This window comes from Rothia gullae, from assembly GCF_024294905.1.
Lineage (GTDB): Bacteria > Actinomycetota > Actinomycetes > Actinomycetales > Micrococcaceae > Rothia.
Genome location: NZ_JANCOC010000001.1, coordinates 69,223 through 183,699, shown reverse-complemented (window position 1 = coordinate 183,699; position 114,477 = coordinate 69,223). Strand labels below are relative to the sequence as shown.

General features: G+C 59.0%; 111 protein-coding genes and 1 pseudogene (1 of these 112 only partly in view). 28 read left to right on the top strand and 84 right to left on the bottom strand.

Annotated features, from left to right (window positions below; genetic code table 11):
• The 3 genes from NML54_RS00855 to dapE all read right to left on the bottom strand — a co-directional run.
• A protein-coding gene (locus NML54_RS00855) for a hypothetical protein (RefSeq protein WP_254755391.1) crosses the window boundary here: on the bottom strand, nt 1-190 show its start. The gene continues 1,166 nt to the left of window position 1, outside the view; 190 of the gene's 1,356 nt are visible here — the first part of the coding sequence; its start codon is at nt 188-190; the stop codon falls past the left edge of the window.
• A 5-nt stretch (nt 191-195) separates the two neighbouring features.
• Nucleotides 196-594 carry a taurine ABC transporter substrate-binding protein gene (locus tag NML54_RS00850; RefSeq protein ID WP_254755390.1) on the bottom strand — a complete coding sequence of 133 codons (399 nt, stop codon included), beginning with the start codon at nt 592-594 and terminating at the stop codon, nt 196-198.
• Nucleotides 595-683: 89 nt separating this feature from the next.
• Nucleotides 684-1,862, bottom strand: a complete 1,179-nt coding sequence (gene dapE / locus NML54_RS00845; protein ID WP_254755389.1) for a succinyl-diaminopimelate desuccinylase — start codon at nt 1,860-1,862, stop codon at nt 684-686.
• Between the two features lie 101 nt (nt 1,863-1,963).
• Between dapE and dapD the strand changes: the two genes are divergently transcribed.
• The 3 genes from dapD (at nt 1,964) to galE (ending at nt 5,379) form a co-directional block, all read left to right on the top strand.
• Nucleotides 1,964-2,929, top strand: a complete 966-nt coding sequence (gene dapD / locus NML54_RS00840; protein ID WP_254755388.1) for a 2,3,4,5-tetrahydropyridine-2,6-dicarboxylate N-succinyltransferase — start codon at nt 1,964-1,966, stop codon at nt 2,927-2,929.
• Between the two features lie 326 nt (nt 2,930-3,255).
• Nucleotides 3,256-4,140 carry a DUF4253 domain-containing protein gene (locus tag NML54_RS00835; protein ID WP_254755387.1) on the top strand — a complete coding sequence of 295 codons (885 nt, stop codon included), beginning with the start codon at nt 3,256-3,258 and terminating at the stop codon, nt 4,138-4,140.
• Nucleotides 4,141-4,365: 225 nt separating this feature from the next.
• Nucleotides 4,366-5,379: a UDP-glucose 4-epimerase GalE gene (gene galE / locus NML54_RS00830; protein ID WP_254755386.1), complete on the top strand. Its 1,014-nt coding sequence runs from the start codon at nt 4,366-4,368 to the stop codon at nt 5,377-5,379.
• A 172-nt stretch (nt 5,380-5,551) separates the two neighbouring features.
• Here the strand turns inward: galE and dapC are convergent, their stop codons facing one another.
• The 5 genes from dapC to NML54_RS00805 all read right to left on the bottom strand — a co-directional run bounded on the left by dapC (nt 5,552) and on the right by NML54_RS00805 (nt 12,479).
• Nucleotides 5,552-6,691, bottom strand: coding sequence for a succinyldiaminopimelate transaminase (gene dapC, locus NML54_RS00825; RefSeq protein WP_254755643.1), 1,140 nt, complete (start codon nt 6,689-6,691; stop codon nt 5,552-5,554).
• A gap of 194 nt (nt 6,692-6,885) precedes the next feature.
• Nucleotides 6,886-7,206: a ferredoxin gene (gene fdxA / locus NML54_RS00820; RefSeq protein WP_049354209.1), complete on the bottom strand. Its 321-nt coding sequence runs from the start codon at nt 7,204-7,206 to the stop codon at nt 6,886-6,888.
• 484 nt (nt 7,207-7,690) lie between these two features.
• Entirely contained in the window at nt 7,691-9,040 is a 1,350-nt protein-coding gene (locus tag NML54_RS00815) for a PIG-L family deacetylase (RefSeq protein ID WP_254755385.1), read from the bottom strand.
• 387 nt (nt 9,041-9,427) lie between these two features.
• Nucleotides 9,428-11,338, bottom strand: a complete 1,911-nt coding sequence (typA, locus tag NML54_RS00810) for a translational GTPase TypA (protein ID WP_254755384.1) — start codon at nt 11,336-11,338, stop codon at nt 9,428-9,430.
• A gap of 208 nt (nt 11,339-11,546) precedes the next feature.
• Entirely contained in the window at nt 11,547-12,479 is a 933-nt protein-coding gene (locus tag NML54_RS00805) for an NAD(+) diphosphatase (protein WP_254755383.1), read from the bottom strand.
• A gap of 129 nt (nt 12,480-12,608) precedes the next feature.
• On the opposite strand from NML54_RS00805, the gene pgi reads away from it, so the two are divergent.
• Nucleotides 12,609-14,285 carry a glucose-6-phosphate isomerase gene (pgi, locus tag NML54_RS00800; protein WP_254755382.1) on the top strand — a complete coding sequence of 559 codons (1,677 nt, stop codon included), beginning with the start codon at nt 12,609-12,611 and terminating at the stop codon, nt 14,283-14,285.
• A gap of 128 nt (nt 14,286-14,413) precedes the next feature.
• Here the strand turns inward: pgi and NML54_RS00795 are convergent, their stop codons facing one another.
• The 5 genes from NML54_RS00795 to NML54_RS00775 all read right to left on the bottom strand — a co-directional run bounded on the left by NML54_RS00795 (nt 14,414) and on the right by NML54_RS00775 (nt 18,907).
• Nucleotides 14,414-15,118 (bottom strand): pyroglutamyl-peptidase I, encoded by a 705-nt coding sequence (locus NML54_RS00795; protein WP_254755381.1) that lies wholly within the window; start codon nt 15,116-15,118, stop codon nt 14,414-14,416.
• Nucleotides 15,119-15,125: 7 nt separating this feature from the next.
• Nucleotides 15,126-15,731 (bottom strand): LOG family protein, encoded by a 606-nt coding sequence (locus tag NML54_RS00790; protein WP_254755380.1) that lies wholly within the window; start codon nt 15,729-15,731, stop codon nt 15,126-15,128.
• Nucleotides 15,732-15,869: 138 nt separating this feature from the next.
• A complete protein-coding gene (locus tag NML54_RS00785; protein WP_254755379.1) occupies nt 15,870-16,394 on the bottom strand; it encodes an NUDIX hydrolase in 525 nt (174 codons plus the stop codon).
• Nucleotides 16,395-16,577: 183 nt separating this feature from the next.
• A complete protein-coding gene (locus tag NML54_RS00780; RefSeq protein WP_254755378.1) occupies nt 16,578-18,071 on the bottom strand; it encodes an amino acid permease in 1,494 nt (497 codons plus the stop codon).
• 308 nt (nt 18,072-18,379) lie between these two features.
• The gene (locus NML54_RS00775) at nt 18,380-18,907 is read right to left on the bottom strand and encodes an OsmC family protein (protein WP_254755377.1); all 528 of its coding nucleotides are present in this window, start codon (nt 18,905-18,907) and stop codon (nt 18,380-18,382) included.
• A 223-nt stretch (nt 18,908-19,130) separates the two neighbouring features.
• On the opposite strand from NML54_RS00775, the gene NML54_RS00770 reads away from it, so the two are divergent.
• From NML54_RS00770 to NML54_RS00760, 3 genes are all read left to right on the top strand, one after another.
• A complete protein-coding gene (locus tag NML54_RS00770; protein WP_254755376.1) occupies nt 19,131-19,922 on the top strand; it encodes an AzlC family ABC transporter permease in 792 nt (263 codons plus the stop codon).
• A 527-nt stretch (nt 19,923-20,449) separates the two neighbouring features.
• Nucleotides 20,450-20,785 (top strand): branched-chain amino acid transporter permease, encoded by a 336-nt coding sequence (locus NML54_RS00765; RefSeq protein WP_254755375.1) that lies wholly within the window; start codon nt 20,450-20,452, stop codon nt 20,783-20,785.
• Between the two features lie 9 nt (nt 20,786-20,794).
• Nucleotides 20,795-21,754, top strand: a complete 960-nt coding sequence (locus tag NML54_RS00760) for an AzlC family ABC transporter permease (RefSeq protein ID WP_254755374.1) — start codon at nt 20,795-20,797, stop codon at nt 21,752-21,754.
• 214 nt (nt 21,755-21,968) lie between these two features.
• Here the strand turns inward: NML54_RS00760 and tpx are convergent, their stop codons facing one another.
• Nucleotides 21,969-22,469: a thiol peroxidase gene (gene tpx / locus NML54_RS00755; protein WP_254755373.1), complete on the bottom strand. Its 501-nt coding sequence runs from the start codon at nt 22,467-22,469 to the stop codon at nt 21,969-21,971.
• 116 nt (nt 22,470-22,585) lie between these two features.
• Between tpx and NML54_RS00750 the strand changes: the two genes are divergently transcribed.
• The 4 genes from NML54_RS00750 (at nt 22,586) to NML54_RS00735 (ending at nt 25,126) form a co-directional block, all read left to right on the top strand.
• Nucleotides 22,586-22,870, top strand: coding sequence for a hypothetical protein (locus NML54_RS00750; RefSeq protein WP_254755372.1), 285 nt, complete (start codon nt 22,586-22,588; stop codon nt 22,868-22,870).
• 190 nt (nt 22,871-23,060) lie between these two features.
• Nucleotides 23,061-23,822, top strand: a complete 762-nt coding sequence (locus tag NML54_RS00745; RefSeq protein WP_254755371.1) for an LppP/LprE family lipoprotein — start codon at nt 23,061-23,063, stop codon at nt 23,820-23,822.
• A gap of 455 nt (nt 23,823-24,277) precedes the next feature.
• Complete coding sequence (locus NML54_RS00740; RefSeq protein WP_254755370.1) at nt 24,278-24,670, top strand: DoxX family protein; 393 nt, start codon at nt 24,278-24,280, stop codon at nt 24,668-24,670.
• A gap of 198 nt (nt 24,671-24,868) precedes the next feature.
• On the top strand, nt 24,869-25,126 hold the full coding sequence (locus tag NML54_RS00735; protein WP_044150247.1) for a GlsB/YeaQ/YmgE family stress response membrane protein: 258 nt from the start codon (nt 24,869-24,871) through the stop codon (nt 25,124-25,126).
• A 136-nt stretch (nt 25,127-25,262) separates the two neighbouring features.
• Here NML54_RS00735 and NML54_RS00730 read toward each other — a convergent pair whose 3' ends face one another.
• A complete protein-coding gene (locus NML54_RS00730; RefSeq protein ID WP_254755369.1) occupies nt 25,263-25,631 on the bottom strand; it encodes a zinc ribbon domain-containing protein YjdM in 369 nt (122 codons plus the stop codon).
• A 357-nt stretch (nt 25,632-25,988) separates the two neighbouring features.
• On the opposite strand from NML54_RS00730, the gene NML54_RS00725 reads away from it, so the two are divergent.
• Nucleotides 25,989-26,201, top strand: a complete 213-nt coding sequence (locus NML54_RS00725) for a TOBE domain-containing protein (protein WP_005505155.1) — start codon at nt 25,989-25,991, stop codon at nt 26,199-26,201.
• Nucleotides 26,202-26,320: 119 nt separating this feature from the next.
• Here NML54_RS00725 and NML54_RS00720 read toward each other — a convergent pair whose 3' ends face one another.
• The 15 genes from NML54_RS00720 to NML54_RS00650 form a co-directional block, all read right to left on the bottom strand.
• Nucleotides 26,321-26,677 (bottom strand): transcriptional regulator, encoded by a 357-nt coding sequence (locus NML54_RS00720; RefSeq protein ID WP_254755368.1) that lies wholly within the window; start codon nt 26,675-26,677, stop codon nt 26,321-26,323.
• Nucleotides 26,667-27,221 (bottom strand): Asp23/Gls24 family envelope stress response protein, encoded by a 555-nt coding sequence (locus NML54_RS00715; RefSeq protein ID WP_371925772.1) that lies wholly within the window; start codon nt 27,219-27,221, stop codon nt 26,667-26,669. Before NML54_RS00715 ends, NML54_RS00720 begins: the two co-directional genes overlap by 11 nt.
• Nucleotides 27,212-27,868: an RNA polymerase sigma factor gene (locus NML54_RS00710; RefSeq protein ID WP_254755366.1), complete on the bottom strand. Its 657-nt coding sequence runs from the start codon at nt 27,866-27,868 to the stop codon at nt 27,212-27,214. Before NML54_RS00710 ends, NML54_RS00715 begins: the two co-directional genes overlap by 10 nt.
• Nucleotides 27,858-28,337, bottom strand: coding sequence for a hypothetical protein (locus tag NML54_RS00705; protein WP_254755365.1), 480 nt, complete (start codon nt 28,335-28,337; stop codon nt 27,858-27,860). Before NML54_RS00705 ends, NML54_RS00710 begins: the two co-directional genes overlap by 11 nt.
• 187 nt (nt 28,338-28,524) lie before the next feature.
• Nucleotides 28,525-29,073: a DUF6286 domain-containing protein gene (locus NML54_RS00700; protein WP_254755364.1), complete on the bottom strand. Its 549-nt coding sequence runs from the start codon at nt 29,071-29,073 to the stop codon at nt 28,525-28,527.
• Entirely contained in the window at nt 29,070-29,486 is a 417-nt protein-coding gene (locus NML54_RS00695; RefSeq protein ID WP_254755363.1) for an Asp23/Gls24 family envelope stress response protein, read from the bottom strand. Before NML54_RS00695 ends, NML54_RS00700 begins: the two co-directional genes overlap by 4 nt.
• A 212-nt stretch (nt 29,487-29,698) precedes the next feature.
• Nucleotides 29,699-30,178 (bottom strand): Asp23/Gls24 family envelope stress response protein, encoded by a 480-nt coding sequence (locus NML54_RS00690; RefSeq protein WP_254755362.1) that lies wholly within the window; start codon nt 30,176-30,178, stop codon nt 29,699-29,701.
• A gap of 477 nt (nt 30,179-30,655) precedes the next feature.
• On the bottom strand, nt 30,656-31,741 hold the full coding sequence (gene ychF / locus NML54_RS00685; protein WP_254755361.1) for a redox-regulated ATPase YchF: 1,086 nt from the start codon (nt 31,739-31,741) through the stop codon (nt 30,656-30,658).
• 296 nt (nt 31,742-32,037) lie between these two features.
• Entirely contained in the window at nt 32,038-32,670 is a 633-nt protein-coding gene (locus NML54_RS00680; RefSeq protein WP_254755360.1) for a response regulator transcription factor, read from the bottom strand.
• A 139-nt stretch (nt 32,671-32,809) separates the two neighbouring features.
• Nucleotides 32,810-34,093 carry a sensor histidine kinase gene (locus NML54_RS00675; RefSeq protein WP_254755359.1) on the bottom strand — a complete coding sequence of 428 codons (1,284 nt, stop codon included), beginning with the start codon at nt 34,091-34,093 and terminating at the stop codon, nt 32,810-32,812.
• A 144-nt stretch (nt 34,094-34,237) separates the two neighbouring features.
• Nucleotides 34,238-34,999: an ABC transporter permease gene (locus NML54_RS00670; RefSeq protein ID WP_254755358.1), complete on the bottom strand. Its 762-nt coding sequence runs from the start codon at nt 34,997-34,999 to the stop codon at nt 34,238-34,240.
• 71 nt (nt 35,000-35,070) lie between these two features.
• A complete protein-coding gene (locus NML54_RS00665) occupies nt 35,071-36,024 on the bottom strand; it encodes an ABC transporter ATP-binding protein (RefSeq protein ID WP_254755357.1) in 954 nt (317 codons plus the stop codon).
• A gap of 563 nt (nt 36,025-36,587) precedes the next feature.
• Entirely contained in the window at nt 36,588-37,580 is a 993-nt protein-coding gene (locus tag NML54_RS00660) for a low temperature requirement protein A (RefSeq protein ID WP_371925777.1), read from the bottom strand.
• A gap of 186 nt (nt 37,581-37,766) precedes the next feature.
• A complete protein-coding gene (locus NML54_RS00655; RefSeq protein WP_060824470.1) occupies nt 37,767-38,852 on the bottom strand; it encodes a 4-hydroxy-3-methylbut-2-enyl diphosphate reductase in 1,086 nt (361 codons plus the stop codon).
• Nucleotides 38,853-38,879: 27 nt separating this feature from the next.
• Entirely contained in the window at nt 38,880-40,103 is a 1,224-nt protein-coding gene (locus NML54_RS00650) for a dehydrogenase (protein ID WP_254755355.1), read from the bottom strand.
• A 155-nt stretch (nt 40,104-40,258) separates the two neighbouring features.
• Between NML54_RS00650 and xseA the strand changes: the two genes are divergently transcribed.
• Nucleotides 40,259-41,560 carry an exodeoxyribonuclease VII large subunit gene (gene xseA, locus NML54_RS00645; RefSeq protein ID WP_254755354.1) on the top strand — a complete coding sequence of 434 codons (1,302 nt, stop codon included), beginning with the start codon at nt 40,259-40,261 and terminating at the stop codon, nt 41,558-41,560.
• Nucleotides 41,561-41,613: 53 nt separating this feature from the next.
• Nucleotides 41,614-41,883 carry an exodeoxyribonuclease VII small subunit gene (locus NML54_RS00640; protein WP_254755353.1) on the top strand — a complete coding sequence of 90 codons (270 nt, stop codon included), beginning with the start codon at nt 41,614-41,616 and terminating at the stop codon, nt 41,881-41,883.
• A 350-nt stretch (nt 41,884-42,233) separates the two neighbouring features.
• Here NML54_RS00640 and NML54_RS00635 read toward each other — a convergent pair whose 3' ends face one another.
• The 7 genes from NML54_RS00635 to galU form a co-directional block, all read right to left on the bottom strand.
• Nucleotides 42,234-43,457, bottom strand: a complete 1,224-nt coding sequence (locus tag NML54_RS00635) for a pyridoxal phosphate-dependent aminotransferase (protein ID WP_254755352.1) — start codon at nt 43,455-43,457, stop codon at nt 42,234-42,236.
• Between the two features lie 6 nt (nt 43,458-43,463).
• On the bottom strand, nt 43,464-44,639 hold the full coding sequence (locus NML54_RS00630; protein WP_254755351.1) for a glycine betaine ABC transporter substrate-binding protein: 1,176 nt from the start codon (nt 44,637-44,639) through the stop codon (nt 43,464-43,466).
• Entirely contained in the window at nt 44,639-45,148 is a 510-nt protein-coding gene (locus NML54_RS00625; protein ID WP_254755350.1) for an NUDIX domain-containing protein, read from the bottom strand. Before NML54_RS00625 ends, NML54_RS00630 begins: the two co-directional genes overlap by 1 nt.
• A gap of 26 nt (nt 45,149-45,174) precedes the next feature.
• Nucleotides 45,175-46,425 (bottom strand): LysR substrate-binding domain-containing protein, encoded by a 1,251-nt coding sequence (locus NML54_RS00620; RefSeq protein WP_254755349.1) that lies wholly within the window; start codon nt 46,423-46,425, stop codon nt 45,175-45,177.
• A 96-nt stretch (nt 46,426-46,521) separates the two neighbouring features.
• Nucleotides 46,522-47,022, bottom strand: a complete 501-nt coding sequence (locus tag NML54_RS00615) for a DedA family protein (protein ID WP_254755348.1) — start codon at nt 47,020-47,022, stop codon at nt 46,522-46,524.
• Between the two features lie 439 nt (nt 47,023-47,461).
• Nucleotides 47,462-49,030 (bottom strand): hypothetical protein, encoded by a 1,569-nt coding sequence (locus NML54_RS00610; RefSeq protein ID WP_254755347.1) that lies wholly within the window; start codon nt 49,028-49,030, stop codon nt 47,462-47,464.
• A 314-nt stretch (nt 49,031-49,344) separates the two neighbouring features.
• On the bottom strand, nt 49,345-50,247 hold the full coding sequence (gene galU / locus NML54_RS00605) for a UTP--glucose-1-phosphate uridylyltransferase GalU (protein ID WP_254755346.1): 903 nt from the start codon (nt 50,245-50,247) through the stop codon (nt 49,345-49,347).
• Nucleotides 50,248-50,576: 329 nt separating this feature from the next.
• On the opposite strand from galU, the gene NML54_RS00600 reads away from it, so the two are divergent.
• Complete coding sequence (locus NML54_RS00600; RefSeq protein ID WP_254755345.1) at nt 50,577-51,245, top strand: 5-formyltetrahydrofolate cyclo-ligase; 669 nt, start codon at nt 50,577-50,579, stop codon at nt 51,243-51,245.
• Nucleotides 51,246-51,474: 229 nt separating this feature from the next.
• Nucleotides 51,475-51,660, top strand: coding sequence for an FmdB family zinc ribbon protein (locus tag NML54_RS00595; protein ID WP_254755344.1), 186 nt, complete (start codon nt 51,475-51,477; stop codon nt 51,658-51,660).
• Between the two features lie 287 nt (nt 51,661-51,947).
• On the opposite strand, the gene NML54_RS00590 is transcribed toward NML54_RS00595, so the two are convergent.
• The 5 genes from NML54_RS00590 to NML54_RS00570 all read right to left on the bottom strand — a co-directional run bounded on the left by NML54_RS00590 (nt 51,948) and on the right by NML54_RS00570 (nt 59,604).
• Entirely contained in the window at nt 51,948-52,262 is a 315-nt protein-coding gene (locus NML54_RS00590) for a hypothetical protein (protein WP_254755343.1), read from the bottom strand.
• Nucleotides 52,255-56,256, bottom strand: coding sequence for a DEAD/DEAH box helicase (locus NML54_RS00585; RefSeq protein WP_254755342.1), 4,002 nt, complete (start codon nt 56,254-56,256; stop codon nt 52,255-52,257). The genes NML54_RS00590 and NML54_RS00585 overlap by 8 nt, the downstream gene beginning before the upstream one ends.
• Nucleotides 56,257-56,369: 113 nt before the next feature.
• Nucleotides 56,370-56,828: a cell shape determination protein CcmA gene (locus tag NML54_RS00580; RefSeq protein WP_254755341.1), complete on the bottom strand. Its 459-nt coding sequence runs from the start codon at nt 56,826-56,828 to the stop codon at nt 56,370-56,372.
• 87 nt (nt 56,829-56,915) lie between these two features.
• Nucleotides 56,916-57,716 (bottom strand): MurR/RpiR family transcriptional regulator, encoded by an 801-nt coding sequence (locus tag NML54_RS08930; RefSeq protein ID WP_371925776.1) that lies wholly within the window; start codon nt 57,714-57,716, stop codon nt 56,916-56,918.
• 253 nt (nt 57,717-57,969) lie between these two features.
• A complete protein-coding gene (locus tag NML54_RS00570) occupies nt 57,970-59,604 on the bottom strand; it encodes an alpha-glucoside-specific PTS transporter subunit IIBC (RefSeq protein WP_305882348.1) in 1,635 nt (544 codons plus the stop codon).
• 421 nt (nt 59,605-60,025) lie between these two features.
• Between NML54_RS00570 and NML54_RS00565 the strand changes: the two genes are divergently transcribed.
• The 3 genes from NML54_RS00565 (at nt 60,026) to NML54_RS00555 (ending at nt 64,725) form a co-directional block, all read left to right on the top strand.
• Nucleotides 60,026-60,904, top strand: coding sequence for an endonuclease/exonuclease/phosphatase family protein (locus NML54_RS00565; RefSeq protein WP_254755338.1), 879 nt, complete (start codon nt 60,026-60,028; stop codon nt 60,902-60,904).
• A gap of 71 nt (nt 60,905-60,975) precedes the next feature.
• Nucleotides 60,976-62,790, top strand: a complete 1,815-nt coding sequence (locus NML54_RS00560) for an alpha-glucosidase (protein WP_254755337.1) — start codon at nt 60,976-60,978, stop codon at nt 62,788-62,790.
• 129 nt (nt 62,791-62,919) lie between these two features.
• Nucleotides 62,920-64,725 carry a glycoside hydrolase family 13 protein gene (locus NML54_RS00555; protein ID WP_254755336.1) on the top strand — a complete coding sequence of 602 codons (1,806 nt, stop codon included), beginning with the start codon at nt 62,920-62,922 and terminating at the stop codon, nt 64,723-64,725.
• A gap of 144 nt (nt 64,726-64,869) precedes the next feature.
• On the opposite strand, the gene NML54_RS00550 is transcribed toward NML54_RS00555, so the two are convergent.
• Nucleotides 64,870-65,874, bottom strand: a complete 1,005-nt coding sequence (locus tag NML54_RS00550) for an AEC family transporter (protein WP_254755335.1) — start codon at nt 65,872-65,874, stop codon at nt 64,870-64,872.
• Nucleotides 65,875-66,179: 305 nt separating this feature from the next.
• Between NML54_RS00550 and NML54_RS00545 the strand changes: the two genes are divergently transcribed.
• Entirely contained in the window at nt 66,180-66,650 is a 471-nt protein-coding gene (locus NML54_RS00545; protein ID WP_254755334.1) for a hypothetical protein, read from the top strand.
• Between the two features lie 194 nt (nt 66,651-66,844).
• Here NML54_RS00545 and NML54_RS00540 read toward each other — a convergent pair whose 3' ends face one another.
• From NML54_RS00540 to groES, 8 genes and pseudogenes are all read right to left on the bottom strand, one after another.
• Nucleotides 66,845-67,267: a type II toxin-antitoxin system VapC family toxin gene (locus NML54_RS00540; protein WP_256500109.1), complete on the bottom strand. Its 423-nt coding sequence runs from the start codon at nt 67,265-67,267 to the stop codon at nt 66,845-66,847.
• Nucleotides 67,268-67,276: 9 nt separating this feature from the next.
• On the bottom strand, nt 67,277-67,432 hold the full coding sequence (locus NML54_RS08925) for a hypothetical protein (RefSeq protein ID WP_254755646.1): 156 nt from the start codon (nt 67,430-67,432) through the stop codon (nt 67,277-67,279).
• Nucleotides 67,433-67,456: 24 nt separating this feature from the next.
• Nucleotides 67,457-67,534, bottom strand: a pseudogene (locus NML54_RS08920) (type II toxin-antitoxin system Phd/YefM family antitoxin); the annotation flags it as partial.
• 227 nt (nt 67,535-67,761) lie between these two features.
• Nucleotides 67,762-69,354 (bottom strand): glutamine-hydrolyzing GMP synthase, encoded by a 1,593-nt coding sequence (guaA, locus tag NML54_RS00525; protein ID WP_005505071.1) that lies wholly within the window; start codon nt 69,352-69,354, stop codon nt 67,762-67,764.
• A 220-nt stretch (nt 69,355-69,574) separates the two neighbouring features.
• Complete coding sequence (locus NML54_RS00520; RefSeq protein ID WP_254755332.1) at nt 69,575-70,705, bottom strand: GuaB3 family IMP dehydrogenase-related protein; 1,131 nt, start codon at nt 70,703-70,705, stop codon at nt 69,575-69,577.
• A gap of 145 nt (nt 70,706-70,850) precedes the next feature.
• Nucleotides 70,851-72,368, bottom strand: a complete 1,518-nt coding sequence (gene guaB / locus NML54_RS00515; protein ID WP_254755331.1) for an IMP dehydrogenase — start codon at nt 72,366-72,368, stop codon at nt 70,851-70,853.
• Nucleotides 72,369-72,677: 309 nt separating this feature from the next.
• Nucleotides 72,678-74,264: a chaperonin GroEL gene (groL, locus tag NML54_RS00510; protein WP_254755330.1), complete on the bottom strand. Its 1,587-nt coding sequence runs from the start codon at nt 74,262-74,264 to the stop codon at nt 72,678-72,680.
• Nucleotides 74,265-74,370: 106 nt separating this feature from the next.
• Entirely contained in the window at nt 74,371-74,658 is a 288-nt protein-coding gene (groES, locus tag NML54_RS00505) for a co-chaperone GroES (RefSeq protein ID WP_005505066.1), read from the bottom strand.
• 226 nt (nt 74,659-74,884) lie between these two features.
• On the opposite strand from groES, the gene NML54_RS00500 reads away from it, so the two are divergent.
• Entirely contained in the window at nt 74,885-76,333 is a 1,449-nt protein-coding gene (locus NML54_RS00500; protein ID WP_371925771.1) for a class I SAM-dependent methyltransferase, read from the top strand.
• Between the two features lie 329 nt (nt 76,334-76,662).
• The gene (locus tag NML54_RS00495; RefSeq protein WP_254755328.1) at nt 76,663-77,811 is read left to right on the top strand and encodes a glutamate--cysteine ligase; all 1,149 of its coding nucleotides are present in this window, start codon (nt 76,663-76,665) and stop codon (nt 77,809-77,811) included.
• 161 nt (nt 77,812-77,972) lie between these two features.
• Here the strand turns inward: NML54_RS00495 and tsaD are convergent, their stop codons facing one another.
• From tsaD to alr, 5 genes are all read right to left on the bottom strand, one after another.
• Entirely contained in the window at nt 77,973-79,073 is a 1,101-nt protein-coding gene (gene tsaD, locus NML54_RS00490; RefSeq protein ID WP_005508428.1) for a tRNA (adenosine(37)-N6)-threonylcarbamoyltransferase complex transferase subunit TsaD, read from the bottom strand.
• Nucleotides 79,074-79,232: 159 nt separating this feature from the next.
• Nucleotides 79,233-79,757 (bottom strand): ribosomal protein S18-alanine N-acetyltransferase, encoded by a 525-nt coding sequence (gene rimI, locus NML54_RS00485; protein ID WP_254755327.1) that lies wholly within the window; start codon nt 79,755-79,757, stop codon nt 79,233-79,235.
• Entirely contained in the window at nt 79,758-80,621 is an 864-nt protein-coding gene (gene tsaB, locus NML54_RS00480) for a tRNA (adenosine(37)-N6)-threonylcarbamoyltransferase complex dimerization subunit type 1 TsaB (RefSeq protein WP_254755326.1), read from the bottom strand. It abuts the gene before it with no gap.
• Nucleotides 80,622-80,644: 23 nt separating this feature from the next.
• The gene (gene tsaE, locus NML54_RS00475) at nt 80,645-81,250 is read right to left on the bottom strand and encodes a tRNA (adenosine(37)-N6)-threonylcarbamoyltransferase complex ATPase subunit type 1 TsaE (RefSeq protein WP_254755325.1); all 606 of its coding nucleotides are present in this window, start codon (nt 81,248-81,250) and stop codon (nt 80,645-80,647) included.
• Nucleotides 81,250-82,563: an alanine racemase gene (gene alr, locus NML54_RS00470; RefSeq protein WP_254755324.1), complete on the bottom strand. Its 1,314-nt coding sequence runs from the start codon at nt 82,561-82,563 to the stop codon at nt 81,250-81,252. Before alr ends, tsaE begins: the two co-directional genes overlap by 1 nt.
• Before the next feature lie 144 nt (nt 82,564-82,707).
• Between alr and NML54_RS00465 the strand changes: the two genes are divergently transcribed.
• From NML54_RS00465 to NML54_RS00455, 3 genes are all read left to right on the top strand, one after another.
• Nucleotides 82,708-83,970: a glycosyltransferase gene (locus NML54_RS00465; RefSeq protein ID WP_254755323.1), complete on the top strand. Its 1,263-nt coding sequence runs from the start codon at nt 82,708-82,710 to the stop codon at nt 83,968-83,970.
• Between the two features lie 28 nt (nt 83,971-83,998).
• Nucleotides 83,999-84,781, top strand: a complete 783-nt coding sequence (locus NML54_RS00460; protein WP_254755322.1) for a phosphatase — start codon at nt 83,999-84,001, stop codon at nt 84,779-84,781.
• Nucleotides 84,782-85,287: 506 nt separating this feature from the next.
• On the top strand, nt 85,288-86,769 hold the full coding sequence (locus NML54_RS00455; protein WP_254755321.1) for a sugar transferase: 1,482 nt from the start codon (nt 85,288-85,290) through the stop codon (nt 86,767-86,769).
• Nucleotides 86,770-86,988: 219 nt separating this feature from the next.
• On the opposite strand, the gene NML54_RS00450 is transcribed toward NML54_RS00455, so the two are convergent.
• The 3 genes from NML54_RS00450 to glmS all read right to left on the bottom strand — a co-directional run bounded on the left by NML54_RS00450 (nt 86,989) and on the right by glmS (nt 91,231).
• Nucleotides 86,989-88,575, bottom strand: a complete 1,587-nt coding sequence (locus NML54_RS00450; protein ID WP_254755320.1) for a bifunctional ADP-dependent NAD(P)H-hydrate dehydratase/NAD(P)H-hydrate epimerase — start codon at nt 88,573-88,575, stop codon at nt 86,989-86,991.
• A 69-nt stretch (nt 88,576-88,644) separates the two neighbouring features.
• The gene (locus tag NML54_RS00445) at nt 88,645-89,082 is read right to left on the bottom strand and encodes a holo-ACP synthase (protein ID WP_254755319.1); all 438 of its coding nucleotides are present in this window, start codon (nt 89,080-89,082) and stop codon (nt 88,645-88,647) included.
• Nucleotides 89,083-89,347: 265 nt separating this feature from the next.
• Nucleotides 89,348-91,231 (bottom strand): glutamine--fructose-6-phosphate transaminase (isomerizing), encoded by a 1,884-nt coding sequence (glmS, locus tag NML54_RS00440; RefSeq protein WP_254755318.1) that lies wholly within the window; start codon nt 91,229-91,231, stop codon nt 89,348-89,350.
• Between the two features lie 185 nt (nt 91,232-91,416).
• Here glmS and coaA point away from each other — a divergent pair, with 185 nt between their 5' ends.
• The 3 genes from coaA (at nt 91,417) to mscL (ending at nt 94,126) form a co-directional block, all read left to right on the top strand.
• A complete protein-coding gene (coaA, locus tag NML54_RS00435) occupies nt 91,417-92,373 on the top strand; it encodes a type I pantothenate kinase (protein WP_254755317.1) in 957 nt (318 codons plus the stop codon).
• Between the two features lie 151 nt (nt 92,374-92,524).
• Nucleotides 92,525-93,451, top strand: a complete 927-nt coding sequence (locus NML54_RS00430) for a M15 family metallopeptidase (protein WP_254755316.1) — start codon at nt 92,525-92,527, stop codon at nt 93,449-93,451.
• Nucleotides 93,452-93,751: 300 nt separating this feature from the next.
• Nucleotides 93,752-94,126: a large conductance mechanosensitive channel protein MscL gene (gene mscL / locus NML54_RS00425; protein ID WP_254755315.1), complete on the top strand. Its 375-nt coding sequence runs from the start codon at nt 93,752-93,754 to the stop codon at nt 94,124-94,126.
• Nucleotides 94,127-94,279: 153 nt separating this feature from the next.
• Here the strand turns inward: mscL and glmM are convergent, their stop codons facing one another.
• From glmM to NML54_RS00300, 25 genes are all read right to left on the bottom strand, one after another.
• The gene (gene glmM, locus NML54_RS00420) at nt 94,280-95,638 is read right to left on the bottom strand and encodes a phosphoglucosamine mutase (RefSeq protein ID WP_254755314.1); all 1,359 of its coding nucleotides are present in this window, start codon (nt 95,636-95,638) and stop codon (nt 94,280-94,282) included.
• A 244-nt stretch (nt 95,639-95,882) separates the two neighbouring features.
• A complete protein-coding gene (ppk2, locus tag NML54_RS00415; protein WP_254755313.1) occupies nt 95,883-96,950 on the bottom strand; it encodes a polyphosphate kinase 2 in 1,068 nt (355 codons plus the stop codon).
• 180 nt (nt 96,951-97,130) lie between these two features.
• Nucleotides 97,131-97,622: a 30S ribosomal protein S9 gene (gene rpsI, locus NML54_RS00410; RefSeq protein WP_005505036.1), complete on the bottom strand. Its 492-nt coding sequence runs from the start codon at nt 97,620-97,622 to the stop codon at nt 97,131-97,133.
• A 32-nt stretch (nt 97,623-97,654) separates the two neighbouring features.
• The gene (rplM, locus tag NML54_RS00405) at nt 97,655-98,098 is read right to left on the bottom strand and encodes a 50S ribosomal protein L13 (protein WP_005505035.1); all 444 of its coding nucleotides are present in this window, start codon (nt 98,096-98,098) and stop codon (nt 97,655-97,657) included.
• A gap of 364 nt (nt 98,099-98,462) precedes the next feature.
• Nucleotides 98,463-99,428 carry a tRNA pseudouridine(38-40) synthase TruA gene (gene truA / locus NML54_RS00400; RefSeq protein ID WP_254755312.1) on the bottom strand — a complete coding sequence of 322 codons (966 nt, stop codon included), beginning with the start codon at nt 99,426-99,428 and terminating at the stop codon, nt 98,463-98,465.
• A gap of 174 nt (nt 99,429-99,602) precedes the next feature.
• Entirely contained in the window at nt 99,603-100,256 is a 654-nt protein-coding gene (gene rplQ / locus NML54_RS00395; RefSeq protein ID WP_005505032.1) for a 50S ribosomal protein L17, read from the bottom strand.
• A 105-nt stretch (nt 100,257-100,361) separates the two neighbouring features.
• Entirely contained in the window at nt 100,362-101,354 is a 993-nt protein-coding gene (locus NML54_RS00390) for a DNA-directed RNA polymerase subunit alpha (RefSeq protein WP_005505031.1), read from the bottom strand.
• 138 nt (nt 101,355-101,492) lie between these two features.
• On the bottom strand, nt 101,493-101,900 hold the full coding sequence (rpsK, locus tag NML54_RS00385) for a 30S ribosomal protein S11 (protein WP_005505028.1): 408 nt from the start codon (nt 101,898-101,900) through the stop codon (nt 101,493-101,495).
• A 68-nt stretch (nt 101,901-101,968) separates the two neighbouring features.
• Nucleotides 101,969-102,337 carry a 30S ribosomal protein S13 gene (rpsM, locus tag NML54_RS00380; RefSeq protein ID WP_005505026.1) on the bottom strand — a complete coding sequence of 123 codons (369 nt, stop codon included), beginning with the start codon at nt 102,335-102,337 and terminating at the stop codon, nt 101,969-101,971.
• A gap of 179 nt (nt 102,338-102,516) precedes the next feature.
• Complete coding sequence (rpmJ, locus tag NML54_RS00375) at nt 102,517-102,630, bottom strand: 50S ribosomal protein L36 (RefSeq protein WP_004005257.1); 114 nt, start codon at nt 102,628-102,630, stop codon at nt 102,517-102,519.
• A gap of 124 nt (nt 102,631-102,754) precedes the next feature.
• Nucleotides 102,755-102,976, bottom strand: a complete 222-nt coding sequence (infA, locus tag NML54_RS00370) for a translation initiation factor IF-1 (RefSeq protein WP_005505018.1) — start codon at nt 102,974-102,976, stop codon at nt 102,755-102,757.
• A 285-nt stretch (nt 102,977-103,261) separates the two neighbouring features.
• Entirely contained in the window at nt 103,262-104,476 is a 1,215-nt protein-coding gene (rlmN, locus tag NML54_RS00365; RefSeq protein ID WP_254755311.1) for a dual-specificity RNA methyltransferase RlmN, read from the bottom strand.
• A 126-nt stretch (nt 104,477-104,602) separates the two neighbouring features.
• Nucleotides 104,603-105,442 (bottom strand): type I methionyl aminopeptidase, encoded by an 840-nt coding sequence (gene map / locus NML54_RS00360; protein WP_254755310.1) that lies wholly within the window; start codon nt 105,440-105,442, stop codon nt 104,603-104,605.
• A 120-nt stretch (nt 105,443-105,562) separates the two neighbouring features.
• Nucleotides 105,563-106,126: an adenylate kinase gene (locus NML54_RS00355; protein WP_005505015.1), complete on the bottom strand. Its 564-nt coding sequence runs from the start codon at nt 106,124-106,126 to the stop codon at nt 105,563-105,565.
• Nucleotides 106,123-107,430, bottom strand: coding sequence for a preprotein translocase subunit SecY (secY, locus tag NML54_RS00350; RefSeq protein WP_254755309.1), 1,308 nt, complete (start codon nt 107,428-107,430; stop codon nt 106,123-106,125). Before secY ends, NML54_RS00355 begins: the two co-directional genes overlap by 4 nt.
• A gap of 280 nt (nt 107,431-107,710) precedes the next feature.
• Nucleotides 107,711-108,157, bottom strand: a complete 447-nt coding sequence (rplO, locus tag NML54_RS00345) for a 50S ribosomal protein L15 (protein WP_005505008.1) — start codon at nt 108,155-108,157, stop codon at nt 107,711-107,713.
• A gap of 2 nt (nt 108,158-108,159) precedes the next feature.
• On the bottom strand, nt 108,160-108,366 hold the full coding sequence (gene rpmD / locus NML54_RS00340; RefSeq protein WP_004005265.1) for a 50S ribosomal protein L30: 207 nt from the start codon (nt 108,364-108,366) through the stop codon (nt 108,160-108,162).
• Nucleotides 108,367-108,368: 2 nt separating this feature from the next.
• Nucleotides 108,369-109,013 (bottom strand): 30S ribosomal protein S5, encoded by a 645-nt coding sequence (gene rpsE, locus NML54_RS00335; RefSeq protein ID WP_171840195.1) that lies wholly within the window; start codon nt 109,011-109,013, stop codon nt 108,369-108,371.
• A 29-nt stretch (nt 109,014-109,042) separates the two neighbouring features.
• Nucleotides 109,043-109,402 (bottom strand): 50S ribosomal protein L18, encoded by a 360-nt coding sequence (rplR, locus tag NML54_RS00330; protein ID WP_005505006.1) that lies wholly within the window; start codon nt 109,400-109,402, stop codon nt 109,043-109,045.
• A gap of 2 nt (nt 109,403-109,404) precedes the next feature.
• Complete coding sequence (rplF, locus tag NML54_RS00325; RefSeq protein WP_005505004.1) at nt 109,405-109,941, bottom strand: 50S ribosomal protein L6; 537 nt, start codon at nt 109,939-109,941, stop codon at nt 109,405-109,407.
• A gap of 27 nt (nt 109,942-109,968) precedes the next feature.
• The gene (rpsH, locus tag NML54_RS00320) at nt 109,969-110,367 is read right to left on the bottom strand and encodes a 30S ribosomal protein S8 (RefSeq protein WP_005505003.1); all 399 of its coding nucleotides are present in this window, start codon (nt 110,365-110,367) and stop codon (nt 109,969-109,971) included.
• A gap of 73 nt (nt 110,368-110,440) precedes the next feature.
• Nucleotides 110,441-111,001 (bottom strand): 50S ribosomal protein L5, encoded by a 561-nt coding sequence (rplE, locus tag NML54_RS00315; RefSeq protein ID WP_005505001.1) that lies wholly within the window; start codon nt 110,999-111,001, stop codon nt 110,441-110,443.
• Nucleotides 111,001-111,336: a 50S ribosomal protein L24 gene (gene rplX, locus NML54_RS00310; protein ID WP_254755308.1), complete on the bottom strand. Its 336-nt coding sequence runs from the start codon at nt 111,334-111,336 to the stop codon at nt 111,001-111,003. Before rplX ends, rplE begins: the two co-directional genes overlap by 1 nt.
• A gap of 3 nt (nt 111,337-111,339) precedes the next feature.
• Nucleotides 111,340-111,711 (bottom strand): 50S ribosomal protein L14, encoded by a 372-nt coding sequence (gene rplN, locus NML54_RS00305; protein ID WP_005504986.1) that lies wholly within the window; start codon nt 111,709-111,711, stop codon nt 111,340-111,342.
• A 662-nt stretch (nt 111,712-112,373) separates the two neighbouring features.
• Nucleotides 112,374-113,468, bottom strand: coding sequence for a YncE family protein (locus tag NML54_RS00300; RefSeq protein WP_254755307.1), 1,095 nt, complete (start codon nt 113,466-113,468; stop codon nt 112,374-112,376).
• Nucleotides 113,469-114,477 lie beyond the last annotated feature (1,009 nt).

Below are 114,477 nucleotides of genomic sequence, written 5' to 3'. Positions count from 1 at the left end.
GTACCGACAGCCACGCGGGCAGGATACGCAGACGCTCCCCCACCCGGTGCAGGCGCTCACCGGCGGCGGTGTACGCCCAGGTCAGTAGCTCATCAAAAGACTCACCCTGCTCCTTCGTGGAGGCGGTGCGAGTGGCAGAGTCAGCGCGGGCAGGCGGAACAGGACTAGTGTGCTGAGAAGGAACACTCACCGGCGCTAGCTCCCCTCAGCCGCCGAAGGCGCACCCTCAGCCTGCGGGTTCTTTCGCTTCTCCCCAAAGTCATGCGCACTCAAAGTGCTCTCCCCATCATCAGCCAGCGGAACCGCGCCGCGACGCACGAGCTTCTGCCCAACAACATCCTCAGTGGATTCTGCGGGTGCTTCAGCTGAAGCGTTACCGGATGCCAGTTCAAGCTCCTTTTCGTCCTCGGGATTGCCGAAGAAACGAACCGAAGTACTCAAATCCTCCACACGGTCAAAGGTGCCCAGACCGTCACGGCCCACGCCGATAAAGAACGCGGCACCGGGCACGGCACGCTCACCGGAGAGCGCCACAACGGAGAGCACCGCAATGCCCGAAATCAGCAGGGCAAGCAGAATCAGAAGAAAGTTCATGTCAATCTCATATCATGCAGGACCGTCAACCCCTGACGGTCGCCTAAATTCCAATAGTAGCGCCAGCACCGGCAGAATCAGCGCCGCGGCTAGTCCTCGTCACGGTCGCTGAGCAGCCAGGCACGCAAATCCGCGTGGCAGCGGGTCAGCTGACTAAAGCTCACGTGCTCGTTATCGGTGTGAGCCAGCAGAGCGTCACCGGGACCAAAGTTCACCGCGGGAATACCGATCTCGCTCAGGCGCGCTACATCCGTCCAACCGTACTTCGGCTGAGGCTCCTGCCCCACCGCCTCAATCAGGGAAGCCGCCAGCGGGGTGTTCAGTCCGGGGCGTGCTGCCGGGGAAAGATCCACAAAGTCCAGCTCGTATCCGGCGAAGACCTCACGCACGTGGGCGACCGCCTCATCCAGGGTCTTGTCCGGGGCGAACCGGTAGTTCACGTGCATTGCCGCCGCATCAGGAATCACGTTACCGGCAACGCCACCAGAAATCTGCACCGCGTTCAGGCCCTCGCGGTAGTCCAGACCCTCCACGGCAATGGTCTTCGGCTCGTAGGAGGCGAGCGCCGCCAACGCCGGTGCCAGTGCGTGAATCGCGTTCTCGCCGCGCCATGCGCGGCCTGAGTGGGCAGCAAGGCCGCGGGTGCGCACGAAGAAACGCATGGTGCCGTTGCAGCCGCCTTCAATGGTGCCGTTGGTCGGTTCAAGCAGCACACCGAAGTCTGCGTCGGTGATGAGCTCGCCGTGATTGCGGATCAGACGCGCCAGGCCGGAAAGTTCGCTGGCGACCTCTTCATGGTCGTAGAAGATGTAGGTTAGGTTATAGTCTGTATCCTGCGCGGTCAGTTCGGCGGCGAGCTTCAACTGAACCGCGACGCCGCCCTTCATATCGGTGGCACCGCGGCCGTACAGCACGCTGGGCCCGTCCTCTTCACGCACCGTGGACGGCACGGTACCCAGCGAGCCCTCAACGGTGGGCAGGGGCACGGTATCCAGGTGACCGGCAAGAATAATGCGGGTGCGTTCCCCCTCAGCGCCGGGCAGCGGCGGGAATTCGGTGCGGGCAATGATGGCGTCCCCGTCACGGGTTAGCTGCAGGTGCGGGCAGAACGACAGCGCCGTGTGCACGGCGTCGGCAATCGTTCGTTCGTTGCCAGAAACCGATTCGTAATCCAGCAGGGCACGCGTCAGCTCGGGCATGGACACGTCCAAGTTCAGGGGCGGCTGCGGTACAGGGTGACGCTCAGAAATATTCGGGGAAACGCTCATCCTTCCACCTTACAGGTTCCCCGGTACACGCGCCCGCGCCCACAACGCCCATATCGAGCATATGAGACGGTCTTGAATGTGTACCAAGCCCCAAAACTATAATGGGAGGCATGTCTGAAAACACTCCCCGTTACGCCTCCGGTGTTGCACTGGTCAATGTTGTTGTCTCTGGCGAGCACGCCGGCACCGTCCTGGATGCATGGTTCCCCGCCCCCTCCCTCACCCAGACCCCCGACCTGTCCATCGCGGACGAGCTGGAGGACCTGGTCGCTGAGCACCCTGCGCGCAACGCCCGCACCGAGGTGCGTACCGCATCCATCAACCTGGATGAGGCACCCGAAGACGCGGTCGACGCGTACCTGCGTCTGCACCTGCTCTCCCACACTCTGGTTCGCCCCAACGAGCTGAACCTGGACGGTCTGTTCGGTACCCTGGCGAATGTTGCGTGGACCAACCACGGCCCGGTGCTTGCCGCCGAGTTCCAGAAGCTGGCGATTGGTCTGCGCAAGCTGGGCCACCTGAGCGTGAGCCACATTGATAAGTTCCCGCGCTTGGTGGATTACGTAGTTCCCGCCGGCGTGCGCATTGGTGACGGTGACCGTCTGCGCCTGGGTGCGCACCTGGCGTCTGGCACGACCGTGATGCATGAGGGCTTCGTGAACTTCAACGCCGGTACCCTGGGCACTTCCATGGTTGAGGGCCGTATTTCTCAGGGCGTTGTGGTGGGCGACGGCTCGGATGTGGGCGGCGGCGCCTCCACAATGGGTACTCTTTCCGGCGGCGGCACTCAGCGCGTGTCTATTGGTGAGCGTTCTCTGCTGGGCGCGGAGTCCGGTATCGGTATTGCCCTGGGTGATGACTGCGTGGTTGAGGCTGGCCTGTACGTGACCGCCGGTTCGCGCGTGAGCGTTCTGTTGCCCGGTCAGGAGGCGCGCGTGGTGAAGGCTGCGGAGCTGTCCGGCGTGTCGAACCTGCTGTTCCGCCGCAATTCGATCAGCGGCGCGATTGAGGTTCTGCCGCGTGCGAAGAACACCGTGGAGCTGAACGAGGCACTGCATCTGAACTAGTTTGTACCTGAACTAGTCTGTACCTGAACTAGTCTGTACCTGAACTAGTCTGTACCTGGGGTAGCGCTGGTTGCCCTTGCGAACGTTGGGGGTCGGCCCGCGAACTTTAGGGATCGGCTTTAGGGGTCGGGATACGTAAAGCATCCCGGCCCCTTTTCTGTGTCCTGTGTTCTCTCTTCGCCGCTCTCACAAGGCTGGACGCGCATCCGCGGCGACTACGATGACCGTTTTCAGGGCGGGCGGTTTGGGCTTTCGCTATGCTGGTAGTACCGGGTATAGCGCACCCGCCATGACTGACCACCTGTACAGTTCAGAGAGAAATTCAGATGTCCGAATCAACTAAGTCAGAGTCGACGATGAGCGAAACCTACCGGCACTTTACGCGCCTCTTCCCCTACCCGCACGAGCGTATTCCAATGGGCGCTCCTGCCGCTGATGCCATGGCTCGTTACGATGAGCTGGCTAAGCTGGGGCGCGCGGAGGGGTTCGTCCCCTTCTTCCTGAACCTGAACGATATGGTGCTTGAAAGCATGGTCATTGCGGTGTCCCTTGAGCACGACATCATTGACGATGTTGAGACTCTAACCCCCGAGCAGGTGAGCGCCTACACTCGTGCCGTCCTGCAGCGTTACCGTACCGCCCGAGGTGGCGCCTCCGCCGAAGAGTACGGTAGCGCCGCCATTGCTCAGCAGTTGCGCCGGGTTATGGACGATGGCGAAGATACTAGCGAGGACGACCCGGATGACTTCAACCTCAACGAGCTTGTCGACGAGTTTATGAGCTCCGATTTTCTGCCCGATGAGGAACCCGAAGATGACGCCCCGACTCTTTCCGCTCTGCTCTGCTACGAGCTTGTGGATGAGGAGGATCAAGGCGAGATGCTCCTGCTGCAGATTCCGACCGATGACCCCGCCGATATTCCCGCGCACCTGCCCTTTGGCGGCTGGAATGACTGCCCGAACGCCGAAACGCAGCTGGCGTTCACCCACTATTGGCGTGAAAAGTACGGCGCTATCCCGGCGGCTCTTGACAATGCTGATTGTCTAGAATTTCTGGTCGAGCGCCCCGTCACCGACCCGCTGGAGGCGAAGAATCTGGCGGTCGAGCAGTTCGCATTTTGTTCTGATCTTCCGTTCCAGGTGTTTGAGGATTTTGAGCAGCTGACGGAGTTTATTCACCAGAGCCGCCAGTGGTATTTCCGGTGGGATTAGAGGTCGGCTCAGAAATCAGCTGAGAGGCGGATTCAGGCGCTGGGCGAAGGCGAGTGGCGAGACACCTAAATAACGCCTCCCACGTGCTCACGCCAGAGTGCACAAGCGCACAGTCTCCGAAGGTACTTACACCCCGTGCACGGCTGTACCATTAGATACAGCTCAACAGCTTTTGTCCCCCATCCGGAGCACTTTTTCCGGATATATAAAGCCCGAAAGGACATCATGAAGGTACTCGTTACCGGCGGCGCCGGCTACATCGGCTCCCATACTGTACTTGAACTGCTCAAGGCAGGCCACGACGTCGTCGTCATGGATAACCTCGCGAACTCTTCCGAGGAGTCCCTCAAGCGCGTCGCTGAACTCGCTGGCCGCGCCCCCGAGTTCCACAAGGTTGATCTGCTCGACCTCGAAGGTATGAAGGCTCTCTTCAAGCAGGTTCACCCCGACGCTGTGATTCACTTTGCGGGCCTGAAGGCTGTGGGCGAGTCCGCTGAGAAGCCGCTGTGGTACTACCAGACTAACGTGGCTGGCACCCTGAACCTGCTGTACGCAATGGACGAGGCTGACTGCCACTCCATCGTGTTCTCCTCCTCCGCTACCGTGTACGGTGAGCCCGAGTCCATGCCTCTGATCGAGAAGATGAACATGGATGCGCAGTCCTGCTACGGCCGCACCAAGGAGCACATTGAGGACATGCTGGTTGATCTGGCTGCTTCCGACTCCAAGTGGAACATTGCTCTGCTGCGTTACTTCAACCCCGTTGGTGCACACGAGTCCGGCCGTATCGGTGAGGACCCGGCGGGCATCCCGAACAACCTAGTGCCCTTCATCGCGCAGGTTGCTGTGGGTCGCCGCGAGCACCTGAACGTCTTCGGTAACGACTACCCGACCGTTGACGGTACCGGCGTGCGCGACTACATCCACGTGGTTGACCTGGCTGACGGTCACCTGAAGGCGCTGAACTACATTGCTGAGCACGGCGGCTTGCACACCTGGAACCTGGGTACCGGTAACGGCTACTCGGTTCTGCAGGTTCTGCACGCGTTCGAGGAGGCGTGTGGTAAGGAGCTGCCGTACAAGATTGTGGATCGTCGCCCCGGTGACGTTGCGGTCTCTTACGCTGATCCTTCCTCTGCTCTGGCGGATCTGGGTTGGAGCGCTAGCCGCGACATTAAGACCATGGTTCGCGACCACTGGAACTGGCAGAAGAACAACCCCAACGGTTACGAAGCCTAAGCTGTTTTAGCCCCGTGTGAGGAGTGTTGAAGAGTGCCCGATAGGTGTTATCTCACCTATCGTCCGGGTACTCCGGCCAACGATGATCAGCGGATACGGCAAAGCCCCCGCACTCCCCTTTCGGGAGGGTGCGGGGGCTTTCTGCTATAGGGGCTAGTTAGACCTGTCGGGACTACTTAAATGCAGATGCCTTCAGACGCTCAGCAGCCTTCGCCACCGCCTCATCAGAAGCTGTCAGAGCGATGCGCACGTAGCCTTCGCCGTCCTCGCCGTAGAACACGCCGGGACCAGCAATAATACCCAGCTCCGCCAGGCGACCAATCGAATCCCAAGTGGACTCACCGAAGGTGGTCCACAGGTACAGGCCAGCCTCAGAATTCTCAATGCGGCCACCGGCGGCGGCAATCGCCTCCTCCAGTACCTCGCGGCGGGCACGGTACAGATCCTTCTGCGCCGCCACGTGCGCCTCATCAGCCAGCGCCACCATCATGGCAGTCTGCACGGGGGCGGGCACAATCATGCCGGCGTGCTTGCGGCTATTAATCAGGTTCGGCATCAGCTCGGGGGCACCGGCAATGAACGCGGCACGGTAACCGGCAAGGTTCGACTGCTTCGACAGCGAGTACACGGCAAACAAGCCGGTGAAGTCACCATCACACACTCGATGATCCAGGATGGACGGCACCGGCTGACCGCCGCGCGCCTCATCCCAGGCACCCCAACCGAGCTCCGCGTAGCACTCATCGGACGCCACCACGGCACCGATTTCACGCGCCTGCACCACAATCTCACGCAGCTGCTCCACGGTACGCACCACACCGTTCGGGTTCGCCGGAGAGTTCACCCAAATCAGCTTCACACGGCTGCGGGTGTCAGCGTCCAGCTCATCGAGGCTGTCGGCGGGTACGGACTCGGCGCGGGCAAAGCGGGCACCCATATCGTAGGTGGGGTACGCAACGCGCGGGTACACGACCACATCGCCCGGGCCCAGACCCAGCAGGAACGGCAACCACGCCACGAGTTCCTTCGAACCGACCGTGGGCATAATCGCCTCCGGGCTCAGACCGGTCACACCGCGGCGGCGCGCAAACCACTCGGCAATAGCCTCACGCAGGGCGGGGGTGCCATGGGTGGTCGGGTAGCCGGGTGCGTCGGAGGCGGCCGCCAGCGCCTCACGAATGTTCTGCGGGGTCGGGTCGACTGGGGTGCCGATGGACAGGTCCACCGGACCGTCCGGGTGGGCGGCCGCGGTTGCGCGGTAGGGGGCGAGCGCCTCCCAGGGGTATTCGGGCAGGTTCAGGCCGTAAGTCATTGTGTCACCTGGTTGCTTGGGAATAGTTTTCGTCATTTTAGTCTAGCGCCCGCACGCTGGCGTGCCTATAGCAAGAGCCTCCATTCCAGCGCCTAGACGGTGCGTGGGCACCGGGTTCTGTGATGGAGGCTCTTGGCACCCATTAGCGGGTGCGGTCAGTCTATGGGGTTGTAGCTATTATTCGCCGCAGGCTACTACTCACCACGAGGGGGCAGTGCCGCGATGAAGGGCACGTCCTTGCCGGTGGGGCCGAGCTTTGCTGCGCCGCCGGGGGAACCCAGGTCATCGAAGAAGTCTGCGTTGGCGCTGACGTATTCGGTCCACTCTTCGGGGACGTCGTCTTCGTAGTAGATTGCTTCTACGGGGCAGACGGGCTCGCAGGCGCCGCAGTCCACGCATTCATCCGGGTGGATGTAGAGGGTACGTTCACCTTCGTAGATGCAGTCGACGGGGCATTCTTCAACGCATGCGCGGTCTTTGACATCCACGCAGGGAAGCGCGATTACGTAGGTCATTGGTGTGCCTTTCTACAAGCTGTTCGCCCCGTGCCCGCTGTTCTGCGGGTCGTCTGCTGCAGGGCAGAATCTACAGAGTAAAACCGCCGAGTAGTTGGTGCCCGGCGGGGAAGTCTGTGTATAGTCTATCGCGCACCGGCTGTTTAACCGTATTTTCGTGGTGTATCAGACAGTAGGCTCATGGGTTTGTGGGGGTATTTTTTAGGCTAGGCTGACCTGGTATTTCTCAGCGTTATGGCTAGTCGGTAGGCTTTTAAACATAGATTAAGCCAAAAATGAAATCTTCATCACATGAATTTTTTAATGAAGTCACCACTATTTCCACCCCGCAAAATTCACCGAATAACGCATACATTTTCTTTCCTATTCTCCTCTATCCGGCGGGTTTAGAAGACAGCAGCGGCGTAGCACCCAAAAACAGCAGGGGGCGTCCCGGCTAACCGGAACACCCCCCTTAGGTTATGACATAGTAATAGCCTTCAGGCTACTTCTTAGCGCGCGCACGCTGATGCGCCGCACGGGGCGAGAAATACTGCGCGTCCTTCACACGAGCACGCGTGTACACAAGCATGCCCAGCATCGCCGCAACCGGGGCACCAAACCACCACAGGGCACCGTACAGGCCAATCGCCGAATGGCCCGGGTTCACCAAAACAAACGGCGAATCGGGGCGACCGTAACCAAGCACGTACACGGTCACGAACACTGCAACAGCCACGATAGCCGCCGCGTAGCCGCGACGCAACGACAGGGCACACCACAGGGCGGTAAAGAAAACCGTCAGGTACGCCACCAGCAGGCCCAGCGGCAGGGCGGTATCCCCCGCGTACACGACCCAGGCATGGTAAATCGACCCGGCAATACCGGCAAAAATACCCAGAATCGAGCCGGTCAGCAGGCTCGACACCAGACCCGCTTCCTGCGGCTTCGGGTGAACGGTCGCGGTCGGGTCACCGTCGAGCACGCGGAAAGTCTCCACGGCAGAAATCTTCTGCGGCACCTTATTCGAGTACTCAAAAGTCTTCTCGTCCACCACCGTAATCTGGGTGCGGTGCGCCTCCATTGCCTTGCGCTTAGCGGTTCCATCACCGTAAATAGCAGCCTGCAGACGCTGATCCGCCGTATCGAACTCACCCTCAATGCCCCAGGTGAGAATCGGACGGTCCTCGTCATCTTCAAGGATCTGCAGGGCACGGTACACGATCTCGTACACGCGCACGTGGTCGGGGTGGCCGTAGCCGCCGTCCGAATCGTAGGTGACCAGAACATCCGGGGTGAGGGCACGAATAGCGGCGACCAGCGCCTGAGCCTGCGGTTCCAGCGGCTGCGCGGTCAACGAATCCTCCGCCGCCACCGGGTTGGCGACGGGCTTACCCTCCGGGCCCCACGCCATACCGGAGTCACGGTACAGAGGCAGCGCACCCTCCGCGACGGCGGGTTCCTGGCCCAGAAAGAACTGCTTCTTCACGCCCAGCGCCTTAATAGCGCCGGCAAGCTCACCGGTGCGATACTCGCCCAGCGCCTCACCATTATCACGGCAGCCGGGCTTACCGACCTCCAGGTGGTGCAGTTCCTCGGGGATGACCTCGCCCAACTCACCGCGGGTAGCGGTCAGCAGGTACACCTCCGCGCCCTTCTGCGCATAATACGCCATGGTCGCGCCGGTCGAGGAAGTTTCGTCGTCCGGGTGTGCATGCACAAACAGGATGCGCGCCTTCTTCGCATCGTAGTTATTCGGCAGCAGGTCACGGCGCGATCCGGGGGCGATGCGCTCACCCTGCGTGGGGTAGTTGGGGGTCGCAGAATCAGGCTGAGTGTTCTCGGTTTCAGACACAGGCTTTCCCTCTCATACGCAGGATTGGGTTTCTTAGACGGTCAAAGCGCGCCAGCAATTTACATCATTGATCAGCAGACGTTGAGTTGCGGACGGGTGCCGCCACCGTGCAGGCGCATTATTTTATCTTACACACTCGCATGTACAGCGCGGGGTGTTAAGGCTTTTCGAAAGCGGTTTTCGGCAGAAAGCAGAACGCACTGTTCCCCATCCCCCTTCTCTCCCGCCGCCCCTCCAATATTTCCCTAACGAATCGGGGCGGTTAAACAGAACCGCCGCTACCTCCTCTTCAGAAGGTAGCGGCGGCTCTTGAACAACGACAGCGCTCGGGCAACGACAGCCGCTACAGCAGGTTAGTCGCTAACGATAACAGTCATTCGCGCTGTACTAGTTCGCGCGGGCGCGGCGGCGGAACTCGCGGACACGCTCGTTGGAATCCAGGATGACCTTACGGATACGAATCGCCTCGGGGGTCACCTCAACGCACTCGTCTTCGCGAGCGAACTCCAGGCTCTCTTCCAGGGTCAGCTTCTTCGGCGGGGTGAGGTTTTCGAAGTTGTCCGCAGTCGAAGAACGCATATTGGTCAGCTTCTTTTCCTTGGTGATGTTAACTTCCATGTCGTCTGCACGGGAGTTCATACCAACAATCATGCCCTCGTACACCTCAGAGGTGGGCTCCACGAAGAAGGTGCCACGCTCCTGCAGGTTAATCATCGCGTAGGGGGTCACCACACCGGCGCGGTCAGCAATCAGCGAACCGTTAGTGCGGTACTCAATCTCGCCAGCCCACGGCTCGTGCTCAATCGAGTAGGAGGAAGAAATACCGGCACCGCGAGTCTCAGTCAGGAACTGAGTACGGAAACCAATCAGACCACGTGCGGGAACAGCGAACTCCATACGGACCCAACCGGTACCGTGGTTCGACATGTTCTCCATGCGGCCCTTACGTGCAGCCATCAGTTGGGTGACAGCACCCAGGTGCTCCTCGGGCACGTCAATGATCATGTGCTCCATGGGCTCGTAGACCTTACCGTCGATGGTCTTGGTAACCACCTGGGGCTTACCCACGGTCAGCTCGAAGCCTTCGCGGCGCATCTGCTCCACGAGGATAGCCAGGGCGAGCTCGCCACGGCCCTGAACTTCCCACGCGTCCGGACGCTGGGTGGGCAGAACCTTGATGGACACGTTACCGATCAGCTCGCGGTCCAGGCGGTCCTTCACCTGACGTGCGGTGACCTTTGCGCCCTTGACGCGGCCAGCCAGCGGGGAGGTGTTAATACCGATGGTCATAGAGATCGCGGGATCGTCCACCTTGATCAGCGGCAGGGGCTTGGGGTTCTCAGCGTCGGTGAGGGTTTCACCAATGGTGATGTCCTCGATACCAGCCACTGCGACGATCTCGCCGGGGCCAGCGGACTCTGCGGGAACACGCTCGAGCGCCTTGGTAGCCAGCAGCTCGGAAATACGGACGTTCTTGATTTCGCCGTCGTGACGTGCCCATGCAACGGTCTGGCCCTTCTTCAGGGTGCCGTTGAAGATACGGACCAGTGCCAGACGACCCAGGAACGGGGAGGAGTCCAGGTTGGTCACGTGTGCCTGCAGAACCTCGTTGGGATCGTAGGTGGGGGCGGGCACGTGCTCGATGATTGTCTTGAACAGCGGCTCAAGGTCGTCGTTGTCAGGCAGCTGGCCGTCTACGGGCTGATTCAGGGATGCAGCGCCAGCCTTACCGGATGCGTACACCACCGGAACGTTCAGCACAGCGTCCAGGTCCAGATCGGGAACCTCGTCCGCCAGGTCGGATGCCAGGCCGAGCAGCAGGTCCATGGACTCGCCAACAACCTCGTCGATACGGGAGTCGGGGCGGTCAACCTTGTTCACCACGAGAATCACGGGCAGCTTAGCAGCCAGTGCCTTACGTAGCACGAAGCGGGTCTGAGGTAGCGGACCTTCGGATGCGTCCACGAGCAGCACAACGCCGTCAACCATGGACAGGCCGCGCTCCACCTCGCCACCGAAGTCGGCGTGGCCGGGGGTGTCAATAACGTTAATGGTGATGGTCTCACCGTTGGCGGAAGGGCCGCTGTAGAACACGGTGGTGTTCTTCGCCAGAATGGTGATGCCCTTTTCCTTTTCGAGGTCACCGGAGTCCATGACTCGGTCTTCAACATCTGCGTGGGCAGAGAAGGCGTTGGTCTGCTGCAGCATCGCGTCGACGATGGTGGTCTTGCCGTGGTCAACGTGTGCCACGATGGCCACATTGCGAAGGTCGGGGCGCGAAGCGGTATTTTCAGACATGCGTTAAGTTTCTCGCTTAAATCTAGGGGATAGTCTTGCCAACGGGTGCGCTCTAGACGGCGCGGGGGTCACAGGGCAGTACCTTCAGATAGGTTATCTGGGGTGTTGCCGGTTGGAGTGTATGCCGGTGGACCCGCTCTGCGATGAGAACGTTTCCGGGCACGCCAAAACCGACCCCCCTCCGTTGGGCTTAGCTACCAGTGTATCACTAGGGCTTTTCTGCGAGCCACTCATCAATCATGCGACGGGCGACAGCGTTCGTGCCGGGCAACTCCAGCTTGGCGGGGTCATCCTCGTCGCTGTTGCCGCGCTCCTCCGAAATAGCAATCGCCTCACGCAGCTCAGCGGCGCTAAACCAGCGGGCGGCCCGAATCTCACCGTCGTGGTGAATGATGGTTTCGTTCTCATCCACGCGCACCCGGTAGCAAATCATGAGCGAACGCGGGAAAGGCCACACATCACTCATGCGGTACTCGGTGCTCAGGGTGTGCAGACCGGTTTCTTCGTAGACTTCGCGGGCAATCGCCTCTTCAAGGTTTTCGCCGGGGTCAACGAAACCGGCGATGAGGGCGAAGCGGTTGGGGTGCCACTGGCGGTTATTCGCCAGCAGCACGCGCTCGCCGTCGCGACTGGTCACCAGCGCCATCACGGCGGGCTCAATGCGGGGGAACACCATCTCGCCGGAGGCGGTGCGGCGGATGCCCTTGGAGCCGAAAGGCGCCTCCTCGCCACTGTAGGCGGAGTAGCGCATGTCGATGAGGTAGTCGCGGCGTGCCAGGGCGGTGGCATAGTGGGCGCGGCCTTCCGGGTCATCATGCACCGGGTAGTAGCGGAAACCACTGGCGGAGGCGCGCACCCGAGGGTTGTTCAGGTCAGCGGCGACCTGCACGAGGGTTTCATCCTCACAGTAGAGCACGTGCACCGCTGCCTCACTATTCTTCTGGGCATCGGCGCCGTAGGCAGCGGGGCGAATCACGCTGCGCGCAAGGATAGCGTCTTCGGTCAGCGACTCGGCAGTATCGTTACCGGTCAGGTAGTGCAGGGTTCCGTCATCGTTGAGGAGGGTTTCCCCTTCTCGGGAGATGAGCAGGTAGCGCGGTGTGTGAGTGTCGGCGGGTGTGTGTTCGGGTGAAGAAGTCATAGGTTTTACTCTACATCTTGATGTTGCAAGGCCCACAATAGCGTGCCAGGTTTCGATTTTTTCGCTGTATCGTCCCGTATCACTCTCGAAAGAGGTGACATAGACACCCGAAAATAAGAGAATGGAAACATGACTACTTCTATTGACCCTACGACCACCTCCGCGTGGTCTGCTCTGTCCGCTCACCACAAGTCCCTCACTCCGGACCTGCGCGAATGGTTTGCTGCTGACCCGGAACGCGCGCAGAAGCTCAGCTTCACCGCCGACGAACTGCACGTCGATCTGTCCAAGAACCTGATTACCCCCGAAACCGTCGAGCTGCTGGTCAAGCTCGCTGAAGAGGTCAAGCTGGAGCAGGCTCGCGAGGCAATGTTCTCCGGCGAGCACATTAACGTCACCGAGAACCGCGCTGTACTGCACACCGCACTGCGCCGCCCCGAGGGTTACACCCCCGCACTGACCGTTGACGGCCAGGACGTAGACGCAGACGTTCACGACGTACTGAAGAAGATCTACGCATTCGCTGAGCGCGTGCGCAACGGCGAGTGGACCGGCATCACCGGCAAGCGCATCGAGACCGTTGTGAACATCGGTATCGGTGGCTCCGATCTGGGCCCGGTCATGGTGTACGAGGCTCTCAAGCCCTACGCTGATGCGGGCATCACCGCACGTTTCATCTCCAACATTGACCCCACCGACGTGGCTGAGAAGGTCTCCGGCCTGGACCCCGAGACAACCCTGTTCATCGTCGCGTCCAAGACTTTCGGCACCCTCGAAACCCTCACCAACGCGCGCGTGGCACGCGAGTGGTTGCTGTCCGCACTGGCTGAGGCTGGCGCTCTGGAAGGTAAGGAAGCATCCGAGGCCGTGGCTAAGCACTTCGTGGCTGTCTCCACCGCACTGGATAAGGTTGCAACATTCGGCATTGACCCCGAGAACGCTTTCGGCTTCTGGGACTGGGTTGGCGGCCGCTACTCTGTAGACTCCGCAATCGGCACCTCCCTGGCTATCGTTTTCGGCCCGAAGGTTTTCGCTGAATTCCTCGCCGGCTTCCACGCAATGGATGAGCACTTCCGCACCGCTCCCCTGGCTCAGAACGTACCCGTTCTGATGGGTCTGCTGAACATCTGGAACGTGAACTTCCTGGGTGCTGAGACCCACGCGGTTCTGCCTTACGACCAGTACCTGCACCGTTTCCCCGCCTACCTGCAGCAGCTGACCATGGAGTCCAACGGCAAGTCCGTTCGCGCGGACGGATCCTTCGTCAACTACGCAACCGGTGAAGTGTTCTGGGGCGAGCCCGGCACCAACGGCCAGCACGCTTTCTACCAGCTGATCCACCAGGGCACCCGCCTGATTCCCGCGGACTTCCTGGCATTCGCTAACCCGGTCCACCCGACCAAGGACGGCGAGCAGGACGTTCACGAGCTGTTCCTGGCTAACTTCTTCGCGCAGTCTCAGGCTCTGGCATTCGGCAAGACCGAGGAAGAGGTTCGTGCAGAGGGCACCGCAGAGAACGTGGTCAACGCACGTATCTTCAGCGGTAACCGCCCCTCCACCTCCATCATGGCGCCGCGCCTGACCCCGCGCGTTCTGGGTTCTCTGATTGCCCTGTACGAGCACATCACTTTCGTTCAGGGTGTTGTTTGGGGTATTGACTCCTTCGACCAGTGGGGTGTTGAGCTCGGTAAGAAGCTGGCGCTGGACCTGGTTCCCGCTATTGAGGGCGACCGCGAGGTTCTGGCTCGTCAGGATTCTTCGACTGCTTCGCTGATTGACTACTACCTGAAGAACCGCACCAAGTAGTAGCTCAAACATAGCCCCGAGGGTTTTATGGCCTGCGGGTATAGGATGCACAAACCGCCGGATAGGCTCCCCGTTAGGGAGGCTATCCGGCGGTTTTGTTATACGGGTTTTAGCTCTATACCGTGCTGCTAGTTCATGGCAGGTAGGGTGTCGGAGGCGACCTCAGCAATAATGCGCACCACGGTGGATTCGGGCAGCTGCGGGATGCCCTGCTCGTCACGCACCACGCCACCGGCGTCACGGTGGGCGATCATGCCGGTGCCTTCGGTGGCCTCTTCGCCGTCGGCGCACGTTGCGGGCACGTGTACGAACCCGGCGGGGATACTCAGGCCCAGTTCACGACTGATGCGCTGGCCCTCGTAGAACACGTGGTTGCACACGTAGGTTCCGGCGGTGTACGAAATCTCGACCGGCTCCCCCGCCGCATGCAGGCGCTCAAAGCTGGCGCGCACCGGCAGGGAGGAGAAGTACGCCTCCTGACCGCCAGGGGCGATCGGCTCATCGCAGCGCTGGTCGCCGTCGTTATCTTCAATACCGGCGGAGTCCAGGTTGATAGCGATCTGTTCGAGGCTGACCACGTCGCGGCCAACCGCCACGCCCAGGCTGATGAGCGCATCGGGCTGCACATCCTGCAGTGCGGTACGCAGGGCGGCACTGGAACCGTCGTAGCTGACGGGCAGCTCGCGGGTGATGACGTTCAAATCCGGACGCATCTGAGTCAGCAGACGCTGAGCGCCTTCGGCGAGCGCTACGGTGGGGTTCACGGGCACGCCGGGAAACGGGCCAAAGAAGGTCATCAGCAGGGTACGTGCCTGGGTAGGGGCGGTAGTCATAGTCGCTCTAGCTTTCTGCGCGGTCTGAATCAGCCGTGTTCTTTTCGGCGGCGCGGCGCTCCAGGTCCTTGGCGAGCACCTCCAGCAGCTCTTCGGGGGTGGTGGCGATGATGAGCTCGTCCAGGTAGCGTTCGTTGAGCAGGCCGGTGGACGCCATGTAGTGCATTGCGTCGATGAGCTTGTCCCAGTAGCCGTTGACGTTCAGCAGCGCGACAGGCTTGGAGTGAATATCGAGGAACTGCCAGCTGAAAACTTCAAAGAACTCTTCGAGGGTGCCCGGGCCACCGGGCATGGCGACAAACGCGTCAGCTTTGTCAATCATGGCGATTTTGCGCTGGTGCATGGTGTCCACAATTTCGAGGGTGGTCTGGCCGGGGTACACGCCCTCCAGGTCGACCAGCTTGTGGGTGACCACGCCGTAGACCACGCCGCCGGCGTCCAGGGTTGCGCCCGCGACGGTGCCCATGAGGCCGGTGCGGCCGCCTCCGTACACCACGCCAATATTTTTCTGGGCGCAGAGGGTGCCGAGCTCCTGGGCTCGGGTGGTGAAGAGCGGGTCGTTGCCGGAGCGTGCACCGCAGTAGACGGCGAGGTTGTAGTCGGTCTTCTTCATGGTTCTCCTTGGGGTGTGTGGGGGTTTCCGGGGTGGAGCGCCTCTATGCGTTCTACCCGCGATAGATGTTGCTATGTTGAGGGTACCGGATGCACCTGTGTACCTCATGTGTGCCGCCCGCCGGTTCAGGGTGGCACGTCAGGGGCGGGGGTACGGTAGCGGGGTGCGTGCCAGCAGCGGGAAGATCTGCTCGGTATTCAGTGGTGCCTGCGATGCAGAATCGAAAGAGCTGCTCATGGCGGGGTCAACCCAGCGCAGCTCAGCGATTTCTGCCTGCGGCACCAGGGTAGCCAGCTGTTCGTGTTGCTCGTCGGTGGGTGCGTATTCGTAGGTTTCGGCGCGTACCGTAAAGCCTGCCTCGTTCAGTGCCGCCGCTTCCAGGAGTCCGTGGTGGTGCATCCGGGTGGGGTCGGGGGTGAGCCCGATTTCTTCGCGCACTTCGCGGCAGGCGGTTTGTAGCGGGGTCTCCCCCGGTTCGGGTTTACCGCCGGGCATCATGAACCCGTCACTGCCCTGCTTGCGTACGGTGAGTACGAGCCCGTCCCGGTTACGGATTGCTACAGCGCACACGTTCACGACGCGGTGCGTGCTGTCGATGGCGCTGTGCTCGAGATTAGTCAGTCGTTCGGGGTGTTGAGCGGGGATACTCGGGTTTGTCTGCATGTTCTCCACCCTAACACCTGGATGTTTTTGCTCCGAACATTTGTTACTTGCGCTTTGTTTTATGGGCACAAGCTCCTTGGATGTGAAGACTTAGCGTGAAGAGCCGCCGGCACCCCTCAATCAGGGGGAACCGGCGGCTCTTCACGTATCAGCTAATTCAATCAGCTGGCGCAATCGTTCACGTTACTTCGAAGCCTTAACATCAATGCCGCTCACGTCAATCTGCTCCAGCGGAATGATGCGGTCACGAGTGACCACGCGGTGCACCAGCCAGACCGCAATAATCACGGGCAGACCAATGTAGGAGCTGAGCACGCCAACCCAGTCACCGCTCAGGAACGCCTCGTAGTTCTGGCCACCAATAACGACCAGGCACATGAGGAAGGCGATAATCGGGCCTGCTGGGAAGAACGGCGCCACGTAGGGCAGGTCCTTCAGGCTGTTGCCCTGCTTCAGGTACGCGCGGCGGAAACGGTAGTGAGCCACGGCGATACCCACCCAGGTGATGAAGCCAGCCAGACCGGACACGTTCACCAGCCACAGGTACGCACCGTCCGGCGAGAGCAGTGCGGCGATGAAGCCGACCGCGCCGATAGCTGCGGTAGCCAGCAGCGCGTTCATGGGCACACCGCCGGAGTTGATGCGGGCGAACATCTTCGGCGCCTTACCCTCCTGGGCGAGCGCGAAGAGCATACGAGCCGAAACGTACAGGCCCGAGTTACCTGCAGAAAGCACTGCGGAGAGGATCACGGCGTTCATGATGGCTGCCGCGAAGGCGATGCCCGCACGCTCGAAGATGAGGGTGAACGGGGAGATGTTGATGTTGCCGTCCGCTGCGGTAAGCAGGTTCGGGTCGGAGTAAGGAATCAGGAAGCCGATGACAATCATCGCACCGATGTAGAAGAGCATGATGCGCCAGAACACGCTGGTCAGTGCGCGGGGCACGTCGCGGCGGGGGTTCTCAGATTCACCGGCAGCCACACCAATCATTTCGGTGCCCTGGAAGGAGAAGCCTGCCACCATGAAGATGGCGAGTACGGCGGGTGCGCCGCCGACGAAGGGTGCCTCACCGACGGTCCAGTTGGAGACGCCCGGGGAGCTACCACCCAGGATGCCGAAGATCATGGCGATACCTGCGATGAGGAAGACGACCACGGTGACGACCTTGATGGTGGCGAGCCAGAATTCGCTTTCACCGTAGGAGCGTGCCGAGAGGGCGTTGATGCCGGTCAGTAGCACGAGGAATCCTGCCGCCCACACCCAGGATGGGACGTCTGGGAACCAGTACCTCATCACCTCGCCGACGGCGACGAGTTCGGCGGCGACGGTAATCGCCCAGTTGAACCAGTAGTTCCAACCCATGGCGAAGCCGAAGGACGGGGACACGTAGCGTGCCGCGTAGGTCTGGAATGCGCCGGGGACGGGCAGGTGCGCAGCCATCTCGCCGAGGGACTGCATGAGGAAGAGCACCATGATGCCGATGAGGGCGTAGGCGAGGATTGCGCCGCCGGGGCCTGCGGTGGAGATGGTCTTACCGGAGGCGACGAAGAGGCCGGTGCCGATTGCGCCGCCGATTGCGATCATCTGCATGTGGCGGGCGGAGAGGCCTCGCTTCAGTTCACCCTCTGCGGGGGTGGCTTCCGATGCAGCGCCGGAAGTCTCTGTAGGCTGTGCCATGTCAGGTCTTCTTTCTGATGCTATTGCTTCGTGCGTTTGCTAGCGGTCTAGTCTGGTGTCCAGTCTAGTCTTGCTGCGGGTGGTGCCGCCGAAGGTTTGTGCCTGGGTCAAGAAATTCTTCAATCATAAGAATTTCTTACGTACCATAAGTTTTCCTAATCTGAGGGTCAATCCTACTCGCTTTTCAGGCTCTTTTCCACCCCAAACCACAAGAACACAGAAAAACCCTCCCGTACCGCTCATGTATGAGCGGTACAGGAGGGATCTATATCAGGCTAATTCACCCGATTCATTTAGCTCACTCGGCTTTAGTCAGCCAGGTTGTGGAACGAAACGTTCGTGGTGTGCTCCACGGTACGAGAAACGGTGCAGTCCTTCTGCTCGCTGAGCTGAATCAGACGGTCCACCATCTTCTGCGCCTTGGTGCCCTGCTCATCCTCGGGGAATCGCACATCAAAGTCCACCTCAACGTCGTCGAGGCGCACCGCGCCGTCTTCGGTCTGCTTCAGCGCCGAGGCGAGCACCTCGAACACCTCGGGGGTAGAGCGGCGGGAGGTGCCCGCGTCCACGTCCACGGAGGAGCAGCCAGCAATCGCGGCGAGCAGCAGCTCAACGGGGGTCAGCAGGCCCTCGCCCACACCGAAGTCGAGGGTTGCACCGTTGGCACCGTAGGCGCGGTAGCGCAGGCGATCGATGCGCTCGATCTTGGTCTGGCGGTAGTTGTCGAGTTGGCGGCGTTCCTGCTGGCGCTTGTGCACCTTCTTCTGCTCTTCTGCAGTCTGCACGGTATTGTTCTGCTCAGCGTTGTTCTGCTCAGCGTTGTTCTGTTCAGCCATTGAGGTTCCTTTCGGGTTGCCTGCTCGGTCGCTAGGTTATTCAGCGCCGCGTTGTTTAGAGTCATTCACTATAAGCGTGTTTCTCATTATTTTATTCCCGGACTCTTTTTCTCGTCGGTCAACCGACCGCTCCTATACACTGGAAAACCACGGTGGAGCTTCGAAGTCCCTCACGCACACAGTAGATTTTTTGAAGAGCACAACATACACAAGGAACTCTTTTATGGCACAGACCCCCGGCACTGAGCGTACGAGCACGCAGAATGATTTCCGCTTGGCTGTTGCGGATTCTTCCGTGGTGATGCTCGGTATCGCTGTGCTAGGTTTGGGTCTGGGTATTATCCTCAACGCGCACGGCCTGCCGATCTGGACTGCGCCACTGCTATCTGCCCTAGTTTTTGCCGGTTCGGTGGAGTTTTTGATGGTGGGCATGGTCAGTGGTGGGGCGCCCCTAGCGTCAATTGCGTTGACGGTGTTCCTGGTGAATGCACGCCATCTGGTGTACGGTCTTTCCTACCCGTTGCACAATGTGAAGGGTTTCTGGGCTAAGGCTCTGGCGATTCACACTCTTTGCGATGAGGCGTTCGCGCTCAACTCCGGTCCCGATCGTAATGAGCGTTCGGGGGCGCGCATTCTGTGGGTGAACGTGCTGATTTACGTTTCGTGGGTTCTGAGCGTAGTCCTCGGGTATGTGCTGGGCGCGAGCTTCCTCAGTGATCTGAAGGGCGTGGACTTCGTGATGGTGGCTATCTTCACGGTTCTTGCGATGGACGGCTACCGCGCCAACCCGGATCGTGTGACGGCGCTCTTTGTGGCGGTTTCAGCGGCGGTTGCGCTGATTTTTGCACCGTCCTCGTTCCTGATGGTGGCGTTGGGTTCGTATGTGGCGGTGCTGCTGGCGCGTTTCCCTGTGGCGAAGCGCCGCGGTACTCTGCCGCATCGTGCTGTGCATGAGGTAGCGGCTGAGACTGAAACCGCCGCTACCGCTGAGGCTCCCGCTTCCACACAGCGATAAGAACGTTACATACGTGGTCGAAACCGGTTAGGATAGATGAGTGGAGCTTCGCTCTCCCCTCTTTCTATTTCTAGGATTACTAGATGCCTCCCGCGCGAACCTGCACGGAGGCTCCCAGAGGTGAAGGTACGCCATGACTCAGATGAAAGACACCGCTAAGGAAACTAGCGACGCAGAACGCTGTGCCGCCCCGGAGTAACACCGCACCGGGAGCGGCATCACCCGAGGTCACGCACGAGAACTACTGCCGCGCGCAACTACCCGCGCAGAACTATCTGCACAGAACTACCTGCGCAGAAACTCGTGTAGGAGGAACGGCCCTCCGCCTCCATGTTTCGCGGCTTTCATCAACTCACGTACCTACCGCACTACTTAGCACCCAACCCCTTCTTCGGTTGGGCTCTCCCTACCCTTTTCGCGGATGCTTTCACGGCTTCACCCGCGTGCCTCTTTCAGGGCCCTTCCGCTCTTTTCGGGGCACTCTTTCGGGGTCTTTCGCTGAGTATGTGCAGAAAGAGAAAATCTTCATGAACAGTGAAGTGACCACCGGCTATATTCTTGCCGCAATTCTTGTGGCCGCAGGTATTACGTTCCTGCTTCGTTTGCTTCCCTTCGGTTTGAAGAAGGCTCTGGCTGGCTCCGAACTTTTGGACGCGCTCAGCCACTGGATTCCGCTCGGCGCGGTTGCGTTGCTTGCCGTCTATGCGGTGGCAAAGATTGATTATTCTTCCGTTGAAACGGCGGCACCGTACCTGGCGGGTCTGGTGGTAACCGTGGGTGCGCACCTGTGGCGCAAGAATATGGTGCTGAGCATGGTGGCGGGTACCGTCACCTGTGTTGTGTTGGCTAACTGGGTTTTCTAGGGGGTCACGATGAGCATCTCTAAGAACTCTGTTTCTTCCGCTACTGTTTCCCCCGCTGTTTCTGCTAATCAGCCTGCACCGCAGCAGGCGAGCCAGGCGGTGCTTCAGCAGGCGAGCCCCGAACAGATTGAGCAGGTTATTGCTTCGGTCGGTTTGGATACCACCAGCATCCCCGTTGTTGGTGCGCACGATAATGCTGCCGCACAGCCCGGTGAGAGTGGATTCGCGGAGGCGATGCGCGTTGCCGGTGTAATCATGCTGGGCCTGTTCTTTGTCGGCATTGGTCTGGGCGTGCTGGTACACAGTTACGGTCTGCCGTTCTGGGTGGCTCCCCTGTTGCCGGTCCTGGTTTTTGCCGGTTCGGTGGAATTCGTGCTGATCGATATGATGTCGAGTCATGCGTCGCTGTTCTCTATCGCGGTGATGACTCTGCTCATTAATTCCCGCCACCTCATGTACGGCCTGTCCTACCCGATTGAGCGGGTGCGTGGCGGCTTGGCGAAGTTCTACACCGTGTACACCCTCATCGATGAGGCGTACGCGCTGAACACCGGACCGAACCGTCATAAGCTGCGTGGTTCCCGCATCCTGTGGATTCACGCGGGTCTGCACCTGAGCGTTCTGGCAAGCGCTACGCTCGGCTACGTGTTGGGTGCAAGTTTCTTGAGTGAGCTCAAGGGCGTGGATTTTGTGATGACGGCACTTTTTGCGGTGCTCGCTATTGATGCTTACCAGGCGTCGAAGGATCATGTGATTGGCGTGATGGCGACAGTGTCTGCGGCGGTTGGTTTGCTGGTGGCGCCGCAGTCAATGCTACTGATTTCGATGGTGGTGTACATTCTGCTACTGGTGTCGCGTTTTGTGGTGGCTAAGCGCCGCGGCACCCTGCCGGAGCATATGCTGGTCGCGGACGAGGAGCCCGCCGAAGCCTCCGAAGCTCCCGGCAATCCCGGAGCCTCTGCACACTAAGTCTGAATCGCGCACTAAGTCTGGATATAGTAAAGCGCCCCGCCCACCCGAAATACCGGGTGGGCGGGGCGTTATGCTGTCGCCAGCCGCATGTGTGGGTGAACCCTAGATCATGCGCTGTATACGCTCAAGCATCTGCTGTGCTGTGTACCGCGGGGATAACCCAACGGAAGTAGTGTTCGGGAACTGATTACGTCCAGATCCCGTACTAAGCTTACTTGATAGCGGCCAGGGCTGCTTCGTAGTTGGGCTCGTTGGTGGTTTCGGAAACCAGCTCGGTGTAGACAACCTCACCGGCGGGGTTCACGACAACCACGGAGCGTGCCAGCAGACCAGCCAGGGGGCCGTCCACGAGCTTCACGCCGAAGTCCTCGCCGAAGGAGGAGCGGAAAGCGGAGGAGGTCACGACGTTCTCAATGCCCTCGGCTGCGCAGAAGCGGCCGATTGCGAAGGGCAGGTCGTTGGAGACGCACAGCACGACGGTGTTCTCCAGGCCTGCAGCCTGCTTGTTGAAGGTGCGGACGCTGTTTGCGCAGACACCGGTGTCGACGGAGGGGAAGATGTTCAGCACCAGGTTCTTACCTGCGAAATCTGCGGAGGAAATCTCGGAGAGATCAGCCGCGAGAACCGAGAATTCGGGCAGCTTTGCGCCGACTGCGGGCAGGTCGCCGTTGGTGTGGATTACGAGTTCGTTATGTAGAGTTACTTCAGCCATGCTTTCATTGTCCCTTGGATACGGCGGGTGTGCAAGGGGACACAGGCTCTAGTGGGTGGAGTTTCCGCATAGCTGATTTTCTGCGGTGCCGCTGGGCGTACCGCAAGAACCTGCGGATGAGTGCCCGCTGGGTTCTGCTCTGTTTCGGTCCGGGCTGGGTGCTGGGTACGGTGTTGATGTCGCTGATGTTCCCGTCGATTTTCCTGTCGGATGCGCTCGCCCGCCTTCTCAACCCCGGCGTGGATCCGTACGATGTTGCGTTCCGGTCGCTGCTGTTTTCGCTGATTTTGTGGGCTCAGGGCGCGATTAGCCTGTCGGTTTTTCCGCGGATTACGGCGCGTATTGCGACCGCGAGGCGCGCCTGGCTAGTGCATAATCTGACGGACGATAAGGTCTGTTAGCCGGTTTTTTGTTGAGGGGGTTGCCGCTGGGCAGCTACTCACGCATGCCACGGTAACGAACGACACTGGTAACGAACGGCACTGACCGCGCGCACCACGTGCCCGCCTCTTTTTCCCTATACTGGACGAGTTCACTATTCACTTCTTGACCAGCACTGATGCGCGCTGCCGCGTATCTTCAGGAGTATCCATGTCTTCTAATCGCCGCCGTTTCACCGACCGTACCGCTTTGGCTCTACCCGCATTGGGCGCCGCTCTAGCTCTTGTTGTCACTTCCTGCTCGGCAAGCACCGATTCTGCTGTTTCGGGTACCGTGGTGTCTTCTTCTAGCAGCGCTTCTGCCTCCGCTAGCGCGACCTCCACTCAGGTACTGTTCCCGACCCCGTCGGCGAGCCCGAGGGCATCCGCGAGCGCTACCCCGGGTGCTTCGTCGCCTGCTCCGGTGCCGTCGGTGGTAACGATTACGGTTCATGCTGAGCCGACCGCATCCGAGTCGAAGACCTCTAAGTCTGAGTCGAAGAAGGATTCCACCTGCGCATCTGATTCTGCATCGACCGTGGTGTCTAAGGCTCTACGCGAGCTGAAGAATAAGAGCAAGTGGGATCAGTGGACGAACGTTTCGCGCACGTACGAGGGTTACGACCCCTGTGCTGAGCTGTCGTGGATTGACGCGATTCCGGGCTCTTCCCCGTCTGATTGCTGCATCTCCTCGATGGCGCACCACATTCTGCTGTTCCACCGCGGCAAGTTCATTGGTACCGCAACCTATGAGCCGTACTCATTCTCCCCGGTGATTACCCGTACCTCGGACAGCTCGATTAGCGTGATCTACCGCTACGTGAAGGGCGACGAGAGCTCCGCCAGTGCGAGCGGTCGTACGACTGCTGAGTTCAGCTGGAGCTCTTCGCAGAACAAGGTAGTGATGACCGGTGAGGTTCCGCCGAGCGAATAACCGATTCACCTTATAGGCTACGTGTTTGAAGCCCAGGAGGTTGGGCATACGAGACACCCGCCGTCTCGCATATGGTACATATGTGAGACGGCGGGTTTTCCGTTGCTTAAGGATATGTAGAGTGCCCGAGGGCTAGCTATTTAGGCAACGAACTTCTTGTAACCGAAGTATGCGGCGCCTGCAAGGATAGCGATGCACAGAATCTTCTTCACGGTATAACTCCTTTGATTGTTCCGGTAGGCACCCGGTGTTTTACTCCGTCTGGCGACTCACCTGAAGGTGAGGGCAGGCGGGGCGTCATCCGTACGTGGTGCCGTTGTCCCCTATCTTACCTGCTGTTGAACAACGTTTTTCTATTTGGGGTGCTGAGTCCGCATTTTAGATAGTCAAACACGCAGCGGTTCAGCGCATCGTTGAGGCAGGGAATATGCCTCTGACTGGCGCATAATGGGAGCATGAGTATTTTTAAGAAGAAAGAGTACAGCGCTGAGCGCTCGGCTACTCGTATGGCTCGCGCCCTCGCTGTGATGGGTGCGCTGCACTTCATCATCCCCGATCCCTTTGACTCGATTGTGCCGAAGTACCTGCCGGGTCCTTCCCACGCGTACACTCACGGTTCGGGTGTAGCTGAGCTGGGCACCGCTGCCCTGCTGGCTAATCATAAGACCCGCCGTGCCGGTGGCCTGCTTGCTGCTTTGCTGTTTGTTGCGGTGTTCCCCGCGAACATTCAAATGGCTCTGGATGCACGTAACCAGTCCACTCAGCGTAAGGCTATTGCGTACGGTCGCCTGCCCCTGCAGCTGCCGCTGATTTGTAGCGCTCTGAAGATTTGGCGCAAGTCCAAGTAGTCGGTACATTCACCATTCGATACATTCGACACTCATCTCATTGATGAGAAAAGCACCTTAGTGTTTTAGAGATAAAACACTAAGGTGCTTTTAGCTTAATAAAAACTCTTATAAGCTCTTCTTACATCATATTTATGTATAATTGAAAACAGCACACTATCTGCCACAGTGGCAGATATATAAACCCAAGGAGATTAAATGGGTACTTTTATTGGCACCATTATTACCGGCGCAATTATTGGCGCACTTGCACGCTTCTTTATGCGAGGACGCCAGAACATTTCGATTCTTTGGACCATTATCTGCGGTGCTGTCGGCGCAGCTATCGGTACCTGGGCAGCAACCCAGCTGGGTGTTGCAGACACTAGCGGCATTGACTGGATTCGCTGGATTATCTCAATTATTGCTGCAATGCTGACCATTTCCCTGTACATGGGATTGACCGGTAAAAAGTAAAGAGATATTTACAATTTCTTTTAAAACCTACGCAATTTTTATAAAGCATAAGGCGGCACCTCCCCTAGCGTGAGCTAGTGCGGGAGGTGCCGCCTTTTCTGCGCCTCACAGGAGGCGTTTTTTATAACGCCTTCGCTTATGCCTTCTTGACGACGGAGGACTTCAGGTACATCTGGCCTGCGCCGGGGACCTTCGCCTCAATGTCGTGGCCGTTGACGGGGGATTCGAGCAGGCGGATGCCGCGCACCTTGGTGCCTGCCTTGATGTCTGCGCCGCCCTTGACCTTCAGGCCCTTGACGATGGTGACAGAGTCGCCGTCGACGAGCTCGTTACCGACGGAGTCGAGAACCTTGGAGCCTGCTTCTTCTCCGGTTTCGCCTGCTGCGGTGCGTTCCCATTCGTGGCCGCACATGGGGCATGCCCAGAGTTCACCCATTTCGTAGGTGTAGTTTTCGTTGCATTCGGGGCAGGCGGGTGCTTCGATTTCGTTGAGGTTTTCGCTCATGGTTCCTTCTTCTGTCTGTGTGGATTCTGTCGGTGCGGATGCGCCGCTCCCCTGCTGTGTGTGGCTGCGGCGTGTGGGCGCGCGTCAGCCAGGCAGGGGGTGCGACGGCGGAGGGTGCGAGGGTTCTCGCGTTCGTGCTGACTATACCATTTGGTGGGTCTCAAGCCTACTTTTCTGTATGTCATTTGCGGCTCAGCTGGAACCGATGAGGAGGCTGGGGAGGGGACCAGGGAAGCCAAGAACATAAAATTTGCGTAATATTTGCGCAATTTCGGGTTTTTGCTCATCGTGCAGAAGATAGGGCGTGTAAAGTACATAGAGCATTTATAGGTTTTTATGAACGAAAGGCACGGCTTCATGAAGCTTTCTGCACGTAACCAGTTCGCTGGCAAGGTTGTTGAGATTACCGAGGGTGCAACTAACGGCATCGTTAAGATTGAGATCGCTCCCGAGGTTGTTATCTCTGCTTCCATCACCAACGAGTCCATCAAGGAGCTGGGTCTGAAGGTTGGCGAGACTGCTTACGCAGTTATCAAGGCGTCCAACGTGATGGTTGGTGCTGACCACTAATCCCGGTCAATAAGATTTAAACCCGGGCGACTGTATTATTCGGCGCGCGAGGGTTATTAGCGCGGAGCCCCGCACTGTGTGTACAGTGCGGGGCTCCGTTGCTTTCTGAGGTAGAACCCCTACAGGAGGGACTGGACCCTCACCCTAACCTGCGGGGTATTGTCGTCATCGCTACTGGTTGAGTCTAAGGTTTGAGAGTTTGAATGTTCTTCATCGTGTTGCTGCGCTTGAGACAGCGAACGAATGACAGTCTCTTGGATATCTCGTACGATATCTTTAACCGGCCTGGATTCGTCAATGCCGACCTCAATAGTAGCTTGACGCGAGCCTGATTCAACGATTAGGCCAAATCGGGCCTGCGGCATGCGGCTACCGATTACTTTCAGGGTGCTACCCAGCCCAGGTTCGATTCCTCGTACTCCGGGAATGGCAGTGACCAGCCGAAGTAGCTCGGAGGCAGAGAAGTTAGTCGTCATGATGAATATCCTCGATATGTACATTGACTGTCGGGGAGAATCCCAGGTTCTTATCACAGGCTTCGCGGACGGCATCGCGGACTTGCTGGGCCAGTTGCGGTAGGCTTTCAACGGCACCGTGAGCCGAGATTCGGCAGGATACAACCTCCGAAACCCCCAGACCACGATGCTCTCCGTTTGAAGGTGCGTGTTCGAAAGAAGAACGCAAGGAACGTGCACCGGGTACTGAGTCCACAGTGCGGCGAATAAGAGCCCTCAACGAAAACTCAGACATGCTGTAGGGGCCTAAATCCGTTGCTGGCATCTCCACTTGCTTACCGTGTCGGGTTTCAGCAAGAATAGCTTCCATTAGAGGGCGACGGGGCAGAACCGAGTCATTCCCCTCAGATTCCAGGCGGTCCCATTCTTCGTGCAGGGAAGCAATAAAACGTAGGTACTCGCGGGTGTCTGCATCATCACGCTCATGGGATTGTACGATTGACCTCACCGACGCTGCTGAGTGTCGGACCTTATTTGAGAGGTTTTTGGTGTTACTCAAGCCCACTCCTTCATCAGGCGTATGACGAGAGAACGGGCTCGTGCCAGCCTCCCACGGACGGTCGAAACTGTCAGGTTCAGTGTCTTGGCAATCTCTTCGTATGACATCTCATCGATTTCTCGAAGAATCCATACTATACGCAGTTCAGGTTCCACGGATGCCAAAAGATCGGCAAGGGCCTGAATCTGCGCATTAACTTCACTGGAATCAGCCGGGTCAGCGGTACTGCTCGACGTCATCTCAGCCGCAGCGCTCACACCTTCGAGCCCTTCGGCATCATAAGGATCCGTGGCACGACGCTGACGCTTACGCACCATACTAGTAGCTTTATTAGTGCAAATCTGCATAATCCAGCCACGAAAAGCTGCCGGTTCTCGAACTAGGTGAAGGCTACGCCAAGCCTGGACGAGGGTATCCTGAACAATATCCTCACTGTCCTGACGGTTCCGAACAATCATATATGCAGAGCGGAAGAGACGCCCTTGATAACGCTCAACAAGCTTCTCAAAGGCGTCAATATCTCCGTCCTGAGCACGCAGAACAAGGTATCGGTCCTCGTTCTGCGTTGCTTCAGACAAGGCGCTCCACTGCGCGGTGGGGTACTGATGGGATTGAGGTTCCAGCGCCACCTCACTCTGAGGGTTATGCGCCAATACTCTCTCCCGTGATTTCGGGTGCATGATGGCCAGTTACAGATTCGGAGACATTACGCGACTTCGAAGAACGCTCCAGCCGTACTAGAACGTCAATCTGCTTGGGGCTCGCGCCGAAAGATACTGCCACATCATTATTAAGTCGATTCTTGAGTTCAGCAATAGCCCACTCAACCTCACACCCCTGAGAGACGGTAGCCTCTGCCTGAACCCACAGGCTCTTCGGGGAGCCAGTAACCCAGACAGCGCACTTTTCCACGCCAGGGACTTCCTGAGCACGCTCAGACAGCGCCTGCGCTAGAACCTCAGGTGCCAAAGTAGCCATCAGCACACCCTCAGAACCGCTAAACCTCAAAGGGGAGGCAGCAGCTTTACGGGGAACCTGCGCAACCAGCATGAACAAGCCGGAAACGACAATAAGTACTGATACCAGTGCTACTACAGGCAGGAACCACGGCGTGTGAACCATGGGTCCGATAAAGCTAGCTACCGGGTCCTGTGCAGAGGCCAGGTAAGGCGCAATTTCCGGCCAAGCCTGACCAGCATTGAAAGCCGAGGCTAAAAGCCAAAAGGACACTACTACAAGGAGAAGCCCAAAGGTGGCCAGGACAGTTCTGTTCAAAACGCCAGAAACTGAACGCATATTCATATCTCCTTTAGCTAATATGCTTAATCCGCACGCGACTACGTGCAATACCCACAGGTGCGAGCATCTTTAGAACTTCGTCAGTCTTCTTCCGTGCAGCTTCACGGACGGGGCCGAGGTCGTCCAAGACGCTATGGACAACAACGTCTATGCGGGAGCCGTTAGTGGTAACGATAGCGGAGTGGACTCCGTCAATCTGCTCAACCTGGGTCTGAATGAGGTTAGCCAAGTCTCGGCGCTTTGCGACAGTCTGACCGGGAATATCGTCGGGGAAAATTTCCACACGATCCGGAAGTCCAGGCCACACAGCACCAATAATCATAGCCAGACCACACACCGCCAGGATGCTGGCGAAGATAATAGCCGTGACGGAGCCAAGAGTGGTAGAACCAATAGCGGTGAGGGTACCCACCATAGGCTCGGGCCAGGCGCCGTTCACCATTCGGTGAACCGCAAGCCAAACCACCAGTCCCCCCAGTGCGAGCAACACCAGAGCCAACAGGATGCTAGGGATGCTTCGCGAGGGACGACGAATTAGTTTCGGAACAGGTGTACTCATTTAAGGCTCTTCCTAACGTGGCTGCTCGGATTGAGCCAGGATATCTCAATGTTAATCTTGCCCACGCTAAGCCCCGTGAGGCGCTCAACGCGGTTACGCACGTGTGCGCGCAGATTTTCGATGATGGGGGACAAAGGTGCGGGGAAGACCAGTCCGATATCCAGGTGCAGGACTGCTACCTGACCGTAGAGTTCACACTGGGCTTCAGGGCGCGAGTCGAAGTTGTGGCGGGTACCAATTCCCAGTACGCCTCCAGCATTTGAGCCAACGTTGGCGCTTTCATTTGCAGCCTCAGCTGCAATCTTTGCAACAACTCGGGCGGGGATGGTTGTGGTACCGCGGTGCTCCCAGGAAGAACGTTCTTCCTGGGAAGCACTTAGCTGCGTGTTTGCACGCTGGTTCGCGGTCACCATCGTCACTTCTTTCGCCTGTCCAGGAGGCTTCGGACATCGACCCGGCCCTCCAGGCAGAGGCCTACGGCCCATCCGGCAAAGCCACACAGGGCTACCAGAACGAACGTTCCGAAAGAACCGAAGGCAAGAACAGCCCCAAGGAACAGGCCCACCAGGAGGGCCAGGTGCGTTGTCTTCATAAGAACTCCTTAGATTAAGGCGTTGGATACGGGTTACTTGAGGTCGGTGTCCTCGGACTTGTTAGAGTCGTCCTCGGGCAGGTGAACGTCGGTAACGTTGATGTTGACCTCAACAACCTCAAGACCGGTGGTGCCCTCAATCTGCTCGATAACGTTGCGACGAATTGCGTCGGAAACCTCAACGATGGAGACACCGTACTCGACCACTACGGTAACCTCGATAGCTGCCTGGGTCTCACCCTTCTGAACGCTAATACCGCCAGCAACGTTGGTCTGAGCGTTGGGGATACGGTCGGTCACTGCGCTGAACGCACGGCGGACAGCGTTACCCATGTCGTAGACGCCGGGGATTTCACGAGCTGCCATGCCAGCAATCTTTGCGACGACGCTCTCATCAATGGTGGTAACACCGTGCTCGGTCTGGAGGGGGCCGCGGGGTTCCTTGGTCTCTTCAGCCTTGTTCTCGTTGTGCTCGCGCTGCTTTGCGGTCTGGGGGATAGCGTTGTTGCTCATTTGGAGCCTCTTTCGTAAAAATCCGAGATGATTAATAACGGTTATGCACGATGCAGTAAGCAATGAAGTCAAGGTGCCCTCGGTGGCATCCACGATCAGCTTTCTTCATTGACTGATCTGACTGGTTTTGCTGCCCGTCATGTTTGCCGTGCTAATAGTTAGACGCTACCAACTTTGGTTTCGTCATAACTTTATTTTATGCAGTACATCACATGGTTCAAAAAATGGTCTTCTTTTGCGTGTAATAATCCATCACAAACGTATAAATAATTAGCGTACTATCGATACATATCCCGCTAGATAAGAATTGCCGCAACACCACAAACGATTACTTCAGAAGACAGCTTTCTATCCTGTCATCCTATAGATTCAGACAAGAAGATACCCCGTAAGATTCTTCAGAAGAATCCAACAACAATAAAGCGGAGCCCCGCACTGTGTGTACAGCGCGGGGCTCCGCTTTTATGTTTTTATCGCTTAGACGTTGAAGCGGAACTCCACCACGTCGCCGTCCTGCATGATGTAGTCCTTGCCCTCCATACGGACCTTACCGCGAGCCTTCGCCTCCGCCATGGAGCCAGCCTCATCCAGGTCCTTGAAAGACACAACCTCAGCCTTAATGAAGCCGCGCTCAAAATCAGAGTGAATTACGCCAGCAGCCTGCGGCGCAGTATCACCCTTATAAATAGTCCAGGCGCGAGCCTCCTTCGGGCCAGCAGTCAGGTAAGTCTGCAGACCCAGAGTCGAGAAGCCCACGCGAGCCAGCTGGTCCAGTCCGGACTCATCCTGACCGTTCATCTCCAGCATCTCGCGAGCCTCCTCCTCAGACAGCTCCACCAGATCAGCCTCCAGCTTCGCATCCAAGAATACAGCCTCAGCCGGCGCCACCATGTCACGCAGCTCCTGCTGCTTCTCCTCAGACGCCAGAATGCCCTCATCCGCGTTGAACACGTAGATGAACGGCTTAGCAGTCAGCAGGTTCAGCTCCTTCAGGTGAGCCAGCTCCAGCTTCGCGTCCTTCGCACGAGAAATGATGGTGTCACCATCCTCCAGGATCTTCTGCGCAGCCTTATAAGTCTCCAGCTGAGCGGCGTCACCCTTCTTAATCTTCACAGCCTTCTCCAGACGCGGAATAGCGTTCTCCAGAGTCTGCAGGTCAGCCAGAATCAGCTCAGTATTAATGGTCTCCATATCGGAGGCGGGGTCGACCTTGCCGTCCACGTGGATGACGTCCGGGTCGTCAAACGCACGCACCACCTGGGCGATAGCGTGCGCCTCACGAATGTTCGCGAGGAACTTGTTACCCAGGCCCTCACCCTCAGAAGCGCCCTTCACAATACCCGCAATATCAACGAACGAAACAGTTGCAGGCAGAATACGCTCCGAACCAAAAATCTCAGCCAGACGGTTCAGACGCGTATCCGGCAGGTTCACCACACCCACGTTCGGGTCAATAGTCGCGAACGGGTAGTTAGCCGCCAGCACAGTATTGCCGGTCAGAGCGTTGAACAGGGTGGACTTGCCCACGTTAGGCAGGCCAACAATGCCGATAGTTAGAGCCACAAGTTTTCCTTCGAATCATGTACCCCGCCAAACACTCAGGATGCGCCGCGTACGTGATGCGGCGGGTGCGGGCGGGCACAGGGCGAAAATGGTGCCCGCTTCCAAGCGCAACACCGCCAGTCTCAAGAAGAAACGGGTGCGGGGCGCCTGCGGGCATAGACACTACCATTCTACCGTGTTCGCGCAGGAGCCACCCCGAGTACAGGGATAGGCACCAGTTAGGAGAAAGTGAAGGCGAAAAACTGAGGCGAGGAAGCACCATCGCTCCCCCGCCCGAATTATTGAGAAGCAGCGAGTTAGAGCCAGCCGTTCTCCGTGGCGATACGCACCGCATCCTGACGAGTCGACGCACCCGTCTTCGCCATCGCCGCCGACAAATAATTACGCACCGTACCCGCCGACAAAAACAACGCCGACGCAATCTGCTGAGCCGTACCACCCGACGCCGCCTCACACAGCACCTGCGCCTCACGCTCCGTCAACGGAGAAGCACCCGTCACCAAAGAATCCGCCGCCAACGACGGATCCACCACACGCAACCCCGCATGCACACGACGAATCGCCTCCGCCAACTGGCGAGCACCCGTATCCTTCACCACAAAACCACTCGCACCAGCCTCCAACGCACGGCGCACATAGCCCGGGCGGCCAAACGTCGTCACAATCAGCGTACGCACCGGCTCACCCGACTCACTCAACGCACCCGCATCACGCAACGCCGCAGCCGCTTCAATACCATCAGCCAGCAAAGTACCGGGCATCTGCACATCCAACAGCACCACGTCCGGCTTCAACAGGGCGACAGCACCCAGCACCTCATCACCACTACCGACCTGACCCACAATCTGCAGGTCAACCTCCAGGCCCAACAGCGCGGCAAGAGCCTCACGGATAAGCTGCTGATCATCAGCGAGCAGAACACGAATCATAGGAGCCTCCCAAGGGGCGAAGACGGGGTGATAACGGCGGGCGGAACAACCGCGTGGGGTTGTCTACCACCACCATACAGGGGCGGGTAGCTCCCCCGTCCAGGGCGCGGCGCCAAGTTCCACAATCTACAGCAACTATTTACAGCAGTGAGGTGTCGCCGTCCATGCTCACACGGATGCGCGTACCCACCCCACCGCCAGGGTTCTCAGCCAGCCACTGCCCGGGTGCCTCCTCAATCACCACGCTACCGCCGGACGCCGCCACACGCTGAGCCATACCCGTCAGACCGTTACCGCGCGCATCGCCCACGCCCACGCCGTTATCGAGGATGTCCAGACCGGTTGCGCTCAGACGCACCCGCGCCGCGTTCGCACCCGAGTGGCGCACCATGTTCGTGGCCGCCTCACGCAGAACCCAGGAGAACAGCTTCGCGTTCACACCGGCAACCGCGAGCGCGTTCTGAGCCTCCGGCAGTTCGGCGCGGATACCGGCGGTCTGCAGGGCACGTCCCGCACCCTCAATCTCACCCGAGAAGTCGGGCACACGTAGGCGCGTCACGGTTGAGCGGACCTCCGCCAGGGATGCGCGGGACAGCTGCGCGATCGCCTCCATTTCGGCGCCGGCGCGGGCGGGGTCAATCTCCAGCAGGCGCTGCGCCAGCTCCGCTTTGAGGGTGATGACGGTCAGGGAGTGGCCCAGCACATCGTGCACGTCGCGGGCGATTTCCTCGCGTTCCTCAGAGAGCGCCAGGGAGGCACGCGCTACGTCCGCACGTTCGCCGAGCTCAATCAGGTAGGAGAAGCCCAGCATGCCCACCATCGGCGCACCGATAAAGAGGGCAATTCCGCCGTGCGCGGTGACGTCAAAACCGATGCCCGCCATAAAGATTAGCCAGCAGACCAGGGCAATCGTCGCCGCTACACCGAAGCGCAGGGGGTACGGGGCGATTGTGCCAAAAATCCAGAACGCCACAAAGTACATGCTGAACGACAAGAACACCACATACGCAGATTCCAGCTGCAGCGCCGTCAGGCCAGCCACAGGCAGTGCCATCAGCACCGTCCAGATGACGCTTCGACGCACCGTGGAGGCGACCGGCACCAGCCACGGCACCGCGTACGCCGAGCAGTTCACCACCGCGAACAGTACCACCAGCGCCACACCGGTCCAGCGCACCGGCGCCAGCTCCGGGGTGGTGAGGAAGCTGTCCAGCGGCATGAGCAGAAACACCAGCCACGGGGCGCTAAAGCCCAGCGCCAGCCAGTTCACGTTGCCACTGCGTTCCCGGTGGAGGAAGCGGAAGCGGTGCTTACCCAGGGTGCGCTTCGCGGCGGAGGGTGCCGCCTCGTTCTCTGCGTGAGTCTGTTCAGTCACGGCGCGGGCCTGGTCAGTGTTGTGCGGGTGCGTGTGGGTTTCGGTCATGGTTCTAGCCTAACGTGCGGGTGTTGCGGGTGCAGGTGCCAGGGGTGCAGATACCACCGGCGCGGCAGTGTTAGCAGATGGGGTGTGAGTGGGTACGGCTTCCGCCGCAGCCTTAGGGTTCAAGGCTGCGGCGGGAAGAAGCGTTTAGCGGCGGGTTGCGCGGCGCATTAGCAGGGCAGAAACACCCAGGAAGATCGCCGCCCACACGGCCAGGCTCACCACGGCGTACCAGAGCGGCTCGGTGACGAACCAGTCCTCACCACCGCCCAGAATAATGGTCTGACCTGCGGCGAAGGGGTAGCGGGCAATCTCAGCGGCACCGTACAGCGGGGTGAAGCGGGCGTACTTCAGCAGGTCGGTGCTCAGCGGGGAGAACACGGTACCGAAGAAGCTCATAATCACCAGCAGACCGTTCGCAATGGACACGGCGTTCTCGTTACGAATCAGCAGACCCATCATGATGCCGTAGAAGGCGAACACCAGACCGCACAGCACCGTCAGCACGCCGGCGGCAAGCTGCTGGTTCACAGGGATCTCAACACCGGTAAACATGCCCACAATGTTCACCGCAATCACCGGCAGCGCAGAAATCACCAGGGCGGTCAGTGCCTTCGCGCCCAGGTACTTGCCGGTGGTCAGCGGGGTCAGCGCCAGCTGGCGGTTCCAGCCGCTCGACAGTTCGGTGACGGTGCTGCCGCTAATCGCCACGGTGTTCTGCACGGCACCGTACAGCGCCATGCCAATCATGACGTACGCTGCTACGTTGCCGTCGCCCATCGGCTGGGAGGAGTAGTCCTGCATCGCGCCAAAGAGCAGGAAGAATACAATCGGCAGTGCCACGCCGAAGAAGAAACGGTCGGTCGAGAGGATAGAAGCGCGGATGTCGTAGAGTGCGTAGCGGAGCATGATGTTTTCCTTGAGGTGTGTAGCGGCAGTGTGCGGTGTTGAGGCTGCGTGGTGTTTAGGCAGTCTGATGTTTAGGCGTCGGATGCCTTGGAGGCGGCGGCCTGCTCGGTCAGCAGGGTGAAGGACTCGTCCAGGGAGGGCTTGGTGACCTCCAGGTCGGTGATGCTGTAGTTGTTCAGCAGAGTGCGCAGTACCTGCTCAATCTCCAGCACGGAGATGCGGTGGCGGTACCCGCCGGACTCTTCGGTCACCTCGACCGGCACATCCAGGTCGGTGATGGGTGCGGGTGCGAGGAAGGAAAGGTGGCGGTGGCCGGTCAGGGCGCGAATCTCGTCGGAGGAGCCGTCAGCGATGATAGAGCCGGATTCCATGAGCACGATACGCTGGGCGAAGTTCTGTGCTTCTTCCAGGTAGTGCGTCGCAAAAAGAATGGTCGTTCCACGCTCGGCTATGGCTTCCATGCGCTCCCAGAAGGTGCGGCGCGCATTCACGTCCATGCCGGCGGTCGGCTCGTCCAGGATCAGCAGTTCCGGCGAGTGCATGGTCGCCAGGGCGTAACGCAGACGCTGCTGCTGACCGCCCGAGCACTTGCCGACCTTACGCTTAGCAATCTCGGTCAGGTCGGCGCCGGCGAGTACCTCATCCACGTCAATAGGCTTGGGGTACAGGGCGGCAATCATCTCGACCGTGGCGCGGATCGTCAGGTCCTTGAGCAGGCCACCGGTCTGCTGAACCGCACCGAGTAGACCGGCGCGTGCCGCTTCGGAGGCGTTGCGACCGAAGACGCTCAACTCGCCTCCGCTGGGCTGGGTCAGACCAAGAATCATGTCGATGAGGGTGGTCTTGCCCGCGCCGTTGGGGCCGAGCAGTGCAATGATTTCGCCGCGCTTGACGGTCAGGTCAATCGAGTCGACGGCGACCACGGTACCTGCCGCACGGGTGGTGAAAACCTGGCGGAGGGAGCGGGCGGAAATAACGGTTTCTGCGGTGTTGTGCTTGCTGTTCTGAAGTGCTGCGGTGTTCATGGTTCTATTACACCGCCGGTTTTCGCACCGCTGCGGTACAGAGTGTCATGACCTGCCCATGACAAATGTCATGAGTTGAGGATATGCGAGCGTCGCGGCCCGTTACGCGAAGCGGGGGCTCCGTCCTCAAGGCGCCTGTGCCAATCGTTGTTGGGGCGCCGCAGAGGGGGCACTCCCCCGCGTAGCGTGAACGCGAAGCTGCGCAAGCGTCCCTGCCCGCGCATCCCGCACATCAGATACAAAAACCCCGTGTCTTCTCCCCACACGGGGAACCCGTATCCTTCACCACGAACCCACTCGCACCAGTTTCCAGGACGCGGCGCGGCAGTGTTAGCAGATGCGGTGTGAGCGGGTACGGCTTCCGCCGCAGCCTCGGGAGCCCCTGATACTACGGAACTCTTGAGACTGCGGCGGGAAGAAGCATTTAGCGGCGGGTTGCGCGGCGCATCAGCAGGAGATTAGATATGTCTGGAAAGGAAGTTGATAAACAAATGATGGACAAATTTAGTTTATAAAAACAAAAAAGCCTTGGAAGCCAAGGCTTTTTTGTTTTTATAAATTAATTAAAAGAACCCCCAGTTAGATTTGGAATATTTTTTATTCTGTGTCACATAAAAATAAATAAAATGAATGGCTATAGCTAGAGCGAAGATGGTTGCAATACTCAGCACTATTGTAGGATTCGAAGCGAAAACCAAAGAGAGAATCAAGGCAGCCAGATAGAGTGTCGCTTGGACACAGTAGTAACTTCTCGGATAGCGAAGATAGTTTTTGTTATAGGGCCCATTTGCTAGGACAGCAGCTTGGAAGAGGCCAATTCCGATATAAAAGAGGCTGATTGCAACGAGAAGATTAGCCTCGGGATTCAGGAGATAACCCATCGAAACTGTCATCAACATAAGCCCAATGAAAATAGGATAGTGACTATAAATTATAAATATTCCCTTTTGATTGGATCCTTCGTCAATAGCATGGTCAAATTCACCAAAATAAAACAAGAACAGAGAAAGCATGATAACGAAATTAAGAACCGAATATATAGAGAAATTCTCAACTGTAAAGAAGTTAGCTAGCCCAATAACCATCTCTCCAAACGTAATGATGACAAGAAGGGAGACGCGCTCGATTAAATGGGGAAGATTTACCTGGAAATGCTCATCTTTAGTCATCAAGAAAATTGGCACAATAAATATTAGCAGAATACTAGCAATAAAGATATAGACTCCAACGTAAATAGGGAAAAGAGCTGCCAGATAGACCCCTAAACTTTGTAGACCTGTTAACCATAGAAAACCTTTGATGCTTTCCCGATCAGTATTATCGGTTGATTCTCTAAAAAACTCAACCAAATATTGAAAAAATAAGGTAAGGGTTAATGTACCAACAGCCCAACAGGTATAATAGAACCATTGTTGCCAATTGTATCCAATCATATTGGATATAAAGAGCATAAGTCCCATGTTGGTAAACATGATTACCATGTTAAATAACGAGTTTGTTCCATAGCGATTGGTATAAATGGTTTGAATCATCCAGGCATTGAAAGAGACGGAGATTCTTAAATAACTTCATGTGGCGCGAATCGTCAGGTCCTTAAGCAGGCCACCGGTCTGCTGCACCGCACCAAGTAGACCGGCGCGTACCGCCGTCCCAAACAGTGCTTCCCCACATATCAGATACAAAGACCCCGTGTCTTCTCCCCACACGGGGGAAGAGGACACGGGGTCATAAGCTAAAAAGTATTAGCGAGTGGGCTTAGCGCCGCGGCCACCGAGCTGGCGGCCCACGTTCTCATCGTTCTTCAGGGCGGAACGCAGTTCCTTCGGCAGGGAGAAGAGAATGTCTTCCTTCGCGGTCTCCACCTCTTCGATGGTGTTGTAGCCGTACTCGGCGAGCAGGGCCAGTACCTCCTGAACCAGAACCTCGGGCACGGACGCGCCGGAGGTCAGGCCCACGGTTGCCACGCCCTCAAACCAGGACTCGTCCACCTGGTGTGCGAAGTCCACACGCTCGGCACGCTTAGCGCCGTATTCGAGTGCCACTTCCTTCAGGCGCACGGAGTTCGAGGAGTTTGCCGAACCAACCACGATGACCAGGTCAGCGCGCGGAGCAATCTCCTTGATGGCGCCCTGGCGGTTGGAGGTTGCGTAGCAGATGTCGTCCGAGGGCGGATCCTGCAGGGAGGGGAAACGCTCACGCAGACGCGCCACGGTTTCCAGGGTTTCGTCCACGGACAGGGTGGTCTGAGAAATCCAGACGACCTTCTCCGGGTTGCGGACGGTCACCTGATCCACCTCGTCGGGCGAGTTCACGATCTGGATGTGCTCGGGCGCCTCACCTGCGGTACCCTCGACCTCTTCGTGGCCGGTGTGACCGATGAGCAGGATGTCATAGTCCTGCTTGGCGAAGCGCACAGCCTCGCGGTGTACCTTGTTCACCAGCGGGCAGGTCGCATCAATGGTGTTCAGGGAGCGATCGCCAGCTGCGGAAACCACTGCCGGGGACACGCCGTGCGCCGAGAACACGGTCACGGAGCCTTCGGGTACTTCGTCCACTTCATCAACGAAGATAGCGCCCTGCTTCTCCAGGGTCTCCACCACGTGGCGGTTGTGAACAATCTGCTTACGCACGTAGACGGGCGCGCCGTAGTGCTCCAGCGCCTTCTCAACAGCGATCACGGCACGGTCAACGCCTGCGCAGTAACCGCGCGGGGTGGCGAGCAGGACTTTCTTCTCACCGGTGACGGGTGCGGCGGCTTCAACCTCGGCACGGCTGCGGCGCTCGCGGGGTACGGGCGGCAGGCCCAGGGCAATAGTTTCAGTGGACATGGTTACTATCCTACGTTGTTCGGACTTTTAGTGTGTGATGACTGTGGCACCGCTCGCAGGGCTACGGCCCAGGGCGGTGAGGCGAATCAGGATACCGAGCAGCAGGGCGAGAATTGCCAGGACCAGCCCGTAGCTTGCCGCCGCTTCCAGATGCCCGGTCAGTGACGGTGCGAGCTGGTTCCATATCCCGGTAATCAGCGCCGTTCCGGCGGTGCTGTGGCTGGTAATTCCTAGGGATTCGGGGCTCTGGCCGCCTAACCAGGCTGCGGCGCCCCATCCCAGCAGGGCGTAGAGCAGAGCCGTAACCACGGGCACCAGGATGCGGTGCCTGGGTGCCAGCAGCGTAGCCAGCAGCAGGCTCAGCACCGAGATGATGGTCAGCGGCACGGTGGACTTGCCCAGCGCGGCGGCACGGTTAATGCCGGCGTGCAGGTACCATTCCTGCTGGTCCTGCGGGTTGTTGCCGTCCTTCACCCGGTCAATGTTGAGGGTTTCAGGGCCGAGCTTCGTCAGGTCCGGGTCGAAGGAGCCGATAGAGCCGACCTTCGCATCCAGCGCACGGTAGAAGGGGGTGAGCACAATGACGGCGGGGCCGTCCTGGTGTTCAAGGTTGTAGCGGCGAGTTTCCTCGGCGACTTCCTTCCAGAGGCTTCGATATTCTTCAGTTTTTGACAGCTCAGCCGCGGAACGGTTGAGCATAGAACGTATGCCGTCCTGCGTCGGCTTTACAAGAATGGAGTATAAGCCGCTTGCTTTGGTGCCGTCGAGGAAGGTTGTCATAGCCTCGGAGTTCATGAGGTCTTCCACCGCGCCGTCCGCAATGCGCGAGGCAAGCTGCGAGTCCTCCGCCAGGTTGGAGGAAATCTGCGAGAAACCACGCTCTGACATGAGCTTAGAGTTCACCCAGGCACCCGCGGTTGCGCCCAGACCGGTCACCAGGGCCAGGGCGCACAGCACAACGGTCAGGAACCTGCGCAAACCTGCCGCGAAGGGAGGCTCCGGGGCAGCCTGCAATTCAGCTTTGGTGGGGGCTGTCCCGTGGCCGAGCGTGCGGGTGGGCTGCAGCAGGGTGGTGTCTTCATCCGCCGTGTAGTGGCCGTCCGTGTAGTAGCCATCCGTGCGGGTGATCCGGGTGCCGACGACTCGGGTCGCATCCGCCGGGTAGTTTTGCGCGCCCGTACCCGCCGCAGACGAAGCCGCGGCGGCGTTGAGGGCATTGTTCTGATGTGCTGGCTGATCGGGTGAGCGCATGAGCCTAGGGTACCCGCTCACGGTGTTCAAAGCCGATTCGGACCCGCAGAATGCGCCAGAAGCTAAGTTCTGTCTGCACTCCGTGCAAGCTACCCGAGTCGCCAGGCTGACCTGTGCGCAGGCGCATAACCGACCAATCAGGGACAATAGAGAGTATGAACTTCTACAACCCCTCCGCAGCGCAGCCGGCACCCGCATTGGTGGTGCCACCCGCGCACGAGCGGCAGCTTCCCGGGAAGTCTCAGGAAACCACCGCCACCAACCCCTGGCCCCTCGCCCTGCTCGCGCAGAACCTCAAAAACTACGTAGACAAGGTTCCCGAGCTCTGGGTGGAGGCGCAGGTAGCCTCCCTCAACGGCCGCGGCGGCAACGTCTTCATGGAACTCAAAGACCTCAACGAAGATTTCTCCTTCACCCTCGCGCTCTTCGGGCGTGCCGGTAGCGGCCTGGCGGCTGATGTGACCGTAGGCGCTCGCATCGTCACCCGCGCCAAGCCGAGCCTGTGGAAGAACGGCAAGCTCTCCCTCATCGGCAAGGAAGTGTACGCGGTCGGCACCGGTAACCTGCACGAGCAACTGCAGCGTCTGCGTGAAGCTCTCGCCGCTGAGGGGCTGTTCTCTGACGCGCGTAAGAAGCCGCTGCCCATGCTGCCGAATCGCGTGGGTCTGATTACCGGTCGCGATTCTGACGCGGAGAAGGACGTTATCCGCAACGCCTCCCTGCGCTGGCCCGGCGTGGTCTTCGAGGTGCGCAATACCCGCGTTCAGGGTGAGGGTGCGGCGGCTGAGGTCATTGCGGCTCTCGCCGAGCTGGATGCCCACCCGGAGGTGGACGTCATCGTCATCGCCCGAGGCGGCGGCTCCTTCGAGGACCTGTTGCCTTTCTCCGAGGAGGCGCTCATCCGCGCCGTCGCGGCGGCCACCACCCCGGTGGTCTCGGCAATCGGTCACGAGGCGGACTCCCCCATCCTCGATGCGGTCGCCGACCTGCGCGCATCCACCCCCACCGATGCGGGTAAGCGCATTGTGCCCGATATTTCGGAGGAAACCGCCCGCATCACCGAGACTCGCGCCCGCCTGGACCGTGCGGTGCTCGGCTACGTGGGCATGCAGATGAACTACATTGCGCAGTTGCGTAGCCGCCCGGTGCTCACCCACCCGGAGTCCTCCCTGCTCATGCGTGTGGAGGAGCTGAGCCAGTTGCGCGAGCGCGCTCACCGTTCGGTGCAGCACCGTCTGGAGCGTGAATCGGCGACTCTGTCGCATACGTTGGCGCGGGTGCGTTCGCTCTCGCCTGCGCAGACGCTCAACCGCGGCTACTCCATCGTTCAGGATGCCGCGGGCGCTATTGTGCGTGACGCTTCGGCGCTGAGTGAGGGCGAGCAGATTACGGTGCGCGCGGCGACCGGTTCGGCGCAGGCGACCGTGACTTCTACGGATCCCTCAAATATCTCCTAAACATCGATACCCCTACGTTTTACCCCTGGTTTTTACCCCTGAAAGGTTCCTCAATGAGCGAGAACATTAGCTTCAACAGCGCCGAGCTGGGCGCACCCGTCGAAACCCTCGGCTACGAGCAGGCGCGCGCCGAGCTGGAGCAGGTCGTGCGCCAGCTGGAGTCCGGCGCCAGCGACCTGGAGACCTCTATCGCTCTGTGGGAGCGTGGCGAGGCGCTTGCCGCCCGTTGCGAGGCGTGGCTGCAGGGCGCGCAGGAGCGCCTGAACGCGGCACGCGGCACGCAGGCAGGCGCACAGGCAGGTCAGGAGCCTGCGGCGAACTAGCACGCCTCTCTCTCTCCCCCCCCCCCCCGGGGGGGGGGGGGGGGGCGGGGGGCGGGGGGGGGGGGGGGGGGCGGGCGGAAAAAAAGAGCCCGCCCGGCGCGGGGCCCGGGGGGGGGGCCGGGGCCGCGGTGCGCCGGAAACGGGGCCCCGGGCCCCCCGGCCGGGCCAACGGCCGGCCGGGGCCCGGGGGGCAAAACCCCCCCCCCCCCCCCCCCCCCCCCCCCCCGGCGCGTTGCTCCGCCCTCTGGCGCAGCGCGCATCCGCGAAGCCGCTAAAAATAGCCTGCCCCGCAGCTCATCAGAACTGCGGGGCAGGCTATTTTCCGTCTATACGTAGCAGAGAGAGCAGGGCTAGTGCTTCTGCTTGTAGTCAGCCATGAAGTTACCCAGGCGCTCCAGGGCGCTGGTGAGGGTCTGCGTATCGGGCAGGAACACCAGGCGGAAGTGGTCCGGGTCCTTCCAGTTGAACGCGCGGCCGTGGCTGAAGAGGATCTTCTGGCTCTTGAGCAGGTCCAGGGCGAACTGCTCATCGTCGGTAATGTCGAAGCGCTCAATGTCGATCTTCGGGAACAGGTAGAGCGCGCCTTCCGCGTTGGTGCAGCTGATGCCGTCAATCTCGTTGAGCATCTTGTGCGCCAGGGTGCGCTGCTCGTACAGGCGACCGCCGGGAACAATCAGCTCGTTAATGGACTGGTAGCCGCCGAGCGCGGTCTGGATTGCGTGCTGTGCCGGGACGTTGGAGCACAGGCGCATGGAGGCGAGCAGGTGAATACCCTCAAGGTAGCTTGCGGCATCCTTCTTGGGGCCGGTGATAGCGACCCAGCCTGCACGGTAACCGCAGACGCGGTACGCCTTGGACAGACCAGAGAAGGTCAGGCAGAGCACGTCGTCGCCGGTGAGGGTTGCCATGTTGATGGCTTCAGCGCCGTCGTAGGTGATCTTTTCGTAGATTTCGTCAGAGAAGACCACCAGGCCGTGCTCGCGTGCCACATCGACAATCTGCTTGAGCACGGAGCGCGGGTACACGGCGCCGGTGGGGTTGTTCGGGTTGATAACCACGATGCCCTTGGTGCGCTCGGTAATCTTCGACTTAATGTCTTCAATATCCGGGTACCAGTTGTTTTCCTCATCGCAAAGGTAGTGCACGGGCTTACCGCCCACCAGCGCGGTGGATGCGGTCCACAGCGGGTAGTCGGGCATAGGCACCAGGATTTCGTCGCCGGTCTCGCACAGTGCCTGCAGGGTCATCGGGATCAGCTCGGACACGCCGTTGCCCAGGTAGACGGCGTCGGTGTCGAGGTTCATGATGCCGCGGTTCTGGTAGTGCTGCACAATAGCGGTACGTGCCGAGTAGAGACCGCGAGAGTCAGAGTAGCCCTGGGTTTCGGGCAGGTGACGAATGATGTCCATCATGATGGCATCCGGCGCCTCAAAGCCGAAGGGTGCGGGGTTACCAATGTTCAGTTTGAGGATGCGGTGACCCATCGCTTCCATGCGATTGGCCTCATCCAGAATGGGGCCGCGGATGTCGTACAGGACGTTGCTCAACTTTGAGGACTGACGGTACTTCGTCATGATGATTTACTTTCTAGGGTGATCCAAAATGAATTGTGCTGCGTCGTCATCTGCGATGGGGTTGGATCCGCTGGTCAGACGCAACAGGAACGAGAGGTTACCCGTGTCTAATGTAGATGATACGCGGTTAATTGCCGTACGGGCGCTATCTGGCAGGGTACGACGAATAATGGGCACCAGCTGCTGCTGCAGAAGCGCCGTTGACGGGTCTTCCAGGGTGACTAGGCGATTCTCTTCAATCGCGGAGTCGCAGCTGTGCAGCAGGGTCACCTGCACGGTGTCTGCGGTGAGGGCTTTAACGCGCTCGGCGGGGTTGTCCTGAATCTTCGGGTCGTGCACACGGTAGCGGTAGAGGCTCCGCAAAGAATCCACGCCGTAAGTACCGCTGGAGTACCCGGTCGGGATGGAGAACACCAGACTCGACTGCACATCGCGCAGGTTCGCGAGGGAGCTGAACTTGTAGCGGGCGCTCACGGCGCGGGTAGTGACCAGCACATCCTTGTTGGTGGCGCTAGCACCGTTGAGAAGCATGAGCTCTTCGGGCAGGATGCGCGAGATGGCGTTGGTCATGTCGGTGGTGCTCATGGCGCGCAGGTTGATGGGGTCTGCGGAGCGGGTGGAGCTTGCGGTGGGGCTCGCGGTTGCGTCCGTAGCATGCGCGGAGGCGGTGCTCTCCTCCGCGGTGGGGGTAGCTGCCGGGGGCAGGGTCACGCCGGCTGCCTGAGCGGAGGCGCTCACGGAGGCTGCGATGCGTTCGTTCTGCGCGGCGGCGGGACTGATTTTGCCGTCGTCGGTCAGGTAGAGCAGCAGGTCGCCGCTGTAGTCGATAACCAGGTCTAACGCCTCGACGGCGGTGGCGCTACTTTCCTCATCGTCGGGCAGAGTTGCGGTGGGGGTGGCGGAGTTCGCCGAAGGAACCATGAGCCCGCGCAGGGCGGTAGCGCGGCTGTTGTCGGTGTCAACAAGTTCAACGGAGTAGCCGACCTGTCGCAGGGCGCGCGCGTACACGTGCGCTACGGCGCGCATCTCACGTAGGGCACCGTAGCCGATGCGCAGAGTACCGTAGCTGGACGCGGAGGGATCCACGTGCGGAGTCGTGTCGTTGCTACCGCAGGCGGCGAGCAGCGGCATGAGCGCCAGGGAGGTGAGCGCCGCACGGCGGGTGAGGATTAGTCGGTTCATTAGGGAAGCTTCCGTGCGTTTTCGTCGGCAAGAAATTCGCGGTATTCGCGTGCCCAGCTGGCGGCGTTGGAATAGCCCATCATGGAGGCGACCTCGTCGATGAGGGTGCCGTAGCGGATGGTGTCCAGCTCAGCGATGGGTACCCAGCGTGCGGTGTCGGAAGAACCGTTGATTTCGTGGCGCAGTTCGCCGGTGACAATGTGGGCACGGAAAACCACCCGCAGGGCGCAGAAGGGCAGCGCCTGCGGGTCTTTCTGGGTGGAGCGCACGAGGAAGTGTCCGGCGTGCACGCCCAGAATGTCTTCAATGGCGACGCTGTAGCCGGTCTCTTCGAGGGTTTCCCTCAGCGCGGTCTCGTCCGCCTGTTCGCCGGGTTCCATGCCGCCTCCGGGCAGGGACCAGAGGGGGCTGAGCGCGCGGTCTTCGGGCACCCAACGAGTCATGAGCAGCTTGCCCTGCTCAATGATGACTGCGTAGGCTGCGGGTCGGGTTTCCATTGCTAATGCCATGGTTTGATTTTACCGTCTATCGTTCTTTAGCGTTTCTTGCCGCGGCGTGCGCTGGCGGCTTTGGCGGACTGTCGAGCGTGCTGGCGCGCGTTGCCGTTTTTCTTGGCGTTGGCGCGCTTTTTATCGCGGGCTTCACGGCGGGCGTTGGCTGCTCGTGCCTTCGCTTTTTCCTTTGCTTTTTCGGCGGCGATGCGTTCGGCGCGTGCCTGTCGGGTTTCGCTACCGCGGTCGCTGGTTGCGGTGCGGCCGCGCACAATACCGATGAAGTCCTGCAGGAGCGCTTCGAGCTCTTCACTGCGCGGCTCACCCTTGGGGGCACGCGGCCAGACCAGGTGCACCGGGTAGGTGTCCAGACCCGCGACCGGGCGGTAGGTGAGGTCCTTGCGGTGGTAGAAACGCGCGATGGACATGGGCACAATGTACAGGCCCACACCGGCGGCAACCAGTTCGATGGTTTCCTTATCGGTCAGACCCTCGGGCACGATGCGACCGGCACTCTCACGCCATGCGCGGGAGACTTCCTCATAGGCGGGAATATCGGAGGCGGGCTGCAGCAGGAACTCTTCGGCAAGCTCCTCCACAGGCACCTCATCAAGCACGGTGAGCACATGGTCCACCGGCAGAATAACCACGGGCAGTTCCTCGTAGAGGCGGATGCTGTGGTACTTCTCGCCGTCGGTGCTTGCCGGTTCGCGGTCGGGGCGCACAATGCTCATATGCGCGAAGGGGTTCTCGGGCACATCCTTACGCTCAATGGGGGCGTGCTCGGTAGCCTCAGCGCTAACCTCGGCGGGCACCTCAGAGACGGCGGTTCCCTCTTCTGCGGACCCAGCGGCGGATTCAACGGAGGATCCAGTAGCGGATCCAGCGGCGGGGTTAATGGCGGGGTAAATGGCGGGATCAATCAGCCCCAGATCCTGATGTAGGGAGTCCAGGCCGCGCGCCTCACGCACGGGCACCTCCGCCAGCTGCACGCGGTCACCGAAACGCTCATGCCAGCGGTTGAACCACTTACCGGGCATGATTGCCGGTACGTAGCTAACACGCAGCACGGAGCGCTGCAGCACGGGGACGGGCAGAGCCTCCGGGGTCTGAATCATCGCCAGCTGCTCGGGATGCAGGTACACGCGGATGGGGGCCTCGACGAGCGCTTCGGTTTCTACCTGGTCGGTAGCGTTTTCGGGCGCGCTCTGCTCGAGGTCGATTGCGGTGAGGGCAAGGTCGTTGACGGGCTGCTCTTCGGGGATGCCTGCGGTGGAGGATGCGGATGAACTCATCCCTCCACGCTAGCACATCTTGGGCGGGGGCATTGGGGTCAGGCGAGCGGCCTCAACCCGGCGAGATAGTGCGCCCACCCCCCCCTGAAGGTAGGACTAGCTCTCGGCGATGTTATCGGCAGTGTTCTCAGCAGTTTCGCGATTAATGCGGCGTTCGCGCAGCTGAGTCACAATGACCAGCACCGTAATAACGATGGCAAGGGCGAGCGGGAACATCCACGGCTCCAGGCCGAGGGCTGCAAGAATTGCGAAGCCGATGGTGGTGTAAATGCACGCCCACATAAAGGTTCCAACCAGCATCGCGGGAACCCAGCGGCGCAGAGGCATTTTCGTGAAGCCGGTCGTGATGATGACCGCGGTTTGCAGACCCACGGTGAGATAGCAGAGGGGCACAGCAATAACGCCCCACCGGTTAATCAAGCAGCGCGCTTTACGGTAGAGCGGGCTGTCCATTGCTTTGCGGATGCGGTCGAGGCGGGCACCACCTTCAGCAGCGAGCACGCCAAGAGCGTACACGATGCTGGTGCGGACGATACCGACCACCCACATGAAAGCTAGGGCAACCTCAATCGGGAGTGTGTCAAACCATTCTTTCACCCGGCTATTCTCTCATGAGTGGGCGATATTGACCTGATTGAAGGTTTTTTGAGGCTTCTTATTCGACTTTTTGAGGGGGCAGAAAATTTTTTTAAACTTTTTTCAGTCGGGGGTTATTGCCCCTTGTTGCCTGCAATGGCGGGGATTTTACTTAGGTCAACCTTAGTTTATTGACAGGCTGTCGCTATTTTCAGCTTGTCACCCGCAGGGGAATTAGGATATATTTTTATTACCGAATAGGGCAGGCCTTGTGGGAAGGCCTTCCTAATCGGTCTAGAAGACTTTCTTCCTGTGTGTGATGCTAGAAAAGGAACCCCATGGATGGGGTTCCTTTTCTTTTTAACCACCCCAGCACCCCCAGACCACCCCAGCCCCCAGGGAAAGCAAAACCCCCGACAGCGTAAACTGTCGGGGTTTTGCACATAGTAAAAGCTAAAACTTACTTCTTATCCTGACGGCGCAGAGCACTCAGCGGTTTGGGCAGCTGAACCGGGTTCCAGGTGTTGCTCACCGCCTCAAAGGAGGAGCCGGCACCGGGGTGACGGTTCGTCGAACGAACACCACCGGTCGCAGTAGCACCGGTCGAGAGAGCCGAATCGTTCAGCGAGGCGATATCCAGCGCATCGAACTCGGAATCGTCCAGGACATCCGGCAGAGGAATCTCTTCGGGAACCGACTGAGCGGGAGCCTGAGCAGCAGGTGCCTGACGGACGGGCGAACCGTCACGCAGAGCCTGGCGGGCCACCGGCTGATCCGGGTGAATTGCGGGCTGCTGTGCGGGAGCTGCTACCGACTGGGCAGCAGGTACCGGCTGAGCGGGAACCGCACGTGCCTGAGCGGGCTCGCTCGGAACTACCGGTGCCTGCGCTACCTGATGCGGGGCCGACTGAGGCTGTGCCGCAGCGCGCGGCGCAGCAGAGGAAGCAGCGGAGCCTCTCTCCTGATCGAAGAGCACGCTACCGCGGCGAATCGGCTGGAAACGGCTCGGGCCCTGCTGATGACGCTCCTGGCGGTGAGCCGCAGGCGGCTCGGTAGAACGAGCGACGGCAGAATGAGCAGGGACAGCACGAGAAGAATGAGCAGGTGCCACAGCAGGTGCGTCCGTGTGAGTAGTTACTTCGGCAGCCTCAGCTGAAGATTCCACCACAATGTGCGAACGACTGACCCCCGCCGTCTCACGGTTCACACCGCCAGCAGATTTGCGGGTAGCGGCCTCACGGGCAGCGGGGCGAGCCTGAGGTTCAGACTTTTCCGCAGCTTCAGCTACAGGAGCTTCAGCTTCCAAATCCTCTACCGGCTCGGAAGCGTCATCGTAAGCCTCTTCATCATCGGACTCTTCATCCTCAGATTCGTCCTCAAATGCATCTTCTGCCTCGGCCTTGGCTCGGCGCTCATCGCGGTTCGCCTTGACCTGGGTGGCATGAGGGTCCAGCAGACCAAAACGGCTCACAGCCCAAGCGCCACCGGCAAGAATCAGGAAGAGAACAGCCCAGCCCCACGCCACGGCATCAAAGAGAGCAAGAACGCCGCTCAGAAGGCCCAAACCAGCCAACGCAACAGCAACCAGCAGGGCAATACCGCTCGGGCTGGAAGTATCAAAGTAGGACAGAGACGAGAGCTTTGCGTCCTCCACAACCGGATTCTCGTCCGTGTACGGGGCAGTCGAGGAAGAATCGCGAATCTGTGAAATAGAAGCCATATCGGGCGCAGGTTGGGCGGATTCCTCCATCGTGTGGGAGGAACGGGAAGAAACCTGCGGAAGAGCGGAAGAGGGCAGGGAGGTACCCAACGGCACCGCATGATCGGAGGACTGGTACGCCTCCGACTCATTCAGCAGCACACCTGCGGAGGCGAGAATGTCCTCAGCGGTACGCTCGGCGCTAATCAGGGGACGCTCAGGTTCCATGGCGGAACCAGCGGGCGCGCGACGCAGACTCCTGGGCACAAACCACAGCAGCAAAATTACGGTCAGAATTACCAACACACCCGAGGTGTTCAACAGCGTCATATCAGGTCGCCCTCTATCGTCCCTTTATCCCTAGACTTTAATCATACCCTTATATTCCCGATGCTTTCCATAAGCGGCAAGAATCGGACTGGATATGTGCATATACCCCGGAAGGAATATGGACGCGAGGATGCCTCGCAGCCTCACTCCAGAAGTACCACTGAGCCCTCACAGTAGTACCCAGCACACGAAATGATATGTGCGAAACGAGGAAGGCGCCTTTCCCCGGGGCTAACGCCCCACCGGAAAGAATGCCTTCCTCAGCGTGGTTGGTATTTATCGGTTGCCCTCATGAGAGGGCGGATGCAGAGTGCTTAGCAGTTCTCTGCGACAAAGTCCTTCAGCCATGCGCGCAGGTCATCACCGAACTCGGGGCGCTCAGCAGCAAGAATAACGTTTGCCTTCAGGTAGGACAGCTTGTCACCGGTGTCGAAACGGCGGCCGGAGAAGACCACGCCGTAGACACCTTCGCCCTCCCGCTGAGCCAGGGTCTGCAGAGCGTCGGTCAGCTGAATCTCGCCGCCACGGCCCGGAGCGGTGTTCTCCAGAACCTCGAAGACCTTCGGGCTCAGAACGTAACGGCCGATCACAGCGTAGTTCGAGGGAGCCTCATCAGCAGCAGGCTTCTCAACCAGACCGGTAATCTTAACGAAACCATCCTCGCCCTCAACAGCCTCAATAGCAGCTGCACCGTAAGCAGAAATAGCCTCGCGGGGAACCTCCATCAGAGCAACGACGGAACCGCCGGTACGCTCCTGGACCTCCACCATGCGAGCGAGCAGGTCTTCCTTCTCATCAATCAGGTCATCGCCGAGCAGAACAGCGAATGCTTCGTCGCCAACGTGGCGCTTTGCGCGCAGAACAGCGTGGCCCAGACCCTTGGGGTCGCCCTGACGCACGTAGTGCAGGTCACCACCCATCTCATTGGTAGCTACCACGGAGGCGAGCAGGGCGTCCTTACCCTGCTCAGCGAGCTGCTGCTCCAGAACGGGAACACGGTCGAAGTGATCCTCGAGAGCGCGCTTGTTACGGCCGGTAATCATCAGAACGTCGTTCAGACCGGCACGAATTGCTTCCTCCACCACGTACTGAATCGCGGGGCGATCGACGACGGGGAGCATTTCCTTGGGGTTTGCCTTCGTTGCGGGCAGGAATCGGGTGCCCAGACCAGCAGCAGGAATAACTGCCTTAGTAACAGACTTAATTTCAGTAGCCATGCCACAAGAATACCCTAAGTTGTAAAGTGCTTAATGCGATTTATCGACACTATGACATGAAAAAATCTTCAACGTGACTAACTACATATCCGCGGTGGTACATTCTTAGGTGTGCAGAGAAAATACGCCCCGCGTTACCCAATGCTATTTTTCTCAAACCCTATACTAAAAAGTGGAATCTACACTCCGGCAGAATAGCTCGCTTTTTGCCGCTCATTAGGATGTTTTCATCCCATACATGGATGCCTCTCAGCCCAGATTCAGCGCACCCCTACGGGTACGCTGCCCCAATACTTCACCCAAGACCCGCAACGACGATGGGACACCCCATGAACCTCAATACCGCAGCCGCCACCAGCAACTCCGAAACCGGTGCCAGCGCAGACGACATCTCCCTGGATAAAGACATTCTCCGCTCTCAAATCCGCCCACGCCGCCTTACCGCACGCAGCCACCGCGGCGAACACGGACAGCAGCATCTAGCTGACCTTTTCACCCACCACATTCTCGAGGCGGTCGCGCAGCGGACCCACTCCCCCGGCACCATTGCGGCATATCTGCCCACCAAATCTGAGCCACCCATTCTTCAAGCACTAAACGCTCTCCATGAGCAGGGACACCGCATCCTCGTGCCCGTCGTGCGTCCCGGCCGCAAACTCGCCTGGGTGCACTGGGACCCCGCCGTTGAACATCCGCTCAATCCCATGGGAATCCCCGAACCCGAAGGCGAAGAACAGGACTCACAGGCATTCGTAAACGCCGATTTGCGCCTCATCCCCGCTCTCGCCTTTGATGCTGGCGGGCACCGCCTCGGTCAAGGAGGCGGCTACTACGACCGGATTATCCCCCTGCTCAGCGCACAGCAACTGAAGGAGCAGAGCATCGGCGTGGTCTTTGCTGACGAAATTTATGAAGCTATCCCCTACGATCAGTGGGACGCTATTCTGCCGGTGATTCTCACTGAGCGGGGTATTTTCCACGCTCACCAGCAGGGCTAAAAGCACCCGACTCCCCATGCCCGGTTCGCTTTTGATTGACACCCCGAATCTTTATGCAAAACGCAAAGATATGCAGGAACACACCAACAAAATCACTCACGAAAAAGGCGAAAAGAAACAGAAATGGCTATTTGAGAAGAAAACGCAAATAGCTCCCAAGCTTTCAAAAGCGGTACACTCAAACCACGTTAATAAACCATCCCAGCGAAAACGGATACAGAAGGACAAAATGCCGGTCTACGTTTACCAGTGCAAGAATTGCAACCACGTCTTTGAACAGCGCCAGTCCTTTAGCGACGCCGCACTGCGCATCTGCCCGCAGTGCGGCGAAGAAACCCTACGCAAGCGCTACAACACCGTCGGCGTGACCTTCAAGGGCTCCGGCTTCTACAGCACCGACAAGGGAAACTCCTAAACGGAAGTTCCACACCAGCCAAAACGAGGGGCGGGGGCACACCAGGTTGCCCCCCCCCCGGGGGGTTATAAGGCCCCCCCCCACGGGGGGCGGAACCCAATTTTTTAACCCCGGGGGGGGTCCCCCGCCCCGCCCCCCCCGCCCCCCCCCCCCCCGCCCCCGCCCCCCCCCCCCCCCCCCCCCCCCGCCCCCCCCACCCCCCCCCCCCCCCCCCCCCCCGGGGGGGGCCCCCCCCCCCCCCCCCCCCCCCCCCCTCGGCGTTTAAGAAGCACTCCCGACTGGATGCGCTACACGATATTGTTACCCCAGTGCGGGGGACGCTGCTGACGCATCCATTCCAGACGCTCGCGCTCCTCCGGGGTCAGCGGCTGCACGGAAGTAGCCGCGCTCTGAGAACCCGCCTTCTGGGAGTTCTGGCTCTGGGCATCAGCTTTCTTCGCTGAAGCCGCAGCAGACGAGGTACCCGAAGCCACGGCCGGAAAAGCCACGATCGGAGGCGTCGTCACACCCACCAGCAGAGGCTCAGCCCCACTCACCGAGCCGCCGCCGCTCACACGACGGTGACCGCGGCGAGGCTTCGGCGTCGACGAATAACTAGCCACGAATCTCAGCGCCCTCATCCATATCCAGGTAGTGCAGCACGCGCGCCACCACAGCGTCAGGATCGGCGAACACTTCCAGGGTACCCAGCGTAATGTAGTTCCAGCCCGTGCGGCTCAGACGCTCCGGCAGCAGACGGGTACGCTCACGCACCGAAGCACGCGCGTAATTCTGCTCGCCATCAGAGCACGCCACCAGCGGCATAGCCACCGGAGCACTCGGCTGCGAAGACACCCCGGGATCCACACCCAGCGCGGGCACCGGCTCAGCAGCCAGCTTCTCCGGGGCGTGCGCAATCAGAGCTATATCGCCCTCACCGCGGCTCACGCGCACACCGCTAGCCTGCAGGCGAGCCACCAAATCGTTCATTAGCCAATCGCCCAAATCCGGGGTGTCCGCATTATCAGCTGCCAAGAATGCGTTACGTGGCAGGGTCTCCGGCACGCGCTGCGCCTTCGCCTCCGCCTCTTCACGTGCCTGACGTTCCGCGTGCTCACGTAGCAGGTGGTAGAAGTCCACCGCACCATGATGCAGCTTCTGCGGGTCCAGCTCCGACGGGTCAATGCACGAAACAATACGCAGGGCGCGGCGGGCACGAGTCAACGCTACCACAAAGCCTTGGCGACCGTGCTCGGCAGACAGCTGACCCAAATCATACGATGCCTGACCCAAGCGGGCACGGCCCACACCCAGAGAGAAAATCACGGTGTCGCGTTCGAGGCTCTCAGCGCGGGTCAGATCGACCACGCGGAAAGACTCCTCACCGGCGGCGAAGAACGGCGCCAGCTGCGGGTACAGGCTCAAGGCGTGACGCACCGACTCAGCCACACGCTGAGCGTGCTTCGGGCTAGCAGTCACAACCGCCAGCGAACGATCCGGGGTACGGTACACGTGCTCAAGCACCAGGTTCGTCACGCGCTCCACCTCAACACCGGGCGAATCCAGGTTCGCGTTATCGCTGACCTTACCGCGAGTATCAATGTACTCAACGGTCAGCGAAACGGCAGGCTGAGAGGAGGCGCGACTCACCGGAGCCGCATGCAGCTGCGAACCGTAGAACTCACGGTTCAGGTAGTCCAGAATCACCGGGTCCATGCTGCGGTGCAGCATCGCCAAGGTGCGGTTGGGAAGCACGGTAGCGAGCACGTCAAAGGTGCTGTCCAGCTGCTCATCGGTCGGTTCGGGCGCACCGAAAGTCGGTGCGGATACGATGAACGGCGAGGGGTAACCCGAATGCGGGTCGCCCAGGGCAATCACCTGGTCGGCGCGGGTAATCGCTGGCAGGTTTGCCGCCAGCGGGGTCGACTCGGAGTCCAGCAGCAGCACCGTATCAAAACGCATGGAGGCGGGAACCTTACGCGCCAGGGCGAAGGGGCTTGCAGTCCACAGCGGCAACAGGGTACGCGCCATGACCGGGGCGTGAGTCAACAGCTCCTCGAGCACGAACTCGTAGCCGCGCAGCTGACTCTTCAGGTACGCCGCCTGGTCGTGCTCAGACTCAATACGTTCAGTCCACACGCGCGCAATCTTCGCCAGCAGACGCGCCGGGGCGCTGGTCATGTGGGCGTAGTCGGCGCGACGGAAACGGGATTCCGTGTCGCGCAGACGGTCGCCGTCCAGCAGCTTACCTTCGTGATGCTGCAGCAAGAATTCCAGGGCAGACTGCCACCAGGCGAGCTCCAGCTCAGCGGAAACAGCCTCAGTTGGAACCTGATGTGCGTACAGGTCATCGAGCAGCTCCGACAGGCCGCGCTCACGCAGCTTCTGGGTCAGAGCTTCACGCTCAGGCAGGGTCATCAGCAGCATGCGATCCGCCATGAGGGCGTCCAGGCGCGCATCCAGCACGTCCAGCTCGGTGCGCACAAAATCGGTGCCCTCAACGGTGTCAGCCAGGACAATCCCCAGGCCCGCCAGCTCAGAAACCAGGGAGTTCAGGGTGTCAGCCAGCTGATCCAGGTTCTCCGGGATCTGCGGGGTGCGGGGCGCCTCAATATGGCGAATCCACTCGGCACGTTCCGCCTGAACTACCTTCAGCTGCTCGTGCAGGTCACCAATATTCACGCCGGGCAGGATGTACTCCTTCGCTGCGCGGCGCAGGCGGGAACGCTGCATACTGCTCATCTCGATGCCGTTCTCACGGCGCCACGCACCGGAGGCAGTCGCTGCGATGAGGTCGGTCACCGGACGGTCGTAGACGTCCGCGCGGAACCGCTTGAGTGTCTCACGGATGCGCATCAGAATCGCCAGCTGCGACTCCCACTCGGCGATGGTGCAGCCGCAGCGCAGACCCAGCATGGCGCTGGTGCGGTTCATCGCCTCGCGCAGGTTCAGCAGGGAGGACTTGAGGGTAACGACCAGGGCGTAGGCCTCGGCGGCTTCCTCATCATTGACCAGGCGGGCACGGTACCACGGGGAGATACGCGAAGCCGCCGCAAAACCATCAATCTCGCCTAGGCGCACCAGCTCGGCACGCGCCTGCTCACGCTCCATGAGCGCATCAAGCATAGGGCGATCAAAACGCACACGGGTTGCCGGACCGTCCTCGGAGGCGGTCAGCTCAGCCAAACGCTGTAGCGCCGAGTAGACAGAGATCTGCCAGTTCGCGTCCTTGTTCAGCAGGGCACGAATGTGGTCGAGCAGCGCGGCACGGGTCGCCACAAGCTCTTCGTTCAGGTCCTCAGAGTTCGGTTCTTCCGCACCCTCATTGCGCACAATCGCGCGAATGAACTCGGCGCGCTGAGCTTCAGCGTCATGTTCGGCAAGCAGATCGTAGCGCAGGCTCTCAATGCCGGTGCGTTTGAGTAGCGCCGAGAATTCAGCCAGGGTAGAGCGTTTCTCGCCCACCACGAGCACAGACTTACCACGACCCATCAGGGCGGAAGCAATGTTCACGGCGGTACGCAGCGGTTCGGTGCCGGGCGCCGCGGTAATCGTGAAGGAGAAACCGCTGACCGCGGTGTCGATAATCTCCTGGGCGTTCGCGTCAGCGTCCAGCAGGAGCATTTCTTCTGACGGGTCGCGCTGATCCAGGGGCTGCTGCAGATTGTGGGCGTTGAGCTCGCGCGGCTTCACGCCGGGAACCTTCAGTGCCGCCAGGTCACGAACCAGCGGGGTGATGGCGGTGTGCGGTAGCTCGCCCAGGCTTTCCTTCAGGTCAGCAAAGGTGGAGATGAAGTACTTCGACTCAATGGTCATGCCCGGAATACGACCGGCAGATGCGCGCATACGCTCGATAACCGGCTCGGGGTCCAGGCGGGACATGGAGTTCGCCAGCTGCGCCACGTCCATGGTGCCCAGGTCGATGCCGTACTCTTGTTTGATCTGGCGGACCATCGCCGGGTTCAGGCGTGCGGAACCGGCGAGGCGCAGCTCGAAGTCGTCGTCCTTCGGGTGCGGGGTGATGCTCAGCGGCGCCATAAGAATCGGCGCGATGAAACGCTTCTCGTAGGCGGCGGCGGCGTCCCGGGTGTCGTGTGACAGCCAGGAGGCGGTACCCGCCACGAAGTAGCCGGAGTCAAGGCCGTGGTCGGTGGCGAGTTCGTAAATTTTGGTGCGCAGGGTGCGGGCGGAGCGCATGCCCGCCTCAAGCTGCGATTTGTCACGCAGGATTGTGGAGAGGCGGGTCTTGCGTCCGGCGAGTAGCTGAGCCAGGCCGGAGGGGTTCGATTCGGACAGGTCGATGTGCACGTAGTCAACCTGGTTGAAGTCGAGCATCGCGTCCGGGCCGGTGTAGACGTCCATCTGTTCTGCCCAGCGCTCAAGCCCCGCCGAGGGGTCGAAGTCCTTGTGGGCGGGGTTCAGGTGTGCGGGTAGCTCGGCGATGTTGATTTCGTCGGCTACTTCGTGGGTTTCCGCTGCTGAGGTCCCGGCGGCTGCGGTGGGCTGAGCAGTATCAGCCGGGGTGCCGGGTGCGTGTTGCGCGTCGGTAGGCTCGGGAATCTGGTTCACGTCGTGAGTGTCCTTGTGGGTCAGTGCGGTGTACGTTTGTGCGTACACACTGAAGATGGTGGTTCTTCCGGGGTCCTCTGCCCGGGTGTCTCAAACGGGGCGGGTGTCAGCGTGTGCTTGCGTGCTTAGTGTGCCCGCGTGCTTTGCCTGTTCCTCTGTGCTTACTTCGACCACATTGCGATGTTCGCGACGAGTAGCACTACGGTCACCAATACGTAGAAGACCAGGGCGGGCAGAAGCGCCCAACGGTATTTGGGTGCCAGTTCGCCTTCCAGGTTGCCGAAACGCAGGGAGCGGAAGAGGAAGAAGCTCAGAATCGCGCCGGGCAGGTTACCGATAATGACCAGCAGAACGGTCAGGTACAGGGCGTAGGCTCGTTCGGTGCGTTCGTTCTCTGCACCTGCGAACTTGAGGGTGCCGCCCAACAGCAGGCTGAGGCATGCGTTCAGGAAAGCCACGGTGAAGAAGGGAATCTTCAGAGCTTCTTGGAAGTCCATCTGGGAGTTCGCTGCGCCCAGAGCAATCCACAGCAGTAGCAACGCGGGGATAATCATGAGGTACCAGAACAGGTACTTACGCATCTTCTCGGTATTTTCGATGAGCGCGAAAATTGCGGTCACAGGGTGTCTCTTTCAGATGATCTCAGGCGGATTCGGTCAGATTCAGGAGGAGTGAGTGAAGGAGCAGACGGGCACGGTAATGCCTTGTCAGGCGTCGATTTCGCCCCCACTGTTGAGAGCTTCATCCACCTGGTCTTGCAGGGACTCGCGGCGCTCATATTCAACGAATTCAATATAGCGGCGCACGATGTAGTCCAGCAGCACCGACAGCGCAACGAAGGAGTAGTAGGGCTTACGCTGAGTGCTGATGTGGGTGGGGGTGGTCTGGTAGTGCAGGGAGTACTCGGCGTGCGAGGACATGTAGTTCACACCAATGGCGGTCACCGCAATCATGGGGATACGGCGCAGCGCCAGCATCTTAATGTGTTCACGCATGTTCTCGGTCTGACCGGAGAAAGACACAATGATGACCACATCGTCCTGGGTCATATTGTTCATGGCGCTTTCGAACTCATTACGTGCCGGAATGACATGGCAGAACTTACCGCAAACCTGCATGGACTTGGCAAATTCCTGCACGGCATTGCGCTGAGCGTAGCCGGTACCGAAGCAGTACACAGTGCGAGCCTCATGGATGCGCTTGAGCAGTCCGCTCAGTTCCATATGCTCGAGGTAGTCGTATGTGCGCTGAATGTCTTCGCGGCCGCTCTCAATGAACCGCGGGTTGAAGGGTTCGCTACGGTTCAGAGAAGACTTAATGAAGTACTTCAACTCAGCAAATCCGGAGAAGTTCAGCTTCTTCGTCAAACGGATAATTGAGCTGGTTGAAGTATAGGTTTTATGTGCCAGAGAGTTGATCGTTGACTCTGCAACGAACTCTTCGTTCTCTAGCATGAATGCCAAAATTTCCCGTTCAGTTTCACTGAATCGGTGCTGGTTCGCATTCACGACGTCTTGTAAATCCACTCAAAGCTCCTGAATCCGATGGTGAGCAATATATAAATAGTACACGCTCTAGAGTCATCGGCCAGGGTGGGTGAGGATGGTCATCTCTCACTTTGAGTGTGTATGCCAGCAGATTTGAGCCTGAGTGCGAGCCGGGATACAGCTTCGCCGGCGGCATCGGTGTTATCCGATACCGCCGGCAAAGTCTATACCTTATGAGGCGTTATGCCGTCAGGCGGTTGAAAGCTGAAGTCTCTTAGGAGAGGGTCTTAGCTTCGTTCACCATGGTCTCGAAACGCTCGCGAACCTGGGGAACGTCCATGCCGACGATGACCTGGAATGCCTTGCCCTTGCGGACGAGGCCCAGAGCACCTGCATTCTTGAAGTCTGCATCCGAGGTGCTGACGAGGGACTCATCAGCAACGGAGACACGCAGGCGGGTTGCACAGTTGTTCACGGTGGTGATGTTCTCTGCGCCACCGAGCAATTCGAGGAAGCCTGCTGCGCGGGGTGCGTAGAGGTCGCCGTCAGCGGACTCTGCTGCTGCGCCGCCGTCCTTCTCAGCAGCCTTAGCGGCCTTGTACTCTGCCTTGCTGTAGAGCTTGGTCTCGCCGCCGTCTTCTTCACGACCGGGGGTCTTGAAGTCGAACTTCAGGATCATGAAGCGGAAGATCACGAAGTACAGGACGGTGAAGCACAGGCCCACACCGATCTGCATGAGGTAGGTGCCGGAGTGGTTTGCCCACAGCGGGATCCAGTTCTGGAACAGGAAGTCCAGCAGACCGCCACCCATGTAACCAACCAGGCCCAGCTGGTACATGATTGCTGCCATGGATGCTGCCAGGATTGCGTGGACCAGGAACAGCGGGGGTGCCAGGAACAGGAAGGTGAACTCGAGGGGCTCGGTAATACCGATCAGCATTGCGGTGAGGCTGACGGGGATCAGCAGAGCGAGAACTTCCTTGCGCTTCTCGGGACGAGCAGTGGTGTAGAACGCCGCTGCGATACCGATGGGTGCGAAGACCTTGGAGTTACCGTGCAGTGCGAAGCCGCCGCCGGGGAACAGTTCCTTCAGGGGCTTGTCGCTCTTTGCGAATTCGGTCAGGTGGCTCGGCCAGTCCTTAGCGATACCGTTCGGGGTAACAACGTTACCGAAGACGAACGGGGAGTAGATGAAGTGGTGCAGACCGGTCGGAATCAGGAAGCGCTCGAGGAAGGTGTAAACCCACACGCCGAGTGCGCCGGATGCGATGAAGAAGCCCTGCAGGGAGGAGATGCCGTGCTGAGCGTAGGGCCACAGCCAGGAGAACAGGAATGCCACGGGCATCATCAGGAAGAAGCAGACACCGTAGATGTACTGGGAACCCTGGAAGATACCGAGAAAGTCGGGCAGCTTCTTGTCGAACCAACGGTTGTGTGCCCACACCACGATTGCGGAGATGATGATGGCACCGAAGATACCGGTGTCCATGGTCTTGATACCGGCGATCATCTTCAGACCGGTACCTGCCGCGCTCTTAGAGATGTCGGTGGTGTAGTCCAGGTCGAAGAAGCCGGCGCCGCCCTTGCCCCATACCTTGAGCATGGTGCCGACGAAGTAGTTGAAGGTCAGGTAGACCATTGCAGCTTCCATCACTGCACGTGCGTTAGCGGTCTTTGCCAGTGCAATGGGCAGACCGATTACGAAGAGCAGTTCCATCTGGTTGAAGACGGTCCATGCGCCGGACTCCCAAACAGACCAGAAGTGGTTCCACGCGCTTTCCTTATCAGCAGCGAGGGGAATCAGGTCGCCGTTCTGTGCAATGATCGCAATACCGACCGCGAGGCCAGCGAATGCGAAGAGAAGAACGGGTGCCAGCATGGCAGAGCCGAACCTCTGTACTTTTTCCATCATGAGGCTATACGCCCTTTCGGGTTGTCGAGTGAGCGGACGCAGGGGTTGGCGATCGTTGCCAGCCTGCGATGGTCACACCGCATCTTTATACCCCCAAACGAAAGTATATGAGATGGGTGCCACATATCCTGCGTGCGCTAAATGCCGAATGTGTTTTAGACAAAAACAATAATGCCAGGTCATACCTGCCCACAGATACCAAAAGCAGATGTTTTGAAAGAGTTTTTCAGAACCTGAAACATCTCCCGGCACTGGTTAAAAATACTTGCTGCAGATGAGACTTTTTCCCTATTACCTAGCGCACAGAATCGATAGCATAAACAGTGCACCCATAGGTCAGAGTGCATAAAACACTCGCCGCCTCAATGCGCGGTGCGCATATCATTCTTCAACCTCCCACATACACCGGATTTAATACATGCGCTTCCTCACCCTCAACACACACAGCTGGTGCGAAATCCACCAGATTGCCAAAATCCGCACCCTCGCAAAGTTCATCATTGAACAGCAAGTGGATGTCATTGCGTTGCAGGAAGTCAACCAGCTCACCTCCACCCCCGCGGTGAAGGAGCCCCTCAACTACCGCGGCGGCGCAGGAGTTCCAGTCCACGAAGACAACTACGCCCTGCTACTCGTGCAGGCACTCAACGAAATGGGCGCAACCTACGAGTGGGCCCTCACCGAAGCCCACATCGGTTGGGATCTCTACGACGAATGCGTAGCAATTCTCTCGCGCCTGCCGATTCGCGGCATCAAGCCCATCGACATGTCCCCCGAGTACGGCTACCACCAGGTACAGCGCCGTGCAGCACAGGCGGCGCTCATCGAAACTGAGACGGGTACCTTCTGGTGCGCAACCACCCACATGTCCTGGTGGGACTTCGACGGCGACCCCCTCTTCGCTCAGGAATACACCCGCCTCTCACAGGCCCTGGCAGAATGTGCCCTCACCGCACCCGTACTGCTCGGCGGCGACTTTAACTCCGCCGCGCATCTGAGCGATGAAGGCTACGCGCTGGTCACCTCCAGCGGCATGGTTGATACCCGCTCACTGGCGGAGCACACCAACGGCGAAAACACTGTCCACCGCGAAATTGCCGGCTGGGAAGGTAGCACGGACGCCAAGCGTATTGACTTCGTGTTCGCTGACCGACTGCTCACGGTGAACTCGCACGCGGTAGTCTTCCGCGACAACTCCCCCGAAGCCATCTCTGACCACAGCGGTCTACTCCTGGAAATTGACCCCTCCAGCTGGGCACCGCAGAGCCTCCTTACGCCCCTCACCACCCAGAACTAAAGGCATCAGACTTTAGCCGCCTCTAGGGCGGCCCCGCACAACACTCGTCCATACCAAGGAAAGGAAGAACAATGACGACCCAGACCCAGTGGTGGCAGGAACCCGTTGTCTATCAGATTTACCCCCGCTCCTTCAACGATTCCAACGGCGACGGCATCGGCGATCTGCCCGGCATTACCGAGAAGATTCCCTACCTCGCCAAGCTCGGTATTCAGGTGCTGTGGCTTTCCCCCATCTACGCTTCCCCAAACGATGACAACGGCTACGACATCTCCGACTACCGCGCCATCATGGCCGAATTCGGCACCATGGAAGACTTCGATGAGCTGCTCGAAACCGCGCACAAGCACGGCATCAAGCTCATGATGGACTTGGTCGTCAACCACAGCTCCGACGAGCACGAATGGTTCAAGCAGGCACGCTCCTCCAAGGACAACCCCTACCGCGACTACTACATCTGGCGCGACCCTAAGGGCTTCGACGAGGATGGCAAGCCGATTCCGCCGAACAACTGGATTTCCTGCTTCAGCCCCTCCGTGTGGGAATGGGACGAGGCGACCGGCCAGTTCTACCTGCACTACTTCTCCGTCAAGCAGCCCGACCTGAACTGGGAGAACCCGAAGGTCCGCGAAGAGGTCTACGACATCATGCGCTTCTGGCTGGACAAGGGCGTGGACGGCTTCCGCATGGACGTCATCAACCTGATTTCTAAGGACCTTTCCTTCCCCGAGGACCCGGCAGTCCTCGCTGGCGGCCTCGACAACTCCCTGGCTGTTGCAGCCAACGGCCCGCGCGTACACGAATTCCTGCAGGAGATGAACCGCGAGGTATTGAGCAAGTACCCGGTCATGACCGTGGGCGAAACCCCCTGCGTGACCGTGGACGACGCCGCACTCTACACCGGTTTCGACCGCAACGAACTGCAGATGGTGTTCCAGTTCGAGCACATGGACGTAGACGCCTCCGAAGGTGGCGTGACCGGCAAATGGTCCGACCGCCGCTTCAACCTGGTTGACCTCAAGAAGGTCCTCACCCACTGGCAGGAGGGCCTGCACGGCCGCGGCTGGAACTCCCTGTACTGGAACAACCACGACCAGCCGCGCACCGTCTCCCGCTTCGGTAACGACTCCCCCGAGTACCGCACCTTCAGCGCCAAGATGCTCGGCACCGTGCTGCACCTGATGCAGGGCACCCCCTACATCTACCAGGGTGAAGAGCTGGGCATGACCAACGTCTTCTTCGACGATGTGAAGGACTACAACGACCTGGAGATTCACGACTCCTGGCGCAAGTACGTTGAAGAGTCAGGCCGCGTTTCTGCTGAGGATATGCTGCGCTACATCAGCGCCTCCGGTCGCGATAACGCCCGCACCCCCATGCAGTGGACCGCTGGCGAGAACGCAGGCTTCACCTCCGGCACCCCGTGGCTGAAGCTGAACCCGCGTTACACCGAAATCAACGCGGAGGCAGAGCTCGCTAACCAGGATTCGGTGTTCTACCACTACCGCGACCTGATTAGCCTGCGCCGCGAGCACCCGATCGTCCTGACCGGCGAGTACCGCCTGCTGGATGAAGAGGATGACCAGGTTTACGCCTACCTGCGCGTGAACTCCGACGAGGACGCCGCCGCAACCGGCGAGCGCGCCCTGCTAGTCGTCGCGAACTTCACCGATGACACCGTTCAGCTGAACTACGCGGGCGGCAACCTGGATTCGGTGGTGCTGACCAACTCGCAGGCACTCTCCCCGACTGAGCTGAAGGCAATCGAGAACACCCCGAAGCTGATTAGCTCGAACTACCGCGATGAGAACCGCGAGTTCACCGACGAGGGCACCCTGTTGCGCCCCTACGAGGCAAAGGTGTACCTCTTCGGTAACGCCAAGTAGTCCTACCCCACTCATACTGTGCGAAGGGGGACCAGATACAGACATTCTGGTCCCTCTTCGCCCTATACTTCAATCACAGACAAAACTTGTTCCCCTTTTCGGCTGGATGGCCGGTATAGAAAGGCAATTATGAGCAACTCCGAGGCATACGAGGTTCCCTCCTACGAAGGCCGCCAGTGGTGGAAGGAAGCCGTGGTGTACCAGGTGTACCCCCGCTCCTTCAACGACGCGAACGGCGACGGTATCGGTGATCTGAAGGGCATTACCGAGAAGCTGCCTTACTTGGCTAAGCTGGGCATCAACGTCATTTGGCTCTCCCCCGTGTTCGACTCGCCGAACGTGGACAACGGCTACGACATCTCTGACTACTTCGCGATCATGAGTGACTTCGGCACCATGGAAGACTTCGATGAGATGCTTGAAACCGCTCACAAGCACGGTATCAAGATCCTGATGGACCTGGTCGCAAACCACACCTCCGATGAGCACCCCTGGTTCAAGGAATCCCGCTCCTCCAAGGACAACCCCTACCGCGACTACTACATTTGGAAGGACCCGAAGGGCTTCGACGAGGACGGCAACCCGATTCCTCCGAACAACTGGGCGTCCGAGTTCGGCGGCCCGGCGTGGGAGTGGGACGAGGCAACCGGCCAGTTCTACCTGCACATCTTCTTCAAGGAACAGCCCGACCTGAACTGGGAGAACGAGAAGGTTCGCGAGGACCTGTACTCCATGGTCCGCTGGTGGCTGGACAAGGGCGTTGACGGCTTCCGCCTGGATGCTATCAACATCATCTCCAAGCCCGAGGGCTACCCGGATGACCCCTCCACCGACTATGAGAAGCACACTTCCTCGATTCCGTTCGTCATTACGAACGGCACCATGGTGCACCCGTGGATGAAGGAGCTCACCCGCGAAACCTTCAGCCGCTACGACGTGATGACCGTGGGCGAGACCAGCGCAACCAGCCCCGAGGACGCTAAGCTGTGGGCTGGCTACCACACCGGTGAGCTGAACATGATCTTCCACTTCGATCACATGGGCGTGGATAACGACCCGAACGGCAATCTGGGCGGCAAGTGGTCCTACGCACCGTACAAGCTGACCGAACTCAAGCGCATCCTGAACGACTGGCAGACCACCCTGGAGGGTAACGCCTGGGGGTCGCTGTACTGGAACAACCACGACCAGCCGCGCGTTGTCTCCCGCTTCGGTAACGATTCGGATGAATTCCGCACCCTGTCCGCTAAGCAGCTTGCTACCACTCTGCACTTCATGCAGGGCACCCCGTACATTTACCAGGGTGAAGAGCTGGGCATGACCAACGTGAAGTTCAATTCGATTGAGGATTACCGCGATGGTGACTCGATCCGCTTCTACGAGGACATGCACGTTGACCACAAGCGTCTGAGCCACGAAGAGGCGATGCAGGCGATTTACATTAAGGGCCGCGATAACGCTCGTACCCCGGTTCAGTGGGATGCCTCCGCTAACGGTGGTTTCAGCCCCGAGGGTGTGACCCCGTGGATTGCTGTGAACCCGAACTACCCGGCGATTAACGCTGAGGCTGTTCTGGCTGATGAGGATTCGATCTTCTACCACTACCAGCAGCTGGTGGCTCTGCGCCGCGGCAAGCTGAAGGACCTGATGGTTTACGCAGCCTTCGCTCCGGTGGATTCGGTTCAGGTTCCGCACAACGAGGATGAGGCTGTGTACGCGTACACCCGTACCGGTGGTGCGGATGGCAGCCCCACGAACGAGTCTTTGCTGGTTGTTTCGAACTTCACTGCCGAGGAGCAGGAGCGCGACTTCGCTGTGCTTTCTGAGGCTCGTGAGGCTGGTGCTCGTGTTGAGCTGGTGAGCTCGAACTACAAGGACGACGCGGGTTCGACCCTGCGCCCCTACGAGGCGAAGGTGTACCACATCGTTCGCTAAGCGCTGTAGCTCGTTGAGTGCTACCGCGTGCCGATAAGGTGATAGACAGCAGAAGGAGGGTGAGGCTTATGCCCCGCCTTCCTTTTGTGTTGTCTCCTGTGTTCTCCCGGCGTGCTTTCGGCTCTACTTAGCTGGAGGCTCTGCTCAACTGGAGAAGACGAGCTGCAGGATCGGCACAGCGAGCGCTATCATTCCTACGCTGACGGCCGCCCCTGCGGCAATGACGGGGGCTGCGGTACCTTCGTGCCGGTAGTGGGTTTCCAGAATGACGATATTAGCTGCTGGCGGCAGAACAGCCAGAAGGAAAAGCACCTGCGGATGCGCGAGCAACTGGTCAAAGTACACGCCCGCCGTATCGTGTGCCCAGTGGGCGAGTGCCAGCACGCCGATGCCGTAGACGCTCACGAGCACGGCGCGTAGGAATGCCCATCCGGCGGCGCAGGTCAGGTCGGCGCGGTGTAGCTTGGCGACACCGAGCCACATGCCCAGAACAATCAGTCCGATAAAGCTGAAAATCCAAGTCAGTACCCGGTAGAAACCTGCCCCGTGAACACTCAGGAAAGAGCCGGTGGGCAGGCAGAGTAGCCCCACCACTACGGCAATAACCGGCGGGCTGGTACACAGCCCCCGCAGCACCGTGCGGAGGGTTTCACCACGGCTCCTAGTGGCTCGTGCATCCTCTGTTGTGTGTGAGTTCTGTACGGCTCGTGCGCTTGAGGCGGCACGCTCCCCGGCATATGTTTTAGAACCGCCGCGTAGTAGCGAGGTACCCAGAATATTACCCATGATGGAGTTGCCGATATACGCACCGATGTAGACTCGCACGGCTTCCTCACCCCAGAACCCGGCAACCACGGGGATCCCGAAGAGTCCCGCGTTCAGATAGACGAAGGCGAGTTTCTGCACGGGGTCGCGGGTGATGCGCCCGGCACAGAGCACTCCGAGAAGCATCAACACCATGGTGGAGGCTGCAACGAAGAAAAGCTCAGGGCGACTGGTGGCGACGGTGTAGACGATGACGGCGGGAATGATCCAGCGGGTCAGCAGGGCGGAGGCGCTTTCTTTCAGGCGGTTACCCCAGTGCTCGGGCAGCAACCTTGTGAGCCCGAATCCTGCCCCTAAGTAGAGGAGTGGGAGGATGAGTCCCATGCTCGTTCCTTTCGCTGTTGCTGTGTCTGTGCCGTTGTTTTACGGCTAAGGCCCCTGTCTAATAACCCTACCCTGAACCTGCAGGTTGAGAGTTACTACTTTTTCGTTGTATTTTTCAAAATTTTCGCGTCATATTGCATCATATTCGCTAATAATTTCGTTTTTATGCGGTTCACTTCTAGTCTTGATTTGTAGGAAGAATAAGTACTCACTCTATTTTTCAATCTATCGCCGATACTCATTTTTGCGAAAGTAGGAACTAGGCTGTTTCTTCTTTTCGCGAGATATACATTCAGGAGCCCTCATTGCAGCAACCGTATCGTTCTTCCCCTCCCGATGCTGGGGGTGTCCAGCAGCGTCCTGCGCAGGTTTCCAGTCAGCATGCTGATGCGCATATTCCGTGGCGTTCTTCATCGTCTTCCTCAGATTCGAACGCTTCGATTGTAGTGCAGGCTGCCGCTGCAGATAATACGCCTGTAGCGCCGGTGCGCGCTCCTGAGCACACGTTTAGGGTTCCTCACCCGGTGTTGAGCGTTATCTCGTGGGTGATTGCGGCTGCGAGCGCTGTATGGCTTGTCATTCTGGTTGTTTCGTTGACGATGATTGTGGCATCGGGTCTGAGCCATGATTCTGAGTTTGTGATGCTGACCTATGGTGTGTACATGGCGTGCGCGTTTGGGTTCTGCTGTTTTGGCACGTTTTTTGCTTTGCATTTTGGGTTGGGGTCGAGCGCTCATTGGCGTGATTCGATTCGTCACCCGCATCACCCGCATTAAAGTTTTTATTTCTCGTGTGGTTTTGGGGAGAGTTTTTAGTTCTTTTATTTGAACTCTTGTTTTAAATATTTTGGCGTTTTTCTTTAAATCCACGCTTAAGTACCGCCTGTTTTTTCTATACCTCCGTATAAAAAGCCGCCCGGCGCATCCACATTCGGATGCACCGGGCGGCTCCTTCACAGGCCTTGCCTTCGCTATGTTGCGGGTTCGAAGGGGTTGAGGAGTCTAACCGGGAGGCGCTCAAAATCTTTGACGTTACGCGTTACAAGGGTAAGGCTATGTGCCAGCGCGGTCGCAGCGATCCAGGCATCGTTCTCCGGCGCTTTATCCGGCACGTGAAGTCCAGCGCAACAATCAGCTACAGCCGCATCAATAACAAGAGTTCGCTTCTGAAATTTCTCTCGAACTGCCAAAAACCACTCGCGCAGATAAGCGCCTTGTGTTGAATCTTTACGCTCCATAGCAAGCACACCGCGTTCTAGTTCCATTAGGGTCACTACGCTGATATAGAGTGGTTTTTCTGATTCTTGGCGAAACCACGATTCGAAAACGGGGTCAGCTTTTCCGCGAGAGAGCTTCCACAATTCAGAAATGATATTGGTGTCAAGAAGGTACAGCGTTACCCCTTAGAACTCTACACCGGGGCGCTGATGTGCGGAACGTTCTGCCGTGGGAAATTCTTCGGGCAGGTCCACACCTTCAGCAGGTTGAGGGTAGTTTACAAAGAAGTCGTAGAGGGAGGTTCCCTCATTCTGGTTGCGCGAGTATTCTTCGTAGGTCATGAGGACATATGTGGGTTCACCACGTTTTGTAATAATTACGGGTGAGTGTTGTGCCTGTTTTTGGGCTTTGGCGAGGTTCTGATTGAACTCGCGGCTGGTCATTAAGGTCATGATTTCCCTCTTCTGCTCACAACGCAAAACATAAATAATGTTACTACGTAGCTACATTATATTTTCCACTTGGTGCTACGACAACCCCTCTATCTTCCAATCCGCTATTTTCGCGTTAGGAAGATACAAAAGGAGCCGCCCAGCGCATCCACATTCGGATGCACCGGGCGGCTCCTTCACAGGCTCCCAGCTACAAAGCTAGGTAGCCCAAAGTAGGATTACTCCCACTCAATGGTTCCCGGGGGCTTAGAGGTAACGTCCAGCACCACTCGGTTAACGTCCTTGACCTCGTTCGTAATACGGTTCGAGATCTTAGCCAGCAGGTCGTACGGCAGGCGCGACCAGTCAGCGGTCATTGCGTCTTCCGAAGAGACCGGGCGCAGAACAATCGGGTGGCCGTAAGTACGGCCGTCACCCTGAACGCCCACGGAACGAACGCCAGCCAGCAGAACCACGGGGCACTGCCAGATGTGCTCGTCCTGACCTGCTGCGGTCAGCTCTTCACGCACGATAGCGTCAGCGGCACGCAGGGTGTCCAGGTTCTCGCGGTTAACCTCGCCGACGATGCGGATGCCCAGGCCGGGGCCGGGGAACGGCTGACGTGCCACGATCTTCTCGGGAACGCCGAGCTCACGACCGATAGCGCGGACCTCATCCTTGAACAGGGTGCGCAGCGGCTCAACCAGTTCGAAGGTCAGGTCGTCGGGAAGGCCACCCACGTTGTGGTGGCTCTTAATGTTTGCGGTGCCGTCGCCGCCGCCGGACTCGACAACGTCCGGGTACAGGGTGCCCTGGACCAGGAACTTGATGTCTGCGCCCTCTTCGCCAGCTTCGGCAATCAGCTTGCGCTGTGCCTCTTCGAAGGAGCGGATGAACTCGCGGCCGATAGCCTTACGCTTCGCCTCGGGCTCGGTGATGCCGTCGAGAGCGGAGAGGAAACGCTCCGACTCGTCGATGGTGATGACCTTAATGCCCATGGATGCCGCGTAGTCCTGCTCGACCTGTTCACGCTCGCCTTCACGGAGCAGGCCGTGGTCGATGAAGAAGCAGGTGAGCTGGTCGCCAACAGCCTTATGTACAAGCGCTGCTGCCACGGAGGAGTCAACGCCACCGGAGAGCGCGCAGATGACGCGGTCGCTACCGACCTGCTCACGGATCTTTGCGACCTGCTCTTCGATGATGTTGTTGGTGGACCAGGTGGGCTTCAGGCCTGCCACATTGTAGAGGAAGTTCTCCAGGGCGACCTGGCCGTAGTCGGAGTGTTTCACCTCGGGGTGCCACTGCACACCGCCGAGCTTACGGGACTCGTCCACGAATGCTGCCACGGATGCACCGGGGGTCTTTGCCAGCACCTCGAAGCCTTCGGGGGCTTCGGTCACGGAGTCACCGTGAGACATCCACACGTTCTGAGTGGTGGGGGTGCCGGTGAGGAAGGAGGAGTTCTCAGCGCAGACCACAGCGTCGGTTGCGCCGTATTCGCGCAGACCGGTCTGGGCGACGGTGCCGCCGAGGGTCTGGGCCATCACCTGGAAGCCGTAGCAGATACCGAAGATTGGCACGCCAGCTTCGAAGAGGGCCTTGTCGCCCTTGGGTGCGCCATCGGCGTAGACCGAGGAGGGGCCACCGGAGAGCACGATGGCTGCCGGGTTCTTGGCGAGCATCTTCTCGGTGCTCATGGAGTGGGGGACGATTTCGGAGTAGATGCCAGCTTCACGCACGCGACGAGCGATGAGCTGCGCGTACTGTGCACCGTAATCTACCACCAGGACGGGACGCTCTTCGAGCTGGTCCAGGTTCACAGAGTTGGTCACGAAAATTACCTCAACGTGTTGGTACTAATCCGCGCACTTGCGCGGGGATATATCTATTTTACGCTATCGTTGTACGCCGCCGACGGCACGTAGCCGCTCTCCCATCCCGGGGTGCCGCTACATGCTCTAACGGGAGTAGAGCGTGCGTATAGAAAGCACCGCCCGGCGACCGGCAGACCACAAACCTGCCAACCGCCAAGCGGTGATTCATGAAGCTACATTAGCCACGGTACGAGGGAACCACGGTCAGGTCAGCCTTCTGGAACTTCTTCAGGTCCAGGTAACCGCAGTTAGCCATTGCACGCTTGAGCGCACCGACAATGTTGCTGGTGCCGTTCACGTGGTGCGAAGGACCGTACAGGACCTCCTCCAGGGAGCCGACAACACCCAGCGGGGTGCGCACGCCGCGCGGGAAGTCCAGCGAGTGCGCCTCGTTGCCCCAGTACCAGCCCTGGCCGGGAGCCTCGGATGCGCGAGCCAGCGGAGCGCCCAGCATGACAGCGTCAGCACCCAGCGCGAGCGCCTTCACCATATCGCCGGAGCGGCCCAGGGAACCGTCAGCGATCACGTGTACGTAGCGGCCGCCGGACTCATCCAGGTAGTCGGAACGTGCCGCTGCCACGTCGGCGATAGCGGTTGCCATGGGTGCGGAGATGCCCAGGCCCTGGCGGGTGGTCTGTGCAGAACCGCCGCCGAAGCCCACCAGCACGCCGGCTGCGCCGGTACGCATCAGGTGCTTAGCCTGCGAGTATCCAGCAACGCCACCAACGATGACCGGAACGTCCAGTTCGTAGATGAACTTCTTCAGGTTCAGCGGCTCGTGCGAGGTGGAAATGTGCTCAGCAGAGACGGATGCACCGCGGATGACGAACAGTTCAACGCCCGCCTTCACCACGGTCTCGTAGTGTTCCTGGGTGTTCTGCGGGCTCAGCGAACCTGCAACGACCACGCCGGAGTTACGAATCTCTTCCAGACGTGCAGTGATCAGTTCCGGCTTAATCGGCTCGGAGTAAATCTGCTGCATGCGGGTGGTTGCGGAGGCCGGGTCCGCCTCGGGCAGCTCGACAATCTCGTCGAGCAGCGGCTGCGGGTCCTCGTAGCGGGTCCACAGGCCCTCGAGGTTCAGCACGCCCAGGCCACCCAGCTTACCCAGTGCAATGGCAGTCGCCGGGGACATGACCGAGTCCATCGGCGCACCAATGATGGGGGTGTCGAACTTGAAGGCATCAATCTGCCAGGAGGTGTCGACATCGCGGCGGTCGCGGGTACGACGGGTAGGCACCAGCGCCACATCGTCCAGGGAGTAGGTGGGGCGGGCGTTCTTAGAGAGGCCAATCTGAATTTCAGACATGGGGTGAATCCTTTCGAATTCGGTTTGAGGGGTGCCGCTGGGCGTTATTCGCGCCGATGCCCGCCCGATACCTGAACGGGTATGGGGCGGGCTCAACGGCGCATGGTCTGCACACCATGCGGCGAATCATCGTTGGCGAGGCGTTTTAGCGGCGGTAGTTCGGTGCCTCAACGGTCATCATGATGTCGTGCGGGTGCGATTCCTTCAGACCTGCGGGGGTGATGCGCACGAACTTACCCTTGTACTTGAGCTCCTCGATGGTGCGGGAACCGACGTAGAACATGGTCTGGCGCAGGCCGCCTTCGAGCTGGTGAATCACTGCGGAGAGCGGGCCGCGGAAGGGAACCTGACCCTCAATACCCTCGGGGATCAGCTTCTCTTCGCTGGAGACGTCAGCCTGGAAGTAGCGGTCCTTGGAGAAGGACTTGTGGCGGCCGCGGGTCTGCATTGCACCCAGCGACCCCATGCCGCGGTATGCCTTGTACTGCTTACCGTTCATGAAGATCAGTTCACCGGGGGACTCGGTGGTACCGGCAAGCAGGGAGCCGAGCATCACGGAGTCAGCGCCTGCAACCAGTGCCTTGCCGATCTCGCCGGAGTGCTGCATACCGCCGTCAGCGATCAGCGGCACGCCTGCCGGGATTGCTGCCTTAGCGGACTCGTTGATAGCAGTCACCTGGGGAACGCCAACACCGGCGATGATGCGGGTGGTGCAGATGGAGCCGGGGCCAACGCCGACCTTCACACCGTCAGCGCCGGCGTCGATGATTGCCTGGGCGCCCAGGCGGGTTGCAGCCTGACCACCGATGATGTCCACGTGTGCTGCGGCAGGGTCCTTCTTCAGGCGAGCGATCATGTCGAGCACGCCCTGGGAGTGGCCGTTTGCGGTGTCCACGAACAGTGCGTCAACGCCTGCCTCGACCAGGGTCATTGCGCGCTCGTAGCCGTCACCGAAGAAGCCGATAGCGGCACCGGCACGCAGGCGGCCGTCCTCGTCCTTGGTGGCGTTGGGGTACTGCTCAGTCTTGACGAAGTCCTTGAGGGTGATCAGACCGGCGAGCTTGCCTGCGTCGTCGACCAGGGGCAGACGCTCAATCTTGTTGTTGGACAGCAGTGCGAATGCTTCGTCCTTGGTGACGCTGGGGTGCGCGGTGACCAGCGGCATGGGGGTCATGATGTCACGGACGCGAATACCCTCGTAGTCGGAGCGGGAGATGTAGCGGATATCGCGGTTGGTGATGATACCTTCCAGCACGCCCTCTTCACTGACGACGGGCAGGCCGGATACCTTGTAGTAGCCGCAGACCTCGTCATATTCGGCGATGGTTGCGTCAGCACCGATGGTGACGGGGTTAATGATCATGCCAGACTCGGAGCGCTTAACGCGGTCCACGTGTGCAGCCTGGTCCTCGATGGAGAGGTTGCGGTGGATAACGCCCATACCGCCCAGACGTGCCATAGCGATTGCCATAGCGGAGTCGGTCACGGTGTCCATTGCGGCGGAAATGATGGGGGTGTTCAGGGTGATGCGCTTGGACAGGCGGGTGGAGGTGTCCGCATCGGAGGGGATAACGTCGGTGTTGCCGGGCAGCAGCAGCACGTCATCGTAGGTCAGGCCGGTGAAGCCAAAGGGATCCTCGGACAGAGCGGTGGGAATGGTCATTGTCTACCTTTCGGATGCTGGCTTCATCGGTGAGAAGCTCAGCCTATACGTTGCGTATGTCAAGATGCGGTACGACCCGTCTGCTCGCACCCCACAAGGTGGTTTGAGTGCAAACGGGAACAGCTTACCTTCTATAGTAAACCGCTAAAGGTTTCTTTGCTGAGAAGCACTCATAGTAAGCGTCCCCCAGTGGGAGGCTGTCGGCAGGTTCTAGCGCCCCCACGAAAGCGAGCGCATCCGAGCCTACCGACAGCGAGTGCCCGGTACCGTCTCCATGATGGAGGGGGCGGCACCGGGCACACACACTATTTAGTCTTCTTCAGTTTCTTCGGGCTTCTCAACCACCAGGGTCTCGGTGGTCAGCACCAGAGCTGCGATGGAGGATGCGTTCTGCAGAGCCGAACGGGTCACCTTCACAGGGTCAATCACACCGGCTTCGATGAGGTCCACGTACTCGCCGGTCTTGGCGTTGAAACCGTGACCCACGGGCAGTTCGGAGACCTTGGAGACGATGACGTAACCGTCTTCGCCAGCGTTCTCAGCAATCCAGCGCAGCGGCTGAACCAGGGCGCGGCGAACAATCTGTACACCCACGTTTGCGTCGTGATTACCCAGGTCCATGCCGTCCAATGCCTTCAGCGCGTGAACCAGTGCGGAACCCCCACCGGAGACGATGCCCTCTTCCAGAGCGGCACGGGTGGAGGACACAGCATCCTCGATGCGGTGCTTGCGTTCCTTCGCCTCAACCTCGGTTGCGGCACCGACCTTGATGACGCCCACGCCGCCGGCGAGCTTAGCCAGGCGTTCCTTGAGCTTCTCGCGGTCCCATTCGGAATCCACGCGCTCAATTTCGCGGCGCAGCTGCTGCACGCGGTCCTCGATCGCCTCGGGGTCGCCGCCGCCATCCACGATGGTGGTGTGGGACTTGGTGACGGTCACACGGCGTGCCGAGCCCAGGTGCTCCAGGGTGACCTGCGGCAGGTCGATGCCGAGCTCGCCGGTCACGACGGTGCCGCCGGTCAGAATTGCCAGGTCCTGCATGATTGCCTTGCGGCGGTCACCGAAACCGGGGGCCTTCAGAGCGACCACGTTGATGGTGCCGCGCAGCTTGTTCACGACCAGCGCGGAGAGCGCCTCACCGTCAACGTCTTCTGCGATGATGGTCAGCGGCTTCTTCGCCTGAACAATCTTCTCGAGCACGGGCATGATTTCTGCGATGGTGGAAATCTTGCCCTGGTAGAGCAGCACGAGGCTGTTCTCCAGCACTGCTTCGCCGCGCTCAGCGTCGGTGACGAAGGAGGGCGAGAGGTAGCCCTTGTCGAACTGCATACCTTCGGTAATGTCCAGCTCAATTTCGGTGGAGGAGCCGTCTTCGATGGTGATGACGCCATCCTGGCCGACCTTCTCGAAAGCGCGAGCCAGCAGCTCACCAATCTGCTCGGACTGCGCGGAGATAGCAGCAACGTGCGCGACCTCGGGGCCCTGCACGGGGCGTGCGTTCTCGAGCAGGCGTGCGGAAACAGCCTCCACAGCAGCCTCAATGCCGCGCTTGACGTCGGCGGGTGCCGCGCCGCTGGTGACGTTACGCAGACCCTCGTTGACCAGCGCCTGTGCGAGCACGGTTGCGGTGGTGGTGCCGTCACCGGCTACGTCGTTGGTCTTGGTGGCGACTTCCTTCGCCAGCTGGGCGCCCAGGTTCTCGTACGGGTCGTCCAGTTCAATTTCGCGGGCAATGGACACGCCGTCATTGGTGATGACGGGTGTGCCCCACTGCTTATCGAGCACAACGTTGCGCCCGCGCGGGCCGAGGGTTACCTTGACCGCGTTTGCCAGCTTATCGACGCCAGCCTGCAGGGACTTGCGGGCGGCATCGTTGAATTCAAGCTGCTTAGCCATGTGTTCGCTACTCCTAGTGCGTCACAGAAAGGAAAATTTGAGGGGCAGATGATAGCTCATGCGCCGTACCGGATGAACGGTACGGCGCATGAGCATCTGAAAAGTATTAGTCGACGATTGCCAGAACGTCGCGTGCGGAGAGAATCAGGTACTCTTCGCCCTGGTACTTGACCTCGGTGCCACCGTAGCGGGAGAACACGACAACGTCGCCTTCCTTGATATCTACGGGAATGCGGTTGCCCTTCTCATCCACGCGGCCCGGGCCAACGGCGACAACGCGTGCTTCCTGCGGCTTTTCCTTCGCAGTTTCGGGGATGACCAGACCGGATGCGGTGGTCTGCTCAGCCTGCTCGATCTTGATAACGACGCGGTCTTCCAGGGGCTTGATAGCCATAATCGGTTCCTCCGGGTTGTGGATTTACGTTTGATGCGAGACAGCGGCGCAGTGGCGCGCCCGATGGCTGTCTCGAGTGCTATCTCAACTCTAGTTTCACCTGTGCTTTCGGTCAAGAAAAGAGCCCCTCTGCCGGGGTGTTTCACCGCAAGGCGAACGCTGAGCAAAAAACTGGGCAGATCGGGCTCCTCACCCCTCAAAACCAGCACCCCGTAAAATGAGGAGCATGCCTATTCCCGCATCCCCTTTTACTCCCGCCGCCGAGCTTCCGTTCAGTGCCGAAGCGCTCGCGGCAGCCAATGAGCTCTACCCGCTGGGTTCGGATACGCTCAGCGCTGTTACTTCTTTGCGTTCGCGAGGTTTTAGCCCCGAGGAGTCTGCACAGATTATTTCGCTGGCGCAGGCTCGTACCCGTGCGCGCACCAAGTTCGGCGAGCGCGCCCGCACGCTCATGCTGACTCAGGAGGCGGCTGAGCAGGCGACTCGCCCGGTGATTGCGCACTATCGTGCTCAGCGTCTGCGCCCGGTTGGCGGCACGGTGGCTGATTTGGGTTGCGGTATCGCCTCGGATTCTGCCGTGTATGCGGCAGATCGCGGTGCCGTGGTTGCGGTGGAGTTGGACCCGCTGACGGCTTCTTTTGCGGCGAAGAACCTTGAGTTTTGCCCGCAGGCACGCGTGTATTCGGGAGATGTGACCGATTATGTGCACGGTGAGCTTCTGGACGCTGCCGGTGAGCCGGTGGGCATTGTGTGGATGGACCCGGCACGCCGCGAGTTGCGCGGCGCGAAGAAAGCTCAGACGGAACGCCTTTTTGATCCGGAGGCGTTCTCTCCCCCGTTCTCGTTCGTGCTGAATCTGGCGCGCACTGGCGTGCCGATGGGCGTGAAGTTGGGTCCCGGTTTTCCTCATGAGGGCATCCCCTCGCCCGAAGATATTGCATCGGAGGCAAACCCCAACCCGCGCGTTGAGGCGGAGTGGATTCAGTCGGAGGGTTCCCTCGCCGAGTTGGTGCTCTGGTTTAACACACTGGCTCAGGAGGGGGTGGCCCGCACGGCGACCTCTGTGCGCGAGCTGTCTGCGGAAGAGGCTACCCCATACGAAGGCTCCGCCGAACCCAGCGCCTTGTTGCCGCCCTATGAGACGGCGAGCTTCCGCAGCCCTCTGACAGCGGAAGAGGCGTTGCAGAGCGTTGAAGTTCCGGTGTCTCTGCCGCAGCCGGGCGAATACCTGTTGGAGCCCGCCCCGGCGATTGTGCGCTCGCATATGGTCGCTGAGTTTGCGCAGAGTATTGGTGCGCATCTGCTGGATGAGCACCTGGCATACCTGTGTTCTGCCAAGCCGGTGGAGCATCCGCTGGTTGCTTGCTACGAGGTGCTGGAGGAGATTCCTCTGCAGGAGAAGCAGCTGAAGCGTTGGGTGCGTGAGCAGGGCTTTACGGCGCTGACGATTAAGAAGCGTGGCGTGGATATTGTTCCGGAGCAATTGCGTGCGCGCCTGCTGGGTTCTGCGAGTTCTAAGGCTTCCAAGAAGAAACAGAAAAAGAACGCTAATTCTTCTTCGGGTGCACAGGAGGGTACGCAGGAGCCCTCGTACCGTCCGGCAACACTAGTCTTTACCCGCATCGGTTCGGGCAGGGATTCACGCCGCGTCGGCTGGCATGTGCGCCCGCTCTAACCTCTCCAGCCCCGGCCGCCCATCCCTAACTACCCAGCACTGACGACCCAGACCCGACTGCCCAGACCCGAGGACGGATTACCGTTCGTGACGATTCATGACGTTTCCCATTCCGGATTCTGCACTCGACAGGGCACCGAGCACCGCAAGACCGTACACTAGATACGGTGCCGGATACAGATACTGTGCCTGATCAAAGATACGCGGCCTAGTAGAGGCACCCCCCAGGAGCCGACTCCCACCGGCTAGCGCACAGCCGGGCAGAGTCCACCGATAATAACTTCCATGGCACCATGTACGACCCTATTTCCAGACGCAGGAAAGGCAATATGATCGACTTTGCTACCTCCCCGCAGTCCACTCTCGGCGTGGAATGGGAGATTGCGCTCATCGACCGTGAAAGCGGCGCACTGACCCAGCGCGCCAGCGAGGTGCTATCCATCCTGCGCGAGCGCCGCCCCGAACTGCTCGAACCCGCCTCCGACCGGGCGCACGTAACCGGCGAATTCCTGGAGAACACCGTCGAGGTGGTTACCGGTATCTGCCGCACCGTCGCTGAGGCGTGCCGTCAGCTACAGGATTTGGCGGATACCCTGCGTGAAATCACCGATGAGCTCGGCATTGAGTTCTACCCCGCCGGCACTCACCCCTTCTCCCACTGGGCTGACCAGCCGGTCGTGGCGAAGGAACGCTACCAGCGTGTGGTCGAACGCGCCCAGTATTGGGGCCGCCACATGGTCATTTACGGCGTGCACGTGCATGTGGGTGTTGACTCCCGCGATAAGGTTCTGCCGCTTATTGACGCGCTGACCAACTACGGGCCGCACCTGCTGGCGCTTTCGTGCTCTTCCCCGTACTGGGATGGAATCGATACCGGTTACGCTTCGCACCGCACTCAGCTTTACCAGCAGCTGCCCACGAACGGTCTGCCCTTCCACTTTGACACCTGGGAGCAGTACAGCGACTACCTGGAGTCACTCGTGGCAACCGACGTGATCAACGACCCGAGCGAGGACCGTTGGGATGTTCGCCCGGTTCCGCGTTACGGCACCATTGAGATGCGCTATTGCGATGGCCTCGCCTCCCTGCCGGATGTTGCGGCTATCGTGGCGTTCACGCAGTGCCTGGTGGAGTACTTCTCCCGCCGCATTGAGGCGGGCGCAAGCGTTGAGGTGCTCGCCCCCTGGCACGCTCAGGAGAATAAGTGGCGCGTCGCCCGCTACGGCCTGGAGGCTAAGATCGTGGTCTCTAACGAGCCGGTGCAGCGTACCCTGCGTGAAGATTTTAAGTTGCTTCTGCCCAAGCTGGAGCCGGTGGCACGCGACCTTGAGTGCGAGGTAGAACTGGCACAAGTACGCCGCATCCTCGCCGAGGGTACGGGCGCGGATCGTCAGCGTGCGGTCTTTGAGAAGACCGGCTCTCTGCGTGAGGTGGCGCTGGATGTTGCCGCACAGTCTCGTGCGCGAGCGCTGCGTTAGAGCCGCCCCCCCCCAGCTAAAGTTTGAATACAGAAAATGCCTCGGCGCAGTCCTTTGGGAGACTGTGGCGAGGCATTTCTACGAGCATTTTCGAGGCGAGCCGCATCAACGGACTCGCGCTAATAATCCCTGCGGAAGTAGCTATTTCAGAGGCAGCCCGCTTAGAAACAGACCGTAGTTACCGGCAGCGAGGAGTCCGTCGTGAAGTCCACACCCGAGGGCTCACGACCGGCAGCGACCAGGCGAGCACCCAGCGCCGCAACCATCGCACCGTTATCGGTACACAGGGTGAACTTCGGGATAATCAGGCGCACCCCCTCGGAGGCGCATCGGGCGGCAAGCAGCTCACGCAGGCGCGAGTTAGCCGCCACACCACCGCCGAGCAGCAGGGTCTTCATCCCCTGCTCGCGGCAGGCAAGCATCGCTTTCTTGGTGATGACGTCCACGACCGCCTCCTGGAAGGATGCGGCGATATCGGCAACCGGGACCTCTTCACCGGCTGCTTCAAAGCTTTCAATCACGCGCGCCACGGCGGTCTTCAGGCCGGAGAAGGAGAAATCGTATCGGTGCGCGCCGGGCTCCTCGGCGGTGCCCATGAACTTGCGGTTCGACAGGCCGCGCGGGAACACGAAGGCGTTACGGTTACCCTCGGCGGCAGCACGGTCAATCGCGGGGCCGCCCGGGTAGTCAAGGCCGAGCAGTCGGGCGACCTTGTCGTAGGCCTCGCCTGCGGCATCGTCGAGGGTCGCGCCGAGCAGACGCACATCGGAGGTAATGTCGCGCACCTGCAGGATTTCGGTGTGACCGCCAGAGACCAATAGCGCACCCAGACCACCGGAACCGGCATTCGCCAGCAGGTCGGAGCCGTCTTCGGTGCCGTTATCCTCCAGCAGGCCAACGCCAACGTGGGCGACCAGGTGGTTAATGCCGTAGAGGGGCTTGCCGGTGGCAATAGCAAGCGCCTTCGCCGCGGAGACACCCACCATGAGTGCGCCCGCCAGGCCGGGGCCGGCGGTGACAGCGATAGCGTCCACCTGATCGAGGGTGATGTCCGCTTCGGCGAGTGCCGCCTTGAGGGCGGGGATCATGGCGTCCAGGTGAGCGCGGGAAGCGATTTCGGGGATCACGCCGCCGAATCGCACGTGCTCTTCCATGGAGGAGGAGATGGTGTTGCTGAGCAGCTGTGCACCGCGCACAATGCCGATACCGGTCTCATCGCAGGAGGATTCGATGCCCAGAACGAGGGGTTCGCGAGTGCTCATAGTCTATCTTTCTGTTGCGCTGTCTGCGCGTAGTGCTTCTAGTTGCAGTGAGGTAAGGATGCTGTGATGTAGGGATGCTGCGGCGTAGAGGGCGGCGTCGTAGAGGACGGCGGATGCTCGCCCCTATCGCGGGGATTGCCGTTTAGCCCAACGGAGTATTTAGAACGTGCATTCCATAATGATGGCGTCGGTTCCATCATCGTAGTAGCCGCGGCGTACGTGAATCGCACGGTAGCCGTTGCGTTCGTAGAGGCGCTGGGCGCGCGGGTTGTCGGCACGCACCTCCAGCAGGATGCGCTCGGCACCCTGCTCGCGGGCACGCTCGTGCATCTGCTCAAGCATGGCGCGACCGAAGCCGTGGCCCTCGTACTCGGGGAGCACGCCGATGGTTTGAACGTCAGCGGTGTCGGCTACGACCATGGTTCCGCAGTAGCCGATAGCGCGCCAGCTGCCTTCGTTATTTTCCGGACCTTCTGCGGGTAATTCGAGCATGTAGTAGGTGCGGGTCGGGTGGGTCAGCTCTTCGAGGAACATGTCGATGTGCCAGGCGTCGGCGGGAAACAGGGTGGTCTCCATGTGGTGCATGTCCTGCACGTCGGCAAGTTCGGCAACGCGCAGGCGGGCGCCCAGAGCCAGATTATTCAGTGCCTGGTCGTCTGGCACGATATTGTCGGTAGCACTCATTTAGCTCTCCTTCTGCGCGGCGGCCTGTGCAGCGGCCTGCGCGGCCTGCTTCTGCTGGCGGGCGAGCATTGCGGCGGGGACCTTTGCATCCGAGTCGCGCAGGTACTGGGCGGAGGTGTCCTCGCTCAGGTTCTCTACGCCCAGGCGTGCCGCGGCGGCAACCAAGTACTCGGCGTGGGGGTGAACCTCGCGGGCAGAATCAACGATGGTCCAGCCGTGCTCTTCGAGAGCCTCGGCGTACAGGCCAGCACCGTAGCCGTAAGCGTAGGAGGGAGCCTCACCGGGCAGAATTTTGGAGGCGGGGCATACGTTCGGGCCGTCCACCAGGCTGTAGCCTTCGGCGTTCACGCGGTAGCGGGCGGAGTAGACTTCGCGGCGGCGCGCGTCGGAGAGTACGAGCAGCTCAGCATCTTCTACAAGCTCAGCACCTTCAGCAGAGGCGAACGCTCGTTCTACGTTCTCTTCACCAGCCGTGTCTCCAGGTGTGTCCCGGGCAGTGTCTCCGCCAGCTTCACCGGCAACCGCGCCAGACACAGCACGCTCAGCCAGGGCGGTCAGGCTCATCATGCCGTACACCGGCACCGACCAGGCAAACCCCAGAGCGCGCGCAGTAACGATACCGGCGCGAAGACCCGTAAAAGGTCCCGGGCCGGTACCGGTCAGAATCGCATCCAAATCTTCGCCGCGAACGCCAGCGCCCTGCAGGGCCGCCTGCGCGTAGGGGCCCATCACCTCGGCGTGGGAGCGGGTATCTTCACTCTCGTAGCGGGCGAGGATTTCGAAGGACGCACCGGCTTCGGAGCCGTGCACACGGGCGAGCGCCACAGATGCGGTGGCGGATGAATCAAGGGCAAGTACTAGCACCCTATCATTCTAACGCGCGGGCTCTAGGCGCTCTGCAGGGCCTCTTTCAGGGCGTCGAAAGCGTGCTCCCAGCGGGGGCCGAAGGCGCGCACCCGTAGCAGGCGAGGCTCGGGGGTGTCCGCGTCCTCGTCGCTTTCGTCCTCGTCTTCGTCGTCCCAGCTGAACTCTTCGGTAGCCGAGTAGGCGAAGCGTGCATCCGCGCCGGTCAGGCGGGTGAAGTCCAGTTCCAGGCGGGAATCGCTCAGGTGCTCAGCTTTATCGCGGCCCCACTCGATGACGGTCACAGAGCGCGGCAGGGAGAACTCCAGATCCAGGTCGTCGAGCTCTTCGGCGCTGGAGAGGCGGTAGGCGTCCACATGCACCAGGTCGGGTCCTCCGGGTCGGGGGCCGTCCGGCAGGTTCGGGTGCACTCGCGAGAGCACGAAGGTCGGTGAGATAACGCCTTCGCGCACGCCCAGGCCTTCACCCAGGGAGCGGGTGAACGTGGTCTTGCCCGCGCCGAGCTCGCCCGAGAGCAACAGTACGTCCCCGGCGTTTAGGTGCTGCGCCAGTGTGAGTGCCAGGCGGCGGGTATGGTCGGGGCCGGTCACATCCAGGTCGAGTGCGGCAGAAATGTACTCAGCGCTCATTAGCCCTCCTGCTCCTGCCCGGTACCCCACAGCTCGTTCAGTTCAGCTTCAACCCAGGAGCCGCCAACGTAGAGGCGCTCCACGCGGGACGAAATGCGGGTCACGATTTCGTAGTTAATGGTCTGCGCGGCATCCGCCCACTCTTCCACGGGTGGATTCTCACCGGCGCCAAAAAGGATGGCGGGCGCCCCCAGGTAGCCCAGGGCGGGGTCGCTCAGACCGGGTTCGCCCAGGTCAACGACCATCTGGTCCATGGCGACGCGGCCGACCACGCGGTAGGTCTTACCTTCCGCGCTGTTAGGCACGGAGCCGTTCTCCGCGTTCTGCGCACCCGGGTAGATGCGCACCGGCGCGTTCTCCGCAATACGCGGCACGCCATCAGCGTAGCCGAGCGGCACCAGCGCCAGGGTGGTTGCCTTGGGAGTGTGGTAGCGCAGACCGTAGGAAACGCCCTGACCTGCAGGAACTTCCTTCACAGCGGCAATGTAGCTACCCACCGTCATGACGGGCTTCAACCCCAAGTCCTCAGCGGTGACCTCCGGTAGCGGGGAAAGACCGTAGAGCGCCAAACCGCAACGCACGCCGTCACCGAGCAGACGCTCCTCCGTGTCCCAACCCTCCAACGAGGCAGTCAGGGTCGCCGGGGAGTTCGCCAGATGCACAATCTTCGGGTCCAGGCCAGCCTCACGAGCCTGAGCCACAAAAGTATCCAGGGTATCGAGCTGCTGAGCAGTCTCGGCGCGGGTCGGCTCATCAGCAACCGCCAGGTGGCTAAAAATACCCTCAACCGTAATCAGCCCAGACCCCTCCAGACAGGCGGCGCGAGCCACCAGCGCGGGCCAATCCGCCGCGGTAGCACCGTTACGACCCAGACCGGTATCAGCCTTCAGATGCACGATAGCGCGCTCGCCGGTGCGTTCAGCGGCGGCGGCTACCGCCTCCAGGTCCCAACCGGAAACACCCAGGCGGATCTTCTCCTGCAGCGCCGCCTCAAAATCGGTGGAGGGGGTGTGCAGCCACGCCATGAGCGGCGCCTCAATACCGTCAGCACGCAGTTCCAGCGCCTCGTTCACGTGCACCACACCCAGCAGGTCAGCACCAGCGGCAATAGCCGAACGTGCCACCGGGTACGCACCGTGACCGTACGCATCCGCCTTAATCACTGCAATGAGCGCGCGGTCGCCAATAAGTTCCTTGAGGCGGCTCACATTATGTTCTAGCGCATCAAGGTCAATGGTGGCACTGCGCTCTACCTCTGCCGGGGTGCAGGGCGGGCAGTAGAGCGGTTCGGCAGGCTGCTGAGGGTGAGTCATGGTCCTTCACGGTCCTTCTGACGGGCGGGTACTACAGGCTGCGCTTGGGCAGCCTCTCTTCTACTAAATTCTAGACCTCCCGGTGTGCGAAAGTCCTATCGCGCTACACTAGGTCAGGTACACCTTTGAGAGAGGAAAGCATCGATGAGCACTCTGCCGCCGGTTCGGACGGTTCACGTGTATTCCATGCACACCGACCCCTTTGCGCAGCCCGGTAGCGGAGATGCAGGCGGCATGAACGTCTATATTGCCCGGTCGGTGCACGCCATGCTGGAGCTCGATCCCGAGCTGCGGGTTGAGGTTTTCACGCTGGACCGCGGTGAGGCGCTTCCGGCTGATTCGCCGTTCCGTCAGCCTCCTCAGCCCGGCGAGCGCATTGTGCGCCACAGCCTTGATCTTCCGTCCGCTCGTGGTCTTTCGAAGAACGAGTTGGCTACGGTCACCGATGATTTTGCGCAGGCGTGCGTGGAGCAGGCGCTGTACACCCCGGATATTATTCACGCCCACTATTGGCTGTCTGGTCAGGCTGCGGCTCGCGCGTCCCAGCTGTGGTCGGCTCAGGGCGCTGGCTTCCCGGTTCCCATTCTTTTCACTCCGCATACGACGGCTGCCGCCAAGGATGCGCGCCGCGGCGAAGGTGAAGAGCCCGAGCCTGAGGAACGCTACCGCACCGAGCGTCTGATGAGTAGCTCCGCGAGCCGGGTGATTGTGAATACTCCCCTGGAGGCGCAGCAGATGGGCGAGTACTACGGTACAGACCCGCAGAAGCTTGCCATTATCCCCCCGGGTGTTGACATCTCAATTTTCCGTACGATTCCTGGCGTGCATCCGCTCAATGACACCTCGGAGACTCGTTGCCGCATTGTGTTTGCCGGTAGGCCTCAGCCGTTGAAGGGCCCGCATCTGCTGGTGGAGGCGCTAGCGCTGCTCTCCTCCGACCTGCAGGTGGACGTGGATATTATTGGTCGTTCCGATTCGGATTATGAGCGCCGCCTATTGCAGCGTGCAGCTGAGCTAGGCGTGGCAGATCGGGTGCATTTGAAGGACCCGGTTCCGGCGTCTGAGCTGGCGAATATTTTCCGTGCCGCCGATATCGTGGCGTCCCCGTCGTCGTCTGAGACGTTCGGGTTGGTGGCTCTGGAGGCGCAGGCATGCGGCGCGGCGGTACTCGCTACGGATGCTGACGGCCTGCGCTTTGCGGTGGAGAACCACCGTACGGGCCTGCTGGTGGCGCCTCGCACTCCGCAGCGTTGGGCTGCGGCTATTGAGCGTCTGGTGCGTGCCCCGTATCTGCGTCATTCGTTGGGCGCGAATGCCGCGGCGCGTGCCCGCACGATGGGTTGGGAGCAGACGGCGCATAAGACCCTGGAAGCTTATGCCGAGGTACGTGAGGGTATCTCGCAGTAATGTATTTTTCACGTTGTGAGGAGTTTTAATGTCTTTCTCGATGAGCCGCGATGAGTTCGCCGCGTACCTGGATTCTGTGCATATTACCGGCGAGGTGGCAACCGCCCGAGAGAATAACCTGGACCATATTCAGGGTTTCCTGGATGGTAATGAGCACCTTGAGTTTGGTGTGCAGTGGACCCGCGAGTGGGATTACGATTCGGTATTTGAGGTGATGGTTCGCCGCGCGGGTCTGAACCCGGACCGTTCGCATACTCACGGCCAGGACACTATTGGTGCTGAGCAGTGCATCAGCGCGCTGGAGGAGTACGCCCGTATCTTCGGTGAGGCGGTGCGTGCGGGTTCTCGTATTCTGTTTGCGACCGGTCACCCGGCGGGTCTGTTCCCCATCTATGCGGTGATGGCTGCGGCTGCGAAGGCTACCGGTGCTGAGGTTCTCCAGATTGAGGAGGGCGAGCGCTTCCTGGACGGCGATGTCCGTCAGATTATGGATGTCGTGATGTTTGAGCAGTACGGTAATCTGCAGCATACGCATTTCCCCGGCCCGATGCGCATCGCGCTGGATCAGTTGAAGGCGCGCGGTGTGACTCCGGATCTGGTGGTTTCGGATCACGGTATGGCTGGTTATGCTTCCTCGACCTGTAAGTTGCTGACGATTGGTATTGCGGATTGTAATGATCCGGGTCTGTTTGTGGCGGCTGAGCAGGGGGACCTGCCGGTGTGTGTGCCGATGGACGATAACGTTCCGCCGCGTCGTTATGAGCCGATGATTGATTTCATTTTGGATCGTGCGGGGCTTGAGCGTCCTTAATGTCCCTTTTACACCGCGTATAGGGTTTGTTATTGAGCCTCCGGGGTTTGTCGTTTTATATGCCGGTTATTGTTTTTCTGCAGGTGTGTGAAACAGTCTGGTGTTTTTAGAAGTTTCTTGGCTACACTAGGCATTCTTCTCGTGGGCTCTTATTCTCTTCTTTTTCTGTGATTGATTTCATCACGCGGGAGCTACTTTAAGGCTTTATTCTTCGAGACGTAAGACCCCCCAACCCCGTAGAATAGTTTACGGAACACGTTTATGCGCCCTGTGGGTTCATATAACGCTCCACTAGGCGTCTAACCAGCGTCTTTACCGTAATCTCTGCCATTATTCACTCAGCAAGATTAAGTGTTCACTCATTCATTCAGAACATAAACTAGGATACGTCTCCCTTACACCGATAATTAGGGGTAAATATGCCTATTCGCCGCTCTCAGTCCACGGCACAGGACAAATTTCCGGGGAAGATTACACCGTTGAAAGTACAAGATCATCTTAAAAAAATGTGGGGTTCAGACTTCGTCGTCAAGCGAAGCTGGCATCCCAAGGTTCAGCGCGCCCTTTACTGTGGCGATTTTCTCGCCATTGTTATCGCGGTTGTCGCTGCGCATCTGATTCGTTTCGGGTGGGAGAATGCTGACCTGCCCTATGTGAACGTTTGGCCTATTAACGCATTGGATGGCCGTATTCCCGCTATTGATTACATTTTCCTGGGCATCGGTATGGTCGTTGGCTGGTGGTTTATCCTCCAGGTGAACGGCTCCCGTAGCCTGCGCATCATGGGTTTCGGCAATGAGGAATACCGCCTCATTACTCGCGGTAGCACCTATTTCTTCTGCCTGCTGATTATTGTGGCGTTCTTCCTCAAGATTGACGTCACCCGCATGTACTTGTTGATTGCTTACCCGCTAGGTCTGTTCCTTCTGCTGATGGAGCGTTGGCTGATTCGTCAGGGTCTGGTGCGTTCACGTACCCGCGGTCGTGCGCTCACTCGCGTCATGATTATTTCTGATGTGACAACCGGTCAGCACCTGTACAAGAACCTGGAGGGCGTGGGTGCTTCCGGCCTGTCCCCCGCTGCGTTCTATCTGCCCGGTTTCACTCCGGGTACCACTGTTGCTGGCGCCCCGATTCCGGTGCTTGGTTACAGCACTTCTCCGGCTGACATTATGGATGCTATCCGCGAGAACGATATTCACATGGTTGCTGTTACGAATGGTCACCACTTGAGTCCGGATCAGGTTCGCCTGCTGGGTTGGAAGCTTGCTGATGCGCATATTTCGCTGATTATGGCTCCTGCGACGACCGATATTGCTGGTCCGCGTATGCACATGCAGCCGTTGAACGGTCTGCCGCTGGTACACGTGTCGACTCCGCGTATTACCGGTCTGTCGGCGTTCTTCAAGCGCACTATGGATGTTGTGTCTTCGGGTCTGGGTTTGATTCTGCTGTCTCCGCTGTTCCTGGTGGTGGCACTACTGGTGAAGCGTGATGGCGGCCCTGTCTTCTTCCTGCAGAACCGTGTGGGTCTGAACGGTGAGCTTTTCAAGATGGTGAAGTTCCGTTCAATGCGTACTGACGCTGAAGAGGTCAAGAAGCGTCTCATGGAGCAGAACGAGGGTAACGGCGTGCTCTTCAAGATGAAGGACGACCCGCGTATTACCCCCACTGGTAAGTTCATCCGTAAGTACTCGATTGATGAGCTGCCTCAGCTGTGGAATGTGTTCATTGGCGATATGTCGCTGGTGGGTCCGCGTCCTCCGCTGGTTGAGGAAGTTGAGCAGTACGAGGATATTGCGTACCGCCGCCTGCTGGTGAAGCCGGGTATTACCGGTCTGTGGCAGGTTTCGGGTCGTAGTGATCTCTCCTGGGAAGAGTCGGTTCGTCTGGATCTCTACTATGTTGAAAACTGGTCGCTTACCGGTGACTTCATTATTCTTCTGCGTACTATCCGTGCGGTTTTCGCTAAGGAAGGCGCGTACTAAGAAGGATGGTGGTAGTTTCTCCCGCTGGTGCGTATGCCGGTTTTTAGTGATGCTGTCCCGGCGCAGGCAGCTCGGCATCGTGCATTGATATAAGCGCGTTGAAGGGGCGTGAATCCATTTCCGGTGGATTCACGCCCCTTCTGTGCGCCTTGGCCCTGTGCTTTCAGAGAGGGATCTCGTTAGGACGCTAGGAATAGAGGTGCGCTGGGCGTCTCTCCCTTATTCGGCGATGAGGCGGGCGATGACTTCGGGGAGCATCTGCGCGACGCGGGTTGCGGGTGCCGGGCCGGGCAGAGCGTCCTTGACGCTTCCGGTGGCGCTGGCGCGTGCTGCTTCACCGTGCAGGTAGACTGCGAGCGCGCCGATGGAGGCGAAGGTGCAACCTTCTAGGGCTTCTCCGCGGGCGGCGAAAGCGGCTACGGTTTGGGCGAGCAGGGCGCCATAGATGCCGGTGAGGGTGTCGCCGCTGCCTGCGGTAGCGAGCCAAGGGCTTCCTCCGGCAACGCTGTAGGTGGCGCCGTTGGGTGCGGCAATGAGCGTGTAGCCGCCCTTGAGCATGACGGTGGCACCGGAAAGTTCGGAGGCGGCACGCACCCAGCGGAAGGGCTCTGCATCAATGTCCTTGCGGCTGGGTACGATGGCGTCGCCCAGGTGCTTCTTCCAGATTTCGGGGGCGAGCTCGTGCACGATGCGCATGAACCGTTCGAGCTCTGCGGCGTGCGGGGTGAGAATCTTGTGGGAGCCGAGGTGCTTACCGGTTGCCATGTATTCTGCCGCCAGGTCGCAGGCGCCCGCGTCGAGGATGGCGGGTTCGGGCGAGTGGAGCAGGTAGCGGTTCTTGTCCAGCGAGTCGTGGCTAGAGCCAGATCCGCCGGCCCAGACGGTAACCCTCTGCAGGGCGGGGGCGCCGCTAAAGTAGACGGTTTCGGGATTGTGGGCAATCATGAGTTGGCGTAGCTCGTGAGAGTTGGCGTTGAAGCGGACCATACCCACGCCGGTGTTGAGGGCTGCGCGTACGCTCATGAGGGCTGCGCCGGGGTATTCGAGGCTTCCGGTGAGCATGCCGAGTACGCCGCGGGTGTACTTGTGGGAGTGCTCGTCGGGTATTTCGATGAGTTCGCGGTAGTCTTCGCGGTCGAGGACGCGCAGGGCGGGCTTGTGGGCGTTGAGGGCTTCGGGCACGCCCAGGTCGTAGAGTTTGATATCTCCGGAGTGGACGCTGTGGCTGGTGCCTGCCGGCAGCTTGTGGCCGATGAAGGTGACGGTGCAGTCGGCGCGCAGGGAGGGTTCGTGCACGGTTCCACGGTTGTTGTCGACTCCGGAGGGGGTGTCTACTGCGAGGACTGCGCCGAGCTTACCGTCGAGCTGCACTGCACGGAGTATGCCCAGGTATTCGCCAGCGCTACCGCGTACGGCGCCGCTGGAGCCGGTACCGAGGATACCGTCGATGATCAGGTCGTAGCCAGCAAGGTGTTCGAGGGTGTGTTCGGGGTCGAGTATACGAGTGTCTTCGCCGCCTTCGCGGGCGATGAGTTCGAGGTTCTTTTCGCTGGGGTCGAAGATGACTGCGTCAACGCGGTGGCCCTTGGCGCTGAGGCGGGCGCCGGCGTAGATGGTGTCTGCGCCGTTGTTGCCCGGGCCGGCGAGGAGCAGGATTTTGGCGTTTTCTGTGCCGTGGAGCAAATCCTGCGCTTCGGCTGCGACGGCGTCTGCGGCGCGTTGCATGAGATATCCGTCGTAGTCAGCGGCTTCAACGTAGGGCTTTTCTGCTTCGCGTACCTGGGAAGCAGTGTAGATGAGCTTCATTGCTGTCTCCTTGAGTGGCCCCGTGCGGGCCTTAGGGGGCACCGGGTGTGGTGTTGGTGTGACTCTGCGTTAGTCGTCGGTATCGTTTCCTGCGATGACGCTGAGTCGGTAGCTTTCGGGGTTGAACTTTTGCAGGTGCGCCAGTTCTGCGTCGCTGAGGTATTCGGCGGTTGCGATGGCGATGGCCATGGGTTCGTCGTGGGTTAGCGAGAGGTGGATGCGGTTGATGCCGAGTTCTTTGGCTCGGCGGGCGATGGTGCCTTGAATGATGAGGTAGGGCTGACCACTTTCGGCGGTGGCGACTTCGCAGTCTTGCCAGTTGAGTCCGGCGGGTGCTCCAAGTACTTTGGCGACGGCTTCTTTGGCGGCAAATCGTACTGCTTGGGAGCGTACGTTCCGAGTGCGTTCGTTGGGGGTGAAGACGCGGCGGACGAAGGCGGGTGTTTCGGTGACAATTCGTTCGAATCGTTCAATGTTGACGGTATCTACGCCGATTCCCATAATCATGAGCTGCACCTTTTACGGTAGGGGTGGTGACCGCATCCTGTTTGCGGTTTCTCTTGTTTTAAGTCTAGCGAGATTCGTTTCTTTTAGGTGGGATAGCGTCAAATATGACGCATGGTTGATGTCTGTTTCACAGCGTCTATTTTTGTTGGTTAATCTACGAATAACCGCCCGATTAAACGACAAGGGCGGTGGTTAAGTTCTTAGAGAACTCAATCACCGCCCTTTCGTTATCGCTGAGGCGATTTCCGAGGATTACTTCTGAGCATTACTCCACGGTCACGGACTTTGCGAGGTTACGCGGCTGGTCAACGTCCAGGCCCTTAGCTTCTGCCAGTGCGCATGCGAAGATCTGCAGGGGCACGGTTGCCAACAGGGGCTGCAGCAGCGAGGGGCATGCCGGGACGGTGATGAGGCGGTCTGCGTAGGGTTTGACGGCCTCGTCGCCTTCCTCGGCGATGACGATGGTGAATGCGCCGCGAGCGCGCACTTCCTGGATGTTGGAGACGACCTTGCCGTGCAGGGAGTCGCGACCGTTTGCGGAGGGAACCACTACGATGACCGGCTGGCCTTCATCAATCAGTGCAATGGGGCCGTGCTTGAGCTCGCCTGCTGCGAAGCCTTCTGCGTGGATGTAGGTGATTTCCTTGAGCTTGAGTGCGCCTTCCATTGCGACGGGGAAGCCCACGTGGCGGCCGAGGAAAATCACGGAGGATGCATCCTTCATTGCGACGCCCAGTTCCTTGACCGGGGTGTCGTTGTCGATGACCTTCTGAATCTTTGCGGGCATGTCCTGCAGCTCGGCGAGGATCGAAGCGATTTCATCCTTGTACTTGTTGCCGCGCAACTGTGCCAGATACAGGCCGAGCAGGTATGCTGCGGTGATCTGTGCCAGGAATGCCTTGGTGGATGCCACTGCGATTTCGGGGCCTGCGTGGGTGTACAGCGCAGCGTCGGATTCGCGGGGCAGGGTCGAGCCGTGGGTGTTGCAGATGGAGATAACCTTTGCGCCCTGTTCGCGTGCGTGACGCACTGCCATCAGGGTGTCCATGGTTTCGCCGGACTGCGAGAGTGCCACGATAAGGGTCTTCTCGTTCACGATGGGGTCGCGGTAGCGGAACTCGTGTGCGAGCTCAACCTCGGTGGGGATGCGGCACCAGTGCTCGATGGCGTAGCGTGCCACCTGGCCTGCGTATGCTGCGGTACCACATGCGACAACGATGATCTTGTCGATGGTACGCAGTACCGAGTCCTCAATGTTCAGTTCGTCGAGGGTGAGGTTGCCGTTTTCGTCGAGGCGGCCCATGAGGGTCTGCTCAACTGCGGTGGGCTGCTCGTGGATTTCCTTCTCCATGAAGGAGTTGTAGCCGCCCTTTTCAGCTGCTGCTGCGTCCCATTCGATATGGAAGGGCTTGCCCTCTGCGGGGTTACCTTCGAAGTCGATGATGGAGTAGTCGGTGCCGGTGATGGTCACGATCTGGTCCTGACCCATTTCGACGGCTTCCTTGGTGTAGTCAATGAACGCGGAGACGTCCGAGCCGAGGAAGTTTTCGTTCTCGCCCAGACCGATAACCAGCGGGGAGTTGCGGCGGGTTGCCACAACGCGGTCCGGGTGGTCTGCGTGCACAGCCAGGATGGTGAATGCACCTTCGAGGCGGTTGGATGCGACGCGTACTGCCTCGGTGAGGTCACCGGTGCCGAGCTTGTTGTAGATGCTTGCGATGGTTGCTGCAGCTACCTCAGTGTCGGTCTGAGATGCCAACTCTACGCCTTCGGCGAGCAGTTCGGCACGCAGTTCTGCGAAGTTTTCGATAATACCGTTGTGTACGACGGCGAGGCGGCCGTTGTCGACAACGTGGGGGTGAGCGTTATTGTCGGTAGGTCCACCGTGGGTTGCCCAACGGGTGTGACCGATACCAATCTGGGAGTCCGGCAGAGCGTTTTCCTTGACCTCGTTTTCGAGGTTCAGGAGCTTGCCTGCCTTCTTACGGAATACGATACCGCCGGGGCACACGAGTGCCACGCCAGCAGAGTCATAGCCGCGGTATTCCTGGCGGCGCAGACCTTCGAGGACCACATCGTATGCGTTGTGGTCAAACTTGTTACCGTCCGGAGCAGTGTCCAGACCTACATATCCTACGATTCCACACATGGTATAAGTTTATCCCACAAGTATCCGAATATGCGCACGGTGAAATACCGTTATACGTCACGTTGATTGTGGCTTTCCTAGCTTTATTGGGTTTTGTCCTTTTTCTTCTCATAAATTTATTTCTTCGAACAAACCGTGAGGGTGGGTATTTTCCCCTCGGGCTGAAAGTTCGTACACTTAGATAAATGAGCACCGCACCGTATTTTTCTGGCGATGACCGCTTCATGCATCTTGACCGTTCCCGTTGGTCGCACCTAGCCGATGAGATTTCTGTCCCCCTCAGTGCTGAGGAAATTGAGTCTCTTCGTGGTCTGGGTGAAACCGTCGACCTTGAGGAGGTGCAGCGTATTTACCTGCCGGTTTCTCGTCTTCTTAACCTGTATGTGACTGCTGCTTCTTCGTTGAACCATATGACGAATGATTTTCTGCATGTGTCTCAGCGCCGCGTCCCGTTCATTATTGGTGTGGCGGGTTCTGTTGCTGTGGGTAAGTCGACGACGGCACGTATTTTGCAGGCTCTTTTGAGCCGTTGGCCGTCCACTCCGAAGGTTCAGTTGGTGACTACGGATGGTTTCTTGTACCCGAATGCTGAGCTTCAGCGTCGCGGCATTATGCACCGTAAGGGTTTCCCGGAGTCTTATAATCGCCGTGCCCTGTTGAATTTTGTCTCGCAGGTGAAGTCCGGTGCCGAGCACGTGGTGGCGCCGAAGTATTCACACCTGTATTACGACATCATGCCGGATGAGGATATTGAGGTCACCGCACCGGATGTTCTAATTCTTGAGGGTTTGAATGTTTTGGCGCCTTCTCAGGCTGAGGGTCCGGAGACTTCTGATCTGACGCTGAGCGATTTCTTTGATTTCTCTATTTATGTAGATGCCCGCACTGAGGATATTGAGCGCTGGTATGTGAATCGTTTTTTGACGCTGCGTTCTTCGGCTTTTGCGAATCCGGAGTCGTATTTCAAGCGTTATGCGGAGCTGAGCGATGAGCAGGCGGTTGAGGTGGCGACCGGCATTTGGAAGAGCGTGAATGAGCCGAATCTGCTGCAGAATGTTTTGCCGACTCGTGCTCGCGCGCATTTGATTCTACAGAAGGGTGCCGAGCATACTGTGGAGCAGGTTCTTCTGCGTAAGAACTAGAGGTTCTTTAGGTTTTTAGTGTTTGTGTGCGGCTTTTAGCCAGTATTGTGGTGCATTCTAGTAGAAGACGCCGGAGGCTCCACTCCCTCGCGGGGTGGGTTTAGGCTTCCGACGCTTTTTGTTTGCTTCTACACCATGATGAGGAGTTATTGTGAAGTCTCTGCACCGTACGTCTACCGCTCAGGAGTCTCTTAATAGTTCTGCGCTGAACCGCCGCACTCTCTTGGGTGCCGCTTTGGGGGTTGGCGGTACCGCCTTGTTAGCGGCTTGTGGCTCGCAGGGTGGTTCGCCGGGTCAGGGTGCTTCCTCTTCATCTTCTGCAGCGAGCGCTTCTGCTTCTGAGTCTGCGACGGCTTCAGCGGCTTCTTCTAGTGCCTCTTCCACTGCAGCGGCCTCTTCTGCGGCGACCTCCCCTGTTGCTTCTGCGACCGGTGCTTCTGCCAGCGCTTCGGCTTCTGCGAGCGTGTCTTCTTCCCCATTGGCTCTTGCTCAGCCGAGTGTTGAGTCTCAGCCAGACTCGTTGCGTTGCCTCGTGAATAAGATGCGCCCTTTTGCGCATCAGGATTGGGAGCCGAGTGACCTGGTGGAGTTCTACGGTCATCAATTGCGTGCTGAGGCAGCTAAGGCGGCGGACACGATGATTGATGCGGCGGCAACCGACGGCGTGACTCTGCTTGTTTCTAGCGCGTATCGTTCGTATGCGGTGCAGCAGCAGACCTATCAGTATTGGGTTTCAGCGAACGGTCAGCAGGTGGCGGATCAGTTGTCGGCTCGTCCCGGCTATTCGGAGCATCAGACGGGTTTGGCGATTGATTTTGCTTCTCCTGAGGGTTGCCGTCTGGAGGAATGTTACCGCGATACGCTGGCTGGTCAGTGGTTGGCGAAGAATGCTCCGCGTTACGGGTATATTTTGCGTTTCCCCCATGGTCGCCAGTCGGTGACCGGTTATCGTTTTGAGCCGTGGCATTACCGTTATGTGGGTGTGCAGATTGCTCAGGAGTATGTGTCTTCGGGTGCGAAGACTTTTGAGGAGTTTATTGGTACCGGTGCGGCACCCGATTATACAAGTGCATCGTAGACTCTGAGCTAAGTTTTCGGCTTTGCACGGTGCATCGAGTGGTGATGTGCATCGTATTTCTAGCTTCCGTGTCGCTTCCATGTCGGAAACAAATAGGCACAGCAGATGCATATTTTTTACGCTTATCACCCGTAAATCCGCGGTTTTTCGCAGGTTTCAGAGATTTTTACTCAGCTTCATGTGACCTAGACCTTAAGTATTGGGGGCCTTAGAACCACCGTGAAGAAAAATATGCTTTACAATGAAAATTTTCTCAGAATATGACATTTTCTGAGGTAAAAAGGCGCTATTCTATATCTCATGCTTAATGGTTTTAAAGATTTTCTGATCCGCGGTAACGTCATCGACCTCGCAGTTGGTCTAATCATGGGTACCGCCTTCACTGCTGTGGTGACCGCACTTGTCCAGTCCGTCCTGATGCCGGCTATCTCCATGCTGATTCAGTCCCCCAACTTCGACCAGTTCCTGGTCTTCGGCCAGATCAAGGTTGGCGTGTTCCTGACCGCTGTTGTCAACTTCGTTCTGATTGCAGCTGCCGTGTACTTCGCAGTTGTTCTGCCCGTCCAGAAGCTGACCGAGCTGGCTTCCAAGAACAAGGCTCAGGAAGATGAAGAAGAGGAAGAGACCGAGATCGCACTCCTCAAGGAGATCCGCGACGCTCTGGCAAAGAAGTAATTTCTCCGCTCTCTAACACTAACTTTCAAACCCCCGTATCCTCGTCCCCCTACCCCGCTCAAAATAACGAAGAAGGGCTGGGAAGGTGTCTCTACACCTTCCCAGTCCTTTCTCTATCCTCCATGCCGGTCTTCGCGCCGGAAGAGAATACGTTTAGAGTCCCAGTTCCTTAGCCACAACATCAGCCAGCTGCTGAGCAACCTCATCGGCCTGCTCCTGGGTTGCAGCCTCAACCATCACGCGAACCAGAGGCTCAGTGCCGGATGCACGCAGCAGCACGCGGCCGCTCTCCCCCAGTACACCTTCAGCCTCGCTCACAGCGGTAGCGAGCGCCTCGTTGGTCTTGACCGCCGCACGGTCAACGCCCTTGACATTGATCAGGCGCTGCGGGGTGGGCTGCATGCGAGATGCCAGCTCCGAGAGGGTCTGACCGCTACGAGCCACCTCTGCAGCCAGCTGGATGCCGGTCAGAACGCCGTCACCGGTGGTTGCGTAGTCGCTCATAATAACGTGGCCGGACTGCTCGCCGCCGAGGTTGTAGCCGTGCTCGCGCATAGACTCGAGGACGTAGCGGTCACCCACAGCGGTGCGGCCGAGGGTAATGCCGTGCTCGCGCAGGTACAGCTCCAGGCCCAGGCTGCTCATCACGGTTGCGACGAGGGTGTCCTTTGCGAGCTTGCCTTCGCTCTTAGCGGCAACAGCAAGGATAGCCATGATCTGGTCGCCGTCTACCAGGTTGCCCTTTTCGTCAACTGCCTGGCAACGATCGGAGTCGCCGTCGTGGGCGATGCCGAGGTCCGCGCCGTGCTCAACGACTGCTGCCTGCAGCTTCTCGGGGTGGGTGGAGCCCACGCCGTCGTTGATGTTGGTGCCGTTGGGCTCTACGGCCAGTGCAATGACCTCTGCACCCAGTGCCTCGAAGGTTGCCGGGGATGCTGCGTAGGCCGCACCGTTTGCGCAGTCCAGAACAATCTTCATGCCAGCAAGAGGCTTGCCGTCAGGCAAGGTGGAGACCAGGTGCTTCACGTAAGCCTCGGTACCGTTCTCCAGGGGCTTGACGGTACCCACAGCGCCACCGGTCGGGTAGCGGAAGGACTTCTCGCGGTAAACGCGCTCAATGGCGTCCTCAACGGAGTCTTCCAGCTTCTGGCCGCCTCGGGCCAGGAACTTAATGCCGTTGTCCGCAGCGGGGTTGTGCGATGCAGAAATCATCACGCCGAAGTCAGCACCGGTGTGTGCCACCAGGTAAGCTGCTGCGGGGGTGGGGACAATGCCGGCGTCCAGCACGTCAACACCTGCGCTAGCGAAGCCAGCCTTCATCGCAGAGACAATAAAGTCTGCTGAGGATCGGGAGTCATTTGCGATCACGGCACGGGGGCGTACACCCTCTTCTGCCGTGTCAAGGCCCAGAACAATAGAAGCCGCCTGCGCGAGCTCCATAGCCAGGGCGGGAGTAATTACATCGTTTGCCAGACCGCGTACGCCGTCGGTTCCAAAAAGTCGTTCAGTCACCCTTTTATTTTACGTTGTGCGTAACTCCGCTTAGGCGTATACACCGTAAATTCTTCATAATCAGAAAGTGATTTTCAGCGGCTACATATCTGCTTCATAGCTAAGGTTTTACGTAAAAGCGCGAAGGTGCCTGCCTCTCCTTTTCCAATGGGGATTAGGAGAAGCAGACACCTTCATAGTGCAAGCTATTTAGCGGTTATACCGCCGCAGGGTTGAGTTTTCGCTCTCCCCTATCTATCAACGCTTACTTGACGACCGGGAAGCCATCGGGAGAGTCACCGGACTCATCCTCGAAAACGTCCGATGCAGAGCGGACGATCAGCGAGTCGAGCTCACCCACGACTGCCTCATCCTTGGAGGGGTAATCGAACTGGGAGAGCACGTAACGCATTGCTTCCAGACGTGCGCGCTTCTTGTCGTTGGACTTGATAACAGTCCAGGGAGCGTCACCGGTGTGGGTGTAGAAGAACATTGCTTCCTTCGCCGCGGTGTAGTCGTCCCACTTGTCCAGGGATGCCAGGTCGGTGGGGGAAAGCTTCCACTGGCGAACCGGGTCGGTACGGCGGGAGGTGAAACGTGCGAGCTGCTCTTCGCGGGTGACGGAGAACCAGAACTTGATGATGTGGATACCGGAGTTCACCAGCATGCGCTCCAGGTCCGGAACTTCGCGCATAAACTCGAAGTACTGTGCCTGGGTGCAGTAACCCATAACGCGCTCAACGCCGGCACGGTTGTACCAGGAGCGGTCCATCAGGACGATTTCGCCGCCGGAGGGCAGGTGCTTGATGTAACGCTGGAAGTACCACTGGGTCTGCTCGATATCAGTCGGTTTCTCCAGTGCCACAACGCGAGCGCCACGGGGGTTCAGGTGCTCGGTGAAGCGCTTGATGGAGCCACCCTTACCTGCTGCGTCACGGCCTTCAAAGATGATGAGGATCTTCTGACCGGTGGACTTAGCCCAGAGCTGCAACTTCAGCAGCTCAATCTGCAGGGCACGCTTTTCCTTCTCGTATGCCTTACGGCTGAGCTTGGTGTCGTAGGGGTAACCCTTCTTCCATGCCTGAGAGGTTTCGTCGTCCTTCTTGTCCTTGCCGAGGGCACGGGTGAGGGAAGCCATTTCGTCCAGCTCTGCCGTGTAGTCCTCGACAACGGAGGTGCGGCGTGCCTGGGGCCTCAGGGCTTCCTTGATGGCTTGTTTCTTCTCAGAACCGGTGTGTGCGTGTGCGCCTTCAGCGGTGTGCTGGTGGGCTTCAGCCTGAGGAACCTCCACTGCCTTCTCTTCGGGCTGGGTGGAGGGATTCTGCTCTGCCATGAGTACTCTTTTCTTCCTGTCTGCTCTGACTCTTTAACTCTACCGGTGTGCTCTTCGATGAACAAACGTAACAGTTATATGCACCCTATAAGCTTGTAACGCTCACGGTGAGTAGATACGCAAAACGCCCCGAATCTCCCGAGGGAGAAGCGGGGCGTAACGCTTCGTAAAAACCAGCGATTAACGCTTGGAGAACTGCGAAGCCTTGCGTGCCTTCTTAAGACCAGCCTTCTTACGCTCGATGACGCGTGCGTCACGGGTCAGGTAGCCAGCCTTCTTCAGTGCGGGGCGGTTGTTCTCGCGGTCGATCTCGTTCAGTGCACGAGCGATACCCAGGCGCAGAGCACCTGCCTGACCGGAGGGGCCACCACCGTTGATGCGTGCAATGACGTCGTATGCACCCTCGAGCTCCAGGAGCTTGAAGGGCTGGTTGACATCCTGCTGGTGCAGCTTGTTGGGGAAGTAGTCTTCCAGGCTACGACCGTTGATGGTCCAGTTGCCGGAACCGGGCACAACGCGAACGCGTGCCACTGCTTCCTTGCGGCGACCAACTGCTGCGCCTGCAACGGTCAGTGCCGGACGTGCTGCCTTAGCCGCTGCGGGGGCAGCGGACTCCGAGGTGTAGCTGGTCAGCTCTTCCTCGACTACGATCTGCTCTTCGTTCTGAGCCACGATTTCTCCTATTGTTTCTTCGTAGGCCCGAATTACTGGGCGACCTGGTTAAATTCGTAGGTCTTGGGCTGCTGTGCCGCGTGCGGGTGCTCGGGGCCAGCGTAGACCTTCAGCTTCTTGAGCTGCTGTGCAGCAAGCTTGTTCTTGGGCAGCATGCCCTTAACAGCCTTCTCAACCGCGCGAACGGGGTTGGTCTCAAGCAGTTCTGCGTAGTTCACGGACTTCAGACCGCCGGGGTAACCCGAGTGGCGGTATGCACGCTTCTGCTCGAGCTTTGCACCGGTCAGGGCGACCTTCTCAGCGTTCACGATGATAACGAAGTCACCGGTGTCAACGTGGGGAGCAAAAGTCGGCTTGTGCTTACCGCGCAGCAGGATAGCGGTCTGGCTTGCGAGGCGGCCGAGAACAACGTCGGTGGCGTCAATGACGTGCCACTGGCGCTCGACTTCGCCGGGCTTGGGAGTATAAGTGCGCAAAATATTGGCCTTTGTCTCGAAATGTACATACGGCGCTTAGTTGGGTATCGCGCCTTTTACTTACGTGCATGACGAACACCCGGGTGAGGACCGAGCTGCCGCCCGTTCTGCCCGTACTCTAGACCGCCTTAACGTCCTGCAACTAGACAGCGATTTAGAGCGCGCTCGGGTAGAACACGCACAACATATCAAGACTATACAGGACGTCGAGTGCTTAATCCACCGCCAAAGCCTTAAAAATAGGGCTTTTTTGCCTTAAACACATTTTAAATTCCATCCGTGTAATTCACCTGAGGTAGTTGCGTTCCCCCGCGACGCTTCACGGCGTATGAGCAACGTGACGTGGCTCAATATATACAGGGCGTTAAGCGCTCTGTGCTTCGTGGTCCTCACGCTTTGCTCGAGCACGCTCAGCTTGCTCCCCATACAATTCCGGCGCAGGGTAGTATATCTCAGCCAAAGCGAGCGCATGCGGAGGTGCCAGAGTCAGCGAAGCCTCGCGCCCTGGGATCTCGATCCGCTCACGCAACCAGGCGGCGTCACGTTTACCCGTGCCGTAGAGCACCAGCGCGCCCACAAGCGAACGCACCATGTGATGGCAGAAGGCATCAGCCACCACGCGCACCTCAATAAGACCACTTTCCGTGCGAGTGAAGCTGAGCTCTCGCAGCTCACGAATCGTGGTCGCACCTTCACGCGGCTTGCAGAAGGAGAGGAAATCGCGCAGACCGAGTAGCTGCTGTGCTGACTGGTTAAGATCAGCGCAATCCAGGTGCTCAGGTACTGCCCAGGTGTAGGTGCGATGCAGGGGGTTAAGACCGTCCGCCGCACCATCTGCGATGCGATATACGTAGCGGCGACCGATGGCGGAGAAGCGCGCATCAAAGTCGAAGGGAGCCTCAGTGACCCGGTGAATCTGAATCGCACCCTGCAGAATACCGCGGACATTCTTCGGCAGGTTCAACTGCTCTTCCGCATCGTAAAGACAACGTTGAAGAGCACCGGTGAGGCGGCGCCCCAGGGCAGCCGTCGGGTCGTCCTCCCCCGTTCGACCTTGCAGACGAGCCCAATCCTCATCGTTCAAATCGCAATGCAGGGTCTGGGCCTCCGCATGCACACCGGCATCGGTTCGGCCTGCGACCACGACACGGTGAGGCGCCCGCAAAATCAGTTCAAGGGCGTTCTCAATGACCCCCTGCACGGTAACCAGGTTCGGTTGGGCAGCCCATCCGCTGAAAAGGGAACCGTCGTAGGCACAATCAATTCGCACGCGGTGCGTAGCAGTGAAGGGCTGTTCTTCACGGTTCTCTAAAGCAGTAGCGTTATGCATTGGTATGCCTTTCAGCGGTAAAGGACGGTTGAAGAATACGGATCGACTCTTGTATAGCGAATGCGCAAAGAACCGTCTCCTCGTTAAGTATGCAGATACACCAATCCGCCGCCCACAGCAGTGGACGGCGGATTGACATATTTTAGGCTTAGCCTAAATCAGCTGGGATCCGTATTACTCGGAAACCTTCTGTGCTGCTGCGCCACCTGCGGGGGCGTAACCTGCAGCCTCTGCCGACTCAGCGGAGTCGAACCAGATTTCAGCCTTGGTGCTGGAGTACCAGCGGGAACCGGGCACGTGGTACTTCATGGAATCGGCGTTACCCTTAACCTCGAAGCCCTCGGGAGCCTCGCCGGACTCCAGGGGTGCGTGGGAACCTGCGGGCAGGCCCTCAGCTGCTTCAGCCTTGGGAGCCTCAGCTGCCTTCTCAGCAACCTTGGTTGCCTCAGCAACTGCACCCTTGGTTGCAACGGGCTCCATAACGAGCTCGATGACTGCCATGGGAGCGTTGTCGCCCTTACGGTTACCGATCTTGATGATGCGGGTGTAACCACCGGGGCGCTCTGCCATTGCCGGAGCAATAACGGTGAAGAGCTCGTGCACGACGGACTTGTCGGTGATGGAACGCAGCACGCGACGGCGAGCAGCCAGGTCGCCCTTCTTACCGAAGGTGATGAAGCGCTCTGCCACCGGACGCAGGCGCTTTGCCTTGGTCAGGGTGGTGGTGATGCGCTTGTGCTGGAACAGCTGCGCCGACAGGTTGTTGAGCATGTGGCGCTCGTGGGTCGGGGAACCGCCGAGGCGGGGACCCTTAGTGGGAGTAGGCATAGTTAAATCTCCATAGTTGCGTTCCCTAACGCCCCAGCAGCGGAGCCTCTTAGGGAATCAAGTTTGACTGATCCCGGTGGAACCGGGTGAACTATTCGGTCGAAATTATTCGCCGGAACCGTCTTCGTCATCAAGCGGGCGTGCAGCAGGCTCGAAACCGGGAGGGGAATCCTTCAGAGCCAGGCCGAGCTCGATGAGCTTTGCCTTGACCTCGTCAATGGACTTAGCACCGAAGTTACGGATATCCATCAGGTCAGCTTCACTGCGGGTCACGAGCTCACCCACAGTGTGGATGCCCTCGCGCTTGAGGCAGTTGTAGGAGCGGACGGACATGTTCAGGTCCTCGATCGGCAGTGCCAGATCAGCGGCCATGGACTCGTCGGCGGGCGACGGGCCAACTTCGATACCCTCAGCTGCAATGTTCAGCTCACGTGCCAGGCCGAAGAGCTCGACCAGGGTGCTGCCTGCAGAAGCAACGGCATCACGCGGTGCGATGGCTTCCTTGGTTTCGACGTCCAGGGTCAGGCTGTCGAAGTCGGTGCGCTGCTCAACACGGGTCGCGTTCACGCTGAAGGTAACCTTCAGAACCGGAGAGTAGATGGAGTCAACCGGGATACGGCCAATCTCGCCATCGCCGACCTTGTTCTGAGCTGCAGTCACGTAGCCGCGACCGCGCTCGATAACCAGCTCAGCGTTGAAGTTTGCCGAGGCGTTCAGGGTTGCCAGGTGCAGTTCCGGGTTGTGGATCTCCACGCCGGCGGGAACCTCGATGTCGCCTGCGGTCAGTTCACCTTCGCCCTGCTTGCGCAGGTAGGCCACGACGGGCTCGTCGTTCTCAGAAGAGATGGAGAGCTTCTTGATGTTCAAGATGATCTCAGTGACGTCCTCGGTCACGCCGGGAACGGTGCTGAACTCGTGCAGTACACCATCAATGCGGACGCTGGTAACAGCGGCACCGGGGATGGAGGACAACAGAGTACGGCGGAGGGAGTTACCCATGGTGTAGCCGAAACCGGGCTCCAGAGGCTCGATGGTGAAGCGCGAGCGGTTGGGCGCTACGACCTCTTCAGTCAGAGTGGGGCGCTGTGCAATAAGCACTTTGTTTCCTTTCGGTGAGCTCCGCTATATGAGCCCACAGGTTGGGGAAAACATATCTTAGGAAGCAGACGGGTGTCTGTACTCTCCGGGTACAGCTCCGTGGAGCGTACCCGTCGAGGGATTAGGTCAGGGACCTAATTAGACGCGGCGGCGCTTCGGGGGACGGCAACCGTTGTGTGCAACGGGGGTAACGTCCTGGATCGAACCGACCTCGAGGCCTGCAGCCTGCAGGGAGCGGATTGCGGTTTCGCGACCGGAACCGGGGCCCTTGACGAACACGTCAACCTTGCGGACGCCGTGCTCCTTGGCGCGGTTTGCAGCAGCCTCAGCTGCCAGCTGTGCGGCGTAGGGGGTGGACTTACGGGAGCCCTTGAAGCCCATGTCGCCAGCGGAGGACCAGGAGATCACTGCACCGGTGGGATCGGTGATGGAGACGATGGTGTTGTTGAAGGTCGACTTGATGTGAGCCTGACCAGCAACGATGTTCTTGCTAACCTTGCGGCGGTTGGTCTTACGAGCTGCCGCAGCGCGAGTCTTGGGAGGCATTTTTGATTCTCCTACAAAGGTTTTCTAATACGTTGGTCGGATAGAGATATCCAACAGAGCAACGTTGCTTACTTCTTCTTACCTGCGACGGTACGCTTCGGACCCTTGCGGGTACGTGCGTTAGTCTTGGTGCGCTGACCGTGAACCGGCAGGCCGCGGCGGTGACGCAGGCCCTGGTAGGAACCGATTTCAACCTTACGGCGGATGTCAGCTGCAACCTCGCGGCGAAGATCACCTTCAACCTTGTAGTTGCCTTCGATGAAGTCACGAAGTGCCACGAGCTCCTGGTCGGTCAGGTCCTTGACGCGAGTGTCAGGGTTGACGCCGGTAGCAGCGAGGGTTTCGTGTGCACGGGTCTTGCCCACGCCGTAGATGTAAGTGAGAGCAACTTCCACGCGCTTTTCGCGGGGAATATCAACTCCAGCGAGACGTGCCATACTGGCTTCTCCTTGTTGGTTTCCAGAGGTCTATAGCATCACTGCCCGGGTTGTTCTGACCCGGTCCCCGGCCTCTGAGTCCGGAGGTATCCGAAGTCGCCTCGTCGGCGTTGCTTCGGAGCGGTGCCTATGACAATTCCGCCCCCTGTTGGGGCGGTTATGAAGTCAGCTGCTAGGGATTAGCCCTGGCGCTGCTTGTGGCGCGGGTTTTCGCAGATCACCATGACCACACCGTGACGGCGGATCACCTTGCACTTATCGCAGATCGGCTTAACGCTCGGCTTGACCTTCATCGCATTCCTTTTGATTGCAACTTGATTACTGGCGAGATAAGAGGTTCCCTCACTTACGTTGGGGAACTGCGTTATCCCTTTGAACACGATTTAAACGCAGCCAGGGGCGACGTTTATCTCGGGTTTACTTGTAACGGTAGACGATACGACCTCGGGAAAGGTCGTAGGGGCTCAGTTCCACTACTACTCGGTCCTCAGGCAGGATGCGAATGTAGTGCTGACGCATCTTGCCCGAGATGTGTGCGAGAACCTTGTGGCCGTTATCCAGCTCAACACGGAACATCGCGTTGGGCAGAGCTTCAACCACAGAGCCTTCAATCTCGATGACGCCGTCTTTCTTAGCCATATCCTCCGCTAACGTCGGTGCCCGTCGCAGGCGCGGCGGGCAATTGTATCTTCTGTTTGTGAGCTCACCTCGGTGAGGCGCTAGGGCGTTTCAAGGCACACTTAACACTGGCACAAACAACCAACTCTTAACTCTACGGCAAAGACCATGGAAAAACAACCGTGATTTTTATGACATCAGGCACTTAATATTTAAAAGGAAGAAGCCCCTCCCCACGTTCCTGAAAGTCTTAATGACTTCCCTCCGCAGGAAAGGGGCACCGTTCACCGGTCACAGCTCAACTGCTTAGTCTTCCTTAGCAGCCAGCTGACCGCATGCACCATCAATATCGGAACCGCGAGTATCACGAATAGTCGTCGGAATACCGTGGGCACGCAGACGCTCCACAAAGTTCTGCTCAACGCCCTTACGGGATGCCGTCCACTTCGAACCCGGGGTCGGGTTCAGCGGAATCGGGTTCACGTGCACCCAACCACGGCCGCGCTGCGCCAGCTTCTTACCGAGCAAATCCGCACGCCAGCCCTGATCGTTAATATCGCGAATCAGCGCGTACTCAATGGAGACGCGGCGGCCGGTCGTACGGTAGTAGTCGTACGCAGCGTCCAAAGTCTCGTCGACCTTCCAACGCTGGTTGATCGGGATTAGCTCATCACGCAGCTCATCATCCGGAGCGTGCAGAGACAGCGCCAAAGTAATGGGCAGCTTCTCCAGCTCAAACTTACGAATACCCGGCACCAGACCCACGGTCGACATGGTCAGACCACGAGCAGAAATACCGAGGCCCTCGGGCGAAGGGTCAATCAGGCGGTGCACAGCACCCATGGTTGCCTTGTAGTTAGCGAGCGCCTCACCCATACCCATAAAGACAATATTGGAAACACGCAGCGGACGAGTATCCTCAGAACCGCCTTCTGCTTCTTCCAGGCCCTTCATCTGCTTCAGGTAGCGGGCACCAGCGACGACCTGCTCCACAATTTCTGCAGTAGAGAGGTTACGGGTCAAACCCTGTTGACCGGTTGCGCAGAAGGGGCAGTTCATACCGCAGCCAGCCTGCGAAGAAATGCACATGGTCACGCGGTTGTCATAGCGCATGATGACGGACTCAATGAGCGCACCGTCAAAGAGTCGGTGCACAATCTTCAGAGTATCGCCACCGTCAGCCTCGAGGGTACGGACCGGAGTCAGAAGCTGGGGCATCGCCTGAGCAACCATCTGCTCGCGATCCTTAGCCGGCAGGTCAGTCATCTCGGCGGGGTCAGTGACCAGACGCTCAAAATAGTGCTTTGACAGCTGGGACGCACGGAACGACTGGTAGCCCAGTTCCTTCAGAAATTCACGGCGGCCAGCCATATCGAAGTCAGCGATGTGCTTGGGCGGCTTCGCACGGCGCGGTGCTTTCAGGGCAATCTGGCCGGGTGCGGGGCGAACGTTCGAGATTTCAACCGGCACCTTGGTCGCAGCGGGTGCGGTTGCCTCGCCGCTGTTGAGAGTTTCGCTCATGGAGCTTCTTCCTTATGATGTGGATGCTTTCGGATGCGCTATCACGCACCGGACCGGATTCGCCGGTTTCTTTCGGATGGAGGTGTGGCAGCTAAAGGGGGGTTCCCCTTCCCCCAGTGGTGGGACTTAGGCGGGGATCGGAACCGGGGTTATGCCGAAGCGAGCAAGTTCGCTTGCGCCGCCGTCTTCTGCGGTCAGAACCCAGATGCCTTCACTGTGCACAGCAACGGAGTGCTCCCACTGGCATGCATCGGAACCGTCAACGGTCACAACGGTCCAGTCGTCAGAGAGTACCTTGGTCTCGATGGAACCAGTGACGAGCATCGGTTCGATAGCGAAAGCCATGCCGGGCTTAATCTTCGGGCCAGTGTCACGTACCGCGTAGTTCAGTACGTCCGGCGCCATGTGCATCTGGGAACCGATACCGTGGCCCACGTAGTCTTCAATGATGCCGTACTTATCGCCGTATTCTTCGGTCACGTACGCTTCGATGGCAAGACCAATTTCGCCGACCTTCTTTGCACTAGCCAAAGCGGCAATACCGTGCCACATCGCCTCGCGGGTGACGGCGGAGAGTTCCGTGCGGGCTCCGCTTACGTTGTCACCAACCAGCACAGTACGTGCCGAGTCACCGTGCCACTGGCGGTTGGTAGCGGGGTCGATGACGTATGCGCCACCATCGATGGAGAGAATATCGCCGTCCTTGAGCACGTAGTCGCCAGGGATGCCGTGAACAACTTCGTGGTTAACGGAGGTGCATACGGTCGCCGGGTAGTCGTAGTAGCCGTAGAAGTTGGAGGTGCCACCCAGCTCCAGCATGGTGCGTTCAAAGGCGGCGTTCACCTCTGCGGTGGTTATGCCGGGGCGGGCTGCCGCCACTGCCGCATCAAGTGCACGGCTGGTAATGACGCCTGCACGAGCCATCTGCTGAAGCTGTGCATTGGTTTTGATTTCGACTCGTGCCATTCTGACTCCTTAGGTATGTGGGGCGGTACGCCCAAGCTTAGAACTCTACAGACAGCACTGTACCCCCGCAAGTCTTTGTGATGCATCATGCACCTCAAATTGCGGGGGTACAGCAGAAGATTACTTCAGAGCGTCGAGGATGCGCTCGGTGACTTCAGCAATCTCGCCAAGACCATTAACTTCCTTGACGATGCCGCGTTCGCGGTAGATTGCGATCAGCGGTGCGGTCTCTTCTTCGTAGACCTTCAGGCGGTGACGGATGACCTCTTCGTTGTCATCGGTGCGGCCCTGCTCTGCTGCGCGGTTGAGCAGACGCTCGACGAGTTCGTCGTTGTCTGCAACCAGCAGGAGAACGCGGTCAATCTTCTCGCCCTTGGCTTCGAGGATGGAGTCCAGCTCGTGAACCTGGGAGGTGTTGCGGGGGTAGCCGTCGAGCAAGAAGCCGTTGACGACGTCGCTTTCCTCCAGACGCGCGCGCACCATGTTGTTGGTGACGGAGTCGGGAACCAGGTTGCCGGAGTCGATGTACGACTTCGCTTCCTTGCCCAGCTCGGTCTCTTCCTTGATGTTCTTGCGGAAGATATCACCGGTGGAAATCGCGGGAATCTTCAGCGCTTCAGCGATTTTGACGGCCTGGGTGCCCTTACCTGCACCGGGAGGGCCGACGATGAGCAGACGGTTCATCGGAGCAGTCCTTCGTAGTTTCGTTGTTGGAGCTGAGCGTTGATCTGCTTGAGAGTATCAAGACCAACACCCACCACAATCAGCAGCGAGGCGCCGCCGAACGGGAAATTCTGGTTTGCGTTGAATAGGATAAGCGCTACGAGGGGAATCATGGAAATTACACCCAGGTAAAGTGCGCCAGGCAACGTAATTCGGTTGAGTACGTAGCTGAGGTAACGCTCGGTGGGCTTACCGGCACGGATACCGGGAATGAAGCCACCGTACTTCTTCATATTGTCCGCTACTTCTACTGGGTCGAAGGTGACCGCCACGTAGAAGTACGCGAAGCCAATAATCATGAAGAAATAGAGAGCAATGTACAGCGGGTGATCGCCGCGCACCAGGTATGCGTTGATCCAGTTAACCCATTCCGGCGGAGTGGAACCGTTGGTGGGGGTGTTGAACTGTGCGATCAGACCGGGCAGGGTCAGCAGGGAGGAGGCAAAGATCAGCGGGATCACGCCTGCCATGTTGACCTTGAGCGGAATGTAGGTGCTGGTGCCACCAATGGTGCGTCGACCAATCATGCGTTTTGCGTACTGCACGGGAATACGGCGAACGGACTGCTCGACGTAGACCACAGCGAGCATGACCAGCAGGCCGATGCCGCAGACGGCTACGAAGATACCCCAACCGTGGGTGCGCTGGATGGAGCCCAGAGCACTCGGGAAGGAAGAAGCGATGGAGGTGAAGATCAGCAGGGACATGCCGTTACCGACGCCACGCTCGGTAATCTGCTCACCCATCCACATAATGACGGTGGTACCCGCGCACAGGGTAACGATGATCAGCAGGATGTGCAGTACGTCGTCCTGGGGGATGATACCGGGGCAGTTACCCAGCAGAACGCCGGAGCGCGCCATCGAGACGATGGTGGTTGCGTTCAGCAGAGCAAGAGCGATGGTCAGGTAGCGGGTGTACTGGGTGAGCTTTGCCTGACCCTGTGCGCCTTCATCGTGCAGCTCCTGGAATCGCGGAATGACCACGCGTAGCAGCTGGATGATAATGGACGCGGTAATGTACGGCATCACGCCGAGGGCAAAGATCGAAAGCTGCAGCAGTGCGCCACCGCTGAAGAGGTTGACGATATCGTAGACGCCACCGCTCGTAACATTGGCGTTCAGACACTGCTGTACATTTCCGTAGGAAACGCCTGGCGCGGGGATGAAAGTGCCCACGCGGTACAGCACAATCATTGCCAGGGTAAACAGCAGCTTACGCCGCAAATCGGCGGTCTTAACAACTCGCCCGAATGCGCTCAGCACATGTCCTCCTGTAAGTCTATGGGGCGCCCATTTCTCTGAAGGATTTTTAGGGCGCAGTAAACACATCTTCCAGTCTATCGTGTTTGGAGCGGGTAACAATAACTCCCTAGCAGATTATGTAGCTTTTATATCCTCTTAGCGTGATTTTTGAACACTAAATGTGGCGTACACCAAGCGTTCAAATATACGAATACAGGAATATACCCCTGTTGTGAGTCTTTTGAGCAGTAAAAAGCCCCCGCCGTACACTGTACGGACGGGGGCTTTCTCGCCTTGAAGACTACTTAACGGTTACAGAACCGCCAGCGGCCTCGATCTTCTCGATAGCGGAAGCCGATGCCTTGTCGACAACAACGTTCACCTTGACGGAGATTTCGCCGTTGCCCAGAACCTTCACGAGCTCGTTCTTGCGAACGGCACCCTTAGCAACCAGTGCCTCGACAGTGACGTCGCCACCGTTGGGGAACAGTTCCTGAATGCGGTCCAGGTTAACAACCTGGTACTCGGTGCGGAAGGGGTTCTTGAAGCCGCGCAGCTTCGGCAGGCGCATGTGCAGCGGCAGCTGGCCGCCTTCGAAGCCTGCACGAACCTGGTAACGTGCCTTGGTACCCTTGGTACCGCGACCTGCGGTCTTACCCTTGGAGCCTTCACCGCGGCCAACGCGGGTCTTTGCCTTGTGGGCACCCGGTGCCGGGCGCAGATCGTGAATCTTGATAGCTTCTGCCATCTTTACTTGACCTCCTCAACCTTCACCAGGTGAGCAACGGTGTTAACCATGCCAACGGTGACGGGGTCAGCAGTGCGGACTACCTTGTTGCCGGGGCGCTTGAGCCCCAGGGAACGCAGGGTGTCGCGCATGTTCTGCTTCTGACCAACATAGGACTTGACCTGGGTGATTTCCAGCTTTGCGTCGCTGGGCTGAATACGCTTGGCCATTACTACGCACCTGCCTTTTCAGACTTGGTGTTGCGCAGGTAGCTGGGGATAACCTCATCGGTGGGCAGACCACGGCGGGCTGCCACTGCCAGGGGCTCCTCGAGCTCCTTGAGTGCTGCAACAGTTGCGTGAACGATGTTGATCTGGTTCGAGGAACCGAGCGACTTGGACAGCACATCGTGAATGCCTGCGCACTCGAGTACTGCACGCACGGGGCCACCTGCGATAACACCGGTACCAGCGGTTGCCGGACGGAGCATCACAACGCCTGCAGCTGCTTCACCCTGCACGCGGTGCGGGATGGTGCGGCCTTCGATGCGGGGAACGCGGAAGAAGTTCTTCTTTGCTTCCTCGACACCCTTGGAGATTGCTGCGGGAACTTCCTTAGCCTTACCGTAGCCAACGCCGACCAGGCCGTTACCGTCACCAACGACGACCAGTGCGGTGAAGCTGAAGCGACGACCACCCTTGACGACCTTGGAAACGCGGTTGATGGTCACAACGCGCTCGATGTACTTGTCCTTCTCCTCCTCGCGAGCGCGGTTGTTGCGGCGCTCGCCACGGCCACGACGCTCGCCGCGGTTGTTGCGGCGCTCCTCGCGCTGGTTGGAGGTCTCAGCGGTTTCAGCTACTACTGCTTCGCTCACCTGAGTTTCCTTTACGTTCTGCTCGCTCATTAGAGTGCAAGACCTCCCTCGCGTGCACCGTCAGCAACGGCTGCAACACGGCCGTGGTACTTGTTACCACCGCGGTCGAACACGACTGCCTCAACACCAGCTGCCTTGGCGCGCTCTGCAACGAGCTCACCAACGCGCTTTGCCTTAGCGGTCTTGTCCAGGTCAGCTGCACGCAGCTCTGCTTCCATGGTGGAAGCGGATGCCAGGGTTACACCCTTGACATCGTCGATAACCTGAACGAACATGTGACGGGTCGAACGGGTGACGCACAGGCGCGGACGCGCAGCGGTACCCGAAACGTACTTGCGGATGCGAGCGTGACGACGTGCACGCTGCGCTGCCTTCGACTTGATAGCCATGTTTACTTACCAGCCTTTCCGACCTTGCGGCGGATGTGCTCACCTGCGTAGCGAACACCCTTACCCTTGTAGGGATCGGGCTTACGCAGACCACGAATGTTTGCTGCAACCTGACCAACGAGCTGCTTGTCGATACCCGACACGGTCAGCTTGTTAGCACCCTCCACTGCGAAGGTAATACCCTCGGGAGCGGTGATGTTGATCGGGTGGGAGTAGCCCAGAGCGAACTCCAGGTCGTTACCCTTCGGGGTCACACGGTAACCGGTACCAACGATTTCCAGCTTCTTCTCGTAGCCGGAGGTAACGCCGATAATCAGGTTCTGAATCAGGGTACGAGTCAGACCGTGCAGCGAGCGAGACAGGCGCTCGTCGTTCGGACGAGATACAACGATCTCGTTTTCGTTCAGAGCCACGGTGATGGGGGAAGCTACCTTGTGGGAAAGCTCGCCCTTCGGGCCCTTAACGGTGACCAGGTTGCCATCGACCTTAACCTCAACGCCGGCGGGAACCGAGATGGGGAGACGTCCAATACGTGACATTATTCTCTTCCTTTCTCTTCTAACCGACTACCAGATGTAAGCGATGACTTCGCCGCCCACGCCCTTCTTCGCTGCCTGCTTGTCAGTGAGCAGACCCGAAGAGGTGGACAGGATTGCGATGCCGAGGCCACCCAGAACCTGGGGCAGGTTGGTGGACTTTGCGTAGGTACGCAGGCCCGGCTTGGAAATACGACGCACGCCAGCGATGGATCGCTCGCGGGACGGACCGTACTTGAGGACGAGGGTCAGGGTCTTGCCGACCTTTGCATCCTCAACCTTCACGTCGGCGATGTAGCCCTCAGCCTTCAGGATCTCTGCAATGCGAGCCTTCAGCTTGGAGTAGGGCATGGATACGGTGTCGTGGTATGCGGAGTTTGCGTTACGCAAACGGGTCAGCATATCTGCGACCGGATCAGTCATAGTCATTGTGGGCTTTAGCCCTTCCTCGTTGTGGTTTCCCTACTCCGCGGTAACGGGGTCTGGACCTACAACGTAGTCGTTAGTTGGTCTTGAACGGGAAGCCCAGTGCCTTCAGGATTGCACGGCCTTCTTCGTCGGTCTTCGCGGAGGTCACCACGGTGATGTCCATACCACGCACGCGGTCGATCGAGTCCTGATCGATTTCGTGGAACATGGACTGCTCGGTCAGACCGAAGGTGTAGTTACCGTTACCGTCGAACTGGCGGTCCGAGAGGCCGCGGAAGTCGCGGATTCGGGGCAGTGCCAGGGTGACGAGGCGGTCCAGGAATTCCCACATGCGGTCGCCACGCAGAGTGACGTGTGCGCCGATGGGCATACCTTCGCGCAGCTTGAACTGTGCGATGGACTTCTTAGCGCGGGTAACAATCGGCTTCTGACCGGTGATTGCGGTGAGATCGCGGATTGCGCCGTCCATGAGCTTTGCGTCGCGAGCTGCCTCGCCGACACCCATGTTTACGACGACCTTAACGATCTTCGGGGTCTGCATGACGTTCTCGTACTTGAACTCTTCCTGCAGAGCGGGAACGACGACCTCAGCGTACTTGGTCTTGAAGCGGGGGGTGATCTTGGTTTCGGTCATTAGATGTCCTTACCCGAACGCTTAGCAACGCGCACGCGAACGGTGCGCTCCTTGCCGTCACGCTCTACAGTCTCGAGGCGGAAACCAACACGGGTCGGCTTCTTGGTCTCGGGGTCAACAATCGCAACGTTAGAAACGTGGATCGGTGCCTCAACCTTCTGAATGCCGCCTGCTGCGCCGGTCAGGGGGTTAGCCTTGGTGTGCTTGGTGACGACCTTGACGCCCTCAACAATCACGCGGTTTTCCTTGGGGATAACCTTCAGAACCTTGCCCTGCTTGCCCTTATCTGCACCGGAAATAACCTGAACCAGGTCGCCGGACTTGATCTTAGCCATGAATTAGAGCACCTCCGGAGCCAGCGAAACGATCTTCATGAACTTCTTGTCGCGAAGTTCACGACCCACGGGACCGAAGATACGGGTACCACGGGGATCACCATCAGTGTTCTTCAGGATCACTGCGGAGTTCTCGTCGAACTTGATGTAGGAGCCGTCGGGACGACGGGTTTCCTTCTTGGTGCGGACGACGACTGCCTTGACAACGTCACCCTTCTTTACGGTACCGCCGGGAATTGCATCCTTGACGGTTGCGACAATGATGTCGCCAATGCCTGCGTAGCGACGCGAGGAACCACCGAGAACACGGATGGTCAGGATTTCCTTCGCACCAGTGTTGTCGGCGACCTTCAGTCGCGACTCCTGCTGAATCATATTTCTCCTGTCGTCTCGCCGGTTCCGACTCGCTTTAGGCGCGAGCCAGCCTTGCGGAACATTTTTACGGGATTGGTTGACGCCCCGGGCCCCATCTCTACGGAAGGGGTTAGCGGAAACGCCTGGGGCAAACCCATGCCAGAAGCATTTGGACCCGCGTGAAGCGGGCGTATCCCACCCGTAAGTAGCGGCATTATGCACTGGCACGAGAAGCCCGTGGTTGTGCGGCTATTTGGATACAGCCACACAGTCTTAACACTGTACAGGAAGCAGGCATGTAGCGCAAGAGTTTGCCGACTATGATTTCAGTCTCCCTCACCCTATCTCTGAGGATAGCCGGGTTTCAGGAGCAAAAACTCCATATCCCACATCACCATCAACTGAGAAGGCCCCTTATTTGACACTTAAAACAGGAGGCCCCTTCGTGTAGTTCCTGACGCATAAGAAACTGAAGGGGCCTCGAGAAATCTACCAAACAATGTGTCAAACAAGGATGGTAGATATTTATATTTTACTACGTTTTAATATGCTCCCACGACAGATTTGCCGCGATCTAGCGATAGAATCACCCAAGTCATACTCCCCCACCCCGCTAGTGCGCGCACAGAGCTAGAGAGCGTCAGTGATTATTTTGGGCATGTCAACTGCACTTCACTCTGTAGCTATGAGATATATACTTTCGCGATACCATCACGAACGATAGGACGAGGAGCATCTCCCGGGCGGCTTTCTTCCACAGCCTCACGGTATTCGCCAGAGCGTGCATCCAGCACGTAGGAAACCTCAACTGCGGGGTAGTCCCCCGCCTTGTCGATAGCGATGACGCTCCCGTCCTTCAGCAGGACCTGGTGATTAATACGGGTCGGGGCTACCTGCAAGGTCTCGATGATGGTTCGGTTAAGCGTGTCAATGACAGTGATAGTTCCACCGCCAGCAACAGCAGGCTCTCCCTTACCGCCAAAATCAGCAACATAGAGCAGCTGACGTTCTGCATCTAGCAAGATATCGGTGGGCATTTTGCCGAATGGAAGATAAGCGAGGTGTTCGCCCTCAAAACTCAGAACATATAGACCCCCGTTTTTACCCTCGCGCCCCTGTGCAGAGACATACAGTTCGCCGCGCGTTGAATCAACCTCCACACCGTGAACACCGATTGGAGCATTGGCGTCTTCCCCGCCAGTTACGGGCAGCCTACGTACGAGCCCCCAGGTGTTCATGTCCACAACCCAGATTTTATCTCGCATAATATTCGGGATGTACAGGCAGTTACGAGCTTCATCAGCTACGGGCCCTAGTAGCATAGCGGGACCGTCCCCTTGAAGAGAGCTAACCGCGCGTTCTCCTTCTGCGTTAGGTGCAGAGATTACCTGGTAACCACCCATTCCGGTCACGAGTACAGCGCCGCTGGGTGCAACGTATAGCTCACGCGGAATTAGCATCTCCACTCCTAGAGCGAGAGAATCCCAGACGAGCGCTAGGTCTTTTTGGGAGTATGCGGTTACCGAATTTGTGCGGGTTCCTCCGGTCCAGAGAAGCTCCCGCTCGTTGTCTGCTGCTAGACCGTAGGCAGCCTGGATTTGGAAGAGGTTCTCTAGCCCGGGGTTATTTTCCGGGATAGCAGGCAGAACAGCCGTCTCCTCAATCTGCAGGGTATCTGCGTTTATGCGTGCGATTGTTGCGCAGAGAGTGCCGTGAGTCTTTGTGTGATTGAAGCTTCCGCTTACGAAAAGAACGTTCTCTTCGGGGTTGTATGCCACTTGATACTGCCCAGCGAGCCCCGCAGAACGATCCACGGAAAAACAGTTGGCGTCCAGGGTGCTCTTCTGCCCTTCTCCTGCGACTGAGGGAACCATAGATATCTCCAGAGTTGTGTAGGTTGGAGGCTAGCTCACCTCATATTTTGCGGGCTTAGCATCCGGAGCTTTCTGTTATATATCTTACGTTTCGCCCTCCACTTTGAGGCTTTTCTAGCACAGTCCATGTACTACACCGTTCAAAATTAAGAGGCCCTATACTCGGCAGCACATAATGCTCTCCCCTAGGCTTTGAGCAGGGCGGTTTTGCTCAACAAAAGCTTCGTATACTGCATATAATCACCACAATAGACATCATTCTAGAGATTGTGACATCTTATAGAATTTATAAGCTTATCCTGAGGCATCTAGAGCCATAGATTTCGTAATATTTCGTCACCTCTGAACCCTTCTCAAAGCAGTGTTCTGAAAAAATCTGCTTAAAAATTTAGAAATTAAGGCTTCTTTCTTCAAAAATCAAGTTTTTTGGTAATAAACGCGCTTCAAGGTGCGAAAATCAGCGAGATGTACCATAATAGAAGAGACTCATGCGTCAAATAAGAGGTTCGGTCCTTATCGGACAGATTTCTTGGGTCCCTTTTTCCTCGCTAATCCGTTTGTCTAGGGACCGAACCTCACTTTGACACTAAACCCGCACTTCGGTGCGGGTTTTCTTTATATCTGAGGCGCTAGAACCCTACATTTCATTCTTTGGGGGCTGGTAAGTCGTCAAATATGGGCGAGCGAGTGCAGAGGGTGCGCCTCCCCTCCTCCTTTTTTCTCATTCATTCTCTTCCCCAGCCCCCGCTGCTACTTCTGACTCTGGTCTAGACCTTCCGCCTATATAACAGGCATATGGGTAAACTGAAAGGGGGGGGGGACCCCGGGTTGGGGGGGGGGGCCCCCCGGGGGGGGGGTGGGGGGGGGTAGATAGGGGCAAGGGGGGGGGGGTTTAAATTTTTTTACCGGCGCG

Bases quoted from the DNA above. Each gene is read 5' to 3' on its own strand.
- NML54_RS00465 (WP_254755323.1), top strand. From the start codon at position 82,708: ATGAGCACTCTGCCGCCGGTTCGGACGGTTCACGTGTATTCCATGCAC.
- rplN (WP_005504986.1), bottom strand. From the start codon at position 111,711: ATGATTCAGCAGGAGTCGCGACTGAAGGTCGCCGACAACACTGGTGCG.
- NML54_RS00640 (WP_254755353.1), top strand. From the start codon at position 41,614: ATGAGCGAGAACATTAGCTTCAACAGCGCCGAGCTGGGCGCACCCGTC.
- coaA (WP_254755317.1), top strand. From the start codon at position 91,417: ATGAGCACCGCACCGTATTTTTCTGGCGATGACCGCTTCATGCATCTT.
- NML54_RS00735 (WP_044150247.1), top strand. From the start codon at position 24,869: ATGGGTACTTTTATTGGCACCATTATTACCGGCGCAATTATTGGCGCA.
- map (WP_254755310.1), bottom strand. From the start codon at position 105,442: ATGGCACGAGTCGAAATCAAAACCAATGCACAGCTTCAGCAGATGGCT.
- NML54_RS00725 (WP_005505155.1), top strand. From the start codon at position 25,989: ATGAAGCTTTCTGCACGTAACCAGTTCGCTGGCAAGGTTGTTGAGATT.
- NML54_RS00520 (WP_254755332.1), bottom strand. From the start codon at position 70,705: ATGTCTGAAATTCAGATTGGCCTCTCTAAGAACGCCCGCCCCACCTAC.
- NML54_RS00650 (WP_254755355.1), bottom strand. From the start codon at position 40,103: ATGCGCTCACCCGATCAGCCAGCACATCAGAACAATGCCCTCAACGCC.
- NML54_RS00550 (WP_254755335.1), bottom strand. From the start codon at position 65,874: ATGGGACTCATCCTCCCACTCCTCTACTTAGGGGCAGGATTCGGGCTC.
- NML54_RS00600 (WP_254755345.1), top strand. From the start codon at position 50,577: ATGAACCTCAATACCGCAGCCGCCACCAGCAACTCCGAAACCGGTGCC.
- infA (WP_005505018.1), bottom strand. From the start codon at position 102,976: ATGGCTAAGAAAGACGGCGTCATCGAGATTGAAGGCTCTGTGGTTGAA.
- rpsK (WP_005505028.1), bottom strand. From the start codon at position 101,900: ATGCCTCCCAAGACTCGCGCTGCGGCAGCTCGTAAGACCAACCGCCGC.
- NML54_RS00835 (WP_254755387.1), top strand. From the start codon at position 3,256: ATGTCCGAATCAACTAAGTCAGAGTCGACGATGAGCGAAACCTACCGG.
- NML54_RS00445 (WP_254755319.1), bottom strand. From the start codon at position 89,082: ATGATTATGGGAATCGGCGTAGATACCGTCAACATTGAACGATTCGAA.
- tsaE (WP_254755325.1), bottom strand. From the start codon at position 81,250: ATGAGCGCTGAGTACATTTCTGCCGCACTCGACCTGGATGTGACCGGC.
- NML54_RS00355 (WP_005505015.1), bottom strand. From the start codon at position 106,126: ATGAACCGTCTGCTCATCGTCGGCCCTCCCGGTGCAGGTAAGGGCACC.
- NML54_RS08925 (WP_254755646.1), bottom strand. From the start codon at position 67,432: ATGACCTACGAAGAATACTCGCGCAACCAGAATGAGGGAACCTCCCTC.
- NML54_RS00775 (WP_254755377.1), bottom strand. From the start codon at position 18,907: ATGGCTGAACAGAACAACGCTGAGCAGAACAACGCTGAGCAGAACAAT.
- NML54_RS00795 (WP_254755381.1), bottom strand. From the start codon at position 15,118: ATGACTACCGCCCCTACCCAGGCACGTACCCTGCTGATGACCTTCTTT.
- ppk2 (WP_254755313.1), bottom strand. From the start codon at position 96,950: ATGGCAGAGCAGAATCCCTCCACCCAGCCCGAAGAGAAGGCAGTGGAG.
- groES (WP_005505066.1), bottom strand. From the start codon at position 74,658: ATGGCTATCAAGCCCCTGGAAGACCGCGTCGTTATCAAGATCGAGCAG.
- NML54_RS00850 (WP_254755390.1), bottom strand. From the start codon at position 594: ATGAACTTTCTTCTGATTCTGCTTGCCCTGCTGATTTCGGGCATTGCG.
- NML54_RS00500 (WP_371925771.1), top strand. From the start codon at position 74,885: ATGCCTATTCCCGCATCCCCTTTTACTCCCGCCGCCGAGCTTCCGTTC.
- NML54_RS00450 (WP_254755320.1), bottom strand. From the start codon at position 88,575: ATGAAGCTCATCTACACTGCTTCCCAGGTACGCGAAGCAGAAAAGCCC.
- NML54_RS00780 (WP_254755378.1), bottom strand. From the start codon at position 18,071: ATGGCACAGCCTACAGAGACTTCCGGCGCTGCATCGGAAGCCACCCCC.
- NML54_RS00610 (WP_254755347.1), bottom strand. From the start codon at position 49,030: ATGACGCTGTTGAACACCTCGGGTGTGTTGGTAATTCTGACCGTAATT.
- NML54_RS00560 (WP_254755337.1), top strand. From the start codon at position 60,976: ATGACGACCCAGACCCAGTGGTGGCAGGAACCCGTTGTCTATCAGATT.
- NML54_RS00460 (WP_254755322.1), top strand. From the start codon at position 83,999: ATGTCTTTCTCGATGAGCCGCGATGAGTTCGCCGCGTACCTGGATTCT.
- NML54_RS00770 (WP_254755376.1), top strand. From the start codon at position 19,131: ATGGCACAGACCCCCGGCACTGAGCGTACGAGCACGCAGAATGATTTC.
- NML54_RS00720 (WP_254755368.1), bottom strand. From the start codon at position 26,677: ATGACGACTAACTTCTCTGCCTCCGAGCTACTTCGGCTGGTCACTGCC.
- NML54_RS00675 (WP_254755359.1), bottom strand. From the start codon at position 34,093: ATGACCGAAACCCACACGCACCCGCACAACACTGACCAGGCCCGCGCC.
- NML54_RS00555 (WP_254755336.1), top strand. From the start codon at position 62,920: ATGAGCAACTCCGAGGCATACGAGGTTCCCTCCTACGAAGGCCGCCAG.
- NML54_RS00570 (WP_305882348.1), bottom strand. From the start codon at position 59,604: ATGGAAAAAGTACAGAGGTTCGGCTCTGCCATGCTGGCACCCGTTCTT.
- rplF (WP_005505004.1), bottom strand. From the start codon at position 109,941: ATGTCACGTATTGGACGTCTCCCCATCTCGGTTCCCGCCGGCGTTGAG.
- rplE (WP_005505001.1), bottom strand. From the start codon at position 111,001: ATGACCGAAACCAAGATCACCCCCCGCTTCAAGACCAAGTACGCTGAG.
- guaB (WP_254755331.1), bottom strand. From the start codon at position 72,368: ATGACCATTCCCACCGCTCTGTCCGAGGATCCCTTTGGCTTCACCGGC.
- rplQ (WP_005505032.1), bottom strand. From the start codon at position 100,256: ATGCCTACTCCCACTAAGGGTCCCCGCCTCGGCGGTTCCCCGACCCAC.
- NML54_RS00765 (WP_254755375.1), top strand. From the start codon at position 20,450: ATGAACAGTGAAGTGACCACCGGCTATATTCTTGCCGCAATTCTTGTG.
- NML54_RS00655 (WP_060824470.1), bottom strand. From the start codon at position 38,852: ATGTCCACTGAAACTATTGCCCTGGGCCTGCCGCCCGTACCCCGCGAG.
- xseA (WP_254755354.1), top strand. From the start codon at position 40,259: ATGAACTTCTACAACCCCTCCGCAGCGCAGCCGGCACCCGCATTGGTG.
- NML54_RS00745 (WP_254755371.1), top strand. From the start codon at position 23,061: ATGTCTTCTAATCGCCGCCGTTTCACCGACCGTACCGCTTTGGCTCTA.
- tpx (WP_254755373.1), bottom strand. From the start codon at position 22,469: ATGGCTGAAGTAACTCTACATAACGAACTCGTAATCCACACCAACGGC.
- NML54_RS00620 (WP_254755349.1), bottom strand. From the start codon at position 46,425: ATGAGTTCATCCGCATCCTCCACCGCAGGCATCCCCGAAGAGCAGCCC.
- NML54_RS00790 (WP_254755380.1), bottom strand. From the start codon at position 15,731: ATGAAGAAGACCGACTACAACCTCGCCGTCTACTGCGGTGCACGCTCC.
- NML54_RS00805 (WP_254755383.1), bottom strand. From the start codon at position 12,479: ATGACTTCTTCACCCGAACACACACCCGCCGACACTCACACACCGCGC.
- NML54_RS00705 (WP_254755365.1), bottom strand. From the start codon at position 28,337: ATGGTTCACACGCCGTGGTTCCTGCCTGTAGTAGCACTGGTATCAGTA.
- NML54_RS00750 (WP_254755372.1), top strand. From the start codon at position 22,586: ATGAGTGCCCGCTGGGTTCTGCTCTGTTTCGGTCCGGGCTGGGTGCTG.
- rplX (WP_254755308.1), bottom strand. From the start codon at position 111,336: ATGGCTAAGATCAAGTCCGGCGACCTGGTTCAGGTTATTTCCGGTGCA.
- NML54_RS00695 (WP_254755363.1), bottom strand. From the start codon at position 29,486: ATGGTGACCGCGAACCAGCGTGCAAACACGCAGCTAAGTGCTTCCCAG.
- rplR (WP_005505006.1), bottom strand. From the start codon at position 109,402: ATGGCTATCAAGTCGAAGGCAGCGCAGCGTGCACGTCGTCACGCTCGC.
- NML54_RS00680 (WP_254755360.1), bottom strand. From the start codon at position 32,670: ATGATTCGTGTTCTGCTCGCTGATGATCAGCAGCTTATCCGTGAGGCT.
- rpsH (WP_005505003.1), bottom strand. From the start codon at position 110,367: ATGACTATGACTGATCCGGTCGCAGATATGCTGACCCGTTTGCGTAAC.
- NML54_RS00690 (WP_254755362.1), bottom strand. From the start codon at position 30,178: ATGAGCAACAACGCTATCCCCCAGACCGCAAAGCAGCGCGAGCACAAC.
- NML54_RS00700 (WP_254755364.1), bottom strand. From the start codon at position 29,073: ATGAGTACACCTGTTCCGAAACTAATTCGTCGTCCCTCGCGAAGCATC.
- NML54_RS00760 (WP_254755374.1), top strand. From the start codon at position 20,795: ATGAGCATCTCTAAGAACTCTGTTTCTTCCGCTACTGTTTCCCCCGCT.
- pgi (WP_254755382.1), top strand. From the start codon at position 12,609: ATGACTACTTCTATTGACCCTACGACCACCTCCGCGTGGTCTGCTCTG.
- rpsM (WP_005505026.1), bottom strand. From the start codon at position 102,337: ATGGCACGTCTCGCTGGAGTTGATATTCCCCGCGAAAAGCGCGTGGAA.
- alr (WP_254755324.1), bottom strand. From the start codon at position 82,563: ATGACTCACCCTCAGCAGCCTGCCGAACCGCTCTACTGCCCGCCCTGC.
- galU (WP_254755346.1), bottom strand. From the start codon at position 50,247: ATGGCTACTGAAATTAAGTCTGTTACTAAGGCAGTTATTCCTGCTGCT.
- tsaD (WP_005508428.1), bottom strand. From the start codon at position 79,073: ATGAGCACTCGCGAACCCCTCGTTCTGGGCATCGAATCCTCCTGCGAT.
- dapD (WP_254755388.1), top strand. From the start codon at position 1,964: ATGGGAGGCATGTCTGAAAACACTCCCCGTTACGCCTCCGGTGTTGCA.
- truA (WP_254755312.1), bottom strand. From the start codon at position 99,428: ATGCATAACGCTACTGCTTTAGAGAACCGTGAAGAACAGCCCTTCACT.
- dapE (WP_254755389.1), bottom strand. From the start codon at position 1,862: ATGAGCGTTTCCCCGAATATTTCTGAGCGTCACCCTGTACCGCAGCCG.
- rlmN (WP_254755311.1), bottom strand. From the start codon at position 104,476: ATGAGCGAAACTCTCAACAGCGGCGAGGCAACCGCACCCGCTGCGACC.
- rimI (WP_254755327.1), bottom strand. From the start codon at position 79,757: ATGAGTGCTACCGACAATATCGTGCCAGACGACCAGGCACTGAATAAT.
- galE (WP_254755386.1), top strand. From the start codon at position 4,366: ATGAAGGTACTCGTTACCGGCGGCGCCGGCTACATCGGCTCCCATACT.
- NML54_RS00565 (WP_254755338.1), top strand. From the start codon at position 60,026: ATGCGCTTCCTCACCCTCAACACACACAGCTGGTGCGAAATCCACCAG.
- rplO (WP_005505008.1), bottom strand. From the start codon at position 108,157: ATGGCAGAAGCTATCAAGATTCACGATCTGCGCCCGGCACCGGGTGCC.
- fdxA (WP_049354209.1), bottom strand. From the start codon at position 7,206: ATGACCTACGTAATCGCGCTTCCCTGCGTGGATGTCAAAGACCGCGCA.
- mscL (WP_254755315.1), top strand. From the start codon at position 93,752: ATGCTTAATGGTTTTAAAGATTTTCTGATCCGCGGTAACGTCATCGAC.
- NML54_RS00665 (WP_254755357.1), bottom strand. From the start codon at position 36,024: ATGAACACCGCAGCACTTCAGAACAGCAAGCACAACACCGCAGAAACC.
- NML54_RS00670 (WP_254755358.1), bottom strand. From the start codon at position 34,999: ATGCTCCGCTACGCACTCTACGACATCCGCGCTTCTATCCTCTCGACC.
- NML54_RS00785 (WP_254755379.1), bottom strand. From the start codon at position 16,394: ATGCAGACAAACCCGAGTATCCCCGCTCAACACCCCGAACGACTGACT.
- NML54_RS00495 (WP_254755328.1), top strand. From the start codon at position 76,663: ATGATCGACTTTGCTACCTCCCCGCAGTCCACTCTCGGCGTGGAATGG.
- typA (WP_254755384.1), bottom strand. From the start codon at position 11,338: ATGTCTGAAAATACCGCTTCGCGCCCCGACCTTCGCAATGTGGCCATC.
- rpmJ (WP_004005257.1), bottom strand. From the start codon at position 102,630: ATGAAGGTCAAGCCGAGCGTTAAGCCGATCTGCGATAAGTGCAAGGTG.
- rpmD (WP_004005265.1), bottom strand. From the start codon at position 108,366: ATGGCCAAGCGTATTCAGCCCAGCGACGCAAAGCTGGAAATCACCCAG.
- NML54_RS00595 (WP_254755344.1), top strand. From the start codon at position 51,475: ATGCCGGTCTACGTTTACCAGTGCAAGAATTGCAACCACGTCTTTGAA.
- dapC (WP_254755643.1), bottom strand. From the start codon at position 6,691: ATGACTTACGGCCTGAACCTGCCCGAATACCCCTGGGAGGCGCTCGCC.
- glmS (WP_254755318.1), bottom strand. From the start codon at position 91,231: ATGTGTGGAATCGTAGGATATGTAGGTCTGGACACTGCTCCGGACGGT.
- NML54_RS00730 (WP_254755369.1), bottom strand. From the start codon at position 25,631: ATGAGCGAAAACCTCAACGAAATCGAAGCACCCGCCTGCCCCGAATGC.
- NML54_RS00455 (WP_254755321.1), top strand. From the start codon at position 85,288: ATGTGGGGTTCAGACTTCGTCGTCAAGCGAAGCTGGCATCCCAAGGTT.
- NML54_RS00630 (WP_254755351.1), bottom strand. From the start codon at position 44,639: ATGAACCGACTAATCCTCACCCGCCGTGCGGCGCTCACCTCCCTGGCG.
- NML54_RS00625 (WP_254755350.1), bottom strand. From the start codon at position 45,148: ATGGCATTAGCAATGGAAACCCGACCCGCAGCCTACGCAGTCATCATT.
- NML54_RS00635 (WP_254755352.1), bottom strand. From the start codon at position 43,457: ATGACGAAGTACCGTCAGTCCTCAAAGTTGAGCAACGTCCTGTACGAC.
- NML54_RS00740 (WP_254755370.1), top strand. From the start codon at position 24,278: ATGAGTATTTTTAAGAAGAAAGAGTACAGCGCTGAGCGCTCGGCTACT.
- groL (WP_254755330.1), bottom strand. From the start codon at position 74,264: ATGGCTAAGCAGCTTGAATTCAACGATGCCGCCCGCAAGTCCCTGCAG.